Below are 102712 nucleotides of genomic sequence, written 5' to 3'. Positions count from 1 at the left end.
GAAGTGTTTTACCGATACTCTGGCCTATGGAATCAATAACACAAGCTTCATGATGTCGTTTGCCGACATCGATACCAACAAAAAACATATCACATACCTCCAAGTGGTCGGTTCCCGCATACCTTTGCGATATACAACCTAGTTTGACATACGAAGATCGGGCGATGCCCTTCAACATCCAGCTCATTCGTAAACTCTCGCAAAGTCGGGGCTACACTCTTTATACCGAGAACAAAGTCTCAAGGAGGATTTCGTAGCACTCCGACTCACACGAGAATATTATCTCAAAACTTGGAGGATACGTGAACAGTTTATATTGGATTGTCTAATATCAATATACTAGGAGGATGGTATCTTGAGAAAAATAATTCTAATTGCGATGGCCGCTTTGCTAGTAGTTTCTTTCGCCGGTGCTGCTTTGGCTGTGCCGGTACAAGCCACGGCTGGTCCCGGCAATGGGTACTGCCCCTATTATGGTCAAAGCTACAGCAATCTGACCGATGATCAGAAGGCACAAATTACTGCTTGGCAGAATCAAAGGCTCGAACAGGAAAAACAAATGCTTTCCCGCCAAGTGGAGTGGGGGTGGCTTACCCAGGAGCAAGCCGATCAACGAATTGCCTGGATGGAGCAGCAGGTGGCCAATGGGAGCTATGGTTTTGGCATGATGGCAAGCGGACTGCATGGTCATCACGGTATGACGGGAGCACGTGGTTCCGGCTGCTGGTAAGTAATTAAAGAATTCTTAATACCGAAAAGAGCCTGCCGCGCAGCATTCGCCGGGCTCTTTTCCCGTATTCGGACTATGATATAATAAATAAAGGAAATTACCTTATGAGATGGGGTGGAACGGTGGAAGGTAAAATGGTGCTGATTGTGGACGATGAACAACCAATCCGGGAACTTTTATCAATCTATCTTACTCAGGATGGATTTGCCGCAACGGAAGCCGCCGACGGGGCTGAGGCATTGCTAAAAGTACAGGCAGTGAGACCGGATTTGATCATACTTGACATCATGATGCCTGTCCTGGACGGTATCGAAGTCTGCCGGCAAATTCGTAAGTATTCCAGCGTCCCCATCATTATGCTGACTTCCCGTACACAGGATGATGACCGTATCATGGGGCTTGAAATTGGTGCGGACGATTATGTGGCTAAGCCGTTCAATCCTAAAGAAGTGGTGGCGCGGGTTAAAGCAGTACTGCGACGTACAGCCGTTCCACCGCAATATGAAAGCTCTGATATTCTTCAGTTTCCCGAACTGGAAATTAATATGGCGGAACACACTATAACGGCTTTTGGACAGCCTGTGGCCTTAGCCAATAAAGAAAAGGAGGTCCTGTGGCAGCTTGCTTTACATGCCGGTAAAGTCTTGAGCCGCGAACAGCTCCTGGAGTTAGTATGGGATTACAGTTACTGTGGCGACACCCGGACAGTAGACACCCACGTTAAACGCTTGCGCAAAAAGCTGGGAGCCGGACCAGATTCGCCCTGGGATATAAAGACCGTCTGGGGAATTGGCTATAAATTTGAGGTGAGAAAGTGAAATTCTCGCTACAGTATAAACTAATGGCTGCATTTATGATCATAGTCATTCTGGTACTGGCCGGGGTTACGGTAGGCGGTTCCGTGCTTATCCGAGATTATTTTATCAATAGAAAACGGCATGAGCTTTCCGATAAAGCTTATGAAATGGCCCGGGTGGTCAATGCCTATTACGACGGCAACATGACTCATAGTCAATTACATAATTTTGTCGATAGTGTGGATCATTTTCTGGATGCCAGGGTTTGGGTGGTGGATAATGAACTTAACCTGATTACCGTGTCCGAGGAACGGGCGGATGAAGGACAGATCAGCAGGCGCGGTGCGGCAGCAAGCAAGCCCAGCCCTATGCATCATGCCATGTGGGACTGTGATCTTGCCGATCAGCATAGTGGCATGATGATGCAAAAGCATGGACAGCAGCCAACACGCGAGCAGACTGACAATCAGACTGATCCATATCAGAAGTCGAATGACCGGATTTTGGATTTGATGGATGGAACGGAGAGCAGCGGAAAAACGGATGATCATCATTCCGGGCGGCACACGATGATGAGAGGGCACTTTCGTACACCCGATAATCAGCAGATGCCGCTGCCTAATCCTGAAGTTAAGTCAACAGCGAATCTATCTGCTGCTGGCGAGGGTCAGAAATCTGCTGTTGTTCTGGATATTGGACAAGAGTCGCAGCCGGGCGGTGTGGACGGCGCAGCGATCAGTTTGGCCGATATCAAGGGCATGGACGAACTTAGCCGGGAAATCAAAGCTAATAGCGGTAAGCCTTGGTCCCGGACGTATTACCACCCGTATTACGAAGAAAATATGCTTATTGTTGCCGTACCTCTTGCAAAAGCAGATGGAACAATCAGCGGTACAGTCATGATTAATGCGCCTATTGGTGAAATAAATGATTTTTTGCAGCATGTGTACTACTATATTGGTCTTGCCGGTCTGGCTGCCATTTTATTTGCTGCTTTACTAGCGGCCTATATGGCTCGTGGAATCGTGCGGCCTTTGCGGGCCATGCGAGAAACGGCAGCAGCAATGGCCTGCGGTGATTATGAACGGCGAGTTGCGATAGCCGCCGGCGATGAGATAGGCGATCTTGGGCAGTCGCTGAACTCGTTGGCCAGTGACCTGGGCGAGTATATTGGACGGATGCAAAAAACCGATCAGATGCGGCGGGATTTCGTGGCCAATGTATCCCACGAGCTGAGAACCCCGCTTACCATCATACATGGCTATAACCAGGCACTGCAGGATGGTACCGTTACCGATCCGGAAAAGATCAACAAATATCATCATGTCATGGGGGACGAGATTCTGCGGCTGGAAAAGCTCATTGCCGAATTACTGGATTTAAGCCAGTTGCAGGCAGGGAGTGTTATGCCGGAAACAGAAAGCGTTCTTTTGGCCGAGGTGGTAGATAATGTAATGATGCTCCTTAAACAAAAAAGCGAACAACGAGGCGTCAGGCTGGCTGCCCATATTGATTTGGCCGTTCCTCCCATTCAGGGTGATGGTGATCGATTGACACAATTGGTGCTTATCCTGATGGATAACGCTTTGAAATTTACGCCGTCGGGCGGGCAAATTACCGTTCAACTGATGCAAGAAAGTGCCGAAGCGGTTTTGACCATTGCCGATACCGGCGCAGGCATTGCCCCCAATGACTTGCCCTATATCTGGGAGCGATTTTATAAGGCGGATAAATCTCGTGCCAGTCATGGTACCGGGCTGGGCTTGGCTATTGCCCGGCAGATCATTGAATTGCACGGAGCGACGGTAGCGGTGGCCAGCGTTTGTGGTGAAGGTACGGCCTTTACCATACGGTTTCCGATTGAATCAAAACCGGCTGAGCGGTGAAGGCTATGTGTTCATAGTTTGGCGGTAGCGGCTTTGAGCTAGTGGCCTACCCACTTTGAAAGTACAATAACTTTTCTATCCGAAAATGATAAAGACGGTCCTGTTAGTTTCCGTGCGGGAAAATAACAGGACCGTCTTTATCATTGATGGCAGATACTCAAAAGATGATGGAATATGCCGGTGGTGCGGCTGTACTGTGACCTGAATCACTGCAGGCAGCGGGTCCGAAGCATAGAATTAACAAGAAAGCGATATGTTATATGAATAAAGAAGAGGTGCGGTATGAAAATAGCAATTATCGTGCGGGAGGAAACGATGCGGCGTTGTACGGGCAGCGGGTGTATGAACGCTTTTTTCCAACGGCTTGACTCTTTTGCCCGCTATGCAGACTGTAACGATGTAGAGTTGGTCGCTTTTACCCATAACGGAGGCGATCTGGAAAAGAAGATCGCTACATTAAAGAAAAAAGCGGTGGACGTGGTTCATCTGTCCTCTTGCATACGGGGAAAAGACTCCAACTATGAAGCCTTAGCCCGGCGTTTGTCGGAAGATTTTGCGGTGGTCGGCTACACCCATGGCGGGGAGGTTGGCAGTACAGGCCCGGCGATTATTCTTGAGAAGGCCAGTGGCTGCCGGTAACTGACGGGGAATGATGCAGCCGGGCATTTCGTGACAACGGGAGCCCTAATGGTTCCGGGTGAAGCCTATTGATGGTTTGTCGGTTATGTCTCTTGTAACTGCTTTATTTCAGCTTTAACTATTTCTTTTAAATAATTCTGTGAGCCGCTTATGGTAGCAGGGAAACCAACCCATCAGCCAAGAATATAAAGGGAAAATATAACTATAAAGCTTTACGTGCACATAGCAAAACGAGACCAAGCGGTTAGTCCTTATGCTGGTTTAAGAAGTCCAGGAACTCTGTCAGATCTTCGCCTGTATTCTTCGCCACATCTTTAATCCGGGCGAATTTGCCCACCGTATTAAAAATGATCGGATTATTCAGATTGGCGAATTTGGGCGAGCGCTGGAGTAAATGCTCTTTCAGAATGGGATACTGATTCAGTACATCGGCAATTTTATCATCTTCGGTGATCATATATTTGCCACTCCCTTTCACAACATATAGCCTCAATTAGAATAAAGGAGGAAGGCAGGACAGCCTATCCTGCTTTTATTCTAATTGATCAAGAATAGTTTTTCCAGTTAAACCAAAAATAAAATAGAGACAAGGAGGTATAGTCTGATGAGTGAGTTGATTAACAATCGCGAGCATCGTAAGCAGGTTATCAAGGAGATCCTGCGGGACCTGCACCGGGGAAAATCGGTGGAGGAGGTTAAACCCCGCTTCGACGCCGTTGCCGGGGACCTGGCTCCGGCGGAGATTTCCCTGATTGAACAAAGTCTGATTGACGAAGGCATGGACGTTACTGAAATCCAGAATCTATGCGATGTACATGCCGCCGTGTTTAAAGAAACGCTCAGCGAAAAACCGGACGAAGCCGTGCCGCAAGGTCATCCGCTGGATATTTACCGGGATGAAAATCAGGCGTTGGAAAAATTGATCGATGAAGAAATCAATCCGCTGCTAGCGGAATTTAAGGCAGCGCCTGCCGAGCGCTCAGCCGCGCTGGCCATCCAGTTGGCGGAGAAGCTGAACTTGCTGTGGGACGTGGACAAGCACTACAGCCGCAAGGAAAATTTGATTTTCCCGTTCCTTGAAAAGTATGGCATAACCGCTCCACCCAAGGTCATGTGGGGTGTCGACGATGAGATCCGTGCCTTGCTAAAGGACGCCAAAGGGCTTGCATTAAACTACAGGTCCGCGAACCGGGAGCAATTTATTGAAAAACTGGAGAAAACGATAGAACAAGTACGGGAAATGATTTTTAAGGAGAGCAAAATCCTGTTCCCCATGCTGCTGGAAACGCTGAGCGAGAATGACTGGCTGGCCGTCCAGAATGACAGCGATCAAATCGGCTATTGCCTGATAGAGCCGCAGCTTCATTGGCAGCCTGCCGGGTCAAAGGAGGAGCCGTCCGCTGCGATGACTTCCCGCCAGGATGCGGACTATATCAAATTCGCCACCGGCGTATTAACGCCGAAGGAAATCGAGCATATTTTCAATCATCTGCCTGTGGACATTACGTTTGTCGATAAGGACGGCATTGTGAAATATTTTTCAACCGCCAAGGAAAGAATCTTTCACCGGACCAAAACGATTATCGGACGTAAGGTGGAAAACTGCCATCCCCCGGCCAGCGTACACATTGTCGAACAGATTGCCGCCGATTTAAAAAGCGGTAAGAAGGACCAGGAGAGCTTCTGGATCAGAATGGGCGATAAATTTGTTTATATCCAGTATTTCGCCGTCCGGGACGACCAAGGGGAGTTCTTGGGTATCCTCGAGGTCACGCAAAACATTCAGCCGTTGCAGCAGATTACCGGCGAAAAACGGATTATGGATTAGGGTCCGGGCGGCAGCTTGGGAGGAATTGAAAAAATCCAGTCAAAAGGCCGCCACTTCGAATCTGCCGGGGACCAACGGGAAGAGCTTATGATATTTCGTAAGCTCTTTTTTCATTCTTATTAGTTTCTCAGGGATCGGCAGCCCCAATTCATTTTACGAGAGGTCAGTTCTTTTCGTATACTGGAAAATAACTTGTACCAATTCTTCCACTGAGAAGGCTGGCTGTTCACCGACCAAGATTCTGAACGAATCAGTCGCCGCGTCAATGCCGATCAAAAGCAGGCCGGGCTGGCTGGTTTGCAGGATGCGTATTTCTGGTGAAGCGGGGCTTTCCGCAATGACTACATGGGGCTGTAGTATTTTGAGTTCGGGCAGGGCTTTTTTCAGGGTATTGTCCACAAGCCGGATACGCAGATTTTCATTTTGCCGCAGCCCGGCGGCTAAGCCGCAAAGATAGACGGAGTTGCCACAGAAAACGACTTCCACCGTTTTCAAGGTTTCACCTACTTTCAAATCAAAATAGGATGGCTCAACATTTCTCTTTACTAAAATAGCAGAAATCTGTCGCGAACACATTAGACGAAGGGATAAATTTGCCCACAAAAAAAGTATAGATTTTCTATACTTTTTGGGGAATTTTCCTATCCTGTATGTTACTTCTGCGCCAGGCAGCGTTATTTTTCTCTTCTGGCAGCCAGTCCTAGTTCGGCGGCAAAGGCGATGACCTGGCTGCGATTTTCCAGGTGCAGCCGGTTCATGATTTCTCCCATATGATATTTGACGGTAGCTTCGCTAAGGTAGACCATGCCGCCAATTTCCTTATAAGTTAATCCCTGAGCCACCAGCTTTAAGATTTCAATCTGCTGGGAGCTTAATAACGCGGTTTTGCCGGCGGCCATATTCGCCAGGTCCCGTTCCTGCTGCAGCCGGGCGAATTCGGCGAGCACTTTGCCTGCCAGACCGGGGGAAAGCGGGGATTCTCCCTGACTCAGACCGGCCAGCAGGGTCAGGAATTGTTCCTTGGGGAGGCCTTTTAGCAGATAGCCGGAAGCGCCGGCTTTAATCGCCTCGAATAAATGCTTGTCATCCTGCGAGACGGTGAGCATGACGATTTTGATTTCCGGGAATTCGGTTTTGATAAGCCGGGTGGCCTCGATTCCGTCACCGCCCGGCATTTGGACGTCCATCAAAATGACCTCGGGCCGCGTGGCTCTGACTTGGCGAACCGCGTCCCGGAGATTGGTGGCTGTGCCTGTCACTTCGATGTCATTGGCAGTCAGGAGGTCTTTTAGTCCATCCATAAACAGAGGGTGATCGTCCACTAACAATATTCTCATGACAATGCTTCCTTTCCGTCCGTCACCGGGATTTGCAGGGTAAGCTTTGTGCCGGCATTCGGCGTCGATTTGATGCAAAGCTGCGCGCCGATCTCAGCGGCTCGTTCCTGCATAATTTTTAGTCCAAAGCTGCCTTTCTTTGCCGCTGCCGCCGGCAGGTCAAAGCCATTGCCGTCATCGGCTACTTCGATATCCACCCAGTCGCCGCTTGCCATGATCGTGACATTAACCTGTCGTGCTTTAGCGTGCTTGCGGATATTGGTCAGTGCTTCCTGGATAATGCGTAAGAGCTGCACTTCGGTGGTCGGCGACAGCAGCCCGGGAATAAATGACTGGTCGACGGTGAGCGTTGCGGCAATTTCGTAGTTTTGCCTAAACCATTGCAGATATTCAGCCAGGGACTGCCAGATACCCTGTTCGCCACTAGCCGCAAGCTGCAGGCCGGTGATGGATTCCCGGATATCGACATGCATGTTTTGGATGTTGCCGGCTAATTTGTTCAGGAGTACTCCGGCCTGAGCGGAATCATTTTTTTCCAGCAGTGACCGGGCGGCTTCCAACTGCACATGAAAGTAACTCCATAGCTGTCCCTGACCGTCGTGCAGTTCCCGGCCCAGCCGTTCCCGTTCGGTGAGAATGGATAGGGCCTTTTCCGCTTCCAGCATTCGCTTCTCGTCTTGTTTTTGTCGGGTAATGTCTTTCAAGAGGATGGTTTTGCCGAGTGGGTTTCCCTGCGGTGTTTTAAGCGGCAGAGCCCGCAACTGATAAAAGCAGTGCTGTGCGTCGCCTTGGCGAGAGGCTTCCCGTGTTTCCGGCTCGTCGCCGTCCCCGATGCAGGCGAGTGCCGGCCAGGCGGTTGTTACGTTTTGAAAGGGTTCGCCTATGGCTGCCGGCAGACCGGCCAGGATTGCTTGCGCCGCCGGATTGAGATCGACGATGTAGCCTTTTTCATCGACAACCACCAGGCCGTCGATCATGTCGTGGGTGACGGTATCCTGCGCCAGTGGCAGAATGCTGTATACCCGCCAGCGGTAAAAGACCCAGGTTACGTAACAGGCCGACAGCAGCTGTCCGACGATTTGCGGCGATACCATCTGCAGGTTCACGGTATAGCTTAGAATGCTGCCGATAAAATTGAATAGCGGCGTCACCGCAAGCACGACGGCCTGCTGGCGGCGGAGTCCCTGGGTAGCGTATATCCAGCGGACCGATAGTCCCAGACAGATCAGATTCAGGGCGTAACAAAAAACCAAAGTCACCCAGGCTGCCGGACCGAAGGCGACAGTCAGCAGTTGACCGTTCAAGGTTATAGGTCCATAGTACCAGCCAAGCCAACGGTCAAAGCCGATGATCAGCACCAGGCCGGCGACGATTCCCCGGACGGTATACCGCATGATTGCTGCGGTTTTTCCCTGGGGCCGGCTGCTTTCCCAGATAAATTCAAACCAGAAGTAGATGAGCAAGAGCGGCATCCACTCGGTCAATCTGGCCCAGAATAGCTTCGTTGGCAGGTCGGAACTTATCCCGCAGAAAACTTTGGCTGCAATCCAGATGCCTTTGCAGAGCTGGCAATACACCAGCATCATGGCGCCCGGTGTCTTACGGAACTGGAGGAGGTAGACGGCCAAAGCCTCGAAAACGGCGGTAATGCCTAAATAGAGTATGAGGTTATCAACAGGCATAAAGGTAATGACAGACGACATAAGCGAGCTTCTTTCCTGAAAATTTGCAGAACCATGTACAGGGCGGTTTTAAACGATATTTTTTTGTTGTCTAACCCTCTGGCGAGTTGCCCATGGTAACGTCGAAGCCACACGGGGCTTGGGAAATCCGTTCTTTACAGTTCTGAGATTTATAAGAAGGTTACAGCCGGAGGAATGAATTGGGTATTTCTTTTCGACAAAAGTACGAATAATCCTTTAAAGTGGCAAAGCCAAGCGTCATCTAGGCTGGGCAGCGGGAAAATAAAAAGGCACCTCTTAGTGAGAGGTGACAACGGTATGACGTAAACGGGAAAGGTAAACATATATTTCTATTTGGAGGAATATCTTATAGTAGTGATGACAGGCTGCTCGGGGGACGATCAACCCCTTCCTTTTCAGGAAAGGGGGGTGGTAAGATGACGATCTATGAAGCCTTGACATTTGCGGTTGCATTTGCCACGCTCATGGTATTGGTCACGACCAAAGGGAAATAGCCGCTCCTGTTCAAGAATGCGGCTATTTCGGCTAAAAACGTAGGGTTAACCGTTTTCCGGCTAGACAGCCTGTGGGCTGACGTGGTAGCGCACGTCAGTCCTTTTCTTATAATATACCCATAGCTTGTAAATTATGCAACCGCCGGAAAAAAATCCGGGCTATCTGTGGGATTCAATTAACCAGAGGTGCCTCAGGTTCTTCCGTCAAGTCAATTAGCAGGCGATCATTTCAGTTTGGCATATTCCGCGGTGGATACAGGCTCTAGCCATTCGGCAGGGCCGGCCTGGCAATTTGTTTCGATGGAGAGGCGGGCGAACCAACTGTCTTTTGCCGCACCATGCCAATGCTTTACGTTTGCCGGGATACGTATGACGTCGCCTGGCCGAAGCTCCTGGACTGCCCGGGAAATCTTTGCTAAATATCTCAGGCGGTTTTTCACCCCTGGGAAAATCACGCTGTTTGATAAACCAGTATGGTCCCTGTTGTACACTCCTTTTTATAGCTGTTTACCCATTTCGTAAGCCTGCCGCAGGGCTGGATGACCTTTAATCTCGCCTGTCTGCCAGACACCGGTGGCGTAGATAATGCCTTTTTCCCGGGGATTAGTCAGGCATTCGTTTGTAAAGCCCCGGAAGCCTTCTATCGTACGTTCCAGCCCAGACTGCTCCGTATCGGCGGCTGTCACGATGAAGTAAAAATCTTTGTTGGCGATTTCGGCATATCTGGGTACGGTACGGTCGATCAGTGTTTTCATCTGCCCGTCCATGGTGTAAAAATACACAGGCGTTGCCATAACGATGACGTCGGCTTTAACCAGTTTATCAAGTACTTCCGCCATGTCGTCTTTTTGCACGCACCGATGAGTTGTGTTGCAGGCGCCACAGCCGGTGCAATAATTGATGTCCCGGTCGCGCAGGAATATCTTTTCCGCTTCGTGGCCCGCAGCAAGCGCTCCGGCGATGAATTCATCGCACAGCGTATCGGAGTTGCCGCCTTTTCGGGGACTGGCGGATATAATCAATGCTTTTTTACTCATTTATTTTTCTCCTCTTCATTTTCTGGCAGCAGTTTGTTGGGCTGCGACGGAAATCGCGTGGTTTTTGCTAGCCGGGCGATACTTTGTTCATTGTACAGATAAGCGTCGCCCCGGCTATAACGGTGGACTTGGCTGGGAGGACCCGGCATTTGAGCAGACTTTTACCATTCATGCTATTTACCCCTTTCGATAAGCTATTTGAAGGAAGTGAGCCTTCTTAAGAGAAGCATAGCACCTGGACTTAACTCTAAGTCAAGAAGGATGCGGATTGACAGGATAATGTTTTTTTAGGTGTCTGGTCAAGTACTAAGCTTCCGATCCTGCTATTTGAGGCAGTGTCGCTCAGCATCAACTTCACCTTGATCCACGTGTTAGAGTGCCACTGTACCTCCTTACGGCTTTTTATATCGAACGGTCGGTTTCGCCGGAAATGGTAACCGGTATTGTTGCTAAGGCAGAGTAAGATAAGCGGTACTTGCCACGCAGTGACAGTCATTAGACCGTGATTAAAGGAGTATGGGCGGGTAGTCTTCCCCCGATTCTTCGGCGGCACGCTTGTAAGAAAATAAAGAAGATAGACAGTGAAAAAAGGCATTTCCCTGAGGGAGATGCCTTTTTGTATGGACATTTATGTATGTTGGCAATTATGGCCGGCCGTAGTGGCGTGATCATGGTTGCAGGTTGTGGGCTTGGTGACCAGATCGCCCTGAAGATACCGGATGATTAAATTCTCAGGTGTGTCGGACGGTGCGCCGCAAACGGTCTCGATGCCCAGTTTGCCTAATTTTAGTTTGGCGCCTTCTCCCAGACCGCCGGTAATGACGGTGCGGCAGCCCTGTTCGGCAAGCCAGTCGGGAATGACACCCGGGGCGTGGGGCGGCGGGGTCAGGCTTTCATGCTGTACGACTTGCTGTTCCCGGACGCTGAATATGGAGAAGGTCTTGCAGTGGCCGAAGTGATCGCTAAGCGTTCCGTTGGTGACGGGGACGGCGATTTTAAATACTTCCCCGTTTATCGCCGGGTGTTTATTGAGTTGATACAGCAGTTGCGCCACAATATGCTGCAGATCTGTTTGCGTATGGCTTTGGCTGCTGCTGATTGCCTCGCCGGTGTCGCCGGCGGCGACAATGGCCGGATCAAGCGGCAGGCGTCCTAAGAAGGGAAGTCCGGCAGCGGCGGCTGTTTTCTCGCCACCACCGCTTTTGAAGATATCATGGCGGCTGCCGCAGGACGGGCAGACGAAGCCGCTCATATTTTCGATGATGCCGGCAATAGGCAGCTCTACTTTCCGGCAAAACTGAATGGACTTGCGGACGTCGGCCAGGGCGATTTCCTGCGGTGTGGTGACGATGACGGCCTGGCAGCCGGCGACGGTTTGCGCTATGGTCAAAGGCTCATCGCCTGTCCCCGGCGGGCTGTCAATGATGAGAAAATCCAACGGTCCCCAGTTTACATCGCCCAGAAACTGACGGATCATACCGATTTTAAAAGGGCCGCGGCAGATTACGGGATCGTCGCGGTGCTCAAGTATGCCCTGGACGGTCACGACTTTCAGGGTCGGGCTGTATTCGATGGGCAGGAGCTGCTCGCCGTCGGTCAGCAACGGCTGTTCGGTCAGGCCGAGCAGGCCGGCAATGCTGGGACCGTGGACGTCGATATCCAGCAGACCCACTTGGTAGCCCTGGTTGCTGAGGGCGACAGCCAGATTGGCAGCGACGGTACTTTTGCCGACACCGCCTTTACCGCTCATAACGACGAGCTTTTTGTCAACCTGGTCTAAAAAAAGATTAATTCGCTGGGTTTGTTCATCAAACTCCTGGTTTGTGTGAGAATTACATGTCATAGATTGGTCATCTCCTTTTTTAGTAGTAGCAGAAGAAATAGAGTATGGAAAGCAGTGCCCTGACGTACCTATTGGGCAGATTGTGACTTAGGCACCGGACTGAGCGCGTTGCTTATAGGCTTCCAAAGCTTGCGCAAATTGGTCCATACAGGAGGTGCCATTGCGGCAGAGGTTGCCCTTGAAGGTTTGAATGACTGTATCCACAGGCATTCCCTGTACCAGCAGGCTAAGGGCTTTTAAATTACCCGGACAGCCGCCGCTAAATTCAACATGTTTAACCTGGTCGTTTTCTACGGAAAATTGAATTTTTTTCGGACAAATGCCTGTAGGAATGTAGGTATTCATGGAACAAGTCTCCTTATCTAATTATTTTGCTTATCGAGGGATCACTGACTGGTTTGCACTGCGCGTCCAGGCGGATCTTTTTCTGCCTGTCGTTGGCAGCCTTGAGATAGCCCGACTGTTCCTGTGGTCTTACTTCCTTGGCGGACGAAAAGATTTCTCGCCAGGCCGACAAGCCCAAAGAAGCAATGATTTTCTAGAACGGTACGTCAGCTAAACCGGTTTGCCGATGGCTCGGGCAAGGGGGATTTTGGTTTTGTTATGAAATATATTTCATAACAAAACCAAAAAAATAGCTAACTAATAATAAAGTTGCAGTGGAGTTACTGTGGAATAGGTGCACTGCAGTCAGTTGTTGTCCGGCGTAACGGCAGCAATTGCCGGGAGTTTGGGCGCGGTGCCGGTTATCGTGGTGATGGGGCGGCAGTGCGTCACTCTGGGCTATTCGTCTTCCCGTTTTACCGTGTCTGCCTGGCAGGCCGGACAGACTAGTTCCTGACAGCGCTGGCCGGTGCCGTGGGGCAGCGACCACCGGTGCCCGCAGGTCTGGCACAAAAAATCACGGGGCGTTTTTTGGCAGGTATGGGCGATCTTAAAGCTGCCGCCATCTACCCGGAGAGCACAACCCTGCCATAAGGCTGCGGCGATTTTCTGATGTGCCCGGTTAACGATGCGGTGAAAGGTGGGGCGTGATATAGCCATGCGTTCGGCGGCAGATTTCTGATCCAGCAGTTCAATATCAGCAAGGCGGACCGCTTCCATTTCTTCGATGGTCAGGATGACTTCCTCCAAGCTGCGTAAGGGTTTGCCGACCGGTTTGTAATGCGTGACCGGCGGAAGTTGTTCAATTTGCCGTTCTTTGTGCGGTCGTACCATAATGTCCCTCTTTTGAAATATATTTCATAATTAGTTATAGCGCAGTTAAAGATGCTTGTCAAGTAAATGTAAAATAGAAGCAAGATTATTCGGCGGTTTTGCATCCTTGCCGACGAAAAAATCTCTCGTCAGGCCGCCGGGTTCATTAAATCAGCGGTTCTTAGCATAAAATCACTTGTCATGAACCTTTCCGTTAATTTTGAAAACACGCCTTAGAAAATTGACTTTTTTTTAAGAGAGTGATAGCATTAAACGTAATATATGGATATTTTAATTAAAGGGGGGATGACCATGGAAGTGGACGTTTCGGTATATGCGGAACAGGCTGAATTGCTAAAGGCCTTGGCCCATCCGTTACGGCTGTGTATTGTGCGCGGTCTGATCGAGAAGAACGGCTGCAATGTTACACATATGCAGGATTGCCTGAGCGCGCCGCAGTCGACCATATCTCAGCATTTGCAAAAGCTGCGTATGGCCGGGATTGTACAGGGAACGCGCAATGGCACGGAAATCAGGTATAGCGTTTGTGACCAACGGGTTGTTGAATTGATTCGGATATTGTTTTCTCAATAGAGAGACAGCCATACAGGAGTGGAGAGCAGGTTGAGGAACCGGCCCCGGTGAATATGGCCGGTTTTGCCGCGGCAAATATATTGAACGGACTGGTTCAAGTATTCACCTATGCCAGCCTGGGGACATATGACCGGAATGAATATATCCTGATGGACGTCTGCACAGAAGGCGAGTTTGCCCATGGTGCTTTGCCGGGAGCGGTGAACATTCTGACCGACAGTATTCGCGCCCGTATGCTGGGATGCGGTGTTGGTATACGCAGTTATATTGTAGCGCGAATTCTACAACAGCATGGCTGCCGGGCAAAGGGCATGACCGGCGGCTATACATCGGCGCTGCGGTTAACATGAGCAGTATCCTGCCAGTCTTGAAACAGTTGGAGAGGGCAAGGCTATTTTCCGTAGTATTTATTGTCATACACTTCATGCCCTGACCGGACAGCCGGGACATGGAGTGTATGTTTTTTTATGCAGGGTCAGCAGATGTTCTGTTTCAAGGAATTTTACAGGTACCTTTAACAGCTGGAAAGTATAAAATATAGCAGGTATAAACTATTTAGGACTTTACTTTATTTGAAATATCGTATAAACTAAATATAATAATATATGGTTTAATGGATATAGAGAGAAATATAGAGGAGGTTTTAAAATGGGGAAAAAAGTGGTTATTGTCGGCGGTGTGGCCGGCGGGGCATCGGCCGCCGCCCGCCTGCGCCGGCTGGATGAGCAAGCCGAGATTATCCTGCTGGAAAGAGATGAACATATTTCGTTTGCCAATTGCGGTTTACCTTACTATATCGGCGAAACCATCCGGGAGAGGGATAAACTGCTGGTGCAGACTCCGGAAGCTATGCGGGCGCGGTTTGCCATCGACGTCCGAGTGAACAGCGAGGTGACGGCTATTGAGCCGGAGAAAAAAATGATCCGCATTAATAGCCGGGACCGGGGCTGTTATGAAGAGAGCTATGATGTCTTGCTGTTGTCGCCGGGGGCTCAACCGGTGCGGCCACCGATTCCGGGCATCGACAGTCCGCGTATTTTCACTCTGCGCAATATACCGGATACCGACCGCATCAAGGCGATGGTAGACCGGGAGAACACACAGCGGGTGGCGGTCATCGGCGGTGGCTTTATCGGTGTGGAAATGGCGGAGAACCTGCGTGAGCGCGGTCTTGCCGTAACGCTGGTGGAGGCGGCGCCCCATATTCTGCCGCCCTTTGACAGTGATATGGCTTTATTGATCGAACGAGAACTTCAGGACCACGGCGTAACCGTTCATGTGGGAGATGGTGTGGCGCATTTTGCGGAACAGGCTGAGGGGATGCTGGTTACGCTGCAGAGCGGCAGGCAGATTGTTGCCGATATGGTGGTATTGGCCATCGGTGTGGCTCCGGCCACCGGGTTTTTAAAGGACAGCGGCATTGCACTGGGCAAACGGGGGCATATTTTGGTCGATGAGCATATGGCAACCAACCAGACGGATATTTATGCTGTTGGCGATGCCGTGGAGGTTGTGGATTTGGTGACAGGTCAGCCAGCCGCTGTGCCGCTGGCCGGTCCGGCCAACAAGCAGGGGCGTATTGCCGCTGATAATATCGCCGGCATCCCCAGCGCCTATAAAGGGACGCAAGGCACGGCCATCTTAAAGGTGTTTGACCTGACGGCGGCCGCCACCGGCAATAATGAGCGAAGCTTAGCACGTCTGCAGGTGCCGTATCAGGCCATTTATGTGCACCCCAATTCTCATGCTTCCTACTATCCGGATGCACTGCAACTGACTATCAAGCTGCTGTTTGGCAACGATGGTAAAATCCTTGGCGCCCAGGCGGTAGGACCGGAGTCGATTGATAAGCATATTGATGTGCTGGCCACCGCTATCCGCCTGAACGGCACGGTCCAGGACCTGACAGAGCTGGAGCTGTCCTACGCCCCGCCTTACTCGTCGGCGAAAGATCCTGTCAATATGGCCGGCTTTGTTGCCGAAAATATTCTGGCCAAACGGCTGGAGGTATTCACCTATGAAGAACTGGCCGGCTTTGATCCGCAGACCACCGTGCTGGTGGATGTCCGTTCTCCTCTTGAATTTGCCACCAACGCGCTGCCGGGAGCGGTCAACCTTCCGACCGACAGTCTGCGCAGCCGTCTCGCTGAGCTGGATAAGAACAAGCTGATCCTGACCTATTGCAAGGTCGGGCTGCAAAGCTACATTGCCGCCCGCATTCTCAGCCAGAACGGCTTCCGGGTCAAAAGCTTGACTGGCGGTTACAAAGCGGCAGCCCCGCGTCTGGTTAAGTGGCAGCCGCCGGCTGAACAGGTGCAGCCGGCTGTCGAACCGGCTATGGCAGCAGTGCCGCTAAGTGAACCGGAACAGGTGCTGGATGCCTGTGGCCTTTCCTGCCCCGGTCCGTTGCTGCAGGTGAAAGCGGCCATGGATAAGCTGGCAGCGGGAGGCGTACTGCGGGTTACGGCTTCGGATCCCGGCTTCCTGGAGGACATTAAGGCCTGGTGCCTGCGGACCGGACACACGTTGCTGTCGTTGCAAAAGGAAAAGAACCGGATTGTGGCCCGCCTTCAAAAGCAGGCGGTGGTGCCTGGCGCCGCTCCGGCCTGCACTGCGCCGGCGAAGGATAATAAAACCATCGTCGTTTTCAGCGGCGATCTGGATAAGGCTATGGCCGCCTTTATCATCGCCAACGGCGCGGCCGCCATGGGGAAAAAAGTAACCCTTTTCTTTACCTTCTGGGGGTTGAACATTTTGCGCAAGCCGGAAACGGTGCCTGTGGCCAAGGGTTTTCTGGACCGCATGTTCGGCTGGATGATGCCCCGGGGCAGCGAAAAACTGACCTTGTCCAACATGAATATGCTGGGGCTGGGTACGGCGATGATGCGAAGGGTTATGAACAATAAGCAAGTAGCTTCGCTGGAGGAATTGATGAAGAGTGCCATGACCGCCGGGGTGGAGATCGTGGCCTGTCAGATGTCGATGGATGTCATGGGCTTTAAGCCGGAAGAACTGCTGGACGGCGTGAAAATCGGCGGTGTGGGCTATTATCTCAGTGAGGCGGAAGACGCCAATGTCAATTTGTTTATTTAAGGGTTGTCTACAATGACCGGATGACCTGTTTAACTGTGGCCGGATTGATTAGGCAGGTATTGCCGCTTTTCAGAGGACAAAGCCGGACAGAGAACAGAGAAGGTACGCCTCTTGGCCGATGCCAGGTGACGTACCTTCTCTGTTTGCTTTTAGTTAGGTGTGGTTACAGTCCTGGCAGGAAGAAGCCGGGGACGTCCGACTGGCGGCGGGAGTACTGGCAATCAGTTCACCCCGCAGATAGCGGAGCGTCAGTTGCTCCGGCGTAGCGGCCGGTGCTCCGCAGATCACTTTGATCCCCAGTTCGGCCAGTTTGATTCTGGCTGCCTCGCCCAGACCGCCGGCAATGACGGTATGACAGCCCTGTTCGGCCAGCCAGCCGGGAATCGCGCCTGGTTTAGGGGGTGGTGTGAGCTCTTCTTGCTGTACGATTTGCCCCTTTTGGGCGCTGATTATGGAAAATACCGCACTATGGCCAAAGCGCTCTCCCAGGTTTCCGTTGTCGGTGGGGACGGCGATCTTCAGCAGCCCGGTTTCTGTCGGGGTCGGGTTGCCGAGCTGCTGGAGCAACTGATCGACCAGGTGCTGCATATCTGTCTGTGTTTGATTATGGAGGCCGGCAATGGCTTTACCGCTGTCGCCGGCCGTAACAATGGCCGGATCGATGGGGAGGCGTCCTAAAAAAGGCAGTCCTGCTGCGGCCGCCGTTTTCTCGCCGCCGCCGCTTTTGAAAATATCATGGCGGCTGCCGCAGGTGGGGCAGACAAAGCCGCTCATGTTTTCGATAATACCGGCAATGGGGAGATTGACCTTCCGGCAGAATTGAATGGATTTGCGGACATCAGCTAAGGCGATTTCCTGCGGGGTAGTAACAATGACGGCCTGGCAGCCGGTGACGGTCTGAGCGATGGTAAGCGGCTCGTCACCGGTTCCCGGCGGGCTGTCGATAATCAGAAAATCCAGCGGCCCCCAGTCAACATCGCCTAAGAATTGGCGGATCATGGTGATTTTGGCGGGGCCCCGGCAGATGATCGGATCATCGGGTTTGTCCAGAAGCCCTTGAATGGTCACTACCTTCAGGGTTGGACTGTATTCGATGGGATAGATTTGCTCGCGGTCAGTCAATAGCGGCAGGTCGTTCAAGTCCAGCAGGCCGGCAATGCTGGGACCGTGCACATCAACATCCAGCAGGCCTACTTGGTAGCCCTGCTGACTGAGTGTTACGGCCAGATTGGCCGCTACGGTGCTCTTGCCGACGCCGCCTTTGCCGCTCATGACAATCAGTTTTTTAGTTACCTGATCTAAAAAACGGTGAATTCGTTCGGTTTGGGCAGCGAATTGCTGCGCTGGATTGGAATTACAAGACATGGACAGGTCATCTCCTTTTCTTGGTGAACAATGGCTATCCCCAGAGGTATCAGCCGGGCAGGACGCCGGGATAAAGCTTATTTTTGTGAGGTTATGTTTGGTTGCCGAGCTTGTGGACGGGCGGTTATTTGCTTATAGGTTTCCAAAGGCCGTGCCAATTCATCCATGACGGGTGCGTAAGGTTTCCTGATATTGAATGAATGGAAGTTGACTGGAAATTTTTATTCTATTATAATCTAGTTGATAACAAAAATCATTATCGATTGATTGAGTGATAATGCCGGGGAGGGCAGCAAGATGGTTAAACAAAAGCTGGAGGGTGTTTCGGAGACGTTATTAATCCCTCTATGGGCCAGAGCGGTGGAAACGAAGCGACCGGAGCCGATCATCCGGGATGAACTGGCCGTGCAGATGATGGAAAAGCTAGATTATGATTTTGCAAAGTTTGAAAAGGCCAGGCTGTCACAGGTAGGTGTGGCGATCCGGACGGAACTGCTGGATAAAGCGGTCACTGCGTTTCTGGCAAAGCAGGCCGAGGCCGTTGTGGTTAATCTTGGCTGTGGGCTTGATACCCGCTTTTTCCGTGTAGATAACGGCCGTGTTCATTGGTATGATCTGGATCTACCCGAGCCTATCCGGCTGCGCCGCCAGTTTTTTTCCGAAACCGACCGGTACCGGATGCTCGAAAAGTCCGTATTTGATCCGTCTTGGCCGCAGGCAATCCAGCGGGGCGATAGGCCGGTATTGATTATCGCCGAAGGCTTGCTTATGTATTTTACCGAACCGGAAATAAAAGAGTTGCTTGCCAGACTGGCCGGCGAGTTTCCCCAAGCGGAAATGCTGTTTGAAATTTTGTCGCCCCTATTGGTAAAAAACAGCCGGCGCCATGATAGTGTCAGTAAAACCGATGCTTCCTTTCAATGGGGCGTGGTCAGTGGGAAAATGGTGGAGGCTTTGCACGAAAATATCAGGTTCCTGGAAGAATGGAATTACTTTGATTATCACCGGAACCGGTGGGGCTGGTTTGGCTGGCTCGCATTGATTCCGGCCGGCAAGCGGTATTTTAATAACAAAATTGCTCATTTACAGTTTGTATAAGCTTACCCATAAATAAGGCGTTATGGTTTCTTCCCTACCGCCGCGAGATAGATGACAAATTCATCGTTCCCATCCAGCCCTAATAACCGGTCGACCAGCGCTTGATCGTATATTCCGATGGCACAGGTTCCGGCGGCGATGGATTCACTGGCTAAATACAGGTTTTGGCATACATGTCCGATATCTATCAGGATTTTTTTATGGGCGGTTATATCATATTTCCACTCCGACCGGTACGGAGTTGTGCTCCAAAGGAATAACACCGCTGCTTTATTGGCAAAGTTAGGGACAAATGGCTGGTCCAGGGTAATCTCGTCTATCTTGTTTTCCAGCCTATCCAGTTCAAACATAAATAAAAGTTTATGCTCTACCGGAAGGTAACGGTATACTCCTTTTGGGATATTTGCCACATTTCTAATCAACAGGTAACTTTCAAAGGAATGGGTCGCACCGCTGCAGGGAACCGTTCTTAGTGTAAGGCCGGCTCTATTCGTTCCGGTAATCCCCTGGGTCGCCCACAGAAGGTAGGATAATTCGTCGAGGCTTAGCGGACAATCGCTGTAAAGTCTGGTACTTCTTCGTTCTTTTATGCAAGTAAAGATATTTTTACTTGTCAGAGTATTTTCATTTGCTGCCGGGAGATCAATTAATTCGGTCTGCAGCTCGTAAGGTTTTACCTTTACCGGCTGGGGCATACCCTTCTTTGCATCGGTTGTTATTTTCTTAAATTCGGCAAAGTTCGATTTTAAAAAGCTCCTGTGTTGATCAAATTTACCCATTTGACGCCAACTCCCTTAGCTGTATTTATAGTTGATGTATTTTCCGCATGGGAAGTGGTAAATCCTGCCTGGTTAACGATATATTGTTATTTATTTTTTTATATACACTATATATGGTGGTTGCGCTGCGCTTTGACCAATCTTGTATGACGTCCGGCCCCTTTGCCGGGGAGAACTGGACGGCTGGAAAATAGTGCAGCTGGAGCCGGAGGAATTGACAGAGGAAGCAGGGCTTGTTAGTATATAGAATATAAACTGTATTTTCCGGTGATGGAGTTCACCGTAAAAGCGCGTAAGCGCTAATGACTCCTGCAGGCTAAAAAGTCTGCAGGAGTCATTTTTTTATATGCCGAGGATGTGGACGGCGATCGTGAAGAATGAAGGATAGCGGCTTGTTTGGGTTGACGGGTTATGGGTGTCTGCCGGTAAGAACCAGGGGTTTAAACAGGGAGGTGTTTTTATGAGCTTTAGTATACTGTTTGCGGAACATGCCGGGCATTTGCGAAGGGAAATCAGGGAAGAACCGGCTTTTTTCCGGGATTTGAATCTGGACCAGATTGTGGAGGCCATCACGGCCGGTAAGCAGGAATATGATTTAAAATCGTTTTTTTATATTGCTCTGCCTGATGAGGAAGCCGTCCGGTATCGCCAGGAAGTCATGCAGGAGCTTGGCAATCAAACTCTATTGGCCGCTATCCGTTCGTTCGCGGACAATATGCGGGCCATCCGCGGTTATCTTGGTTCCGTTGAAAAGCTCTATTATCATTACCATAAAGCGGGTTGGTTTCTCGAGGCGGTAGACCGGTATTGCGCAGCCGTTACCCGTTTAGCAGAGGACTTGAACGCTGCCGGGTTACGCTCCCGCGGCTTTTTAGCTTTTCGCGAATATGTGGCGGCCTATGCCCGGGCCGGAGAGTTTAGGGCGCTTGTGGCGGAGACCCGGGAGCTTAAGGCTGAATTAACTGCCATAAGATATTGCCTGCTCATCAAGGATGGGGCCATCAAAGTTCGCCACTATGAAGCTGAGGCAGACTATAGCATTGACGTAGAAGAAACCTTTGCCAAATTTAAGCAGGGAGCGGTACAGGACTATAAAGCGAAGTTTGCCAGCGGGATGGGCATGAACCATATGGAAGCGCAAATATTGGATTGCGTAGCCCAATTGTATCCCGACAGCTTTGCCAGGCTCGACGCCTTTTGCGCAAAACATAGCCGTTTTCCCGATGAGACACTGGTTGTGTTTGACCGGGAGGTACAATTTTATATGGCTTACCTGGAACATACTGATAAGCTAAAGCAGGCGGGGCTGCGGTTTTGCTATCCGCTGCTTTCCGCTACCTGTAAGGAAATTTACGATTACGACGGGTTTGATCTGGCTCTGGCCGCTCAACTGGTTGGCCGGAAGGAAGCCGTTGTGTGCAATGATTTTCACCTGCAGGGCCGCGAACGGATTATTGTGGTAACCGGTCCGAACCAAGGCGGCAAGACAACCTTTGCCCGTACGTTTGGCCAACTGCATTATCTGGCCGGGTTGGGCTGTCCTGTGCCGGGGCGGCAAGCCAAACTCTTTTTGTGCGACAGGTTGTTTACGCATTTTGAAAAAGAAGAAGACATCAACAATCTGCGCAGCAAACTGCAGGATGATTTGGTCAGAATTCATGATATTCTTGACCGGACTACGGCAAACAGCATCATTATTATGAATGAAATCTTTACCTCCACCACGTTGAACGACGCCGTGCTGCTGGGCAGGAAGATTATGCAGCGAATCATGGAACTGGATTTGTTGTGTGTTTGTGTAACCTTCATCGATGAATTGGCCGCTTTAAGCGAGCAAACCGTGAGTATGGTGAGTACCGTAGTGCCCGACGATCCGGCCAGGCGAACGTACCGGATTGTGCGAAGGCCTGCCGACGGCCTGGCCCATGCCATATCCATTGCCGAGAAGTACCGGCTTACCTACCGCCTGCTAAAGGAGCGTATACCATCATGAAAGCTTTTCTTATGTATAGGGACCGTGATTTTAATTTGCAACAGGCCTTGCCGGCCAATGCCGACGACCTGGTGCAGGATCTGGAATTGACTACGTTGTTTCAGACCATGGCATCCGGTGATCAATTTCTCTTTGATGTGGCCAGGAAAAGCCTGTTGTGCGGGACGGATGATATAGACACTATTCTTTATCGTCAGGCTATTCTTAAGGATTGTCTGAACAATCCTGCTGTAGTCAGAAAGATGTACCTTATTGTCACAGAGGCCATGGAGGAAAAAAAGAAAAAGCTCTATTTCAGCATTTTCGGCCGCTATCCGGCAGGCATTCTATATAGCGCACGGGAAGCCCTGCAACTGTTTCTGGCCCGGCTGAAACAACTTAAGCAGCTAGCTGATGAATATGCCGGTAACTTTGAATCGGAGGGCTTCCGGGTGCTTTTTGCCATGCTTCGGCAAGAGCTTGCCGATGACTATTTTGCCCTGGTACAGGAGCATTTGCGGCACCTCCAGTTCCGTAGCGGCGTTCTGGTCAGTGCTGCTTTGGGCAAGGGCAACGAGGGGACCGGCTACACCCTGCATAAGGTACAGGATAAAAAGCAAAGCTGGCTGGAGCGGCTCTTTGCTCAGTAGCCGCCGGCCTATACGATCCATATCCATGAGCGGGATGAAGCCGGTGCCAGGGCGCTGGGAGAGTTAAAGGACCGGGGGATTAACCTGGTTGCCAATGCCCTGGCCCAGTCTGTGGAGCATATCAACAGTTTTTTTGCCATGCTGCGGACGGAACTGGCTTTTTATGTCGGTTGCTTGAATTTGCGGGAGAAACTTGCCGCCAAGGAAGAGCCGGTTACTTTTCCCGTTCCTGGAGCCAGCCAGGAGCGTTGCCTTTCCTTTAAGGGGCTGTATGACATTTGCCTGACCTTGCTCCTGGCGCAGCGGGTGGTAGGCAATGACGCGCAGGCCGATCAGAAAGACCTGGTAATGATCACCGGCGCCAATCAGGGGGGCAAGTCGACCTTTTTACGCAGTATCGGCCTGGCTCAACTGCTTATGCAATGCGGGATGTTTGTACCGGCAGAAGCTTTCTGCGCGCGCGTGTGCAGCGGTCTGTTCACGCACTATAAGCGGGAAGAAGACACGGCGATGACCAGCGGCAAACTGGATGAAGAGCTTAGCCGGATGAGTGGTATGGTAGACAATATCACGCCCCAGTCCATGATCCTGTTCAATGAATCCTTTGCAGCGACAAACGAACGCGAAGGCTCGGAAATTGCCAGGCAGATCGTGTCCGCCTTATTGGAAAAGCACATTCAGGTGTTTTTTGTTACCCATCAATATGCGTTGGCCCATGGTTTTTATGAGAAAAAGCTGGATAACGCGATTTTTCTGCAGGCCGAGCGGCAAAATAGCGGAACGAGGAGCTTTAAAATAGTGGAAGGTGAACCGCAGCCCACCAGTTTTGGGGAAGACTTGTATACCGAAGTATTTGGTGTAACAGCTGATGTTTTAGAAACTACCGGTTAGGGGGTACGGGCATATGGACGAAAAGGATGGTGCCTATGTTGCCGCAGCGCGGTCGGCTGATACGGAAGATACCGCGCCGGTTAATCCCGATTTGGCCAAGCTGCGGGGCTATACGCAGGCGAAATTGTTCCTGGCCGAGCAGCTACGGCTGCAGCGCGAAGCTCTGACAACGCTGGGCCGGGAAGAAAGCGGGCGACGGTGCGGGGAGCTATTGGTAAAGCTAGCGGAAGACCGGTTCACACTGGCCGTAGTCGGCCAGTTCAAACGGGGCAAGAGCTCGCTGATGAATGCAATTATTGGGCGCGAACTCTTACCTACCGGCGTGCTGCCCCTTACCTCGGCGATTACGGTGCTTAAGTACGGCGCTACGGAACGATTGGTGGTTCGCCGGGAAAATTCGCTGTTCCCCGATGAACTGCCTGTTGCGGCGCTGGCCGACTATGTTACCGAAAAAGGTAATCCGTCCAATCAAAAAAAAGTAAAGACCGCCACGGTCGAATTGCCTGTTCCCTTTTTGCGGCGCGGCGTTGAATTCGTCGACACACCGGGTGTCGGCTCGGTCGTTACGGCTAATACGGCAACCACCTATGGCTTCTTACCCGAATGTGACGCCGTATTGTTTGTCATTAGTGTGGATACGCCGCTGACCAGTCTGGAACTGGCCTTTCTCCGGGAAATCCGGGAATATGTGAACCGGATTTTCTTTGTTGTGAATAAGCTGGATCTTGTGAGTCCTGCCGAACAGGAGGCGGTACTAACGTTTGTGACCGATACCATCCGCCAACAAACCGGAGGCGCTGCGATAAAGGTCTTTCCCGTTTCCGCCCGGCAGGGACTTGCTGCCCGATTGGCCGGTGACCCGGCCGGTTATGAACAAAGCGGCATGAAAGCGCTGGAAGAAACGTTGGCTGCTTTTCTGGCGGAGGAAAAGTCGCAGGCCTTTCTGGCTGCAGTACTGCATAAGGCGCTGCAAATAGGAGACGCAGCGATGGAACAGAATTTCTGCCAGGAAGCCACCGGACAGGAGGACAGTGGCAATGGCGGGGAAAAATCAGCCGGTACGACTCGGCGCGATGGCTCTGCTGTGCCCCTGATCATGGCTGTACAGGCAAAACTGGCGGCTTTGGCTAAACGGATGCAGGAAAATCAGCCGGCAGCGTTGTTAGACGGCGACTTTCTGCCAGGGATACCGTTACCCGCCGAGGCAGTAAATCCGGCTGCCTTCACCGTGCCGGCAACTGCCCCGGCAAAGCACTTGCCCGAGTTGGGGAGCAAGGGCTGCCCGGTATGCCGGCATTTGGAGAACTATGGGCGGGAATTTTTCCGCCGCTGGCAGTACCAGATCAGCATGCAGGAACAGGACCAGGCCGGTTTTGCCGCGGAACTGGGCTTTTGCCCGCTCCATACCTGGCAACTGCTCGCCTTAGCTTCGGCCCACGGCGCTTCTGTCGGTTATGCGCGGCTGGCTGAAGAGGCCGCCCGCCGTTTGCACCGGATCAGCGACGGGCCGGCCAGGGAGGAGAAGCTGCGGCAACTGGTGCATGATTCCCGGAATTGCCGGGTTTGCCGGCTGCTCCGTCAAGCCGAGGCGGACTATATCGGGCAGCTTGCCGTCTGGCTTGGCGAAGCTGCCGGGCGGCGCTGGTATCGACGTTCCCAGGGCGTTTGTCTTCGCCATCTTAGTTTGCTGGTGGCGGCTGTTGACGCAGATGATCAGCAGTTTCTGATTGACCATGGGGCGCAGCGGTTTGAGGAGGCGGCGGAAGATATGCGCAGCTATGCCTTGAAACATGAAGCGGTCCGCCGGGAGCTGCAGAACCGTGATGAGGAGGAGGCTTACCGGCAGGCTGTCATCCATCTTGTCGGTGAACGGTATGTGTGTATTCCCTGGCCGGAGGACGGAATCCTATGAGCGGACCACGTATCCAAGCTGCCCTTGGCAAATTGCGGGCCTTGCGCGAAGGGGATGAGGCGATAGCCGAGCTGATCGACTGTGGACAAGCGGCTGTGGGGCCGCTCCGTGAATTTTTGTTCAGCCGTGAGCCCTGCGGCCTATTTCAACCGCGCTGTCAGGCTGTAGAGGCTTTGGCCAAGCTGGGGGCCAAAGCAGTACTGCTTGAATTTTTAACCGCTCCGCGAAGTTTCGCTGATCCTGTGGAACAGGCCGGTGAGGATGCCGTGTTGAGTTTTGTTGCCCGTGCGTTGACTCGCTGGCCGGACGATGCGACCTTTTTGCTATTGTTGGCGGTGGCAAAACGCAAGCTGCTGCCGGGTATTGTGGCTGCTTTGGGTGAGTACCGCCGAATGGACGCCCTGCCTGTTTTGGCTGCCGCCCTGGCTGAGGACTTTTGCCGGTCGGCGGCGGAAACGGCTTTTCGCAAGCTGGGGCCGGCCGCTTGTTCCTGTTTGCTGTCTTTGGCCGTTCGGACAGTGCCTTTGGCGGACGTGGAACTCGAATCCAGCCTTCGGCTCCGGCGCAGTGCGCTGAATCTGTTTGATGAGCTATACCCGCGCCAAGCAGTACCCCAAACGGTGTGGGAACTGGTGCTGGATGCTGATATCCAGGTTGCCTTGACCGCCTGCTCCATCTGTCTGGCGAGAGACTCCGGCGCTGGACGGGAAAAAGTGCTGCTACGCCTGGCCGAACTATGGGAAAGCGGTGACTGGGCGGTTCGTATGGCAGTGGAGGAGTTATATTAGCAAGATGTGCTCCCGTATTCGGGTTACAGGTTTAATAAAGCAGGTTCAATAGAGTATTGACTGAATTGTTTGACTATTGTACAATGAATATATAATAGGTATAGGAAAAGGCGATGGAGTTCGCCATAAATCCAACCGAGGATAATGACTCCTACCATATGCGGTAGGAGTCTGTTTTTTTGTCTTAAAAAGCGTGTACCGTCTATTTATTGTACGTTACAGAATCCGTATAGGGAGAGGGGAGCCTTGCAGCGGTCAAGCCAGAGCATTTAAATATAAGAAGAGGCGATGGAGTTCGCCATAAATCCGATCAGGAATAATGACTCCTACCATATGCGGTAGGGGTCTATCTTTTGTCTTAAAAAAAGCGTGTACCGTCTGTTTTTATTGCCGGCGACGGTGAAGTCGCAAGGGAATGGCGGCGGAGCGAAGGGCAGTGCTTTATAGAAAGGGGGTGATAATCTGGGGAAAGGGAACCGTGAACCGTAAGAGGCAACAGACTGAGGGGGTGGTGCTTTAGCTGGTTTTACATGGATTAGTGGGTGATAGTAAGAAATCATATTTTTAATCAATAGAAGGAGGAGACAGCATGCGTGATTCTGTTTGGGGAGAATATTTAGCTGAAGTGATAGGGACTGCTTTTTTGATCATGGGCGGTACCGGGGTCGCTGCCATGGCGATTTTGTACGGATCGTTTAGTGGGGACTATTGGGGTATATGTGTCTTATGGGGATTAGCCGTAACCTTTGCCGTTTATCTTGTCGGAGCCATATCGGGCGCGCATTTAAATCCGGCGGTGACTATTGCCTTTGCCATATATGGCGGGTTCCCCTGGAAAAAAGTATTTGGTTTTATTATTGCCCAGGTGATTGGGGCGTTTATCGGTGCGGCAATTACCTATCAGTTGTATTCTCCCGTCATTGATGCGTATAATATTGTGCACAATACTACCCGTGATGCGGCGCAGGGACTTACTACGGCAGGTGTCTTTTTTACCAGTCCCAATGCGGGAATTACAACAGGACATGCGTTTATTGACCAAATTATATTAACGGCAGCCCTGGTAATTGGCATTCTTGCTATTTCGGACAAATGGAATACAAACAGTCCCGGTGCCAACACGGCTCCCCTGATGGTCGGCCTGTTGGTGGCATTAGTCGGTGGTTTTGGCGGGCAGTTAGAAGCCTGGGCCATTAATCCTGCCCGTGATTTGGGACCGAGACTGTTTTGCTGGTTAATGGGTTGGGGACAAAACGCGTTTCCCGGTATCCAGGGTTATTGGTGGGTGCCGTTGATTGCTCCCGTGATTGGCGGTATTCTGGCCGGAGCTATCTATAACTTTCTTTTGCAGCCGTTTATGCCGGGAAACCCGGATCGTGTTAAAGCGGCAGGCATTATGAAGAAGGCTGAAGTCAACTAAATTTAAAGAGGATAGTTACTGCGTACCCGTCACCTTTCGTATACCTGCGGCAGGTTTATATTGACGATGGTTCAGGCAGCCTGGTATAATAGGTCCATAATTCAATTAACAGCGGCGATGGAGTTCGCCTTACCCTTTTTGCAGACGCTAATGACTCCTACCACTTAAGTGGTAGGAGTCTATTTTTTTGCCTTGCGCTTGATAGTGACAATAAATCTTGTCCAGGGAGGCAGGAAAAGTGCCCAGGAAATAGGTAGCTTGAGCCTGGCAAGCTTTGTAGCCCAATCGGTTCGCTCAGGAATAGCTGCCAATTTGTTTTTGTTCCCGTAGTCTCAGCCAGAGGACGGCGATGGAGTTCGCCATAACCCCGCAGTGAAAGTAATGCGGTGATAACTCCTACTTTACTATTACTATGGCCAGGGCCGGTAAGCTTATTACCGGTCCTGGGCCGGGAAGGAGGCAATTGCAGAGGAGATAAAGTTTTTCCGTCATTGCGTAGTGGAAGTTATGAGCCTCGTTGTCAAAGATTTGTTCAAGTGAATGAGCTTTGCGGCGGCATGGAGGTTTTGCCCTTGCCGGAATCGGCGATAACACCCTGCAGTTAAGCGCGTGTCTCGGAGTAAATGGATGCTAGGCGAGACTTTGTTATGGTGGCTGACGGAGGCTGTGGAGTGGATTGGAGGAGTAAGTAGCATGTTGCAGCTTGAGCTGGAATATCTGTTTAATCTTATTTTCTTTGCCATATCAATATTTTTGGGGCTATGGCTGATGGAGAAGGTCGGGAAGAAACGGCCCGGTATTTGGCAAGACCGGGCGAGGCTGGCCGTGGTGCTGGCCGCCGGCGCTACCCTGCTGCATTTGGTTGTCCGTGCGGCTGTTGCGCTGGCTTATATGGTAGGGCTTCCGGCGAAACTGTAATGCGAGTAGGATATGAGGTCAAATTGGGAGGAGGAATCTTGGTGCCTAAAATTGCAAGTAAGGCTAAGCGCTTGCGAGTTTATATTGGTGAGGATGATCACCGGAAACGGCGGAATTTGTATAATTCGCTTGTGGAAAAGGCAAAAGAGCTGGACATGGCGGGAGCAACCGTATTGCGGGGAGTGATGGGCTATGGGGCGAATAGCCGGATTCATACAGCTACCCTCCTGGATTTATCCAGTGATTTGCCTGTTTTGATTGAGATTATCGACAGTGAGGAGTATATTGCCAAGCTGCTGCCCTTTTTGGATGATGCGTTGGAAGAAGGAATGGTTATGATTGATGATGCGGAGGTTATCAAATATGGCCGCCAGTTCTCCAAGGAGCAGTAGCGGAGTTAATTGTTTGTGTTGGGTTGCAGCCTTTTGAGAAGAGGACCTGCGTGACATGGTAGCGTAGCGGCTCAGTATCGTGGACGGATTTCTAGGGAACCGCTGATTTAATAAACCTGCCGGCCTGGCGAGAGATTTTTTCGGCTGGTAAGGAAGTAAAACCGCAGGAATAGCGGTCCCTATTTCAAGGTTTTGCTGACACAGCCAGACGGAAAAAGATCCGTCAGGATGTGCAGTGTGAATAAATCAGTGATTCCCTAGCTGCATGGCTGAGAACAGGTGTCGCCAAACTGTCTACCAATGAAAGATTACATGCTATACGAGGGAGAGTGGAGAAAGTGATTTCTGTACAGTTGCCTAATGGCAGACAGTATGAATTCCGCCATGCGGTATTTGATTTTAATGGGACATTGGCAGAGGAAGGAAGAATAAGTGAGGACGTGCGTCGCTTACTGGTTGAGCTGTCAGCCACGATCCAGGTATCCGTAATAACGGCAGATACGTTTGGCTTGGCGCGCCAGGCGCTGGCAGACTTGCCGGGAGTGGAACTTATTATATTGGAGCCGGGACAAGATGGTACAGAAAAAGCCCGGTATGTTCAAACATGGGGTTCTGAGCATACCGTAGTCATCGGTAATGGCGTCAATGATCAGCCCATGTTTTTTATTGCCGGGCTGCGAATCTGCGTATTAGGCCCGGAAGGAGCCGGGGCGTGCCTGCTGTCGCTGGCAAACGTTGTGGTTCAGTCGCCGGTGGAGGCCATCAAACTGCTTTTGCAGCCCCAACGGCTGATTGCAACGTTACGAAGCTAAGGCTGCTTTAACGAGGGTTGGCCGAATGTCCAAAAAAAGTTGATCAACAGGGCGGCGGTTTTTTCTTAGGGGGTATCCAGCCTATGGCGGCAGCGTGTCCTAGCAGGTGCTGCTGTGTGTTATGACACTAGGAAGAAACAGGAGGAAAGTTGCCGGATGCTTGACGGGGACACTTCCCAATTGTTACAATAAGAGTAAGTAAGAGAGCGATGGAGTTCGCTCCAATCCTGGCTGGCCAGGTGATGACTCCTACCGGAAAACGGTAGGAGTCTTTATTTTTTTACATACAGAAAGGAGGGAACACATATGCCGTCGCTGACTGATGCCTGGGCCCGCCAGGTTACTTCCCGGGAGGAATTTCCCGAACCGTTTTGGCCGTTTATCGACTTTGACCGGCCTTTGCCGTATTTGATTTATTCGCCGCCCGATGCCTGGGGCAACCGTAAAGTGAACGCCCGGCTGACGGTATTGTCCGAACAGGGAGTTACGGTGCTGGAAAATACGCCAGACGGGGTTAGAAGTAGTGAGTGGTTGTTTGACGAGATCGATTACGTGGAACAGGGGGCAGTACATTTGTATTCCTGGCTGCGGCTGAGCGGCGTTGCAGGTGGGTGGCCGGCTTCGGTTCAGGTAGAATATAACGCGGTCGTGGCGCCGCTGTTTACCAGGGTAGTGCAGGCTGTCCGCCGGAGCTGGACCGGAACAGGCAACGCATCGTTGGCGCAGGAACAGGCCAAACTGGCCGGTTTGGCCGCCGTGGACTATAAATTCTGGAGTTATGCCCGGGACAGCCTGCTGCCGGGAGAACGGATGTTGGGGCAGGTGTATCAGCCGGAGATCGACGTTCCGTGGCTGCTGTTCTTTCAGCGCCGTGTGGTGCCTGCTTATGTGAGTGTGCTGACCGATAAGGAACTGATTTGTATAAGTGACGACGGCAGCGACGGAAATACCGGCCGGTATGGAATAGTACACCGGTATGTTCCGTTAACCAAGATTAAAGACTGGCAGTTGATACCGGCGATTGGTGAGCAGACCGGCATTTGGCGGTTACAGTTGACGGGGGAGGGCATCGCGTTGTGCTTCTCGGCCCCGGTGCAGGATTTCCTGTTGGAGTTGGCTGATTTACTGGAGGAGGCACGCGGCAAGAAAGCCAGCCTGTCTGAGCACTAGAAGCATAGGAGGTAGAAGGCTATGCAAGAAAAAGACCCGGTCCTGCGAATATGTATCTATTTACAAACCACTGACCGTTACCGGGGCAGGTCGCTGTATCAAGCGGTGGTGGGGAAAGCCAAGGCCCTGGGGATTGTCAGGGTTGCCGCGTTGCAGGGCTGCATGGGGTATGGCGGCAGTGACACCTGGCATGTGGAACAGCCCTGGAAGCTTTGTCAGGAGATTCCGGTGATGATTGAGGTGCTCGACCGGGAATCCCGGCTCCGGCAGTTGCTGAACTGTCTTGATGATATGTGCAGCGATGGAATGGTGACGGTGGAACCGGTTAAAGAAACTGATTTTAAAGGGCTGGTTCCGGTAGCTCCGGCCGGCCGGCTGTGGCTGAATCGGCTATACCGGCTGCTGGGCTGTTTTAAACGCCGGGTATGCCTGATTTATTTGGTAAGTGGCGGCTGACCATGCCCGTGCTGAAAAACGGAGCAGTGGCAGCTTGAGAAGGGAGAGAGCGGGATGAAATATGACCGTATGCCGGAACAGGAAGCCTGCCTGACCGGACTGCTGGAAGAGGCAGCCGGGCAGCTAAGGCAGGTTGGCAATCGATTTATCCCGCATGCTGTCCGGGTGGAAAAACTAGCGGAGCGGCTGAGGGAAAAACAATTTCATTTGGCGGTACTGGGGCAGTTTAAGCGCGGCAAAAGCAGCCTGATCAATGCTTTGCTGGGCGGCCCGTTTTTGCCGTCCAGTTTGGTGCCGGTGACGGCGCTGCCGACCGTCATCCGTCAGGGGATGCGACGGCGGGCATATATAACGTTTGCTGACGGACGGGAGGAACAGGGCGTATTTGATGATGATGCGTCACTGGCAGACTATTTGAGCCGGTTTGTGGCGGAACAGGCCAACCCGGCCAATTGTTTGCAGGTGGAGCAGGTGATTGTAGAATATCCGGCGGCACTGCTGGCCGGCGGAGTCGTCCTGATTGATACGCCGGGCATTGGTTCTACTTTCCGGCATAATACGGACACGACGCTCCGGTTTCTTGCCCAGTGTGATGCCGCGCTGTTTGTCGTATCTGCCGACCCGCCGGTTACGGCGGCGGAATTGGCGTTTCTGCAGATTGTGCAGCATCATGTGCGGCGTTTGTTTTTTGTGCTCAATAAGGCTGATCATCTCAGCAGTGAGGAACAGGACACCATGGTTAGCTTTTTGCGGCAGGTTTTGCGGGAACAGGCCGGCATAGCAGTGGAAACCGTCTACCAGGTATCGGCCCGGCAGGCAGTTTTGGGCAAAGCGAGAGGTGATAGCCGTCTGCTGGCGGCTAGTGGGTTAGGCCTGCTGGAGGAGGTATTAACAGCTTTCTTCCGGCAGGAAATGCAGGCGGTACTGGCTATGGCTATTGAAACCAAACTGGCTGCCGTGCTGCGGGAAGCCTTGTTGGAGCTGGAGCTTGCCGTCCAGGTTCTGCTTATGCCGGTCGATGAATTGGCCGCCAAGCAGGCACTGCTGCGGCAGAAACTGACAGAATTGACGGACGAAGAGCAGCAGGCCGATGACATACTGGCCGGTGATCGCAAGCGGGCTTTGGACTTTCTGGAGCAGCAGGCCGGCTTCTTGCGGCAGCAGGCCCGGGACTACTTATCCCATGTGGTGGCAAAAGAGCTAAGCGGTGGTGAACGTCCCGGTCTGGAGCGGGACGCTCAGGCTGCCCTGATGGCGGCTGTTGCTCCCTTTTTTGACCGGGAACTGTCAGCCACTGCCGACCAGTTTAGCGACTACCTGGCCGGTGTAATGGCTGTTCATCAGCAGCGGGCTGAGGCTTTGATTCAGGCGGTGCGTCAGACGGCAGCCACCATTTTTGCCCTTGATTATCAGGCGGTGGAGCAGGAGCTGACCTTTCAAATGAAACGTCAGCCCTATTGGGTAAAAACGGAATGGCAAACAGGCCTGGGGGGAATTCCCCACACCTGGCTGGAGGTACTGCTACCGGCCTCGTTTCGGTTTGTCCGTATCCGCAAGCGTCTGGAACGGCAGGTGGAAACGCTGGTGCTGCGGAATGTGGAAAGCCTGCGTTGGGCTCTTTTACAGAATACGGAGGCAGCTTTTCATTCCTTCCGGGCAACCTTTAGTGCCCGGCTGGCCGAGGCGGTGGACGGGACTGCCCAGGCAGTTGCTGCCGCGGCGGTGCAAAAACAGGGACAAACTGAGGATGTGGCAGACCGGTGCAGCCGGCTGCAGCGGGCTGCCGGGCAATTGCAGCAGCTTTTGCAGCAAGTGAATACCGTAGAGCCAGAGTTTGGCAAAGCGGTTGCTATTGACGCAGAATCAGACCGGCTGATATAATAAAGCCATATTTTTATAGCGGCGATGGAGTTCGCCTTTAAGTCCGTGCAGACGGTAATGACTCCTACCACTTAGGTGGTAGGAGTCTGTTTTTTTTCTGCCCGCTGCTAAGAACAAGTCTAATATAAGTTTAATTGGTGAAAAAATTAGAGTTGAATGTATTGATAGGTGTTTGCTAACAAATCTTATAGGTAATTTATCGAAGGAGGCGCTATGTATGAGCAGTAAGATTGTCAATGTAAATGCGTTAGAAATTTTGGACTCCCGGGGGAATCCGACCATACGGGTCAATATGGAACTGGCCGGTGGCAGCAGGGCATCGGCTTCGGTGCCTTCGGGTGCGTCTACCGGTGAGAATGAGGCGCTGGAACTGCGGGACGGCGATAAGACGCGCTATGGCGGTAAGGGAGTTTTGCAGGCTGTGGCCAATGTCAACAATCGCATAGCCCCGAAACTGATCGGGCAGGATGCCGGTGATCAGGCGGCGATTGATCAGCTCCTACTGGAGCTGGATGGTACACCGACTAAGGCCAATTTAGGCGCCAACGCCATTTTGGGCGTTTCCATGGCGGCTGCCCGGGCCGCAGCGATAGAACAGGGCTTGCCGCTCTATGCCTATCTGGGCGGCAGCGAGGCGGTGCGGCTGCCGGTGCCGATGATGAATATTTTAAACGGCGGCAAGCATGCCGACAACAGTGTGGACTTTCAGGAGTTTATGGTTATGCCTGTCGGCGCGCCTACCTTTGCCAAAGCCCTGCAATATGGTGTGGAAACCTTTCACGCGCTCAAAAAGCTTTTGGGGCAACAGGGTTATGCCACCAGTGTGGGTGATGAGGGCGGCTTTGCACCTAACCTGAAGAGCAATGAGGAGGCCTGCGAGCTGATTATCGAGGCCATCCGGTCAGCCGGCTATGTGCCGGGTGTGGATATTGCCCTGGCGCTTGACCCGGCAGCCAGTTCGTTTTATGAAAATGGTCAGTATCATTTAACAAAATCAGGGCAGGGAGTAAAGAGCAGCAGTGAAATGACGGCGCTGTACAAGGAATGGGCCAAGAAATATTACCTGGTTTCCCTGGAAGACGGATTAGCGGAAAATGACTGGGACGGCTTCCGGGAGCATACGGCAGCCCTCGGTCAGGCATTGCAGATTGTGGGCGACGATATTTTTGTCACCAATACCAAATTTATTGCCCGCGGCATTAAGGAGAAGACCACCAATGCGGTGCTTATTAAGCTAAATCAGATCGGTACGGTGACCGAGACGGTGGAGGCCATTAAAATGTGCCGTTAGGCCGGCTGGAATTATGTTGTTTCCCACCGTTCCGGCGAGACCGAAGATGCGTTCCTGGCCGATTTTGCCGTGGCCATGGGCGGCGGTCAGATTAAGACCGGTTCGGCTTGCCGCAGTGAACGCATTGCCAAATATAACCGCCTGTTGGAGATTGAGGCCGAGTTGGGCGGAAAAGCTGTCTTCGGCAATCCTTTTGCCGCCAAATGACAGGCTGTCCGGTTGATTTTTCAGGCAGAACGGCGTAAAAACCGGCGATGGAGTTCGCCATAACCCCGCAGTGAACGCGGTAATAACTCCTACCTTCCCTAGGGTGTGTTGGCAAATGGTTCGGAGTGTCTTTGAAGGGTGCTTTTTTGACACACTTCGTTGAAATTTTTGGAAGTAAGGGCCATTTTCGTGAATTTTGTCTTTTCGCAAAAGTCACTCGCCATAGAACATTTCGTTAATTTGAAGCACACCCTGGGAGTATTAGTCAAGGACTAACAAGGAGGTAGCTGTCAATGGAACAGAACTTTGCTATTGCCGCGCAGTGGGTGCTGCTGGCCCTTATTGCCACCGTCCTGTCTATCCGGCTGGGCATTTCGGTGGCGCTTATGGAGATTGCCGTGGGTGTGATTGGCGGCAACGCCATGCATTTGGAGATTACATCCTGGGTTACTTTTTTAGCCGGATTTGGTGCTGTGGTGTTGACCTTTCTTGCCGGGGCTGAGATTGATCCCGATAGTCTTAAAGGCAACCTGAAAGAAAGTCTGGTGATTGGCTTTTTATCGTTTCTGCTGCCCTTTCTGGGCGGCATGTGGCTTGCCGAGTATATGTTCGGCTGGGACGGCAATGCCGCTAAAATTGCCGGTATTGCACTGTCAACCACCTCAGTGGCCGTCGTGTATGCCGTCATGGTAGAAAGCGGGCTGTCGGCCAGCCGTTTAGGTCAAGGCATTCTGGCGGCCTGCTTTGTCACTGATTTGGGGACGGTGCTGGCCCTGGGGTTGCTCTTTACCGGATTTTCGCTAAAGGTCGTCTGGTTTACAGCAGTTATGATCGTGGCTGTGCTGGTTATTACTCCGCTGGCTGCCAGGATATTCAAATGGTATGGCGGGCGGGTCAGTGAGCCGGAAATCAAGTTCATTTTTCTGGTACTCTTAGCCCTGGCCTATCTGGCGGTAATCAGCGGCAGCGAGGCGGTACTTCCGGCCTATATTATCGGTATGGCCATGGCCCGCTTTTTCAAGCACTACAAACCAACGCTGGTGAAAATGCGAGCCATTGTATTTGCCGTTTTTACGCCGTTCTATTTCATTAAAGCGGGGGTACTGGTATCGGTGGGAGCTTTGTATACGATGTCCGGGACTATCCTGGTTTTCCTGCTGATCAAAATGGCTGCCAAGTTTATCGGCGTATTGCCGGCGACCAACTGGTTTCACTATACACCGCGTACCGGTATTTACACTACCTTGCTAATGAGCACCGGTCTGACCTTTGGCACTATTTCGGCCTTGTACGGGCTAACTAATCACTATATCGATGAGGGACAGTACAGTGTACTGGTGGCAACCGTCATTTTGAGCGCCGTGGTGCCGACGATGATCGCCCAAAAATGGTTTTTCCCGACAGATGAGACCGACGAATCGCCGGCAGTGATAAAAAACATGGTTATCAGGGAGAGGGAGGCCGATTGATATGGATTTGAAAAAAATAGTTGTGGCTTATGACGGCTCAGCCGGCAGCCACAAGGCGTTAGTCTGGGCGGTAGGCCTGGCTGCCAGGTTTGAGGGGGCGACGGTGGTAGTGGCCAGTGTGGTTAAGCCCCCTGAATTTAGCTCCAGCATTGATGAAGTGGATGAATGGTACGCCGATGGAGAGAAACAGTACCGGCCGCTGCTGGAGCAGGCTGTGGTTTATGGTGAGGAACAGGGGATTTTTCTACAGACGGAAATCTTAAAGGGCCATCCGGCGGAGAGCCTGATGCGCTACGCTGTTGATCGCAGGGCCGATTTGATTGTCATGGGTACACGGGGCATGGGTGGATTTAAAAGTCTGATTATTGGCAGTGTAGTGCAAAAGGTGGTTACCTATGCTAAAGTGCCGGTTGTTGTGGTAAAATAAAGATAGCATATCAAAAATGTTAACGAAGTATGGTACAAAAAGTGCCGTTAGGGTTGTTGCGGATAGTTAAGCACCCCCCTAAGGGTTAACGGAGAAAATTACAAAAATACGGCCCGGTAGCTGGCTGGCCCGAGCCGTATTGGCTGTCGTGGTGGCAGCCGGCGACCAGGCTGCAAAAGATCATACACGCTGCTGTGCCGGTTTAGGCCGTTGCAGGCAGCCGGGCTATAAAAAGTTGATTGGTATCAAGTTGAAGGAGGAGTCTTTGTGCCCAAAATTGCGAGTCAGGCCAAACGATTACGGATTTATATCGGGGAAAGCGATCACTGGAAACGGCGTTCTTTGTATCAAGCTATCGTGGAAAAGGCCAAGGAACTGGATATGGCGGGGGCGACGGTGTTTCGCGGCATCGTGGGTTATGGGGCCAACAGCCGGATTCATACGGCCAGTATTGTGGATTTATCCAGTGATTTACCCATTTTAGTGGAAATTATCGACAGTGAGGAGTATGTTGCCAAGCTATTGCCCTTCCTGGATGATATGCTGGAGGAGGGAATGGTTACGATTGACGATATAGAAGTTATCAAATACGGTCATAAACCACCGAAGCGATAACAGAAGAACAGACGAGGCAAGAGAGGTGAAAGTATATGCTGGGAATTGTTTTAGTAGCGGTCGGCGGTGGGATTGGTTCAGTCATTCGGTATTTAGTGTCCAATTGGATGGCGGAGCGGTTTGGTCCGGAGTTTCCCTTTGGGACGTTGCTTGTTAATGTGGTAGGGTGCTTCATTATCGGCTTATTTTTGACAATGACCACCGAGCGGTTAAGCATCAGCCCCTACTGGCGATTGCTTGTCGCCATTGGCTTAATAGGCGGTTTGACTACGTTTTCATCCTTTAGTTATGAGACTTTGCGCTTACTGCAAACTGCCGATGCCTTGCGGGCTTTTTATAATGTAGGACTCAATTTGGGAGTCGGTTTTTTTGCCACCTGGCTGGGGATTGGTATTGCCAGACTGTTTTAGAGAGGAATTATTTCCTGGGAAAAGATGGGGAATGTGAACCGTCTAACCCAGGTTTATTCTTTTTCGGGCCAATCAGGGACCCTTCGCCGGAGACAGGCTTCTCGAAAACCAGGGTGGTTTGTATCCAGAGTAAGAAACAGGATTATCCTGAGCCTGATGGAAGTGTGACAAACAGATGTCTTTTTATTTGGTCATAAGGCCATTACTTATACTGATGACTTTACGGGAGATATAAATCGAGGCCTGTTCCTTTTACGGAACAGGCCTCGATTTATGCAGGGTAAAAGCGGCGGCAAATTGATGAAGCATCTGATAGGAGCTGCCGCTATATGGCGGTTTTAGTTAGCCGGGAGTTCAGATGGATATTCATTTCTTTAAAGGCGTGGATAAAGGCTTCCAGCGGCGTCAGGGTATAGGTGCCTGTCGAGTAAATGGCTGTGTCGGCGACGGCGCCAGTCGTTGCGTCATAGATTGTCTGAGTCAGGGTGATATAATAGGCATTCTTTTCTTGCTTAACGCGGCTGGCACTGACTTCAGAGGCAATGACCCAGCGGCAGCCGGAGGCCGCTGCTGCCTGTTGCCAGGAATCCGGCATGTCGGCAGGAGTTACCTGGCGGGAAAAGGTGCGGCGGTATTCATCCTGCAAGGCCTCATTCATATACCAGAATTCGGTGGTTAAGTTCTCGGGCAAGCTGTTTTTCAGCGGCAGGATATAGGCACTGTCCTGGCTGGCCCCGGCAAACGCCGGAAAAGCGGGAAGCGGCATGCCGGCATCCATGGCCAGGCGGCGTTTGTCGTAATAATTTTTGATGGCCGAATCGATATAACCGGTTAACTGATGGGAATCGCTTACGAAGGCTGGGGCCGGCCATTTTATTTCCCGGCCAAACTGCTGATAACCGCCGAATAGGGTCTGCAGCACGCCGGTGACCGGATCGCTGGACTGGACGATGCGGGTCACTGGCAGGATCGGGGCGAACTTGGCGGCGAAAGCGGCATTGCCCACAGCCGGGGCGCCGAAAGTGATAACCTCCAGTTGGCCGGAAGTCATACCGGTGCTGATTAATCTTGCGCCGCCTAGGGTAGCGGCTGCGCCGCCGAGGCTGTGACCGGTCAGGTAAAGCTTGCGGTCTTTGTTCGCCGTCAGCAGATCGGGCAGCGCCAGGCTGCCCCGGCGGGGGCTGCGCAGCGTGGCCGCCGGTCCGGCCTGTAGGAATTGGTTAAAGCCCTTATGGACTTTAGGTTCGGTATCAGGCACATTCTTTTGAGCCGCAGCAGCGGAGATTTCTTCATCGGTAGCGCCGGCGAAGGGTACTTTATCCACTTTAAGGTCAAGTTTAACATCCTTTTCATTTTCCGTACCGACAATGGCGATAAAATAGAAGGGCGTATTATTTTTCTGGGCAATCAAGTAGCGGACGCCGGAGCGGCCCTGGGGCTGAACGTAATGATCAATTTGCCAGCCGTCCTGCTCCAGGTAGCGGGTGCTTAACTCACCAAGACGGTCGCTATAGGCTGCGGCGCTGGTGGCGGCAGCCAGATAAATTTTATAAGCTTCTTCATAATCTTCCTGGGGACCGGCCCAGGCGGCAGCCGAAGGATAGATCAGAAAGCAAAGAACAAGCAGCAGGTGCAAAAATGGCTTCACAGCCGCACCTCCTTCCGTAGAATCTGGACTGAACAGTCAGTTGTACTACTCAAATTATAGGAGCAGCTACAAGCGGCTGTCAAGGCGCTCTGGGTGGATATATTTTCCTATCCTGACAGGACAATGCATTGGTACTAGCCTTTTTATTCAAAGACATTTATAATTATCAGTAAATAGACAAGGGTTGCCGGAGCATAAAGCGCGAAGGCTTCCGGAAAAATATATGTAAAGGGGAGCGAAAAGTACGTTGCCCAGAAGGAGGCAGCCGTGAAAAAGTTTTTTTTGCTAAGTGGTATCGCTCTTTTTATAGTAGGTTTTTTCCTGTTTCGCACGACGGCGGCGGAAGATCCGGTAGATACGCAGACGGTAGCAACGGCTGGACAAACGGTTGTGAAAAAAATGCCCCGGCCGGATAAGCCGGAGGCAACCGTGGAGTTTTCGCAACAGAATCCGGCATCCTTAAAGCCAGTGCTGCGCTGGACCAAGGTGGAGTCGGCCGTGGCTTATGAAATTGAATTGTTTCAGGAAAATCCGGGCGTGTATGATGAACCACGCTTCCAGCCGACGCCGTTTTTTTCAACTTCTTATATTTATGTCAATGGCTATAATGCTGATCTAACTGATCGATTACAGCAAGATTATTTTTACTGGCGGGTTCATGGCCTTAATCTGGACGGACAACGCATCGGCGATGACTCGGACGTGCAAAAGGTATATGTGGATCAGGACAAGGACATTCAGCTAAAGCCTATTCCCACCTCTGTTTTTAACCAAACGGCGGGCAGTGTTTTGCTTTATCCGGTATATGCCTGGATTCCTGTGGCCGGTGGGGACAAGTATGAAGTGGAAATTCTTGATGATTTGCCGGAAAACCCTAACGGAATAGAACCTTCCGTGCATCGCATCGATTCGGCTATTGCCGTGGGCTTTGACTATTATGATTCCACGCCCCGGGTTGGCAGGAAGCCTTTTTATTGGCGAGTGCGGGCGATGGATCAGGAGGGGAATCCGGTGGGAGTCTATTCGGATGTCGGCAAATTTGGCGTTGTCCCCGGCGCCGCTTTTGAGGTGGCCACTTACGGCGACAGCATTACTCATGGCGGCGGTGCAGTATCGTATTCGCCGTCGGACTGGGAATACAGCTATCAGCACTATCTGGATTTTCCGGTGATCAACCTGGGAAAGAGCGGCGATACCAGCGCGACGATGGTGGAGCGCTTTGAACAGGATGTGCTGCCGTTCAAGCCCCGTTACCTGATCATTATGGGAGGCTCCAATAGTATGCGCGGCGGTTATTCGGCAGAGGATATTATTGCAGATTTGACCGCCTTGAAGAAAAAATGCCTGGACAACGGGATACATCCTGTATTCTTGACGCTGCCGCCGATTAATCCGGGCAATATTAAGCGCGTGTTTGACGAACCGACCGCAGCGGGCTGGCAGCAGGAACGGCAGAAGATCAATGACTTTATCCGGACGCAGGATCATATAGATGTGGCTCAGGGCATGGAGTCGCCGGAAGGGATATTGCCGAACGAACTGGCGACAGACGGACTGCATCTGGATATTAAGGGCAAACAGATGATTGCCGCCGCCATTAACGCCAACTGGGGACGTATTACCGGACCATCTATTCCGGGGAAATAAGGCTTCCGGTCCGGCTATAGTGTGAATGTTATTATACCATCAAAGAAGGCGGCTATTTGCTCTTTTTGATGGTATAATAATTTGAGGCGCAGTTAGAGAAGGCCAGGCAGCGGAGCTGCTCCGCGACAACAGTGTTGTGTATATTCGGTTTGTAAAGGAAGGGATGAGCGTGTCCGTAAAATTGCCACCACGGATTGATACATTTATGCAGGCAAAGTCTAGCGGTGACAGCCAGGCGTTCGTAGCCTGCTTTGCCGAGGAGGCGGTTGTTTATACCGAAGGGCAGGAGTTCCGCGGCAAGGATGCTATCCGGCAATGGTTTGAAGATAGCGCGAAGTATAAAAATCAGTATCTGGTTATGGGCTTTAGCGCCAAACGGCAGGAGTCGATTTTATCCGCCCGTGTTTCCGGCGACTTTGCGGGCAGTCCGGTATTGCTGGATTACTTCTTTACAACTCGGGACGGCCTGATCACCAGCTTAAGAATCGTAACGATGGAGGACGCGTAAGAGCGCTGCAGGAGTATAAACGCAAGCTGCCAGCATTTTGACAAGGTTCAGGCGATTGGCTATAAAGGTATATGCGCCTGTAGCACAGGTGGATAGAGCAACGGTTTCTCTTCCGTTTGAAGGATCTGTAAAAATACAGATCTTTTGTTTTTTATATGCAGAAACCCTACGTTAGACGTGAGGTTCAAAATAAGAGAAGATATTTAATTTCGGTGCTTCTGAATCAATTGCTATCAACCTCTCATTTCTCTGAATAACTTAGGAGACAAACCAGTTCGCTTCTTAAATAATTTGCTGAAGTAAAAAGGATCTGAGTAACCAACGCAAGCAGAAATTTCCGTGACAGAGCAGGACGTGGTGCGGAGTAAATCTTTCGCCCGCCGCATTCGGTATTCGATAAGAAATTCATTTGGGCTCAATCCTTTATGTTTATGAAAAAAGTAGGCAAACTGATTACTGTTCAGACCATATTGCCTAGCTAACTCCGGTACGGTGAGCGGCTCCATATAGTGATCCTTCATATATTCGACGGCTTTTTCCGCCAGCTCGTGGCTGCCGTTATGCAAGCGGCAATTGGCGCAAGTTAAAATTTCATCCAAAATGATAAAAAACAGGGATTTGGCTCTCAGACCCGATAGGTTACCTGCCGTTGTGTAGAGATGGTACAGCCGGTACAGCGCGTCGTTTATCCGCGAATTATGTCCCGGGCTGAGTTCATAATGCGATAATGCATAGGGGAACGTCCCTTTGGTATTGCCATATACTTGGTAATGCAGGACCATGAAATCCCACGTGGATTGTCCCAGGACCTCTTTATCCAATGGCATATTCGGACCTCCGTGAAATACCTTACCGGGCTCCATGTCATAAGGAACGCCGTCAAAAAACATTCTTGACCGGCCACGTAATGGAAAAATGATACCTGAAAATGGCGAAGTAACCGTACCGAAACGTTTTGTTCCAGGTTCGATAACCGCTCGTCTTATGTCGATTATGCTAAATTGTATTTTGGAAAAATAATCGGATAGATCATCAATATCCACTTTCATTTTTTGTTCCCCCTAAGTAACAATAATTTTAAGATCGTATCGGTTTGTAAAGATCACTATAAGGTCAGCTACTCTTCAAGTAGTGGGGCAAAACCCTATTTGAAGAGTAGTTTCTTTTTATAAAAATAAAATTAGAATGATAATGGTTATTATTATCATTCTAACAACGCTGCCAATAATTTTCAATTTCATTTATAGCTATATCTAGGTAAAATTTTGAAAAAATCAAGAAATATTTAAGAAAATATCTATTCGTCCATGCTTTGCAGTTTGTTATACTATAAAAAGCAAATAAATGATAATGATAATCACTGATAAAATGATCCGGAAATTATACAGCAAAGGAGTAAGAATATGAAAAGACAGTTTCCGTATTTTCCAAAAGAACTTTTCTGCGCCATAATCAGCGGCAGCTTATTTTGGCAAACTGCGTTTACGTCCTACGTCGCAGGGGAGGAAGCTCAGACCACGGTTCCCGCCGAGCAAACTGAGAAACAGGAAAAGTCGGGTAAAACAGTGGAGGGACAATATGAATTTAGTCTTGAAGGAATTGAAGTGACGGCTAACCGTGACCGTGAAAAATGGAGTGATTTTCCTCCGCCCTACGCCGGCGGACAAGTGGCCCGCGGCGCCAATGTTGGCGTACTGGGCAACAAGGATTTCATGGACACGCCTTTCAACATCACCAGTTATACCGCCCAGACCATGGAAGACCAGCAGGCCGATACCGTATTTGACGTGCTTGCTAATGATCCCTCTGTTCGCTTCGCCACCCCCAGCGGACAGGTCAGTGAAAATTTCAAAATACGCGGTCTGGATGTAAATTATCAGTATCTCTATTTTAACGGCATAGCGGGTTTGTCACCAAACTATCGTGTTCCCGTAGAATTTCTGGAACGGGTGGAAGTGCTCAAGGGGCCCAGCTCCTTTCTTTACGGCGGCGTGAGCACTTCGGTGGGCGGCGCCATCAACCTGGTGCCCAAACGGGCCGGTGACGAGGATATCACTAACTTTACCACCAGCTACGCCTCCTCGTCCCAGCTCGGCGGTCAGATCGACATAGGACGCCGCTTCGGTGAAAACAAGGAGTGGGGCATCCGCTTTAACGGCCTATATTCGGACGGCGAGACCACAACTGACGACCAATCCCGTAAACGGTTGCTGGGGGCTCTGGGCGTGGATTACCGCAAGGACCGCTGGCGGCTGTCTCTGGACGCATATGGCACGCAGGAGCATTACGACGGCGGTCTTATCTCTATGTATGACCTATCCACCTACGGTTATGTAAAAGCGCCGGGCGGCTCGACCAACTTATTCAAAGGGGTGTCGGGCACCACAAGGAACAACGGGGTTTTGTTTAAAGGTGAATACGACATACAGGACAATTTAACCGCCTATGCCAGTATTGGCAAACTATCCGCCAACGCCACCGGCTTTATCAACGGCAATCACGTGCAGGCCCTTCAGACAGATGGCTCGGCCACTCTCAAGGGTATTTTTAATCAATGGTTCTGGACTGACACCACTGCTTCCGAAATAGGACTGCGCGGTACTTACCAGACTGGTGCGGTAAAGCATCAGGTCATTTTGGGGGGGAACTTCCAGAATACGGATTTTTCCAATGCGTATGCTAGTACCGCACTGAATATGGCAACAAATATCTACAACCCGTCTGCGGTTGCCGATCTTTACAACAGCCTGACTGTGAACAAGGGCAACAAGACCGCCGTCACCGATCTTTCCAGTTTTCTCCTGGCCGACACGCTTTCCTTTGACGAAGAAAAGGTTCAGTTAACATTGGGAGTACGGCGGCAAGATGTGAAACAGACAAGCTACAAGTATGCCAGTAGCCTTGCTACCGGCTCACCGACATCAATAACCACCTACGACTCCGACGCCAATACGCCGATGGTCGGCCTTGTTGTCAAACCATGGGGAGAAGCGGTGTCTCTATATGCCAATTATATTGAAGCGCTTTCCGTTGGAACTGTGGTGGGAACAGGTTATAGCAATTCAGGTCAGGTATTGGCACCGTACAAAACCAAACAGCACGAATTCGGTATCAAGTGGGACAAGAGAGGTTTTGCTAACACGCTGGCCTTTTTCAAAATTGAAATGCCCAGTTATACGACTACTAGCAATCTTTATTCCTATGACGGCCAACAGAGAAACAGCGGCATTGAATGGAATACCTTCGGCGACATAGCGAAAAACCTTCGCCTGTTAGGCGGCATTGCCTATACCGATGGCGAACTGGTCCGCTCTAATACCGCCGCCAATAACGGCAATACGCCGTTCGGCGTACCCAAATGGACGATGAATGCCGGCGTCGAGTGGGATACGCCCTGGAATCCGGATCTTGCACTTTCGTTACGGGCCGTATATACCAGTTCCCAATACGCCAATAATGCCAACACCGTTAAAATCCCGGACTGGGTACGCTATGATATCGGCGCGCGGTACAAGACGGTCATTAATAAGACCCCCGTCACCTACCGGCTCAGCGTAGAAAATCTGTTTAACAAACACTATTGGGCAGGCTGCTCCGCCAACGATGGTATTGTCACGTTAGGTAGCCCCCGCACTGTTAAGTTGTCGGCAACTATGCAATTCTAAAGCTGAACCCTGTCTACTACCATGTTCCGGATATTTGGATTCTGGAAAGCAGCCGAAGCGCTGGACATTCTCCTAAACTTTTATTGCCTTCATGCAGAGTTTGTCTGTATGAAGGCAATAAAAATTTTAAGGGGATGAAAAGTACAAGTATGTTTGGAGCAAGGTTAATGTCACTAATCTCCCTTCCTGCTACGTTGTCGCAGCGCCTCATTCCAAAACCTCTTTCAATTGCTTTCCAGCCCTTTGATCAGGTCATAGAAAATGCAGGCGGGACGTCCAGTGCGGGGCTCTACAACAACATTTGCGTCGATGTGGAAGGTTTCACGGAGAACCTCGGCGGTTATGACCTCTGCCGGCGTGCCGTGGCGGATGATATCCCCGCTGCGGATGGCGACCATATAATCTGCGAAACGCGCCGCCAGGTTCAGGTCATGCAGCACCATGACAATCGTGCAGTTTTGCTCCCGGTTGAGCCGGTATAAAAGTTCCAGTACTTCCAATTGATAGGTTAGGTCCAGATAGGTCGTTGGTTCATCCAACAAAATGAGGTCGGTTTGCTGTGCCAGAGCCATGGCAATCCATACCCGCTGTTTTTGTCCGCCCGAAAGATTATCCACCACAGTGGTTTCAAGTTCTGTAAGCTTGGTGGCTGCCAACGCCCAGGCGATGATTTCTTTGTCCTGGGGCCCCAGCTTGCCAAAACCCCGCTGATGGGGAAAGCGGCCATAGGCTACCAACTCGCCCACGGTCAGCCCCGCCGGCGCCTGTGGCGACTGCGGCAGAATTGCCAGCTTCTGTGCTATTTCTCTGGTAGAAAGGCTGCGGATATCCTTGCCGTTTAAGTACACTATGCCGTCTTTCGGCTTCAAAATACGTCCTATCGCTTTGAGTACCGTGGATTTGCCGCAACCGTTCGGTCCAATAATAGCGGTGATCTTTCCCTGGGGAAGTTGAAGTTTTAAATCAGCGACAACAAGGTTGTTGTCATAGGCGATGGCCAGATTTTCAGTTACAATACTGTTCATATTCTCTCCCTGCCTTTGTTTACTGTTTGCTCCTGGTGAGCAGGTACAAGAAGTACGGTGCACCCACAATTGAAACCATAATGCCGGTGGGAATTTCGAATGGCTGGACAAGCACCCGCGCAAGCGTATCTGCAGCGGATACCAGTACCGCTCCGGCCAAAGCACAGACGGGAAACAAAACCCTGTGGCCCGGCCCCACCAGCCGCCGCGTCAGATGGGGCGCAATCAGTCCTACAAAGCTGATACTGCCGCTAACCGCCACACAGGAGGCCGCCAACGCCACAGCGGCGGCAAGCAGATGCCTGCGCTCCTTTTCCACCGCAACTCCTAAGCCGCAAGCGATATCATCTCCCAGACTCAGCACGTCCAGCACGCGGGACTTGGACAGCACATAGGGAATCAACAGCAATAGCCAGGGCAACAGTGCCAGAACAAATTTCCAGTTAGAGCCCCAGATGCTGCCCGCTTGCCAGGCTGCCACAAAATCAAACTGCGTATCATCCAGTTTGACCACCAGCACCGTGGTCAGTGCGGCAATGCCTGCCTGCACTGCCACACCGGTTAAAATTAAGCGAATCGGTGCCAGACCGGTATGCCCTTTGTAAGCCAGGGCATAAATCAGAACCGCCGTAATGCCGGCGCCGATGAGCGCCAGAAATGGCAGAGTAAAAACCGACAGGATGGACTGAGTGCCGAAAAACAGTACGAATAAAATAACCGTCAATCCCGCGCCGGCGTTAATGCCTAACAGACCGGGGTCTGCCAAGGCGTTGCGGGACACACCCTGGATGATGCAGCCGGACAACGAAAGTCCCGCTCCTACCAGCATGGCAATCACGATGCGGGGCAGCCGGAAGCCGAACAGGAGCAGCTTTTCCCTGTCGCTGCCGCCACCGAACAGCGTGCTCAGTGTATCCAGCGGCGAGAGCTTTACGTAGCCGCTGTTCATGCTGACGAGAAACGACAACAGGAGCAGTAGCGAAAAAGCAAATACAATACCGGTATTCCTGCGCGTAATTTTTCGTTTATGAGCTTGGTTTTTCTCCTGTTGCATATTCATCATAGCGCCCTCCTTTCTTTGTGGGCCAGGTACAGGAAGAAAGGAACGCCGATCAAGGCGATGAGCGCGCCAATGGGAGTCTCAAAGGGCGGGTTGAGCGTTCTCGCACCCAAATCCGCCAATACCACCAACAGGCTTCCTAACACTATCGAGGAGGGAATAATGAGGCGGTAATCCACCCCAATGAGAAACCGAGCCAGATGCGGTACGATCAGCCCTACAAAACCCACCGCACCGACCACCGCCACAGCAGCGCCGGCCAGTAACAGCACGACGGCGCTGCTGAGTAAATTGACAAGCAGTGTATTTAGCCCCAAGCCCTTGGACACATCTTCACCCAAACTCATGATGGAAATGGAACGGGAAAGGGCGATTGCGCCCAGAAGGGTGACCGTAATCCATGGGATCATAATCCTGACTTGTTCCCAGTTGGAGCCGGCCACGCCGCCCGCCGTCCAAAACATGATATTTTGCGCTACATTGAAGTACAAAGCAATACCCTGACTAAGTGCAGTCAGCAATGCGGTGACTGCCGCACCTGCGAGTACCAAGCGCATAGGGGTCGCCCCGCCACGCTGCAGGGACGCGATGCCATACGTAAATCCCGCGCCTATGGCCGCTCCCATAAAGGAAAACAGGATAAGCCGCAGGTAGGGCAGTTCGGGGAAAAATGCAAAGCAGATGGAGAGAGCAAACCCTGCTCCGGCGTTTAAACCCATTAAGCCGGAATCTGCCATAGGATTGCGGGTCACACCCTGCATAACAGCCCCAGCCACCGCCAAGGACGCGCCCGCCAAGGCACTGGCCAGCACGCGGGGCAGGCGTAGGTCCACCACAATCAAGTGCTGTGTATCTGCCGGATTAAAGTGAAACAAGGCGTTCCATACCGAGGACAGCGGGATTTGGGCTGCTCCTCTGGTAATGGAAAATGCCATGATCATCGCCAGTAGTCCTGTGCCGCCGGCGATGGTCAGCCATGCCGCCCAGGGGTAGCTTTTTATTCGATTGATTTGAACCGGCTTTGCCGGGAATTTTGATTGATCCATTGCTTATGTATCTCCTCCATGTCACGCGCTCGCGCGCTGGACCGGGCTAATAATTGTTAAGACAACAAAAAGCCAGGCGCAGGCTTTTTGCTGTCCCTGGCTTAGAATATATCGAAGGGGATTCCTTACTTGGTCATGTTCTCAACTATGGTTTCAATTCCAAGCTTGATGCTCAGGGGGCCGACTGCCCGCACTGCCGCGTCAAGCTGATAAACATGTCTGTTTTTTACGGCGGTTAACGATTGCCAGACGGAGGAAGCCTGCGTTTTTTCCGACAAATAGTTTTGTTTGTAGTCGTTCGCCGCCGACCCCAATGAACCGAACAGGAAGATATAATCCGGGTTTATCGCCGCCAAACCTTCCAAAGATATCGCTTCCCCTTTCCTGGGATAACCGTCCGGAGGCGTCAGACCAAGGCCGGTTTCCCTGTCGAACCACACCGGATTTTCCGCAGAGCCCGTAATGACAAAGTTGCCTTTATTACCGCTGCTCTCAAATAGTAACGCCACGGTTTTGCCATTATGTCCGGAAAGCTTTTTTCTGGATTCAGCAAGTAGTGTTTCGATAGATATAATGTATGCCTCTGCCTTTTTTTCTTCACCGAGGCATGCGGCGAAATTCCTCAACTGTTCTTTCCAGTCAGAACTGTTGAATGTTACTACGGGAGCGATCTGAGAAGCTCTTTCGTATAACTTCATATCCAGATGTTCCGGCTCGGCGGTCTGGAGAATAAGATCAGGCGCCAGTTCCGCCAGTTTCTCAAGATTTGGCGCCCTGCCTTCCCCCAATTCTTCAATTTGCGCATTCGCGGCGTAGGGCTGTAAAGTTCCAAAACCTTTTAATGACCTTTCGGCATAAGTCGAGGCAATGGGGGGAACGCCCAACGCGAACATACTTTCCATGAACCCAAAATCAAGAAGCACAATCCGTTCAGGTTTTTTCTTCAAGGTTATTTGTTTGCCTAAAGCATCTTTTATTGTTCGTGGCCAGGTTATTTCCACAGCTGTTTTATCGGTAACTTTCGATGTTGTGCTGCTATTCGAAGGCGTCTCAGCACATCCGGTTAGTATGCCCGTCAATAGGAAGAGAGCGACAGTCAACCCTATAAGCTTTTTCATTCTAATTTGCAATGTCCTCCGTTTCGTTTAATCCGAAGAGCTAAGATTAACTCCACATTGAATACGATTTTGATATTCATTATCATTGTATCAAAATACAACACACATTAAAATGGACATAGTTACAATTTGGATGGATTTTTACCAAATTGACTCTTGCTTTTGGAAAGTTCTCAATGTCACGGGAAGGGTCGCATTCTGAAAATTCCTGATAGTATAAATAAAGGTGGTGAATGTGGTAAGACAGACAGCATGGATAAAGTTGTAACGAGGGACAATTTGTAAAAGCGAAGCCATAAGCATAAATCGCCGGTCTTTTTGACAAGGTTCAGACGATTTGCTATAATATTTTGAGTACAATGGTATATGCGTCTGTAGCTCAGGTGGATAGAGCAGCGGTTTCCTAAACCGTTGGTCGGTGGTTCGAGTCCTCCCAGGCGCACCAACTATGGATATACTTACGGCAAGGCATCAGATTTCTGAGCCTTGCCGTTTGTGTTCTAGGTAGCTTACTTTATGTATTAATTAGGCAGGTTTTTTGTAATTCTGGATGAAATAGAATCAGGGGAGTCCTTATTTGATAAATAAATATATGAAAGAAGTGGTTGATTTTGCAATTTAATAAAAAGGTATTATGTTTTAGTTTTATCTTGATTCTATTTATTTCAAGTGTCGGAATAAAGGTTTATGCGGATGAAAAACAAAATCTGAAATTTGATGAGGCTCGTTCTTTCTCCGAGAACTTAGCAGCAGTTAAAATAAATGGGAAGTGGGGGCTTATCGATTTAAAGGGTAATTTTGTTGTACCTGCTGAATATGAAAATATAAGTTTTTATAAAGGAACTGCAATCATTAAAATTGCTGGCAAGTATGGAGTAATCAGTACATCGGGAAAGGAAATTATTCCTGCTCAATATGAAGAAATAACTTATTGCAAAGATTGGCGGAATAGACCTCAGAATGAGCTTCTTGCTGTGAAGCAGGGAGGGAAATGGGGTGTTTATAATACAACTGGCAGGCAAATTGTTCCGGTATTTTATGATAAAATCGAAATTAATTTTAACAGAACAATTAATGTGATTCTAAATAGCAAGGTGGGCCTGTTGGATGAGTCGGGGCATACGATAATTCCTGTTGGGTATAATTTTATTTCAAGTTCTTCACAGTGGGATGAAAAAGATCCAGTAAAAAAACTTTCCGTAGTACGGCAGGGGGATAAATGGGGTATTGCTGATCGAAGCGGGAAGGAACTTATTCCGGTAGAATATGATCGAGTAAGCATGGGAACTAACTTAATTAGGGTTCAGAAAGATAAGAAATTTGGATTTATCAATTATCGGGGGCAAGAAGTAATTCCTCTAAAATATGATGAGGACTGGAGATATGCGGGGTATTATTATTTCAGTGAAGGGCTGGCCGCGGTATCTGTTGCTGGAAAATGGGGCTATATTGATGAAAGGGATAAAACGGTCATTCCTTTTGAGTATGATAGTGGACATCCTTTTAAGGACGGTCTAGCAGTAGTTGCACTTAATAAAAAAGAGGGGTTGATTAATAAAGAAAATAGAGTCATTATTCCACTACAATATGATAATCTTTATTATTTGGCACAGCTTTATAATGGTTCGACAATGTATGCTGGAGACAATTTGATTATTGTAAAATTGAATGGTAAGGAAGGTGTTTTTGATACTGACGGTCAAGAAATTATTCCTTTAAAATATGATTACATAAGTTCAATTGGTGATGGATTATTTAAAGTGCAATTAGACAACAAGTATGGAGTTATTGATAAAACAGATAAAGTTGTGATACCGATACAAAGCAAAGTATATGAGTATATTATTTATGATGATAGTAAAAACTTTAGAGTTTTTGGTGAGGGGAAATGGAAGTTTTATAAACAAAATGGGGATGAATTAATTTCAAACGAGTATGACTACGCATTACCATTTGCCCATGGATTAGCACCGATAAAAGTAAATAATAAATGGGGATATGTAGATATGAAAGGAAAACTGACTTCTTGGAGCTATCAATGAAGAATTAGAGTCAGAGCTTTAATTAGTAAAGTGACTTTGTGCTAGTAGATAGAACAAGGTATTTTATATCATTGCGTGGTTCTCCCGGCGCACCAACTATGAATAATATTTACGGCAAGGCATCAGATTCTCTGAGCCTTGCCGTTTTTATCTCTGAAACTTAACGAACTCTAATTTAAACCTCAAAAAGGGGACGGCTTCATTGATTCCCTGCATTGAGCTGTGCCAATATAAAAAAACATTTTGCGCTTAATAGGAATATTCCTATTTTCAAGAAATGCAGGCAGTTGTATAATAAACAAGGATACATTAGCTAAAGCCACTATTTAGGAGAAAATGTTTTATGCTTTCACGTCGGCAGTTTTTGAAACTTGGTTTCGGTGCGATGGGCACTGTAGCTGGATTGTCATTTCTTTGGGAATATGAAGGTCTGAATCATAGTATTCCGGTATTACTGTATCATCGGATTGGCCAGGAAGATAATCCGTATACAATTACGGCTGAACATTTTGAGTCAAACGTTAAGGCCTTGTCTCAGGAAGGCTATACGACTTTATCGCTTAATCAGGTTCAGCAAATCATCCAGCATAAAGCGGTTGTACTACCGGAGAAACCTTTGATCATTACTTTTGATGACGGCTATCTGGACAATTATCTCTATGCGTTTCCCCTATTGCAAAAATATTCTATGGTTGCAAGCTTTTATATTATTACCGGTATTATTGGACAAGCTGATCGCTTGACTATATCGCAAATTCGTGAAATGCAGGCTGCCGGTATGGACTTCGGGTCGCATACGGTGACGCATCGCTTACTGGGCACGCTTTCTATTGATGAGGTTAAAATTGAATTAGCGGAATCCAAGGTTACGCTTGAACAAATCATAGGCAGTAAAGTGGACTTTGTTGCCTATCCCGGCGGAAGTTATTCCAGCGATACGCTGCAGATAGCACAAGAAGCCGGCTATATGGCCGGATGGTCTACCCGTCTGGGCGTGGAAACCTTTAAGCATCCCTTTACGTTAAAGAGAATTCCGATCTTTCACCATGACCAAACCCACTCGCTTTCTTATATTCTCTTAAAAAAGGGATTCATACCGGGGCTGCTATTCAATCTATAGTTAGCCAATAAAGGCTAATGATCATTCTAGGTAACCACTGATTAAATGAACCTGTCGGCCTGGCGAGAGATTTTTTCGCCTGGCAAGGAAGCAAAACCGCAGGAATAGTGCCGCTATTTCAAGGTTTTGCTGACGCAGTCAGGCGAAAAAAGATCCGTCAGAACGCGTAGCGTGAATTAATCAGTGGTTATCCGGCAATTTGGGAGAGAACAACTTATGAAAATTTGGCTTATGGCAGTACTCTGTAGCTTCATATTTACTTTGCCGGTCAGCGCACATCCCCATGTGTTTATTACGCCGAAAGCGACGATTGTCACCGGTAACCACGCTGTTTCTCAGATCAATGTGGAATGGGACTTTGACGATATGTCATCCGCTTTATTTAAAGAAAGCGGTGGCTCCGACAGTGCTGCCATCTGGAATTTAGTGTTTCCGCAAATGCAGCTATTGGTGAATGGCAGCCAGGCGCCTCGTTCCGGCTATTATACATATCTTGAAATCGACGGCAAGCCTTATCCTAACCTTATGCCGGCATATTTTCAAACAACGTTTGTAGATGGCATTTTACAATGCCGCTTTACCTTGTTTATCAATCAACCTATCAATCACAGTGTAACCTTATGGTTTGATGATCCTACTATTTATAATCAGTTCGATATGTATCCCGGTAATTTTCAAATAGATAATCAAGGTGCTCAACCGGTTAGCTTGGAACAACGGAGCGAAAGTGGTATCGACAAAATTTATGTTTCATTTTAGGTGAAAAATTATGAAAACTAAGCATTTTATCGTATGTATCGTTTGCGGCTTACTTCTATATGGTATAGTTTATTTCTTGGGTAATACACTGCATTCTCTTTTAATGCCAGTCAATCTGTTTATTGAGCATAATCCGTATTTACGGTTTCTTAGCAAACTGCAGCAGGAAATGAACCATCAGGTAGCCTTGGCCGTAAAAGAATTACAGGCGCAAACGAATCTTCGCTTACTTGCCTCCCTGTTGGGGCTATCATTTGTTTATGGCGCCTTACATGCCTTGGGGCCAGGGCATGGAAAAACACTGCTTTCTACCTGGATTCTTGCCAAGCAACGCAGGGTAAAGGAAGTCGGCTTTGTTTCCCTTGCTGCCGCCTTGTTGCATGCATTGTCAGCGACCACTATGATAGCAGTCACGTATCTCGTACTGGGGAAATATGCTTCGCTGAGTACACAGCAGTTGAATGTCGACCTGCAACTGGTTGCTGCTGTCTTGATCATTGGAATTAGTCTTAACACCCTATATAACGCTATGCAAACAAAACAAACCGGTAACTTGGCAACCAACCGTCCCGCGATGAGCAATCCGGCCTGGATTGCGTGTTCGGTTGGTTTGGTTCCCTGTCCGGTAACCAGTGTGATTTTTATCTTTTGCCTGACCTTACACCTTGCCTGGCTGGGACTTTTACTCGTCGGTGCTTTTGCCGGTGGAATGGGCATCGCTCTGCTGGCTATTTCTTATACGGTGTGGAAAGTAAAAAAGGAAGCAGTTATTGCTCCCTATCCGCAATTACAATATTTTGTTGAAAAGCCGTTGCCTATTTTAAGTTCACTGGCTCTTCTTGGTGTGGGCGTAATTTACTTATGTGCTTTGCTATAAAAGCAGCTTAAATCGGGAACGTCTTTTGCGAGCAGACAGTTAGAGGGTAATCCCGTAAAAAGCACGGGAATAGGGCTATCGGTTTGCTTTGAAAGAGATGGTCCGGCTCTGTTAGAAGGGACGGGTAAGAAGATGCTGCAATAATATACTATACCGATTCATTTTCCTGATGTAATATTCATGATAACAACCTGGTAACCACTGATTAATTCACACTGCACGTCCTGACGGATCTTTTTCCGCCTGACTGCGTCAGCAAAACCTTGAAATAGGGATCGCTATTCCTGTGGTTTTGCTTCCTTGCCAGACGAAAAAATCTCTCGCCAGGCTGGCAGGCTCATTAAATCAGTGGGTTACCTCGTGAGGAGTTTGTGTCATGAATATTACCTCTTTTTTAATATATTGCGTTATCGTAACGTTTACACCGGGGCCGACCAATATTGTTATATTGTCTACGGTGCATGGTTGTGGAGTAAAAAAGGCGATGGAATACACCTATGGAGCAACGCTTGCCTTTGGTACCTTGCTTGCCGGTTCTGCCATTTTAAATACTGTACTTGCGGCCGTAATACCTAAGATTTTACTGATCATGCAGATCATCGGAACTCTTTATATTTTGTATTTGGCTTATCAGATATACAAAATGGATACAGCAGGATCAACGGCAAGGCAAGCTGCCACCTTTCGGTCGGGATTTATTATGCAGTTTGTAAATCCCAAAGTGGTATTGTTTACCATGACGGTCATTCCGGGTTTTGTCATGCCATATTATACAGAACCTCAGTTGTTATCAATATTTGTTGTAGTTATTACCGTTATTGGTTTTCTAGCCTTTGTTACCTGGGTGCTTTTTGGGGCGATTTTTAAAGAGTTTCTGATGAAATATCAGAAGTCAGTTAATATCAGTATGGCCCTGTTTTTAATCTATTCTGCTATAATGGGGTCAGGACTAGTTGAGCTTGTTGGGAGATGAGCGGTATGGAAAAATTCATATATAAAAAGTCATCCGAGGTTACGGCGCTATCCGCGAGCTTTACCGATTTCACCTATAAAAAGCATTGTCATGAGGAATATGCCTTGGGTGTGACCTTGCGCGGCATTCAACAGTATAATTTGGATGGCAGTTTTCAGTCGTCCTATCAAAGCGGGGTTATGCTGTTTAATCCTGAGCAGATCCATGACGGCAGAGCCCATGACCGTACGGGGATTGATTATGTTATGCTGTATATTGAACCGAGGCTGTTTTTAGATATCCTGGGGAAAAAGGATATAGTCCGGTTTGCAGCCCCCATTGTCTATCATCAAGCTCTGCGGAATAGTATTTTAAAGCTTTCCCGCGCCATTCTAAGTGAGGACGAGGAAGCTTTGTGCAGTGAATTGCTCCTGTCTCTCGTAGATAACTTTAATCGGATTAATCTTTATACAGACTATAGAAAAGATAGTAAGCTAATTAAAAAAGCAAAGGAAATGATTTATTCTAAAATAGAAAATGTATTGAGCCTTGATGAAATTTCCCGGGAGCTGGCTATGTCAAAGTTTCAGTTTATCCGGTTATTTAAAGCGAATACGGGGATCTCACCCTATCAATTTTTTATATTTAGCAAGGTCAATCGTGCCAAGCAGTTACTGGAGAAAAACAAAGATATTTATTCAGCCATCGCAGAATGTGGTTTTGTCGATTTATCTCATTTAAATAAGCATTTCAAAAAGATTTATGGAATAACGGCGTTTGAGTATAAAGCACATTTAAATTAGTGTAAAACTATTAATCCCCTCAGCTTGATGTGATTAGAAAGACATAAATAATAGTATATTTAATCCTCTTTGCGGAGTTTGGCAAAGAGGATTATTTTATTCGGACGTATTTGACAAACCCGAGAGGTTTAATGCCGGAAAGAACTTAGTCTGCATAGCCGATGCTTTTGCTCTGACTAGAAGCTAAAATATGTAATATACTAAGGATAGATGGGCATGCGCTGTTACACTCTATTTAAATGTAAAAAAGGAACCCTTTAGCAATCAGCAGAGTCGGTTAAAAAATCACGTAAAGGTGGTTGGGTATGAAGCCATATGTACTCTTCTTTAATCAAATAGATGCCTCAAGCCTTAGCTATGTTGGCGGAAAGGGGGCTAACCTGGGTGAGATGACGCAGGCCGGCTTTCCTGTACCCGGCGGATTTTGTATAACGACCTATGCCTATAAGGAATTTGTAGAAACGAGTACGGAAATGTCGGCTTTTTTTACTGCCCTAGACCAAATTGAACTGGCCGACTTAGAGCAAGTGAGAGTAATCGCTCAGCAGATAAGGACCCATGTAGAGCAAATACCTATCCCGCTTTCGATTAAGGATGCCATTATTCAGGCCTGGGCAAAACAGGGAACGGAAAATTTTTACGCCGTCAGGTCCAGCGCAACGGCAGAAGATTTGCCTGGCGCATCCTTTGCGGGTCAGCAGGATACTTATCTAAATGTGAAAGGGCAGGAAGAACTGCTGTGGCACGTCAGAAAATGCTGGGCATCGCTGTTTACAGACCGCGCTATCGTGTATCGAGCTAAGAATGGTTTTGACCACCGGAATATCTATCTGTCTGTAGTCGTTCAGCAACTGATAAGCCCCGACACTGCTGGCATCATGTTCACCGCCGACCCGGTAAATGGTAATCGGACGGTTGTTTCCATTGACGCCAGTTTTGGTTTAGGTGAAGCCCTTGTCTCCGGGCAGGTGTCTGCTGATTTATATAAAGTAAAGAATAGTCATATTGTCAGCAAGAAGCTAGCGAAAAAGAAATTAGCCATCTATGCGTTACCGGAAGGCGGTACGGTCACCAAGGAAATTCCGCCGGAACAACAGGACCAGCAAGCTCTCAGTGACAGGCAAATTAGTGAGCTTGCGGTGCTAGGCAAAAAGATTGAGCAACACTATGGCGTACCCCAGGATATCGAATTTTGTGTGGCAAAGGATGAAATATATATTGTCCAGAGCCGGCCGATTACCACCCTTTATCCCCGGCCGGATATGCCGCAGCGGCCTTTGCGGGTATTGCTGTCCTTTGGCCATATTCAAATGGCAACGAATGCAATGAAGCCATTGGGCTTATCGGTATTACAGCATATATTTCCGGCCAGTGTCTTTAATCTTGCCGGGGGAAGAGTGTTTATTGATCTTACCGATATTTTGCACAATCCGATAGCCCGCAAGGTTGTTCCGTCAGTGCTTAAAAATGTAGACGAAAGCATGAGCCGGGCTGTGGCGGCGGTCACTTCGCGTCCCGACTTTCTTGAGGAAAGCCAATCTGCTCATAACACAGCATTCTCGTCCGTTAGAAAAATCGCAGTTCCTATCTTAAGGAAGGGATGGAAGGTTCTTCGTTCCGGTAACCTGGAACATATTCTGGATGAGGTAGCAATATATACCCGGGAACACCAAAAGGGGATACAACAAGCACTCGATGGAAAACAGGGCGCCGAACGGATAATCATTGTTCAAAAGCAATTGAAAACTCTTTTACTCGATATTCTACATAACCTGATTCCTTATGTTTTTCCCGGCATCATATCCGTTTTTATGCTGAAAAAAGCAATTACCCCTCGTTTGGGCCATGATGATGAGATTAATAAATTGAATAAGTCACTTCCTCACAATGTGACAAGTGAGATGGGGCTGGAATTGGGCGATCTTGCCGATCTGCTGCGGGAACTGCCGGCGGTCCAGGAATATCTCAAAAAAGCTGATGATCAAACCTTTTATTCCGGACTTGACGGTATAGCGGGTGGCGAAACTTTTAGACGTGCTTTTGCCGGGTTCATGGACAAGTACGGGATGAGGTGTCCCGGTGAAATTGATATGACCGTTACACGCTGGTATGAAGCGCCTACACGGTTAAACTCCGCATTGTTCAGTCACCTGCAGAGCCTGCGGGCCGGCGAACATCGGCTGCGATTTGCCGAGGGGCAAAAGGAAGCCGAAACAGCTATGCATATTATGTTAGACTCGGTAAAAGGGAAATATTTTAGAAGCAAAATCATTAAACGGCTAATCGCTGTTTACCGTCAGTTAGGCGGGCTGCGCGAGCAACATAAGTATATTCTCATTGCCGTTATGGCTGAATGCAAAAAAGCCATTATGGAGGAAGCTGATATACTTGTCCAACAGGGAATACTGCGGGAAAGCAAGGACGTGTATTTCCTGACACTAGATGAACTGGTTAATCTTTTGCAGCACAATTTTGCGGGAAATGTTGATGAACTGATTGCTAAGCGCATGGAAGAACACGGGCGGTATCAAAATTTGAAGCCACCGCGAGTCATGACAAGCGAGGGCGAAATTGTTATTGTTCCTCTTAATAAAGAAAATGTCTCAGCCGGAATGATCATCGGCAGTCCCGTTTCCGCCGGAGTGGCGGAAGGGATTGCCCGCGTTATACTTAGGCCGGAGAGTGCTATTTTGAGGGAAGGGGAAATTCTGGTGGCACCCCATACTGACCCAGGCTGGACCCCGCTCTTTCAATCTGCTGTTGCAGTTATAACCGAAGTCGGCGGCTTAATGACCCATGGGGCAGTGGTTGCCCGCGAATATGGCATTCCCGCGGTAGTAGGTGTTGATGATGCCACAACCTTAATTAAAGACGGAGAAAAAATAAGGGTTAATGGCGATTTGGGGTACATTGAAATTTTAAGCCCCAAGTTGGAGGAAAGGGAATAATTTAGTCGTATTTTTAGCAGTAAAGTCCATTCTGTATAAACGGCACTTTTCATGATTGGCCATGCCGAAAGCATGATCACTAAAGTAATAAAGAATAATCCGGTATTTTATAGAGCCTTATATGCGATGACACATAAACCTGTTGGGAGGGTTTATATTTAGCTGGGAGGGTGATTGTTATTAACGCAGTAAAAATAGTTGCCATAGGCGATTCCGTAACCTATGGTTTTCCCTATTCGCCGGAGCAATCGTGGCTTTATTTTACGGCTAAAGAACTGGCGATAGAACAGGTCAACAGCGGAGTGAACGGCGATACCACCAGCGGTATGCTCAGTCGCTTTGCCAGCGATGTGTGCAGGCACAAGCCATCCTATGTCATCATCATGGGCGGAACGAATGACGCTTATGAAGGCCTGGAGGTCAGCCAGGTTGTTGGCAATATCAAAAAGATGGTACAACTGGCTAGAGACAATCAAATTACTCCGATCATTGGTCTGCCGATACCGTGCAATGACTGGTCGGCCGAAATCTTGTTAGGCGAATGCCGGGAAGCTATGCAGGAGTATGCGGTTAACAATGGTCTTAACTATATTGACTTCTATGCAGCCATGGTTGATGAAGAGACTGCCGAAATAAAGTCCGGACTGCATTGTGACGGTGTACATCCCAATGAGGCCGGTTACAGGGCTATGGCTGACGTTGCTATTAAGGCACTTCAGAATTTGTTATAGCAACATATGGATGCAAGGTATTGCGAAAAACGGTGCGGGCAATAGATACATGCATACGGCAAGGCTTCAGGCTGCCTGAACCTTGCCGTTTTTTGCGTCTTGGGTAGTTGTGTGCTATACATAATTGCTTGTGGTGAAAAGGGTGCTTTTAACTATTTTAGGGAAGAAAAATCGGAAATTCTTGACACATTTAACAAGGACGATAATAATTAGTGGTGTTACTTGTTTACCATGTAAGGAGCTAAACTAATATGTGGCAGAATCTTTCCAATTTCAAAGTCATTTTTTTAGGTATTCTCATCGACGCGTTACCCTTTATCTTAGTTAGCGTACTCGTTTCATCTATTTTGCATAATTTTATTTCGGAAAAGATAATTCAGGAGTCATTGCCCAAAAAGAAGAGCTACAATATTTTACTGGCCTGTTGTTTGGGCGTTATCTTTCCGGCCTGTGATTGCGGCATGGTGCCCATTGTCCGGCGGTTAGTGCAGAAAGGAGTGCCACTTTACTCGGCCATCGCCTTTTTATTATCCGCCCCGATTATCAATCCGGTTGTGGCATTTTCCACATTTTACGCGTTTAACAGCTTGGAAATAGCCTTTTTTCGATTATTCATCGCTTTTTTTGTGGCTTCTGGGACAAGCTTGCTCATTGATCGATTGTTTAAACAAGTCCCGTTAAGCAGTATAAATCCGGCGGTTAACCACGGTTGTGAATGCCATTCCCATGATCATAACCATGCAAAAGCTTGGAAAGAAAAGTTGCTCAGTGTGGTAGATGACGCTTGCAGTGAATTTTTTGAAATGGGTAAATTCTTGATTCTTGGATCGGCCATTGGCGCGGCGGTACAAACCTTTCTGCCGCGGGAATTTTTGCTGGCCATTGGCCACTCTCCGTTATTATCCGTTATGGTGATGATTCTGTTTGCCTTTACCATTTCCGTTTGTTCATCAGCGGATGCTTTTATTGCCTCCTCCTTTATCAGCAGTTTTTCCACCCAGTCTTTACTTGCCTTCATGGTCTTTGGCCCGATGATTGATATAAAAAACTTGTTTATGCTGCTGCATACGTTTCCCTTACGGTTTGTCATCACCTTAATTACCATTGTTGTACTTCTTTGTTTGCTAGGCAGTTATATCTATCCGATAGCAACTTTTGAATTTTGAAACGGGGTTATACGATATGTCATCTGCAGTCAGGGATCTAATGATCAGAGTCACTATATTACTGGGTTTTTTTGTTTTCTTATATAAGCTTGTCTACACAAATGAAATTATACTATATGTTCATCCCCGCTTTACCAGCTTTATCGAGATTGCCTGTGTTCTATTTTTCCTCATGCTGTTGAGGCAGTGCTGGAAATTCAAAAAAACAAGAGAGCTTCGCGATAGCCACTCTTGTTTTCATGACCGGATTCTGAACTATTTGCCCTTCATCCTTACGCTGTTGGTTGCTTTTCTGCTGCCTAACGCTGATCTTAATGCCAATATGGTCAATAACCGGGGTCTGAACAGTAACCTTACCAATAAATCTTCCAGTGAGGACTATCGCAATGAGCTGCAGCAGGCAACCTTTGTTAAAATAACCGATAGTAATTTCCTTGGCGTTCTCAGAGAACTTACCTATCATCCGGAGGAAAACAGCGGAAAACGCATAGAACTAAAGGGATTTGCCTATAAAAGCAATGACGAATTGCCTGGCAGTACATCCTTAGTTAGATATGTGGTCGGCTGCTGCGCGGCTGATGCCTATCCTTACGGTATTATCTGTGAAACAGCGGACTCGGCTATCCTTACGGAAGGTGCCTGGTATGAAGTGCAGGGCACTCTGCAAACCAGGCAGGTAAACGGCAGGAATGTTCCCGTTGTCCAGGTCACCTGGGTTGCGGCGATTGACCGGCCGGCCTGTCCGTATATTTTCCCCAATTAAAATGGAAGTCAGCTTATCACTATGGGACATATTCAGAAGGTATCTGGCGATAGCCAGACGAAGAAAAAGCCGGATGAATCAGGTGTGTTGGTAAATAAGGGTTGAGGAGTTTTTCCTCAACCCTTAAATTTATTGACAATGGCCTGCAACTCTTGGGCCATCTTGGCAAGGTTTTCACTAAAGCCGGCCACTTCCTGCATAGCCGCCGATTGTTCTTCCGTTGTGGCAGACATGGTTTGAGTTTGTGTCGCAATATCTTTGTTGGCTTCTTCCAGTTGATTAACTAAGTCAAAAACCGATTCTGCTTCGCGGGTCATCGCCGGGACGGCAGCCGCAATACCCGCTAGCTTGGCAGAAACCTCCTCAACTAACTTTTCAATCCCTTTAAAGGACTGGCCAGAGTCAGTCACAACCTCTGTGCCAAGTTCTACCTCGTCAGTACCCCGCCGGATGGTTTTCACGGCCTGTTGGGAATCGCTTTGGATTGCTTCGGCAAGCTCTACGATTTGTTGAGAAGCTTGCTGAGAATTTTCTGCAAGCTTTCTTACCTCCTCGGCCACGACCGCAAAGCCGCGTCCCGCTTCGCCGGCTCTTGCCGCTTCAATGGCGGCATTAAGCGCCAGTAAATTAGTCTGAGCCGCTATGGCGGCTATGGAGTTAGTTATATCGCTGATTTCTTTCGACCGTTCACCGAGCCGGACAATGACAGAAGCGGAATCGGCCATGGACGACTCAATGTTTTTCATTTGGCTCACTACTTTATTGACCGATTCCACACCTTTTTGGGTTTCGAAGTTGGTGGTTTCTGAGAGTGTGGCTACGTTGGCAATGTCTTGGGCGACTTCTTTAATTTGGAACGTTATATTCTCCGTTGCATGAACTACTTACTGGGCAAAGCTGTTTTGCTGTTCCGTTTGATGGGCAATTTGCTCTACGCCGGCCGCCACCTGGGAAGCAGCAAGACTGGATTGTTCGGCGGTAGCCGTGAGTTCCTGACTGGATGCGGCTACCTGTTCAGAGTGGGACTGAATATCTGCTACCATATGCCGTAAAACTGAATTCAGTTTTTCAAAAGCCTTAACTAAAAGTCCTACTTCATCGTTAACGGTAACTGTTGCCGCGAAGCCAATGTCTCCCTGGTTAATATGATCGGTAATTGTATTAATCGGTTTGGTAATACTTCGTGCCAGGTAAATACCTATCCCAATACCGATTACTATGACCGAAATAGAAACTAGCGCAATAAATAAAAGTAATCTGTCGACTGTGTTTTGCGCGGATTGTTTCTTGTGTGCAATATCTTCCTCAGTAAGTTTTACCAGCTGATTGAAGGAGGTTTCCAGATCCTTGCGGGTACTGCGGCCCTCGCCAAAGGACAGTTTCTTCGCCGCCTCAGCCTGTCCGCCATTATAAAGGTCGATTACCTTATAGTTGATTTGCGTGAACCGGCTGTGAGCATCATCAATTTTTTTCAGTAATTCAGCGTGCTCGTTGTTGTCGATTAAGCCTTGAATTAAGGTAATCCTTTTTTTGATGTTATCCGCCTTTTGGGTAATCTCCTGGCGAAATTCAGGTCCGGTCGTCAGCAGGAAGCCTCTTTCATCATTAGCCTGACCGGTAAAATAGAATTGAATTTCGCGCAGATAAATAATCTTTGCCTCAGATTGGTCAGTGATTAATTGAAAAGACGATTTTATTGAGTTGAATCCGTAGGCGGCCGAAATAGCAACAGCAAGTACCAAGACGGAAACAACCAGATAGCCGGCAATAATTTTGTTTCTAATTTTCATGCTTTCCACCTCAACGTCGTCTAAAAAACATCCCCTAAAGAATGATCCTCTTATTTAGTAATCTTTTCCCTCAACAAATTGCTTATTAATATAGATAGAGAGTAGGCAATTTTAGACAATATTAGACAATCTTTCGACAAGTCCTGCTCTGTGTTTAGTGTTGGAATTCTGCTTGAAACAGCAGTTATGAAATTATGAAGAAGATAAGAAGAGGTCGACAACAGGCAGTTTCTCTGGACGAAGAGCTTGTTGGTACTGTGGTAATTAAATTGGAGTGAAGTTGAAGCATGTAAAAAACTTAACATAAAATTAACATGAATTTAACAAAAGCTTTCTAATAGTTTATCCTATTTATACGCGACCATATCGCTGTAAAATAACAGGGGGCAGGGGTTTATTTCAGCTTCCCCAGTCCATGTTGGCGATAATTCCGGTTGTTTTTTTCTTGCTGTTTTTTCCAACACTAGCACCTCAGCGGCAGAGGCCCTGCTGATCGGACAAAGGATCAGGGAGGCCATAGCGCTAAGCTCCGGCAGGAATCCGGACATTCCCAGGCATACGGTGAGTATTGGCACAGCTACGATGCTCCCCGGGGCTTATGCCGATCGCGATTGTTTGATTAAACGGGCTGATCAGGCTTTGCTCCAGGCGAAAAGGAACGGGCGGAATCAAATCGTTCAAGCTGAGGTTGAATAGGTGAATAAATAAGGGTGTCGCAAAGCGTTTTTTTTAAAAGGCAATGGGGCCCCCTTTTTTATATGCTGTAGCGTTCATTAGAAAGAACAAGAAGCGCTACGGCCGGTTCTGGACAACTTGCAGAAATGTATTCACATAGTGCAGTTTCGTTTATTTCTATGTTGCCTTCGGTTTGCTATGATAAATCTATCGTCAGGTGGTAGAAAACAGTCCAAACCTGAAAGGAGCTTATAAAATGAAAACTGTTAAAATCAAGAACATGTATTGGGATATTGCAGCCGATATATATGTACCCGATAACTTTAGCGAGCAAGGTAAATATCCGGCGATTATCAGTGCCCATCCTATCGGCAGTTGCAAGGAACAGACGTCGGGCAGCGTGTACGGCGCCGCACTGGCCAAAGCAGGGTTTGTCGTCATTGCGTTTGATGCCAGCTTCCAGGGAGCGAGCGGTGGAGAACCGCGCTATCTGGAAGCTCCGGCTCTGCGGGTCGAAGATTTTCGCGTCGTTGTCGACTATTTGGTGACCCTTCCTTATGTAGACGAGGAACGAATTGGCGTACTTGGCATTTGCGGCGGTGGCGGCTACTCCATCAACGCGGCGATGACCGAACGCCGCATCAAGGCGGTGGGAACTGTTACCGGTGTAAACTATGGCCGTCTGATGCGGGAAGGCTTTAGTGGCTTCAATCCCCTTGGGTTCATGGAAGCCGTTGCCAAGCAACGTACGACTGAGGTTCGTGGCGCGCAGCGGCGTGTGGATGATTTGCTGCCTGCCTCGCCGGAAGCGGCACGGCAGAACGGTTTGCTCGAAATAGACGTGTATGAGGCAACCGAATATTACCGCACTTCGCGGGGAGAAACGCCGAACGGGGCAACCCGCACGCTTTTCTCCCATCAAGCCGCCGCGATGAGCTGGGACGCCTTTCACCTGGCAGAGGTATTGCTTACGCAACCGCTTTTAGTGGTGGTGGGCGATAAAGTCGGCGCTTTCGGCGCTTACCGGGATGGCTGCGAAATCGTTGGCCGGGCCCGGTCTGCTAAGAAGGAATTGGTCGTGGTCGAAGGATATTCGCACTATGATCTGTATGATAAGCCGGAACCGGTGGCCAAGGCATTGGCCAGGCTGATTCCCTTTTATAAAGAAAATCTATAAGGATAATAATTGATATTAGTTTATTGAAGAGGAGTTTCGAGAAAAATGGAAAAGATTAGTTTTAAGAATAAAAATGGTGCTAATATTATGATGTCGGCGGTCATTCGGTTTCCGCCGGAATTTACCGGGAATAAGCAGTATCCTGCCATTGCTGTGACGCATCCCGGCGGCGGTGTCAAGGAGCAGACTGCCGGGCTGTATGCCGAGAGGCTGGCTGAGCAAGGGTTCATTACCATTGCCGCCGATGCCTCCTACCAGGGAGAAAGCGCCGGCGAGCCGCGCCAGTTGGAGAATCCTTATATTCGGGTAGAAGATATCAGCGCAGTTATCGACTATCTGACTACGCTTTCCTATGTGGACCGGGAACGGATCGGCGCCATGGGCATCTGTGCCGGCGGCGGCTACACGGCCAGTGCGGCCGTCGGTGATCGTCGCATCAAAGCGTTGGCGACGGTCAGTATGGCCAATTTCGGCGCGCTGCTGCGGCATGGCTGGGAAGGCACGGGAAGTCCGGAACAGGTGCTGGCCATGCTGGAGTTCGGTTCGCAAGCCCGCACCGATGACGCCAATGGGGAAGAGACGGCAGTTTTCCCGATTGTACCTGTTAGGAAGGAAGATGCCTCCCATGAAGATCTGGCACAGGCCTGGGAATACTACCGCACGCCGCGTTGCCAAAAGGATACAGCCCCAGGGTATGGTGCGGCCCGGAGTCTTACGCAACTGGCAGTTTGGGATGCACTCAGCATGGTAGACCTCTTTTTGACCCAGCCGCTGCTCATTATTGCGGGACGCAAGGCCGGCAGCAAGTGGATGAGCGATCAATTGTATGAGCGGGCGGCGAGCAAAAACAAGATCTATCACGTCGTCGAGGCAGCAAGCCATATGTCGCTGTACGATATCCCGCAATATGTGGAGGAAGCTCTTTCGAAACTGGTCCCGTTCTTTAAAGCCAATCTCTAGGAACTATTATCGGAGAGCCTGCGTTGTTAACCGGCATCCCCGGAGGGTTTGTCCTGATCCTGCAATCGATTACCCGGCCCGCTTTATTGGCGGCAAGCCGGGTAATCACCGAAAAGAGGTGTGATGATGGAACATTTCAACTCAGTACAAGAGTTTCATAAATATATGAGCTGGCCGCCACCGGAGCACCCCATGTTCGGACTGGTATCCCTGGCCTCGGCGGATATCCCGCACCGGGGAAGCTCACAGCCGATTACGACCGATTTTTATATCATTTCATTAAAGTATGTTATTTCCGGCAAAATGGCTTATGGCAGGACTAGTATTGACTTTACGCGGGGTTCCTTATTGTTTTATGCGCCGCGGCAAACCATTCAGTGGGAGGATGTGGCCTTAGAAAAAACAGGGTTTGTGATTAATATTCATGAAGACTATCTGAGAGGCCATGCCTTGGCGGAGAAAATCAAAAGCTATGGTTTTTTCTCCTATACCGTGAATGAAGCGCTTCATTTATCGCCGAAAGAAGAAGCGATTGTTACAGCGCTTTATAACAATCTTGCGGCGGAATACAATAGTCATCAGGATGAGCATAGTAAGGAGATTGTGCTTGCCTTACTGGAGACATTGCTCAAATATGCCGAGCGTTTTTACAAACGGCAGTTTATCGGCCGCCAGGAGTTGCAGCGTGGCCTCGGTCAGCGGTTTAAAGAAACCCTTGCCCAATATTTCGCCACAGGGAAATTCAATGACCTCGGAACGCCGAGCATAGACTGGATTGCCAAAGAGCTGGCTGTTTCCCCGCGCTATTTGAGTGATTCCTTAAAGGCCGAATCGGGCAAAACAGCGATCGAGCATATTCATCTGTATTTGATCGATGAGGCTAAAAATCTCCTGTTGGAGCCGGGAACGACTGTTGCTTCGGTAGCCTATCAACTGGGCTTTGAATATCCGCAGTACTTTTCGCGGCTGTTTAAGAAAAAAGTGGGTGTCAGTCCGGCCGAATTCCGGGATCATCACATGCTGCAATAAAGGGAATAAAAGACCTCCGGTTTGGTTATACCAGATCGGAGGTTTACGCAGTTTGTGGATAGTTTTTTTATTTTGCTGGTTTGTCATACCGAAGGACAGCCTGTTGAAAAATACCGATCTTATTGGCAGGAGGTATTAATGGCAGTGAGTACTTATATAGCGCTGTTGCGGGGCATTAACGTGGGAGGAAAGAATACGGTCAGGATGGAAGCTCTGCGGCAAATGTTTGAACGATTGGGGTTTGACTGTGTTCAAACGTATATTCAAAGCGGCAATGTTGTATTCAAATCAACAGAGGACACAAAATCGGTTCAGCAGAGAATTGAGCAGGAGTTTGGACAGGTTTTTGGCTTTGCAGTCACTGTCCTGGTAAGAACACTTGAAGAATTGGCAGAGCTTGTTGCGCATTGTCCATTTTCCGAGGAAGAATTAGAAGAAGCGGTAGCGGCATCGGCGGCAGAAAGCTTATATGTGGCTTTTCTGAGGCAAGCTCCCGGTCCTGATGACATAGAGAAATTGAGTGCTTATCGAAATGAAAGTGAGAAATTCCAGATTCAGGGGCGGGATGTATTTCTGCTATTTTATCAGGGCATTCGAAATTCAAAACTCGCCAATCATCTGGATAAGTTAGGTATACCTATGACTGTGCGTAATTGGAACACCGTTAATAAACTGGCTGCCCTGGCGCGGTGCAAGTGACAAGATACAACCCGGACATGAAATAAAACAAGTAACTGCGCCGGCCTGGTGATGGCGGCTGAGGTCGCTGGGCGCGGAGAAAATCTGCAGACTAATCTGTTAGGAAAGTAGAAACATAAGAAGGGGGAGGGACGCATGCATATAAAAAATCTTTTTTTCCATATCCATTACTGCAATAGCCGGCAAATACATGAAACCAGGCCATTCCGGCGTAAGGTTGTCAGAACGCTGCCGCATCATGAACTGATTTTTATTACAGGCGGCAGCGGCGACATCACCGTGGATCAAAAAAAGTATTCGGTTAAAAAAGGCATGTTGTTCTATATCTGTCCGGAGGTGCTGCATTCGATAGAAACAAGCAGAGAAGAACCTATCTATTTTTTCTCCGTACATTTTAGCTATGCCGAGGTGAGCTTTGAGGAAGGGAAATGGGCTGTCAGGGACGAAAAGAAAATGCTCCCGATTCAGCCTGCACAGGAGTTAAAGGATTATTACCCCATCGAAGACATATTTAAAAAATTAGTTGATACCTGGAATGCGAAGCTGCCCGGATATGAATTTATTACTAAAACTATCTTGCAGCAGCTACTCGTTGCCTTGTATCAAAACAAGCGAAGGCAAAACCCAAATTACGCAAACTCCCTAAAGGTGGAAAGGGTTATTGCCTACATGCATCAGCATATCCAGCAGCGGGTGACGCTGCCTGAACTGTCGGCGGTGATGCATATGTCCCCCTTTTATTTGTCAAGGACGTTTAAAATAATTACGGGATATTCTATTATCGAATATTTCAACCGGATTAAAATTGATAAAGCGAAGGAGCTTATCGTCGAAGGTGATAAAAAGGTAAAGGAAGTAGCACAGGCACTTGGCTTTACCGACGAATTCTATTTTAGCCGGATATTCAAGAAGGTGGAGGGGGTAAGTCCTTCGGAATTTTATCGCAAGAATATCCATGGATTTTAAGATAATGCATGGAATAACAGTAGCCGGACCGGTTATTATAGTATTGCTAATGATTCATGCACGAGATGTACAGAGTGTAATACTTCACCAACCTTGACTGACAAAATTTTGCCTTGTCACCAGCTTCCTATTTTAAAGTTGGCGGAGTACTAGAAGGAAGGTTCATAGCATGCTGGTCTGGAAAAGAAATTTGCTGGTTTGTTGGTTCGGAATGTTTGTGACTGGCGTGGGAATGAGTCAGATCGCGCCAGTGCTGCCACTTTATATAGACCATTTGGGCATCCATGATGCAGGTCTTATTTCGCAGTTCTCGGGAATTGCTTTTGGCATTACCTTTATCATTTCCGCGGTCTTTTCGCCCATTTGGGGCCGGGCGGCCGATAAATTCGGCCGAAAGCCAATGCTTTTGCGCGCGAGTCTTGGTATGGCGATTGTTATATTTTCTATGGGCTTTGTTCAGAATGTATATCAATTGATTGGGTTACGATTGCTGCAGGGCGTGATAACCGGGTATAGTACGGCCTGTACTACCCTGATTGCGACGCAGACGGATAGAGCGCACGCCGGTTGGGCCTTGGGTACTCTTTCCACGGCAAGTGTTGCGGGTTCCTTGCTGGGGCCGGTCATTGGCGGTTATATAAGCGAAAATTTCGGTTTTCAAAATGTATTCTTTATTACCGGGGCGTTGATGCTGGTTGCTTTTATGATTACCGTTTTCTTTGTGAAGGAATCGTTCAGCCGTCAGGATGCGAAAACGCTGACTGTCGGTGAAGTATGGAACACGATCCCCAATAAAAATATCATTGCGGTCATGTTTGTCACTTCCTTTGTGATTACGCTGGCGTTGTATTCTATAGAACCCATCATCACCATATATGTCACTCAGTTATCCGGTAATACCAGCCATGTTGCGCTGACGGCCGGAGTTGTCTTTTCCGTTTCAGGCCTGGCTAATATCATGGCCGCTCCGGGACTTGGCAAACTCTCGGACAAGATTGGCGCTCAGAAGGTTATGCTGCTTGCCCTGGGTGTGGCCGGTCTGGTTTTTATTCCCCAGGGCTTTGTCAAGAATCCCTGGCAGTTGATGGGCTTGCGGTTTTTGCTGGGTCTAGCCTTAGCCGGGTTGAATCCTTCGGTGAATGCGCTGATTAAAAGAATCACCCCCCAGTTTCTTACCGGGCGGGTGTTTGGCCTTAATATATCGGCCCAGTATTTAGGCGTATTTGGCGGCTCGATTTTGGGCGGACAGATTGCCGCTTACTGGGGTATCCGTTATGTGTTTTTTGTTACCAGTACCTTGCTGTTGGCCAACGCGCTATGGGCTTATTTGGCGGTGTATAAAAAACTAACATAAAAGCTCTAAGATCCGAAGAGAAAGGAAGCGAGAAAATGGGAGAGATAAAACCGGCAGCCACCGAACTTTTAAAAGCCGACAAAACAGCCCTTGTGGTAGTAGATCTGCAAGCGGGAATTGTAAACAGGGAGCTTTCGCCTTATTCCGGTGCACAGGTTGTCCGGCAGGCAAGCAAACTGGCTAAGGTATTTGCGGAAAAGGGGGCGTTTGTCGTTCTTGTCAGGGTTTCCTCGCTTGACGGTAAAGACATGTTTCAGCCAAAGCTGGACATGGCAGCAAATCCGGTCCAATTTCCGGAGGGCTGGGACAGGCTTGTACCGGAACTGACGACGGTTAATCCTGTTCATGTAGTTACTAAACGGCAATGGGGTGCGTTCTACGGTACCGACCTCGATCTGCAGCTGCGCCGCCGCGGCATTGATACGATTGTCCTGTGTGGCATATCCAGCGGGATTGGCGTGGATACCACGGCAAGAGAAGCCTATCAACATGCATACCAGCAGATTTTTGTGGAAGATGCGATGACGGCGGTGACGAAAGAAGAGCATGATTATGTTTGTAAGTATATCTTCCCGCGCATAGGGCGCCTTCGGACCACGGAAGAAGTGGCCTCCGCATTAAGCTGAAAGCAAATCCCGGAGGAAGCTGTACACCGTAGGATTGCCAAACGGTAGCGGTAAACTGACTTAAAAAAATGCACAAATAGTAGCTAACACTCCGAAGCGAACAGGCTGCGGAGTGTTGTCTTTCTGGGAATACCGGCTGCTTGGATTAAGGCTAGATTGTTTGGTTAAAGAAAAGTCAAACAGTTGAGTTGATGCAATTTATAATAAAAGTAAAGAAGCATTGAATAAATAAGTCTCGCAAATTTGGTCGACCGATCAAGTTTGCGAGACTTATTGGGTTTAGGGGAAATAAAATTTTAAACTTATAATCTTCGGCTGGCGATGGCTTGCCGGATTTTTTGCATATTGTCGGTAATGCGGTCCGGTTGACGTAGCATAGCTCCAACGTAAAGGACATCAAGAATAGCCAGATGCACGAGGCGGGAAGACATGGCTTCCGTGCGGTAGTTTACTTCGCGGGCCATGCCCTGAAGGACAATATCGGCAATTTGCCCCAGAGGAGAACGGAGATGACTGGTAAGGGCAATGATGGTTGCCTCATTGTCCTTTGCTATTTTTACTGCCTGGATGACGTCGCGATTTGAACCGGTATGGGAAATGGCGATAACCACATCATGGCGGTGGAGGAGGGCGGCGGAGGAAGCCTGCATGTGCTGATCGGCATAGGCCCTAACCGGAATGCCGAAACGAGAGAAGCGGTGTTCGACATCGGCGGCGATTACAGCCGAACCACCGGAACCATACACATCAATCCGCCGGGCGGACAGAACGGCGGAAATGGCGCGATCCAAAGCTTCGGTATGGAGTAGTTTTAAGGTATCCTGCAAACCTTCATTAATATTTTGAAATATTTTACCTATTACTGTTTGCAGTGGGTCATCCACATTTACTTCGTTATACACTGATTCGAAGGGTTGATAGATGTCAGTAGCCAGAGAGATTTTTAAACTTTGGAAGCCGGAGTAGTTGAGTTTTTTACAAAGCCGGGTGATCGTGGCTTCGGCGGTGACACACCGGTCGGCTAGTTCAGTAATCGTAAGATGGACAACTTCTGCCGGATTATTGAGGATATATTCAGCTAGTTTTTTTTCGGTTTTTGTTAGTGTTTGAAACATGCTTTGAATAGTAGATAAACAAGCATTGGGGTTCTGATCGCGGTCCAAAGTGAAAACCCTCCTATAACACAAACTATACTTATCTATTAGTATAAGTGGAAAGGTGTGGAAATACAACCAGAGTGAAAATAATTTTAATAATTATTGATTTAAAGAAAACTATTTTCATGATTAATGATGTATATGCTAGAATTAAGGAGCAACAAGTGAAAATAATTTTATTTTTTAAACAGTTTATGTTTGGCTATTTTAATTGAATATAAGAACGGCAGAGTTCTTTGTCTGCTATGATGTACTTTTGCCACAGTTCACTGGCAAGATGTTGAACTTTTCAAACAAATTGCATTCTACTATGATAGTTCTTGAGGGAGGTGCTGGTGATTACGCTGGATGAACGATGTTCGCAAATTCTTATTTCTTTGATGGATGCCACTGTTCCGGTAAAAATATCCGAATTGGCTGCTTTATTTAAGGTCAGCAACCGGATGATTCGCTACAATTTGAATACAATTGATGAATTCTTAAAGTATAATTCGTTACCCCAATTAGTTAGGAAACCTAATGTAGGTGTGGAATTTCTTGAACCCTGTGAGAACAAAGAAAAAGTCTTGTGTTGTCTAGGTGAAATAAGTTCCTATCAATATAGCCTGTCATCTAAAGAGAGAATTCATTTTATTTTGAGTGATCTCATGCAGCAAAGAGGTTTTGCGGTCATTAATACGTTTGCGGAAAAGCTTTCTGTTTCCCGCAGTGCTATTGTTAAAGATCTTACCGGTGTGAAGGCGTGGCTTGCAGCCCATGATCTGGAATTAAAGTCGGTTCCCAAGTACGGGATCAAAGTTGTCGGCGAGGAGAAAAAGCTGCGCCGGGCCGCGATTGAACTATTGACAGAAACCATTGATATGAATCAGGCCTTAGAGATTGTCAAGTCACCTGTATATCATCGCATAGCTGTGGGGCCGGATGATCCTTTGAAGAAATTGTTTGAGGACATTGATATTGATTATATTGAACAATGCATAAAAAAAGCGGAAAAGGAATTAGATGCCGTGTTTTCAGATGCCGCTTATTCTGGGATTGTCATTCATATTGCTATCGCAATTAAGCGTATCCAACTGGGGCGGGACATTGTCATGCCTAAAGGAGAACTTAATTCTCTAAAACTGTCTAAAGAATTTGCGGTGGCCTCTGAACTGGCCGGACATTTGGAAGAGTATTACAAACTGCAGGTTCCGGTTGATGAGATTGGCTATATTACCATTCATTTACTGGGAGCCAGTAAGTCCAATTTGACGAACCGGTATCGGGAGGATTGGCTACCGTGCCAGCTGATTGCTGAAAGGATTATTCGTCAGGTTGGTGATAGTCTGGGGTTGAATTTGATTGCCGATAATCAGTTGTTCGAAGGATTTTTAGAACATCTTCAACCGACGCTATACCGGATGAAACATGGACTGAACCTGAAGAATCCACTGCTGGATGAACTAAGAAGAAACTATGGAGATTTGTTTCAAATAGTTCGGCAAGCAGCGAAGTTACTTGAGGAATATGGAAAGAAACAGTTGAATGACGGAGAAATCGGCTATTTTGTTATGCATTTTGCTGCTGCGGTTGAACGTTGCCGGACTGGTAGAATGATAAGTCCCCATATACTTCTTGTTTGTGGAACGGGAATTGGAACAGCCAATATGCTGGCTACCAGACTACAGGCTGTATTTGATATCAACATAGTTGATCGTGTTGCTTTCCATCAGGTTGATCAGGTTTTACAGAACAGGCATGTGGATTTGATTGTATCTACCGTACCTATTCAAAATTCGAAGATAAAGTCGTTTATGGTGAATCCTTTATTGACGGAACAAGATATTGAGAAATTAAAGCAAGAGATTAAAGGGATAAAATCAGGTGGTTACCGTTTGCAAAGCATTATGAGCATTATTCAAAGCCATTGCAAGATTTTGGATGAAGATAAGTTGATTAAAGAATTAACAGGCTTTCTGAATATCGCTGAAACTGAAGAAAAGAAAGGGGTTGTCCAACCTTTGCTTAAGGATCTATTGCGTGCAGAAACGATAAAGTTGAATGTAGCTGTAAAGGATTGGGAAGAGGCTGTACGGGCAGGTGGAAAATTGTTGGAGGACGTCGGAGCGAGTAAGCCGGACTATACGGACGCCATGGTCAACGCTGTGAAAAACATCGGACCCTATATGGTCATTGCTCCCGGCATCGCGATGCCCCATGCAAGGCCGGAGGCAGGCGTAAATGAAATTGGGATGAGTTTAATTACATTGAAGAACCCAGTTTGTTTTGGCCATAAGGAAAATGATCCGGTACATATTGTGGTATGTTTATGCGCTATTGACCATACGACCCATCTGGAAGCGCTTTCTGATTTAGTCGGTTTATTAGGAGATGAGAATCATGTCAGGATGATACTGGAATCAACCGATAACGAGGTCCTGGTGAATTTGATTAATTCCTGATTGGAGAACAACAAGGAGTGGCCTAGTGTCGGGGTAGGAGGTGGATACATAAGGCTTACTGCGTTAAAGAATTGGGTATATCGAGAAAGTAAATATTCTAATATGAGGTGAATAATTATGAGCAAGCGCTATGAAATCACCGCTTTATGCGGCATGGGATTGGGTACAAGCAGTTTGGCCCGGATGGCTATTATGGATTTTGTAAGCAAGAATAAAATTTCTGCTAATGTAACGGTTGCTGATATCGGCATGATCAAGGGGTTAAAGAGCGATATCATTTTAACTACGAAAAGCATGGAGAGTCATATACCGCCTCATATTTATGAAACGGCCAAGGTTGTGTTTGTCACAAATCTGATTAAGAAAGATGAGATCAATAATAGTTTGATCGCGATTTTTAAAGAATGGGGTGTTCTAGTATAACCTATATAGCGGAATGAAAAGGGGGAAAACGATATATGAAGGAAATTGTTGAATTTATAATTTTTCAAGTATTGGATCAGGCACCCATTTTCTTAGGCATTATTGCCTTGGTTGGACTGTTGGTCCAGAAAAAAGATCTCAATGAGACCTTTGACGGGGTTATTAAAACGATTGTCGGACTTATCATTCTGGGGCTGGGCGCCGGAGCTATTGTTAATTCTATTGCACCGGTCATGGGGATGCTAAACAGCGTGGTACACGTAAAAGGTGTTATGCCTTTGAACGAAGCCGCTTTCGGTGTGGCTATGCTGAAGATGGCAAATCAAGCCGTACTAACCTTTGTTATTGGCTTTATTATTCACTTGTTATTGGTTTACCTGGTGCCCTGGAAAATCTGCAAGAATGTCTATTTAACTGCTCATATGATGCTGTATCTGGCTATTTTTCTCATTTTATCGCTGCAGGAAGTACTCGGTCTCACCGGTACTTCGCTGATCGTCGTTGCTTCTGTTTTGGCTGCTTTGTACTGGACTTTTACTCCCGCAATACCCCGGCTATTAGGGAAAAGTTTTGTTGGTGATGATTTTACTTTAGGGCATGCCCAGCAGTTTGGTGCCTTGATCGGTGCTTGGGCCGGCAAACTTTTTGGCAAAGCAGAAGAAAACGATGCTGACAGCATCAAATTGCCGGGCGGTTTGTACCTGTTCCAGGATGTAACTCTTGCCTTAGCGGTGATTATGCCGGTTTTGTATATTGTGATTGGCTTTGTTGTCGGTGCAGATAATGTATATACTTTATCTCAATCTCAGCATTGGATTATCTGGCTTATTATGCAGGCCGTGTCATTTACTGCCGGTGTGGCGGTTATGCTGGTTGGGGTACGGATGTTCCTGAACTCTATTATTCCGGCTTTTAAAGGAATCTCGGAACGGATTATACCTAATTCGGTGGCCGCACTGGACTGCCCGGTCTATTATCCGTATAGTTCTTCCGGTGCTATGATGGGTTTTCTGGGTTCTGTGCCGGCCGGAATTCTGGTTACGCTGTTACTGATTGCTTTTCAGTCGCCGATTGTTGTATTTCCCAGTCCGATTATTCTGTTTTTTGACGGTTGTACGGTTGGCGTGTTCGGAAATAAGTTTGGCGGTTGGAAAGGAGCCGTATTAGGAGGTTTTATCAGTAGTTTTATTGCCCACCTTGGGGCGGCGGCCCTCTATCCGATGATGGGGCTCTTATATGGATCGGGCTTGATGTTTAGTAATATCGACTATGCTGTTTTGTGGCTGCCTCTCTTGTATATATTGAAATTAATCAGGCCGCTATTGGGCCTATAAATGCCAAACAACCCATATGAGACGAATGCTTGTCTCATATGGGTTACTATGTAGGGGGAGTGATTTATATGAAATTTGTACAAACGGTATTGGGGAAAATCCCGGCTGATGTATTAGGTAATACAGATGCTCATGAGCATCTGATGCGGATCGGCGGCGGGGAAGTGATTCATGGGGGGAAAGATTTTCTGATGGACAGCTATGAGGCTGCGTTAAACGAAGTAGCTTTGTTCCAACAGGCAGGAGGAAAAACGGTTGTGGAAATGACTCCCTGTGGCAGCGGTCGTGACATTGGTAGTCTGATCGAAATAAGCAAAGCCTCCGGGGTACAGGTAGTCGCTACGACAGGTTTTCATAAGTCGATTTTTTACGACCCAACTCATTTTATTTACCGCTATTCTGTGGAAGAGATTGCCAGATTGCTAATTGAGGATTTAGAAGATGGAATTGATTTGTATGACTATGCAGGGCCTATTGTAAAACGGTCTGAGGCAAGAGCCGGTGTGATTAAGGCTGCTGCCAATTATCAGGTGATAACCGCTGTTGAAAAGAAAGTGCTTCAGGCAGCGGGAAAAGCTTCCGTAGCAACTGGCTATCCCGTTTCTCTTCATACGGAAAGAGGGACAATGGCTTTGGAAATCATTGAAATTCTTCTGACAGAGGGTGTGCGGACGGACAATATTATATTGGGACATATAGACCGTAATCCGGATTTGTTTTATCATGAACAATTGGCGGCTAAAGGCGTGTATTTGATTTATGACGGACCAGGGCGGATCAAATATTATCCCGATGAAGTCATTGCCACCCTGATAAAAAATATGGTAGACAGGGGATGGGGCTCTCAACTGCTGATTGGTGCGGATTTGGGCAGGCGGTCTTATTTTAAATCCTACCAGGGGGGACCCGGAATGGATTATAACCTGCAGATATTTTGGCCAAGGCTCCGGGCAGCAGGCGTCTCGGAAGAGATCATACAAAAAATATACGCCGGAAATGCTGCACAGGCGTTTGCGAATAAACAACAGGAGTTATAGGCAGGCATGGAGTTAACTATATTTATAAAAATATACTATAGGCAAAGTGTAAATGGAGGTTTGCTATGGAACTGGGACTAATCGGGACGGGGAAAATGGGCTACAACTTAGCTCTTAATCTAAAGGAAAAAGGACACTGTGTTGTGGCTTATGATATCAATCGGGCTAATACAAAGGGGTTAGCTGACAGGGGGATAACGGTCGTTAGGGAAATAAACGAAGTGGCAGGCCGTCTAAGCGGTAGAAAAACCATATTGTTAATGGTTCCGGTCGGACCGCCGATTGATGACGCCATTGCCGGAATAACACCCTTGCTTGCTGCCGGCGATGTGATCATTGACGGTGGAAATTCAAATTATAAGGATTCTATCAGGCGCTATGAAAGCTTAAGACGGCAGGGCATTTATTTCTTGGATTGCGGTACAAGCGGCGGTGTGAGCGGGGCCTTACAGGGCGTATGCCTGATGGTTGGTGGTGATGCGGAAGCCGTTCATTACTGTGAGCCGGTTTTTAAAGACATATCTGTGCCCGACGGCTATCTGTATACAGGAAAGGCCGGTAGCGGACATTTTTGCAAGATGATTCATAATGGTATTGAATATGGCATGATGCAGGCTATTGCCGAAGGGTTTGAATTGCTGAATAAGAGCGGTTTTGATTTTAATTTGCAGCAGGTTGCCGGCGTATGGAACCATGGCTCGGTGGTTCGCAGTTGGTTGATGGAACTATTGGAGAATGCGTTAGCAAAGGATGCCAGCCTCAGTACCATTAAAGGTATTATGAAATCTACCGGCGAGGGGAAATGGACAGTGGAAACAGCACTGGATAATTCGATTTGCACTCCGGTGATTGCTCTTTCCTTATTGATGCGTTACCGTTCACTGGAAGACGACACCTTTTCTGGCAAAGTGGTCGCTGCCTTGCGTAATCAGTTTGGGGGACATCAAGTGGTAACACAGGCTTAAAGGAGGGAACAAATATGCTGGCTATTGGATCGGATCATGCCGGGTTCTATCTCAAACAGGATATTCTTGCCCGTTTCCAGAAGGCAGGATTGGCATATCGGGATTTTGGCACGTTAGACGGCTCGGCTACTGATACGGCCGATGTGGCTCTCGCTGTGGCCCAGGCGGTAGTCAGTGGTGAATATGAGCAAGGCATTTTGATCTGCGGCACGGGAATCGGCATGTCTATTGCAGCCAATAAGGTTCCTGGCATCCGGGCTGCGCTGGTGGGAGACTGTTTCTCGGCGAAAATGGCGAGGGAGCATAACAATGCGAATGTATTGTGTCTGGGTGCCAGGGTATTAGGAAGTGGTGCGGCTATCACGATTGTGGATACCTGGCTTGCCAGCCGGTTTGACGGGGCGGAAAAAAGGCTCCGGCGAATTGAAAAGATTAACCGGATTGAGGTGCTATACTCCGGATGAGATAGCAACGCCGGTTAATCCCTGGGAGGGGAGAGCTATCTGTGAGTAAAGAAAAAAAGGCTATCTTGATGCATCGCCAGGATATGGTTGCCGTTATGTTGGAGCCTGTGACAAGCGGTGAGTCTGTCCAGATTTTTTATGACCGATCCCTGGTTGTAGAACTGTTGGCCAAACAGGATATTGACATCTATCATAAAATTGCCGTCACAGCGATTCCGGCTCAGGGAACCGTACTAAAATACGGTGAAGTCATCGGCAGGGCGGAACGGGCTATTGAATCTGGCGAACATGTCCATACAGAAAATCTAAAGGGTGTGACCCTAAGCAATGAAAATTAAAGCATTTAGAAGACTGGATGGTTCTTTGGGTATCCGGAATAAAGTCCTGATTATGTCTACGGTAGGCTGTGCCAATGAAACGGCTGCCCGGATTGCCGCCCAGGTGCCGGGAACGGTCTTAATTCCCAATACCAAGGGCTGTGGGCAGATTGGCGGTAGTGTTCCCATTATGAAGCGGACTATGTCAGGACTGGCGATGAATCCTAATGTGTATGGAGTACTCCTTGTCGGACTGGGTTGCGAAACCGTTCAGCCCCATACGCTTTATGAGGAAATACGCAGTAAAACGACCAAGCCGCTGGCGGTCATCACTATTCAGGAGGAAGGCGGTACAGTTCGTACGATTGAACGGGGGATTGAGCTGGCCGCCAATATGGTAAAAGAGCTGGTGACGGCCCCACGGGTGGTTGCCGGGCTTGACGAAATTCTTCTGGCAACCAATTGTGGCGGTTCGGATGCGACTTCCGGTTTGTCCGCCAATCCGGCTTTAGGTTATTGCAGCGACCGGCTGATCGGGGCAGGCGGCAGTGTAATGCTGGGGGAAACGACGGAATTGATCGGTACGGAACATATTCTGGCCAGACGGGCAAAAGACGAATTTGTTCGGCACAGGATACTGGCTATCGTCAAAGGACTGGAAGCCGAATTTGTCCGAATGGGTGTCGACATCAGGGGAGCTAATCCATCACCAGGCAATATGAAGGGTGGGCTGAGTACCTTAGAGGAAAAAGCCTTGGGGGGAATTTCCAAGGGGGGCAGCACGCCAGTGAATGAGGTAGTTCGCTATGGGGAAGCACCCAGGGAAAAAGGCTTGATTATCATGGATACGCCAGGTTATGACATTGAGTCGGTAACCGGTATGGCGGCTGGCGGGGCGCAGCTTTGCGTGTTTACTACCGGACGGGGTACGCCTATTGGAAATCCAGTTATTCCGGTATTGAAAGTGACGGGGAACCGGGAAACCTATAAAAAGATGGCGGACAATATTGATGTGGATGTTTCAGGAATATTGCAGGGAACGATGACGTTGGAGGAATGTGGCGAAAAGATTTTTGCTAACATGCTGGCTATCTGCAACGGTGAATTAACCAAAGCAGAAGAGTACGGTTTTGGCGAAATCAGCGTGTACCGCAATTTTGAGGTATGGTGCAATCAGCTTTAATTAGCATATTCTTAAACTAAAAGGGTATCGCAAAGCGCTTTCTTTTAAATAGCGTTTTGCGATACCCTTTTGTTTTTCTGGAAATATAATCAAGTAGGTTTGGTACTGAGTTTTTATAGACGATGTTTAGCGATTTCCCGGCGCCAATGGGTAACTGTTTGCATGTACTTTTCCGGATCCTTCATAATAATGCAGGTATATAATACGTCGGCAATCGCCAGATGCACCAGCCGGGACGCCGTTGATTCGGAGCGGTAGGTGACTTCGCAGCCCATACCGCTAAGGACGATATCGGCCAGCTTGGTTATTGGCGAATTGGGATAGCCGGTGATGACGATGATGGGAACACCGGATTTTTTGGCGACTTTTACCGATTCCAGTAAATCAATATTAGAGCCTGTATGGGAAATGGCAATCAAAACATCTTCCGGTGTAAGCAGGGAAGCCGATATGGCTTGCATATGCGTATCGGCAAGAAAATGAGCCGACTTAGTCAGGCGGATGAGGTGATTTTCGATGTCATGGCCTACGATACTGGACATACCTAACGCATAAATATCCACTTTTCGGGCGGCATTAATTTTTTCGGCAGCAGCCTCCAGAGCCGAGAAATCGAGAATTTTTAACGTATCCTGCAGTCCTGTTGAAATATTGCCAAATAGTTTTTTGGTAATATACTCAACTGAATCATCTACTTTAATATCCTGAAAAACCGATTCTAAAGGGGTAAATATTTCGCCGGATAGCGATAGCTTCAGATCCTGAAGTCCACTAAAACCGGCCTTCCGACAAAAGCGTGATACAGTAACTTCCGATGTTTTCGTTTTTTCAGCTATTTCCGATATCGTTTGCTTCATAACCTGTTGAGGATGATTCGATATGTAAGAAGCCAGCTTTTGTTCGGATTTTGTAAAGTTTTTATAATAAGGGATTAAAAAAGATAATAACTCGGGTGAAGCTATATTCATGGTAAAACCTCCTGGTCATAGTAAAATGCGAGAAAATTTGTTCATTTGATAGAAGTATATCATTTTTTTATAAAAAAATGCAATAATCGCATCAAATAGTATTGTGATTTTTTTGAATTTAAAGTACAATTATAAACAAATGAAGTAATTTTATCAAAAATATCCTCATAAAATGAAATATACATATCTTTATTGTGGTTTAAAATGATAATACTCAATCATATTATATTGATTTTTAACTTAACAGGGCAACAAAGAGTTTCTGATTTGAATCAGGAACTTTTTGAAAATATTCTTATTTGAATGCAGGGGGGAATTGTATTGTACAAGGTATTGGTCACCGCCCGTTCGGTTGCACGCTGCCAGGAATGCATTGATCTATTGCGGCAAAATGGCTGTGAGGTAATTGACGGTGCCGGTGACGTTCCGCGTAATGAGCAGGAAATGCTAAAGCTTATCCCAGGAATGGATGCGGTTATTGCCGGTGTGGATGAAATAAATGCACCGGTGATTGTTGCGGGCAAACCGACATTAAAGGTAATCAGCCGTAATGGAGTGGGCTATAACACGGTTGATGTACAGGCGGCACGTGAAAATGATGTGACGGTAACATTAAGTGTAGGAACGAATAATATTTCGGTCTGTGAGTTGGTATTTGGCCTGCTGCTGGCCGTAAGCCGGAATATTGTCCGGCAAAGTGAAGCGGTTCGTGCCGGTGGCTGGCAAAGAGTTCAGGGCATGGAGCTTTACGGTAAGACCCTAGGGGTTGTCGGGACCGGCCATATTGGCGCTGAGGTGATAAAACGGGCCCATGCTTTTGGCATGAAAACACTGGCTTTTGATTTATATCCGCGAACAGAGTTAACGGGCTTATACGGGACGCAGTATGTAAGTCTGGATAAACTGTATCGGGAAGCCGATCTGATCACGTTGCATGTTCCCGCGACCAAGGATACGGTGGGCATGATTAATCAGCAGGTATTGGACAGTATGAAGAATTCAGCCATTTTAATTAATACGGCCCGTGGGGATTTAGTTGAGGAAGCGGCGTTGGCGGCTGCTTTGAAAGCTGGAAAAATAGCAGGTTATGGTGCCGACACAACACAGGAGGAGCCTCCAGGAAAGGATCATCCATTTATTCAATTGCCGAACGTGGTGATTACACCTCATTGTGGTGGCTATACCCGGGAAGCAGTCGTACGCTCTAGCGTGACTGCCGGGGAAGAGGTACTACGGGTACTCAAGGGAGAAACCCCGTTGTTTCCGGTGAAATAGGAAAAATAAATGGTGGGAGGCTTTCAGAATGACAGGTATGCTAAAAAAATACCAGACCGTGCAACGAATCATTGATGTTGGTGTGGTTGCGGTTGTACGCGCTGAAAATGAAGAGCAGGCCCAGCAAATTGCGGCCGCTTGCATCGCAGGAGGGGTCACCGCCATTGAGATGACTTTCACGGTGCCGGGGGCTTGTAAAGTCATGGAAAGTTTGGCGAAGACCTATTCGCCGGATCAGTTAATATTAGGGGCAGGCACCGTATTGGATCCGGAAACAGCTCGAATCGCTATTTTGAGCGGCGCCAGTTATGTGGTGACACCGATGCTGAGTTTACCAACGATTGTCCTGTGCAACCGGTATCATATCCCGGTCATGCCCGGCGCCGCAACAGCTAGAGATGCTCTGGAAGCCTTGGAGGCGGGAGCTGACGTGATCAAAGTATTTCCCGGTGAGTTATACGGACCTAAGGTTATTAAAGCTTTTAAAGGTCCCTTGCCCCAGGCTAATTTTATGCCGACCGGCGGGGTAACGCCGGAGAATACCGCCGAGTGGATCAAAGCAGGGGCGGTGGCCATCGGCGCCGGCGGAGCGCTTAGCGGTCCGGCGGCCAAAGGGGATTATGCCGCGGTAACGGACAATGCCCGAAAGTTTATTGAAGCGGTGAAAGAAGCCCGCAGTTGATAAAGCATTTGGAGGGAGAGGTTGGATATACATATGGAGACTAAAATTGCGATTGTGAATTCCAGCAGTTTCGGGAATATCTTTTCGGAGCATATCGAACGGTTGGAAGCCCTGGGCGAAGTAAAACGTTTTACTTTGCCGAAAGACGTGGGAGGGAAGGAGCTTGCCGAGCATTTGCAGGGGTATGGAATCATTATTGCCAGTGTAACGGCCTGGTACAATGAGGAATTCTTTGAGTATAAGGACAAGACGCTTCTGATATCTCGCCATGGTATTGGCTATAACAATATTGACGTGGCAGCGGCTACCCAAAAGGGAACTCTTGTCACCAAGGTTTCCAGCCTAATCGAACGGGAGGCTGTGGCGGAGAATGCGGTGGCTCTCTTAATGACGGTTATGCGTAAGGTGCGGGAGGCTTCATTCAAAGCCAAAGCAGGCAAGTGGGCGGAGCGGGCAAAATTTGTTGGCAATGAAATAAAAGGGAAAACGGTTGGTGTCATCGGTTTTGGCAATATTGGCAGCAGAGTGGGCGAAATCTTAAAAAATGGTTTTAATGCCGAGTTGATTGCCTATGATCCAGGCCTTCCGACAGAACAAATAAAAGAAAAAGGCGCTACTCCGGTTTCGCTGGAAGAACTGCTTGGTACAGCGGATATTATTTCTCTGAATGCTTGTATAACCCAAGATAATTATCACCTGCTTTCGGCCAGAGAGTTTGCTCTTTTGAAAAAGCATGTCTTTATCGTTAATACGGCCCGCGGTGAGCTCATGGATGAAACGGCGCTTAGAGCTGCTTTGGACAATGGAACGGTAGCGGGAATTGGCCTCGATGTGATCGAAGGGGAACCGATTACCGAGACACATCCTTTGCTGGCCTATGAAAATGTAGTCATTACGCCTCATACCTCCGCTTATACCTATGAATGCCTGTATGGTATGGGTGACAAGGTAGTCACCGATGTGGAGCGGGTACTTGCCGGGAAAGTTCCCGAAGATGTTATTAATACAGAATTATTAGCTCGGCGCTAATGCGGACTAACCATAAGCGGGAGGAGGGATACCTGATTCATCACTGCGGTTGTTGTTCCTTTTAAAATTTATAAAAAAGAGGTGTGGGAAAATGGGGGAAATTAGCGCAACCCAGGCGGCTCTGATCGCGCTGTGGGTGACGGTGGTTCAGGCTCGTGCTCTTGGTTATTCAACGTTGATGCTCAGATTTAGCCCGATGATGACGGGACTGGTTGTTGGTCTTGTCTTAGGGAATGTTCCGCTGGCGATGACCATTACGGCAGCGATTCAATTGATTTACATGGGGATGATCGCACCAGGGGGAGCCATGCCCAGTGAACCGGCCGTAGCGACTGCGGTTGCCGTACCGGTTGCTATGCTTGCCGGATTGGCGCCTACCGAAGCGATCGCCGTAGCCGTGCCGGTCGGTCTTTTGGGTAGCTATATTTATTCCTTTCGGTTTTTTATTAACTCCTTTATTGTCCGTTTGATGGATAAATATGCTGCTGAAGCGAATGATAAAGGCCTGACTTTTGCTATTATCATTCTTCCCATATTGGTTAGCATGGTTCTGTTCTTTCCGCTCTTGTTTATCGGCCTTTACGCCGGAGCACCGGTCATTGCCTCGTTCCTGGCCCAGCTTTCCGGCGGCATCGTATTCCATGTGTTGGGCGCTGTTGGCGGTGGCCTGGCGGCGCTGGGGATTGCCCTGATCATGAAAGTCATCGGTAAGACCCAGTTTATCGTGTTCTTTTTACTGGCCTATTTTATGGCTGTAAGCCTGAAGAGCCTGGGCATCAATACGGTGACTTATGCCATTATCGGCGGGATCATCGCGTATCTATACACCATTTGTGCGAATGAAAATGTAGAACGTTAAAAGGGGTGAATAATAATGAGTGAAGAACTTACTAATCAGGAAACAAATCCAATTGCTCCTCCCGAGAAAATTACCAATAAGGATTTAGCGAAAAGCTGGTTTCGCTGGTGGTATGCTAATGAGATTCCTCATAGCTTTGACCGGATGATTGCCCCTTCCTTGCTGTGGGCACTTATGCCGATAATAAGAAAATTATATAAAGATGATCGGCATGTTAAAGAGGCCTATGAACGGCATTCCCAGTTTTTTAACACTCAGGCCGTATGGGGCGGGGGGACGATACTGGGGATCACCATATCGCTGGAAGAAGCCAGAGCGCAGGGCTTGGCGGATGGCAGTATTGATCCTGACAGTGAAGAAAGCGGCATTATTAATGCCACTAAAGTGGGCTTAATGGGACCATTGGCAGGGATCGGTGATGCCATCGACTCCGGTACGGTGCAATATATTCTATTGGCGATCTTTCTGCCCTGGGCACAAGCCGGCAGCGGCCTGGGCGCATTAATCCCCTGGCTTGCTTTCGTGGCTTTGACGTATACATATGGGTTCTATTTTGTTAAGCTGGGCCATCGGCTGGGGCGGGCCGCAGTAAGTGAAATTGTGGGCGGTAAAAATATCAAGAGAATTATCAATGGACTATCTGTCTTAGGGATATTTATGATGGGGATTTTGGCCGCTTCTTATGTAAAAGTGGAAAGCAGTTTGAAATGGAGTATTTCCGGCAAGGAATTTGTGCTTCAGAAAATTTTTGATCAGATTTTGCCGGGACTGCTGCCGCTGATTACGGTTATGGGTGTATATTGGTATTTCACGCGAAAAGGATTGAAAATTACGCACGCTCTGGTTGGCATGTCGGTTATTTTAGGAGTTCTTGCCGGAGTCGGTATATTGTAAGGGTAACCAATGATAGTAACAGCCGGTTGTTGCCAACCAGTGCTGCCTATGTCAATGATGAGGTGAAACTATGAAACAAACAGTGGTGCTGGTGATTACCCATGGCAAATTTGGCATTGAATTGCTAAAAAGTGTGGAAATGATTATTGGTCAACAAGAGAATGCGTTTGCTTTGGGGCTATGCTTGGGAAATGATGTCGATGAACTTCGCAAGGAAGCGGAGCAAATTGTAAAGTCGGCTAAGGAAGCTGGCAAAGAAGTTGTCATTTTTGTTGATTTATTGGGTGGCAGTCCCTCCAATGTTGGTTTATATATGGCAAAAATGTATGATGTAAAGGTAATTACCGGAGTGAACATATTAATGCTTATCGAATTGTTCACTTCCCGCGATACCAAGGAACCGGCGGAACTTCTTGACGCCGTGACTAATTCCGGAATTGATGGCATAAAACAATTTCCTTAATAAAAAAATTGGAAAGGGTTGATAGCATGGGAGCAATTTGTTTAACCAGAGTGGATGATCGCTTGATTCATGGGCAGGTTATGACAAAGTGGTCAAAAGGTGGTTTCAATAGTAACGCAATTTTTGTTATAGATGACGAAATAGCCAAAGACCCTTTTATGAAGGATATTTATGCTATGTCCACAGCCAATTCGGGGATGACGATTAAAGTGTTTTCCATAGATGGTGCCGTAGAATATTGGGAAAAAGACAACTTTGGCAATGACCGGGCGATTTTGCTGTTTAAAACGATTGGCGCCGTCAAACAAGCGATTGAAAAAGGCATGCCGCTTGATAATTTAAATGTAGGCGGGGTTGCTAAGAAAAAAGATGCCAAGTTTGTCATTGATAGTGTGGCCTTGCTGCCCGCTGATGTGGAGATACTGAAAGAGCTGAATGCCAAGGGAGTCAAAATATTCTTCCAAACTGTGCCGGATACCAAATTGGTTAGTCTGGAAAACGGATTGAAATCCATATCTTAGCAGACAGCTTAAGGCATTGACATGGGAGGAACCTATGCAGGAGATAAAATTAATAGCCCTCGATCTTGATGGCACTTTGCTGGACAGTAATAAACAGATACCGGAAAGTACGGTACAGTATATAAAGCAAATTAGCAAACTGGGCATCAGGGTAGTGGTAGCATCGTCCCGCATGCCGGTCGGAGCTTTACCGGCTTATGAACTGTTGGGAATTACGACACCACTGATAGCTCTGGGGGGAAGTTATGTTTTTATCCCAGGCAATGGTAAGGTCCTTTATAATCACCCCATGTCTTTGCCGGACTACCACTATGCGGTGCGGCTGCTTGAGGAGTATCAGACGTATTTTAAAGTTTACGGCCGGGAGTATTTTTACATCCGGAATATGGATGAAAGAACAAGACTGTTTTCGCAGGCCCATCACTCTCCCGGCAGGTCGATGGAGGGGAAAAGTCTGGTATTTATACCGGAGTCGGCTTACAACTTATTTGCCTTGGACATTGCCGACGAGTTGCTGTCATTTTATCATGCTGCCATCCGGGAGCATTGTCCCCAGCTACAAGTGTTTGCTGAGGGGAAAAGCGGGTTAGGCTTGGTTGACCGGCAGGCAGGTAAAGAAAATGCTTTGCTGGCCATTAAAGAATATTATGGTCTTGCCTGGAAAAACATTATGGCGATTGGTAATGAGTGCAATGATGTTGGGATGATCAAAATTGCTGGTATCGGTTTGGCTATGGCTAATGGCTGTGAAGAAGTAAAAGAAGTTGCCAACGTGGTAATTGGTGATCATGACCATTTGGGAGTGGAGAAAGCTCTGAAACAATATCTCGAATAAATAGACCTTGGCGGGGGAACTGACTATGTAAATGGATAGACTGGGGAGAACGACGGTTTGACTACTATAAGCTGGAACAGGGATGGAATCCAGCAGCCGTTAGGAGGAACTATATGAAACTGGGTTTAATTGGGATAGGCAAGATGGGTTACAACCTGGCGGAAAATGTCTTGGATAAAGGACACGAACTTACTGTTTATGATATTAATCCCGACAATATGAAAGGGCTGGATGCAAAGGGAGCAACCATTGCCGGATCAATAGAAAATCTAGTCAGTTGCCTGACCTCGCCGAGAATTATCTATTTGATGCTTCCCGTTGGTGAACCGGTGGAACAAACGATTGAGCAGGTGCTGCCTCAACTCAGTGCGGGAGATATCTTGATTGATGGTGGTAATTCGCACTATAAAGACACCTTGCACCGATATACGCGGCTAAAAAAATACGGTATTCATTATCTCGATTGCGGAACCAGCGGTGGGGTAAGCGGTGCAAAACAAGGAGTCTGTTTGATGGTTGGTGGTGACAAAGAAATTTATGATTATTGCGCACCGCTGTTTCTCAGTATATCAGTTGCACAGGGGTGTGTTTATACCGGCGCCAGTGGCAGCGGGCATTACTGCAAAATGATCCATAACGGCATTGAGTATGGTATGATGCAGGCGATTGCCGAAGGATTTGAACTGCTCCAGAAGAGCGGCTTTGACTATAATCTTAAAGATGTTGCCGGCGTGTGGAACCATGGGTCGGTGATTCGGAGCTGGTTGATGGAATTACTGGAGAATGCCCTGCAGACAGATTGTGATTTAAGTGGTATCAAGGGGATCATGTACTCAACGGGCGAGGGCAAGTGGTCGGTGGAAGAGGCGCTTGAACATGCGGTTTGTACTCCGGTTATTGCCCTAGCTCTCCTGATGCGCTATCGTTCCTTAGAGACAGATACCTTCTCCGGTAAAGTGGTGGCTGCCTTACGCAATCAATTTGGCGGGCATGCCGTGGCCTCGTGCAGGTAAAAGTGTATGTTCTCTGGTGGATAGTTGAAGGGAAACTTTGCTAAGGCGTGTCCATTGGGGCGTTATAAAAGCGTTCTAGGAACACGCCCTTTTTCTTAAGAAAAATACGATACATTTTTGTTTCAGCGCAAATGGAAAAAAGGAGGAAGCAATATGAATAAGAGTCAGATTGGCGTAATCGGTCTTGCGGTCATGGGAAAAAATCTGGCATTCAATATGGCCAATCACGGCTATGCCGTAGCGGTTTACAACCGTTCGGAGGAGAAAACAAAGCAATTGCTGGCTGAGGCAGCCGGACGGCAACTGACGGGGGCCTATTCGCTGCAGGAATTGGTTGCGTCGTTGGAACGGCCGCGCAAAATACTGATTATGGTCAAAGCCGGCAGTCCGGTGGATACCACTATTGAGCAGCTTTTGCCCTATCTGGAGCAGGGAGATATTTTGATTGACGGCGGCAATTCCTTTTATCAGGACACCATTCGCCGTCATCAGCAGCTTGCCGCTCAAGGAATTCACTTTATTGGTACCGGCGTGTCCGGCGGAGAGGAAGGCGCGCTAAAAGGACCGGCGATTATGCCGGGCGGCGACCCGCAAGCCTATGCCTTGGTGCAGCCTATTTTTGAGGCTATTGCGGCCAAGGTAGGGGAGGATGCCTGCTGCACCTATATTGGCAGCGACGGGGCGGGGCATTTTGTCAAAATGGTGCATAACGGCATTGAATATGCCGATATGCAGCTCATTTGCGAGGCCTACATTTTGCTGAAAGAGCTATTGGGCCTCAAGCCTGAGGAAATTAAGGGGATTTTTGCCGGCTGGAACCAGGGCGAACTAAACAGTTACCTGATTGAAATTACGGCCGATATTTTAGGGAAAATCGATCCGGCCACAGGGAAGCCTATGGTGGAAGTTATTCTGGATAAGGCCGGACAAAAAGGTACCGGCAAATGGACCAGTCAGGTGGCGCTGGACCTGGGCGTGCCCATCCCGTCGATTACCACTGCTGTATTTGAACGCTATCTGTCGGCCATGAAGGATGAACGGGTGGCAGCCGCCAAGCGTTTGACCGGACCGGAAGCACATTCTGTTCGTAAGCCGGCGGCTTTCGCCGAAGCCATTCGCCGGGCCCTGTATGTCAGCAAAATCGGCGCCTATGCCCAGGGATTCAGTCTGATGGCCGGTGCCTCCCGGCAGTACGGCTGGAATTTGGATCTGGGCAGTATTGCGATGATTTTCCGCGGCGGCTGCATTATCCGGGCGCAGTTTTTAAATAAAATCAAGAAAGCCTACGATAAGGATCAGGGCTTGCCCAGCCTGTTTCTGGATGAGTATTTCCGCACCAGTATAGAAAATTACCAGAAGGACTGGCGGGAAGTAGTGGTTGCCGCCATTCAGGCAGGAATTCCGGTGCCGGCCTTTACCAGCTCCCTGTCCTATTTCGACAGTTACCGGGCGGCCGAGCTTCCGGCCAATCTGTTGCAGGCCCAACGGGACTATTTTGGGGCCCACACCTTTGAACGGAACGACAAGGAAGGCACTTTCCATCATAACTGGGAAGCATAAAACAAACGGCAAGCGCAGTTCCCTGCAGCAGGTCTTTCGGTCAGACATAAGAAACGGCAAGACTCAAAATTTTTGAGCCTTGCCGTTTTACATTTTAGATTGAATAGGGGGCGGGCCTTGCGACTCTTACTACGCCCTCGCAGCAGCGCGAGCGCGAGGCAAAGATTAGTTTGCCTGTTTAAGCAGGCTCTTCAAGTCGTCCTCCGGTGTGCTGATCGGTTTGATGCTGAAGGTTTCCACCAGATATTGCAGCACATTAGGCGACAGGAAGGCCGGCAAGCTGGGACCGAGCCGCATATTTTGGATGCCAAGCGATAAGAGCGCCAACAGGTCGGCAACGGCCTTTTGCTCGTACCAGGACAGCACGATGGATAGCGGCAAGGAATTGACATCGGTATCGAAGGCATCGGCCAGCGCTGTGGCAATCCGGACGGCCGAATAGGCATCGTTGCACTGCCCGATGTCTAAGAGCCGCGGCAGACCGGCGACAGTACCGAAATCCAGCTTATTGAAACGGTATTTGCCGCAGGCCAGGGTCAGGATGACGCAGTCCTCTGGAACGAGTTTGGCGAACTCGGTGTAGTAATTGCGTCCCGGCCGGGCACCGTCGCAGCCGCCGATGAGGAAGAAGTGGCGCACCTTGCCGTCCTTTACTGCATTGACAATGGCTTCGGCATGGGATAGGGTGGCGTGGTGCCCGAAGCCGACCAGGATTTTGTGCGCTTCTTCATCTTCGGTAAAGCCACCTAACTCTAAGGCCTTATCGATGATTTCACTGAAATCCTTAGTGCCGTCAGGCTTGGTTTTAATGTTTTTCACACCTTCCCAGCCGACTACGTTGGTCGTAAAAATCCGGTCCTTATAAGTTTCCCGGGGGCGCATCAGACAGTTGGTGGTCATCAGGATACAGCCCGGCAGGTTGTCAAATTCTTTCTGCTGATTTTGCCAGGCCGAGCCGTAGTTGCCGGCCAGGTGTTTATATTTTTTCAGTCCCGGATAGCCGTGGGCCGGCAGCATTTCGCCGTGGGTATAGATGTTGATACCCTTTCCTTCGGTTTGCTCCAGCAGCATTTCCAGATCGCGCAGGTCATGACCGGAGATAATGATAAAGGGGCCCTTTTTGGGGTTGACATCAACCTGGTGGGGCGATGGGTTTTGATAGGTCGTCGTATTGGCCTCGTCCAGTACCTTCATGACTTCGACGCTCATATTACCTGTCCGCATAACCACACGAATCATGTCGTCCAGGGTGAGATTATCGTTGGTAGTGGCTTCTAACCCCTGGAAGTAGAAGTTGTCTACCTGGTCGCTGTAAAAGTTGATAAATCTGGCCTGATGACCGTAGGCGCTGATACCCTTTAGGCCGTACAGGACGGTGGAGCGCAGGGAACGGATGTCGGCGTCCAGGGTCTGGTCGTACATAATGCCCGCCTTGACCGCATCCTTGAGCATGGCCTCCTTGCTATCGCTCAGATTGTAGGTGGCTGCGTCGGGATAGGTTTTCTGCGGGGCCTGGCTGCGTAACTGTTCTTTTATTTTTTGCGATTCCTGCAGCCGTTTTACATGGACATCGACGTCGAAGTTGACGTTGGTCAGAGTGGTGAACAGGGAATTTTCGACAAACTTAACCACCTCTTTGTCAATCGGTTTACCTTGGTCGATCAGTTCCTTGGCATAGCAGGAGATACCCTTTAGCTGGTAAATCAGTAGATCCTGCAAATTGGCAATTTCCGGGGTTTTACCGCAGACACCGCCCTTGGTACATCCTTTGCCGCCGAAAGTTTGTTCACACTGGTAACAAAACATCGCATTGTCCAAACCGAATCGCTCCTTTTTAATATAGTTAGACCTTACTTTAACAGTAAGAAATCCTGGAGAATAAGTTAGAATTTTCAGTCAAAAAATCCTGCCGGTTTCACGATAAAATAAAAAATTTATCATTTTTTGCTGTCTTTGCCAATAAAAGCAGTTATAGCAAGATTACTATTCCCTGTTTTTTTATAATTATGATATCGATAGCAGATCCTTGCCTTTCACGGCTCAGCGGACAGTGACCGAGTCTGCCGGAGGCAACATAAAAACAGCAGGCTCTCCGCCAGGGAGGAGGCTGCTGTTGGAGCGGTCGATTTAGTTTTTGGCGGCCAGTTCAGTCCGCCTGACGAAGGATAAGGCGGCACCGATAGCGGCAAACAGGGCTCCCGCAAACAGGGCGGTGTGGTAGCCGGACAGAAAGGCGGCAACCTGCTGAGCCGCATCAGGCTGGGTAAAACCGGCCAGTGCGGCGGCCTGGCGGTTTTCGAAAATCGACACGGAGATGGCGATACCCGAAACCTGGCCAATATTTCTTACCAGCGAATTGAAGCCGCTGGCAATGCCCAGTTTTTCCGGCGGGACCGAACTCATGACGCTGTTGTTATTGGGAGATTGAAAGAGTGCGTTGCCTAAGCCCAGCGTAGCCTGAGAAAAGGCGATTTCCCAAAGCGAGCTGTGTTCGCCCAACAGGGTTAGCGAGAGCAGTCCCAGGGTAGTCACACTCAGCCCGGCGGTGCTGAGAAAAGCCGGGTTGATCCGGTCGGACAGATAACCGCTGACCGGGGCCAGCAGGGCCATTAAGAGTGGGAAGGGGGTCATCAGCAGGCCGACCTGCGAAGGACTTAGGTGCAGGATAGTGGTTAGGTAGAAGGGAAGCAGCATGGTATTGGAAAAAAGGGCCATGAAGGAAATCAGACCGGCGGCATTGCCGGACCAGAAGGCCCAAATTTTAAATAGGCTTAGGTCAATCATCGGAAAGGGGGCGCGTTTTTCGTGACGGATAAAGAGGGTTAAGAGAACAACGGCAGCGATAAACAAGGTAATGACTGTTTTGGACAGCCAGCCTAAATCCTCACCATGAATGATGGAGAGCAGAAAGCAGGTCATGCCGGCAGCGAACAGTATGGCGCCCGGGTAATCGAAGGCTTCGCCGGTTTGGCGGGCTTCCCGGGGGAGAATAATCTGGCTGGCGGCAAAACCGAGTAAGCCAATCGGCAGATTGACGTAGAAGATCGACTCCCAGCCAAACAGATCAACCAATACGCCGCCCACACTGGGGCCTGTCAGGGAGCCCAGCGCGACAATGGTTCCCACCATGCCGAGGGCTTGTCCACGGCTGGAGCTGGGAAAGGTGGCAGCCACAATGGCCGAAGCGTTGGCCATGAGCATGGCGGCTCCCACGGCTTGGATCACTCTGGCCGTGATCAACAGGGCAATGTGGCCGGCCAGGCCGCAGAGCAGCGAACCCAGGGTAAAAATGAGAAAACCGGTGGTATAGACCGAGCGGCGGCCGAGCATGTCGCCCAGACGGCCAAATAGCGGCAGCAGGCAGGAAATGGTCAGCAGATAAGCCGATACGACCCACTGAACCAGTGGCAGGCTGGAATCAAGCGTGGTCGAGATGCGGGGCAGCGCGACGTTGACAATGCTGGAATCAAGGGTTGCCATGAAAGTCCCTGTAGCGGTTACGCCAAACACCAGCCAGCGATAGTATGGTAAGGATGGTAAATTGAGCATAGTAATTTCCTCAAATTAGGCAATTTTTATCAGATATTTTAATCATAAGCCAGCTATGTAGGATTAGCAAGCGGATTATCCGGCAGGTTATGGTCATTAGATGTAAGATTTCAACAATTCTTTTGTTTGGTAATGGGACGTTTGTTTATCCGAAAAGCGGTGCCAACAGGCGGCTGATTATTTTTAGCAGGCTGATGCGCCGGTTATTCAGCAAACGGTTAGCCAGGGGAGTGCCTACGAGATCAATAAGGGTGTCCAGTTTGGCATTGTCTAAGGATTCTAGAAACTTCCGGAGTGTCAGGGAGTGGTTATAACTTTGGTAAATGGATTTGGCCGTTTTCTGGTAGCTTGATTGCCCGAGCAAATCCTGGGCAGCATAAATACCGGATAACATGGACGGCAATTGGCCAAAGCCCAGCGCCGGCATCATAGTTCCCAGGCAATTGCCGACAAAGAAGGTGTTGCCGATGCGGGGAATAGCGGAAATTCCCATCCGGTACTGGTGAATTTCAAACTGATCGGTGACTCTTAAATCTTGCTGAGTATCTTTACAGACCCGTTCGAAAAATTTGTCCCACAGCTTGTTCTGGCTTAGTCCCTGCGCCTCGGGATATTCCGGATAGGCTAAGGTAATGTTGGCTTCCTGGCCGGATAAGGGGATTAAGTAGCAATACCCTTTGGGAGCTATGGTGTTGTCAAGCCAGGCGGCCACTTCGCGCTGATTGAAGTTCCCGGCGACGATTGCCCCCTTTAAAGTAACAGCGAGACTGCTTTTTACTCGCTGTATTTCCTCGGTATACCTGAAATCGCCAACGGCCAATACAATATGAGTAAATTCTTTTAATATATCAGTATAGTCGTAGGGTGAGTTGAATAAGATTTTGGTCTTTAGTTGCCGGGCCAATTGGGACTCAAACGAGTTTTCCACCCTGCCCCGCAGATTAATAAAGCCTAGTTGGCCGGTTAATTGGGCTGTTTTATTTTCGGAATGCAACGTGAGTGCCGTAATATTGTTGGTGGGCTGCAGGTATATGCCGTAAGCTTCTGATAGCTGAATCAGCGGATCGCTGAAGGATTCTTCCAGCATAGGCAGTAGTATTTCTCCATTAACAAACCGGTCGCCGGCGCAGCGCCGATTATCTAAGATGGTGGGAGTGAGACCGTTTTTCTCCAGGGTTAATGCGCAGGCTAAACCCGACAGGCCGGCTCCCATAATTGCTATTTTCATAAAACCCCCCCAGCTATTTATTCATAGCATGGCCAACTATATGCAGAATATGTTCGGTGACTCAGGCGGCAGGGTGATTTAGCCGGAGATTTTCTTAAGTTACAGGAGTCTTGTTGATATTATTTTCTCAACAGGGGAAGGCTAAACCAAGTCATTCCATTAGCGGGAGGAAGCCATGAACAGTGATAGGCAGCGAAGAATACTACTGACAGGTTTGTTTTTAGCTCTGTTTTTTTCTTCTTTGGATCAGACGGTGGTGGGGACAGCGATGCCCCGCATTATTGGTGAGCTTGGCGGACTGAGTATTATGACCTGGGTGACCACTACCTATATGCTTACTTCGACGACAGTGGTGCCGATTGCCGGCAAGCTGGCCGACGTATACGGGCGCCGGCTGATTTATATAGCCGGATTATTGATTTTTATCGGCGGCTCGGCGCTTTGCGGGACCAGCCAGACCATGCTGCAACTCATTCTGTACCGGGCCTTGCAGGGGATTGGCGGTGGCATTATGATGCCTTTGGCCATGACGATCGTCGGCGATATCTTTCCGCCGGGCGAACGGGGCCGGTGGCAGGGCATCATGGGGGCGCTGTTTGGGTTGTCGTCGGTGGTTGGTCCGGCCATTGGCGGCTGGATTGTTGACTATGCCTCCTGGCAGTGGGTCTTTTACATCAACCTGCCGATTGGCTTTTTGGCGACAGCTACCATCTATATGGGTCTGCGCGATGAGAAACCGGTTGCCGGTCAGGTTCATATTGATTATGCCGGTATTTTACTGCTCATTATCGGAACTGTCTCTTTGCTGCTGGGGTTAAATATGGGCGGAGCCGGTTATTCCTGGCTGTCTTGGCAGATATTTGGCTTATTAGGCCTTTCGTTTGCCGCCTGGGCGCTCTTTCTTTATGTTGAGCAAAGAGCCCTGGATCCGGTGCTGAGTCTGGATTTATTTCAAAATAAAGTGTTTGCCGTTAGCAATATGGTCGGTTTTCTCATGGGCCTGGGCATGTTTGGAGCGTTGGCGTTTTTACCGCTTTTCTTTCAGGGGGTGCTGGGCATCAGCGCGACCGGTTCCGGCAATACGATGCTGCCGATGATGCTGGGCATGATGGGAACCAGTATTTTAGCCGGGCGCTATGCCACCAGGCTGCCGTTCCGAACGATTTACCTGGCCGGTATGAGCATTATGACGCTGGCCTTTTACCTGTTAAGCACCATGACGATTGATACGCGGCAATGGGCTGCTGCCGCGTATATCGCACTGCTGGGCATTGGCATGGGCCTGATTATGCCGGTGATTACCATTGCCGTGCAAAGCACGGTTGGTCCGAAACGGCGCGGGGTTGCCACTTCGGCGACGCAATTTTTTCGCAGTATTGGCGGCACGTTGGGAATGACGGTGCTCGGAGTGGTGTTTAACGGTTATTCCAATGCCATCATGGCGCAGGAATTTTTTCCGGCTATAAGCAATATGCCTATTGCCGCTAACAGTGTGCTGGCCGACTGGCTGGCGAAGGCCCGGACCGACCCCCACAGTATGTTTAATATCTTGTTAAGTCCCGAAACCTTGCAGCTCATTCCGGCAGAACTGCGTGACAGCCTGCTGCCACCGCTCAAGGGAGCGCTGGCCGAATCGCTGCAGGTGGTGTTCTGGGTGGCGGCACTCATTGCCGTAGCCGGCGTACTGGTAAGCCTGTTGCTTGGCAATGTCCGGCTGGAACAGCGGGATAAACAGAATGCCGCCCCCGATGCCGGGGCGGTGCTGCTGGCGGAAGGCATTGCGCCGGAAGTGGAGCTGGCAGCCGAGCTGGTGCCTGACCTGATTGACGGGGAACGGAAAAAAAGGCCTGAGGACTGTTCCAAGGAGCGGCGGCCAGACGAATAGCGCCTGGCCGTCGCCTTCTTGATAGAGAGGATGTTAACGGTATTCCGCCGCGAAGTCCGCCAGTTCTTTATTGAATTTGTCCCGCTCGTCCCGGAACAAGGCATGACCGCTATAGCAGAAGGGGATGAGCCGGGAATGCCTGATGCCCTGCTCTTGTGCTTCGCCCAAGGGGAAGTGGCAGACGCGGTCGTGAATGCCATGCAGGATCAAGGTGGGGACTTCGATGCTTTCCAGGTCGGAAAAAAGTTTTTCCTCGCCCAGCCAGGTGGTGGCCACGGCTGCCGTAGACCATAGGGCGGCCTTTAGCCCGAGCTGGAAAAACCAATCAGCGAAAGGCTGGGTGACATATTGAAAAAAGAACATGTCGCCAAAATCCCGCAGCATCGCCGGCCGGTCGGTATAGGTGTCCCGGATGATTTTTTCAATGGCTTCCCGCGGTAGACCATAAGGAAAGTACGGCCGTTGAATGAGACTGGGGGCCGCTGCCGCGCAAAGGACCAGTTTTGCCACGCCGTATCCTCTGTGGCGGGCCATGTAGCGGACGGCGATGGCGCCGCCGGTGGAGTGGCCGGCCAAGGTAACATCTTGTAACCCCAGTTGGCGGATTACGCCGTAGACGTCATCGGCCAGCCGGTTATAGTCGTAGCCGTCAGCCGGCTTATCGGAGCGGCCGAAGCCCCGCTGATCAATGCCTACGCAGCGAAAGCCTTTCTGGATCAAATAGGCAAACTGATATTCAAACATGGTATAATCGGCAGGCCAACCATGCAAAAAGACAATGGTTTCACAGCCTGCCTGGTTTAAGTCCTCTACATAGAGCTTGACGTTTTCTTCAACTTTTACATAGCATCCCATCGCCTGGCTCCTCCTGGCAGTTAAACTGCCTTTTTATGAGTAGCCTATTCCTTTATTGCCCAAAAGGTGACATAATATAAAGGGAAAGTCTGGCATTGCGCGACTGCCCGCCGATAAAGAAAAATAAAATATTTTGCCATTATTTATTTTCTGCGGTCAGGGTACTTGCGGTGCCGGGCATTTTACAATACAATATTTTGCTATAAGAGGTGTGTGCGTCTGCCGGTCACGGTTAGTACGGCATTCCTGTTGCTCTTATTGTAGAATATGTTTATTAGGAGGTTGATCAATGTTAAAACGGTTATTAACAGGTAAGACTTTGCTGTTCTTGCTGTTGCTGGCTGCTATGGGCATAACGGCCGGGTGCGGCGATACGGCCGGTGATTCCATCAAAATCGGTATGGTTTACGAACTGACCGGCAATACGGCATCTTACGGCACTTCGGCGGCCAATGGCGCTAATCTGGCCTTTAAGGAAATCAATGCCAATGGCGGGGTATTGGGCAAGAAACTGGAAATTATCACAGCAGACAATAAAGGAGAACCTTCCGAGTCGGCTAACGCCATGACCAAAGTAATCACCCAGGACCGGGTAGTGGCGGTAACCGGTTTCACTGTTAGCTCCTGCGGCATTGCCGGGTCGGTGGTTGCCGAGGACAATAAGATTCCTTTTGTGGCAGCGGCCACAGTAAATCCCAAGGTAACGGTTGATGAAGCAACAGGCAAGGTGAAAGACTATACGTTCCGGGCTTGCTTTATTGATTCCTTCCAGGGAACGGTAGGCGCCAATTTTGCCTGGAATAGTCTGAAGGCGAAGAAAGCCGCGATCATGGTGGATAATTCCAGCGATTACAGTAAAGGGTTAGCCAAGGTATTTAAGAGCGTATATACCGAACGCGGCGGCCAAATCGTTTCCGAAGAGGCTTACCTGCAAAAAGATCAGGATTTTAAAGCTACTCTGACTACCATAAAAGCACAAAATCCGGAAATCATCTACATACCAGGCTACTACGAAGATGTGGGCAAGATTGTTAAACAGGCGCGCGAATTGGGCATCACCATACCAATCCTGGGCGGCGATGCGTGGGATTCACCCCGGTTGGCTGAACTTGGCGGGGCGCAGGCATTAAATAACACGTATTTTACCAATTTCTATTCCGTGGAAGACAAAAATCCGGTTTCCAATTCCTTCGTGGAAGCTTACCAGAAGGAATACGGGCAAGTGCCTGACTCCATGGCCGCTATGGGCTATGACGCCGCTCGCTTATTAGTGGATGCCATCAAACGGGCTAATAGCACTGATGCCAATAAAATCCGCGAAGCGCTGGCAGCTACGAAGAACTTCCCCAGTGTAAGCGGTGAGATGAACCTGAATGAAAGCCATGATGCTGTTAGAGGCGTGGTCATCATTGAGATGAAAGACGGCAAGCAGGTCTACAAGGAAACCATCAAGCAATCCTGAGCTGCCGTAACTAAGTAAATCCAGACTTTTTTTTACTGCCTTAGATGAAAAAGAATCATGTGACAAATGATTCTTTTTCATGCCGAGTCTAAGAGCATGAGAGAAATGAAGAGAATACTTGTAAGACGATTGAAAACTACCTGTTTAGGCATGTTGCCTAAGCAGGTAGTTTTTTTGCAGTTGACTGGCAAAAAGTACAGTTGTCTTTTATAATAAATGTTATTATAATTAATAATATTAAGATTAATAATAAATAGCGCAGGAAGAAATCTCCCTGCCTATACGCTGGTCCGGGCGGCTATATGGATGCGCCAGGCTGTTGCGTTAACTAAAAGGGAGGATATATATGAGTAATAAATTCTTTCAATCCAAAAAGAAACTGGCAGCTTTCGTCGGCGTTATCGGCGTGGCCCTGCTGGGTGGGGGAAGTTGGTGGTGGTATAACTATGCAGGTACGGTATCCACCGATGATGCCAGGGTTAAAGGTACCATTGTGACCGTAGGCGCCCGGGTTTCGGCGCGGACAACCGAACTGCTGGTCAATGAGGGAGATCAGGTAACGGCCGGACAGGTTATCGCCAAACTGGATACCAAGGAATTAGCGGCGCAGGTTGATCAGGCTAAGGCCAATTTGGCCGCTGCCCAGGCTAAGCTGGCAGGACTGCAGGCCGGAAGCCGTCCACAGCAGGTAGCCCAGGCGAGTGCGGCCGTTGATTCGGCCGAAGCGAATGTAACCAACGCGGAAAAAGCCTACGAACGGACCAAAGCTCTCTATGATCAAGGCGCCGTGGCGGCGCAGCAACTGGATGCCGCCTGGACCGCCCTGACGGTGGCGAAGGCGCAGTTGGCTTCCTCCAGTCAGTCGGCCAGTCTGGTGGCCGAAGGCTCCCGGCAGGAAGACATTCAGGCAGCACAGGCCCAGGTAGACCAGGCGGCGGCCATGCTGCAGAATGCTCAGCTCCAATTGGAAGATGCCACGATTGTAGCCCCTATTTCCGGTGTGATTGCTCAACGGGCAGTTAATTTAGGGGAAAGCGTGGCAGTAGGCCAAGCCTTATTCAATATTGTCGATGCCGACGACATTTGGGTCGCGGCCAATATTGACGAAACGTATATCGGCAAGGTTCATGACGGGCAGGCAGTGCATTTTACGGTAGACGCTTTTCCCGGCGTGAAGTTTACCGGCCTCGTGCAGGAAGTGGGGGCGGCAACCGGTTCGCAGTTTTCCCTGTTGCCCAATGAAAATACCTCCGGCAACTATACCAAACTTACGCAGAAACTGCCTGTAAAGATAAGTATTGCCAAAACCGACAATACTCAGTTAAAACCGGGCATGTCGGCTGTAATTAATGTAAACGTCCGGTCTTAACAGAGGTGATGATGATGGAACAAGCAACAACACAACCCAATAAATATATGGTGCTTTTGACCGTTACGCTGGGCACCATGCTGAGCTCCTATGTCAGCAGTTCGGTCAATATTGCTCTGCCGAATATGATGCAGGTATTTGGTTTTACGATGGATTCGGTAGTCTGGGTTTCTCTTTCCTACATGCTGCCTTACGGTTCGATTTTACCGATTACCGGTAAACTGGGCGATCAATTTGGCCGGAAACGCATGTATTTGACAGGACTGGCCATTTTTACAGCGGCTACCTTGCTGGTCGGTATGGCCTGGAGCAGTACAGCGCTTATCGTGTTCCGGGTCCTCCAGGGTATCGGGGCGGGGTTGCTTTTCCCAAACTCTATGGCTCTGGTGTCTGATGCTTTTTCTCCGACCGAACGGGGGCAGGCCTTAGGCCTGTGGGGCGCTCTGGCGGCCGGGGGCAGTGCCCTTGGTCCGACCCTGGGCGGGCTTATTGTGGAATATCTTGATTGGCGCTTGATCTTTTATTCCATTATACCGATATCGGCCATCGGCTTGTTATTAGGGACCAAGGTACTGCAGGAATCCAAGACCGGACAGAGCAAGGCTAAAATTGACTATGCCGGCGGTGCTTTGCTGGTAATCAGTTTGATTTGCCTGATGCTGGTGCTTAATCAGGGCTCGGATGAAGGCTGGACATCCTTCTATATTCTGGGCCTGGCGGCCGTAGCGGTACTGTCTATGGCGGCATTTTTCGTGGTAGAACAGCGAACGGCTGTACCGATGGTGGAGTTGTCCCTGTTTAAAAATGTTACGTTTACCGTTTCCAATATCGTTGGCTTTCTGTCCTTTATGGCCATGTATGGCGGGTTGTTTCTTCTGCCGTTTTATCTCCGCAATGTTCAGGGCTTTACCGCGATTAAGGCGGGGATATCCATGCTGCCGCTGACGCTCTCCATGATTTTGCTGGCGCCCCTGGGTGGCCGGCTGGCCGGGCAATACGGCTCAAGAATACCGGCGTCCCTGGGAATGTCCACGATGGCGCTGGCCCTATTTTCTTTCCGCCTGCTCGATGCCCGGACGCCATACTCGCATATTGCGGTGACGCTTGTTTTCATGGGAGTCGGACTGGCTTTGACCATGTCGCCGCTATCGAACGGGGTTATGGGAACATTAACCAAAGATAAACTGGGAGTCGGGTCCGGTGTGTTTAACCTGTTTAAAAATGTTGGCGGAAGCGTGGGTGTTGCGATTATGGGGACTTTACTGGACACCAGGCAACTGGTGCACGGCGCAACCTACCGGAATTATCTGGACAGCGGGTCGCACCTGGTAACTTCCACGTTGGCGGCGCTGCAGAATAACTTCATTCTGGACGGCATGTCGCCGGCGGCAGCCAAGCTGCTGGCTTTGAGCAGTCTGCAGGGGATGGTTTCTCAGCAGGCGGCAGTGGCCGCTTTTGACGATGTGTTTCTGATTACCGCCGTATTGTGTGCGGCAGGCATTCTGCCGGCACTGTTCATTCGTGATACCAAAAGTCAACCGGCTGAGGAAAAATCCGGTAAGCTGCCGGAGCAACTGCCCTTGCCGGATAGTGTATAAAACAATTTGGTTCATAGCCAAAGAGTCAAGACGGGAATTTTCGGCTTATGCCGGAACTCACGTTTTGGCTCTTTTTGATTTATATTTTGCA

92 protein-coding genes, 1 tRNA gene, 2 pseudogenes and 8 riboswitches are annotated in these 102712 nt (G+C 49.0%); of the genes and pseudogenes, 70 read left to right on the top strand and 25 right to left on the bottom strand.

From position 1 onward, the window contains the following. A partial coding sequence (locus BMW43_RS21350) for an IS110 family transposase (RefSeq protein ID WP_218140639.1) occupies positions 1–187 on the bottom strand: 187 nt, incomplete at its 3' end. Between the two features lie 168 nt (positions 188–355). On the opposite strand from BMW43_RS21350, the gene BMW43_RS08970 reads away from it, so the two are divergent. The 4 genes from BMW43_RS08970 (at position 356) to BMW43_RS08955 (ending at position 4052) form a co-directional block, all read left to right on the top strand. Next, positions 356–730 carry a DUF2680 domain-containing protein gene (locus BMW43_RS08970; protein WP_091745986.1) on the top strand — a complete coding sequence of 125 codons (375 nt, stop codon included), beginning with the start codon at positions 356–358 and terminating at the stop codon, positions 728–730. Between the two features lie 104 nt (positions 731–834). Beyond that, the gene (locus BMW43_RS08965) at positions 835–1548 is read left to right on the top strand and encodes a response regulator (protein WP_091745983.1); all 714 of its coding nucleotides are present in this window, start codon (positions 835–837) and stop codon (positions 1546–1548) included. Continuing rightward, a complete protein-coding gene (locus BMW43_RS08960) occupies positions 1545–3413 on the top strand; it encodes a sensor histidine kinase (RefSeq protein WP_091745980.1) in 1869 nt (622 codons plus the stop codon). Before BMW43_RS08965 ends, BMW43_RS08960 begins: the two co-directional genes overlap by 4 nt. Before the next feature lie 282 nt (positions 3414–3695). Continuing rightward, positions 3696–4052: a CGGC domain-containing protein gene (locus tag BMW43_RS08955; RefSeq protein ID WP_091745977.1), complete on the top strand. Its 357-nt coding sequence runs from the start codon at positions 3696–3698 to the stop codon at positions 4050–4052. A gap of 244 nt (positions 4053–4296) precedes the next feature. On the opposite strand, the gene BMW43_RS08950 is transcribed toward BMW43_RS08955, so the two are convergent. Continuing rightward, positions 4297–4509 (bottom strand): DUF1858 domain-containing protein, encoded by a 213-nt coding sequence (locus BMW43_RS08950; RefSeq protein ID WP_091745974.1) that lies wholly within the window; start codon positions 4507–4509, stop codon positions 4297–4299. A gap of 147 nt (positions 4510–4656) precedes the next feature. Between BMW43_RS08950 and BMW43_RS08945 the strand changes: the two genes are divergently transcribed. Then, positions 4657–5880: a DUF438 domain-containing protein gene (locus BMW43_RS08945; protein WP_091745971.1), complete on the top strand. Its 1224-nt coding sequence runs from the start codon at positions 4657–4659 to the stop codon at positions 5878–5880. A gap of 153 nt (positions 5881–6033) precedes the next feature. On the opposite strand, the gene BMW43_RS08940 is transcribed toward BMW43_RS08945, so the two are convergent. From BMW43_RS08940 to BMW43_RS08900, 7 genes are all read right to left on the bottom strand, one after another. Then, positions 6034–6375, bottom strand: coding sequence for a hypothetical protein (locus BMW43_RS08940; RefSeq protein ID WP_143050595.1), 342 nt, complete (start codon positions 6373–6375; stop codon positions 6034–6036). A 179-nt stretch (positions 6376–6554) separates the two neighbouring features. Next, complete coding sequence (locus BMW43_RS08935) at positions 6555–7217, bottom strand: response regulator transcription factor (RefSeq protein WP_091745965.1); 663 nt, start codon at positions 7215–7217, stop codon at positions 6555–6557. After that, the gene (locus BMW43_RS08930; RefSeq protein WP_091745962.1) at positions 7214–8920 is read right to left on the bottom strand and encodes a histidine kinase N-terminal 7TM domain-containing protein; all 1707 of its coding nucleotides are present in this window, start codon (positions 8918–8920) and stop codon (positions 7214–7216) included. Before BMW43_RS08930 ends, BMW43_RS08935 begins: the two co-directional genes overlap by 4 nt. Positions 8921–9911: 991 nt before the next feature. Next, positions 9912–10451, bottom strand: a complete 540-nt coding sequence (locus BMW43_RS08920) for a flavodoxin family protein (protein ID WP_091745959.1) — start codon at positions 10449–10451, stop codon at positions 9912–9914. Between the two features lie 628 nt (positions 10452–11079). Beyond that, the gene (locus tag BMW43_RS08915) at positions 11080–12294 is read right to left on the bottom strand and encodes an iron-sulfur cluster carrier protein MrpORP (protein ID WP_091745956.1); all 1215 of its coding nucleotides are present in this window, start codon (positions 12292–12294) and stop codon (positions 11080–11082) included. An 87-nt stretch (positions 12295–12381) separates the two neighbouring features. After that, positions 12382–12639: a TIGR03905 family TSCPD domain-containing protein gene (locus tag BMW43_RS08910; RefSeq protein WP_091745953.1), complete on the bottom strand. Its 258-nt coding sequence runs from the start codon at positions 12637–12639 to the stop codon at positions 12382–12384. A gap of 438 nt (positions 12640–13077) precedes the next feature. Further along, positions 13078–13512 (bottom strand): DUF134 domain-containing protein, encoded by a 435-nt coding sequence (locus BMW43_RS08900; RefSeq protein WP_091745948.1) that lies wholly within the window; start codon positions 13510–13512, stop codon positions 13078–13080. A 291-nt stretch (positions 13513–13803) separates the two neighbouring features. Between BMW43_RS08900 and BMW43_RS08895 the strand changes: the two genes are divergently transcribed. From BMW43_RS08895 to BMW43_RS08885, 3 genes are all read left to right on the top strand, one after another. Continuing rightward, entirely contained in the window at positions 13804–14085 is a 282-nt protein-coding gene (locus tag BMW43_RS08895; protein ID WP_177173519.1) for an ArsR/SmtB family transcription factor, read from the top strand. Between the two features lie 47 nt (positions 14086–14132). Beyond that, positions 14133–14435: a rhodanese-like domain-containing protein gene (locus BMW43_RS08890; RefSeq protein WP_143050593.1), complete on the top strand. Its 303-nt coding sequence runs from the start codon at positions 14133–14135 to the stop codon at positions 14433–14435. 298 nt (positions 14436–14733) lie between these two features. After that, entirely contained in the window at positions 14734–17178 is a 2445-nt protein-coding gene (locus BMW43_RS08885; RefSeq protein ID WP_091745944.1) for a DsrE/DsrF/DrsH-like family protein, read from the top strand. A gap of 153 nt (positions 17179–17331) precedes the next feature. On the opposite strand, the gene BMW43_RS08880 is transcribed toward BMW43_RS08885, so the two are convergent. Continuing rightward, the gene (locus BMW43_RS08880; protein ID WP_091745942.1) at positions 17332–18543 is read right to left on the bottom strand and encodes an iron-sulfur cluster carrier protein MrpORP; all 1212 of its coding nucleotides are present in this window, start codon (positions 18541–18543) and stop codon (positions 17332–17334) included. A gap of 297 nt (positions 18544–18840) precedes the next feature. Between BMW43_RS08880 and BMW43_RS08875 the strand changes: the two genes are divergently transcribed. Continuing rightward, positions 18841–19641 carry a class I SAM-dependent methyltransferase gene (locus BMW43_RS08875; protein ID WP_091745940.1) on the top strand — a complete coding sequence of 267 codons (801 nt, stop codon included), beginning with the start codon at positions 18841–18843 and terminating at the stop codon, positions 19639–19641. Positions 19642–19661: 20 nt separating this feature from the next. Here BMW43_RS08875 and BMW43_RS08870 read toward each other — a convergent pair whose 3' ends face one another. Continuing rightward, positions 19662–20420, bottom strand: a complete 759-nt coding sequence (locus BMW43_RS08870; RefSeq protein WP_091745937.1) for a SagB/ThcOx family dehydrogenase — start codon at positions 20418–20420, stop codon at positions 19662–19664. A gap of 257 nt (positions 20421–20677) precedes the next feature. Next, positions 20678–20739: riboswitch (Fluoride riboswitch) on the top strand. A gap of 141 nt (positions 20740–20880) precedes the next feature. Here BMW43_RS08870 and BMW43_RS08865 point away from each other — a divergent pair. From BMW43_RS08865 to crcB, 17 genes and pseudogenes are all read left to right on the top strand, one after another. Next, the gene (locus BMW43_RS08865) at positions 20881–22413 is read left to right on the top strand and encodes a MutS-related protein (RefSeq protein ID WP_091745935.1); all 1533 of its coding nucleotides are present in this window, start codon (positions 20881–20883) and stop codon (positions 22411–22413) included. Next, positions 22410–23231, top strand: a pseudogene (locus tag BMW43_RS21345) (hypothetical protein); the annotation flags it as partial. The gene BMW43_RS08865 and the pseudogene BMW43_RS21345, both read left to right, overlap by 4 nt. A gap of 159 nt (positions 23232–23390) precedes the next feature. After that, positions 23391–23933, top strand: a complete 543-nt coding sequence (locus tag BMW43_RS21340; RefSeq protein ID WP_500684729.1) for a MutS-related protein — start codon at positions 23391–23393, stop codon at positions 23931–23933. 13 nt (positions 23934–23946) lie between these two features. Further along, positions 23947–25845: a dynamin family protein gene (locus BMW43_RS08855; protein WP_091745932.1), complete on the top strand. Its 1899-nt coding sequence runs from the start codon at positions 23947–23949 to the stop codon at positions 25843–25845. Then, positions 25842–26633: a hypothetical protein gene (locus BMW43_RS08850; protein WP_091745929.1), complete on the top strand. Its 792-nt coding sequence runs from the start codon at positions 25842–25844 to the stop codon at positions 26631–26633. Before BMW43_RS08855 ends, BMW43_RS08850 begins: the two co-directional genes overlap by 4 nt. A gap of 100 nt (positions 26634–26733) precedes the next feature. Then, positions 26734–26794, top strand: a riboswitch (Fluoride riboswitch). Between the two features lie 114 nt (positions 26795–26908). Then, a riboswitch (Fluoride riboswitch) is annotated at positions 26909–26969 on the top strand. 253 nt (positions 26970–27222) lie between these two features. Beyond that, positions 27223–28053, top strand: coding sequence for an MIP/aquaporin family protein (locus BMW43_RS08845; RefSeq protein WP_091745926.1), 831 nt, complete (start codon positions 27223–27225; stop codon positions 28051–28053). A gap of 104 nt (positions 28054–28157) precedes the next feature. Next, a riboswitch (Fluoride riboswitch) is annotated at positions 28158–28220 on the top strand. A 169-nt stretch (positions 28221–28389) separates the two neighbouring features. Further along, positions 28390–28459: riboswitch (Fluoride riboswitch) on the top strand. A 287-nt stretch (positions 28460–28746) separates the two neighbouring features. After that, the gene (locus tag BMW43_RS08840) at positions 28747–28971 is read left to right on the top strand and encodes a hypothetical protein (protein ID WP_091745923.1); all 225 of its coding nucleotides are present in this window, start codon (positions 28747–28749) and stop codon (positions 28969–28971) included. A gap of 41 nt (positions 28972–29012) precedes the next feature. After that, on the top strand, positions 29013–29363 hold the full coding sequence (locus BMW43_RS08835; protein ID WP_091745920.1) for a DUF190 domain-containing protein: 351 nt from the start codon (positions 29013–29015) through the stop codon (positions 29361–29363). A 338-nt stretch (positions 29364–29701) separates the two neighbouring features. After that, positions 29702–30175, top strand: a complete 474-nt coding sequence (locus tag BMW43_RS08830; RefSeq protein ID WP_091745917.1) for an HAD family hydrolase — start codon at positions 29702–29704, stop codon at positions 30173–30175. A gap of 196 nt (positions 30176–30371) precedes the next feature. Beyond that, positions 30372–30434, top strand: a riboswitch (Fluoride riboswitch). A gap of 47 nt (positions 30435–30481) precedes the next feature. Then, positions 30482–31345 (top strand): hypothetical protein, encoded by an 864-nt coding sequence (locus tag BMW43_RS08825; protein WP_091745914.1) that lies wholly within the window; start codon positions 30482–30484, stop codon positions 31343–31345. A 21-nt stretch (positions 31346–31366) separates the two neighbouring features. Further along, the gene (locus tag BMW43_RS08820) at positions 31367–31801 is read left to right on the top strand and encodes a DUF190 domain-containing protein (protein WP_091745910.1); all 435 of its coding nucleotides are present in this window, start codon (positions 31367–31369) and stop codon (positions 31799–31801) included. A 54-nt stretch (positions 31802–31855) separates the two neighbouring features. Further along, positions 31856–33682, top strand: a complete 1827-nt coding sequence (locus BMW43_RS08815) for a dynamin family protein (protein WP_091745905.1) — start codon at positions 31856–31858, stop codon at positions 33680–33682. Between the two features lie 11 nt (positions 33683–33693). Beyond that, positions 33694–33756: riboswitch (Fluoride riboswitch) on the top strand. A 143-nt stretch (positions 33757–33899) separates the two neighbouring features. Further along, positions 33900–35180 (top strand): annotated as a pseudogene (eno, locus tag BMW43_RS08810) (phosphopyruvate hydratase). A 34-nt stretch (positions 35181–35214) separates the two neighbouring features. After that, positions 35215–35279: riboswitch (Fluoride riboswitch) on the top strand. 194 nt (positions 35280–35473) lie between these two features. Beyond that, positions 35474–36649 carry a cation:proton antiporter gene (locus tag BMW43_RS08805; protein ID WP_091745902.1) on the top strand — a complete coding sequence of 392 codons (1176 nt, stop codon included), beginning with the start codon at positions 35474–35476 and terminating at the stop codon, positions 36647–36649. Position 36650: 1 nt separating this feature from the next. Continuing rightward, positions 36651–37076: a universal stress protein gene (locus BMW43_RS08800; RefSeq protein WP_091745899.1), complete on the top strand. Its 426-nt coding sequence runs from the start codon at positions 36651–36653 to the stop codon at positions 37074–37076. 267 nt (positions 37077–37343) lie between these two features. Continuing rightward, positions 37344–37691, top strand: a complete 348-nt coding sequence (locus BMW43_RS08795) for a DUF190 domain-containing protein (protein WP_091745896.1) — start codon at positions 37344–37346, stop codon at positions 37689–37691. A gap of 35 nt (positions 37692–37726) precedes the next feature. Further along, a complete protein-coding gene (crcB, locus tag BMW43_RS08790) occupies positions 37727–38101 on the top strand; it encodes a fluoride efflux transporter CrcB (RefSeq protein WP_091745893.1) in 375 nt (124 codons plus the stop codon). Between the two features lie 325 nt (positions 38102–38426). Here the strand turns inward: crcB and BMW43_RS08785 are convergent, their stop codons facing one another. Next, positions 38427–39749 carry a lipase family protein gene (locus BMW43_RS08785; RefSeq protein WP_245732281.1) on the bottom strand — a complete coding sequence of 441 codons (1323 nt, stop codon included), beginning with the start codon at positions 39747–39749 and terminating at the stop codon, positions 38427–38429. Positions 39750–40016: 267 nt separating this feature from the next. Here BMW43_RS08785 and BMW43_RS08780 point away from each other — a divergent pair, with 267 nt between their 5' ends. Continuing rightward, on the top strand, positions 40017–41396 hold the full coding sequence (locus BMW43_RS08780; protein WP_091745887.1) for an SGNH/GDSL hydrolase family protein: 1380 nt from the start codon (positions 40017–40019) through the stop codon (positions 41394–41396). Positions 41397–41565: 169 nt separating this feature from the next. After that, positions 41566–41904 (top strand): nuclear transport factor 2 family protein, encoded by a 339-nt coding sequence (locus tag BMW43_RS08775; protein ID WP_091745885.1) that lies wholly within the window; start codon positions 41566–41568, stop codon positions 41902–41904. 233 nt (positions 41905–42137) lie between these two features. On the opposite strand, the gene BMW43_RS08770 is transcribed toward BMW43_RS08775, so the two are convergent. Then, complete coding sequence (locus BMW43_RS08770; protein ID WP_091745882.1) at positions 42138–42953, bottom strand: helix-turn-helix transcriptional regulator; 816 nt, start codon at positions 42951–42953, stop codon at positions 42138–42140. Between the two features lie 354 nt (positions 42954–43307). Here BMW43_RS08770 and BMW43_RS08765 point away from each other — a divergent pair, with 354 nt between their 5' ends. Further along, positions 43308–45569, top strand: a complete 2262-nt coding sequence (locus tag BMW43_RS08765) for a TonB-dependent receptor (RefSeq protein ID WP_091745879.1) — start codon at positions 43308–43310, stop codon at positions 45567–45569. Between the two features lie 224 nt (positions 45570–45793). Here the strand turns inward: BMW43_RS08765 and BMW43_RS08760 are convergent, their stop codons facing one another. From BMW43_RS08760 to BMW43_RS08745, 4 genes are all read right to left on the bottom strand, one after another. After that, a complete protein-coding gene (locus BMW43_RS08760; protein WP_091745876.1) occupies positions 45794–46594 on the bottom strand; it encodes an ABC transporter ATP-binding protein in 801 nt (266 codons plus the stop codon). Positions 46595–46613: 19 nt separating this feature from the next. Next, the gene (locus BMW43_RS08755; RefSeq protein ID WP_091745873.1) at positions 46614–47657 is read right to left on the bottom strand and encodes a FecCD family ABC transporter permease; all 1044 of its coding nucleotides are present in this window, start codon (positions 47655–47657) and stop codon (positions 46614–46616) included. After that, positions 47654–48700, bottom strand: a complete 1047-nt coding sequence (locus tag BMW43_RS08750; protein WP_091745869.1) for a FecCD family ABC transporter permease — start codon at positions 48698–48700, stop codon at positions 47654–47656. Before BMW43_RS08750 ends, BMW43_RS08755 begins: the two co-directional genes overlap by 4 nt. Before the next feature lie 125 nt (positions 48701–48825). Continuing rightward, complete coding sequence (locus tag BMW43_RS08745) at positions 48826–49818, bottom strand: ABC transporter substrate-binding protein (RefSeq protein WP_091745866.1); 993 nt, start codon at positions 49816–49818, stop codon at positions 48826–48828. Between the two features lie 368 nt (positions 49819–50186). Between BMW43_RS08745 and BMW43_RS08740 the strand changes: the two genes are divergently transcribed. The 11 genes from BMW43_RS08740 (at position 50187) to BMW43_RS08690 (ending at position 61979) form a co-directional block, all read left to right on the top strand. Continuing rightward, a tRNA-Arg gene (locus tag BMW43_RS08740) sits at positions 50187–50263 on the top strand. 166 nt (positions 50264–50429) lie between these two features. After that, the gene (locus BMW43_RS08735; RefSeq protein WP_177173518.1) at positions 50430–51860 is read left to right on the top strand and encodes a WG repeat-containing protein; all 1431 of its coding nucleotides are present in this window, start codon (positions 50430–50432) and stop codon (positions 51858–51860) included. A gap of 343 nt (positions 51861–52203) precedes the next feature. Beyond that, positions 52204–52980, top strand: a complete 777-nt coding sequence (locus BMW43_RS08730) for a polysaccharide deacetylase family protein (protein WP_091745861.1) — start codon at positions 52204–52206, stop codon at positions 52978–52980. A gap of 216 nt (positions 52981–53196) precedes the next feature. Beyond that, entirely contained in the window at positions 53197–53739 is a 543-nt protein-coding gene (locus BMW43_RS08725; protein ID WP_091745855.1) for a DUF1007 family protein, read from the top strand. A gap of 10 nt (positions 53740–53749) precedes the next feature. Continuing rightward, complete coding sequence (locus BMW43_RS08720; RefSeq protein ID WP_091745852.1) at positions 53750–54616, top strand: HoxN/HupN/NixA family nickel/cobalt transporter; 867 nt, start codon at positions 53750–53752, stop codon at positions 54614–54616. Between the two features lie 376 nt (positions 54617–54992). After that, entirely contained in the window at positions 54993–55589 is a 597-nt protein-coding gene (locus tag BMW43_RS08715) for a LysE family translocator (protein ID WP_091745849.1), read from the top strand. A gap of 5 nt (positions 55590–55594) precedes the next feature. Beyond that, positions 55595–56371 carry a helix-turn-helix domain-containing protein gene (locus BMW43_RS08710; protein WP_091745846.1) on the top strand — a complete coding sequence of 259 codons (777 nt, stop codon included), beginning with the start codon at positions 55595–55597 and terminating at the stop codon, positions 56369–56371. 305 nt (positions 56372–56676) lie between these two features. Continuing rightward, entirely contained in the window at positions 56677–59319 is a 2643-nt protein-coding gene (locus BMW43_RS08705) for a phosphoenolpyruvate synthase (RefSeq protein WP_091745843.1), read from the top strand. Positions 59320–59489: 170 nt separating this feature from the next. Next, positions 59490–60050 (top strand): SGNH/GDSL hydrolase family protein, encoded by a 561-nt coding sequence (locus tag BMW43_RS08700; protein ID WP_245732279.1) that lies wholly within the window; start codon positions 59490–59492, stop codon positions 60048–60050. A 251-nt stretch (positions 60051–60301) separates the two neighbouring features. After that, positions 60302–61216, top strand: a complete 915-nt coding sequence (locus BMW43_RS08695; protein ID WP_091745840.1) for a permease — start codon at positions 60302–60304, stop codon at positions 61214–61216. 16 nt (positions 61217–61232) lie between these two features. Continuing rightward, positions 61233–61979, top strand: coding sequence for a TIGR03943 family putative permease subunit (locus tag BMW43_RS08690; RefSeq protein ID WP_091745837.1), 747 nt, complete (start codon positions 61233–61235; stop codon positions 61977–61979). Between the two features lie 116 nt (positions 61980–62095). Here BMW43_RS08690 and BMW43_RS08685 read toward each other — a convergent pair whose 3' ends face one another. Continuing rightward, positions 62096–62809, bottom strand: a complete 714-nt coding sequence (locus BMW43_RS08685; RefSeq protein WP_281246122.1) for a methyl-accepting chemotaxis protein — start codon at positions 62807–62809, stop codon at positions 62096–62098. A 54-nt stretch (positions 62810–62863) separates the two neighbouring features. Then, the gene (locus BMW43_RS08680) at positions 62864–63769 is read right to left on the bottom strand and encodes an MCP four helix bundle domain-containing protein (protein ID WP_091745833.1); all 906 of its coding nucleotides are present in this window, start codon (positions 63767–63769) and stop codon (positions 62864–62866) included. Between the two features lie 396 nt (positions 63770–64165). On the opposite strand from BMW43_RS08680, the gene BMW43_RS21850 reads away from it, so the two are divergent. From BMW43_RS21850 to BMW43_RS08640, 8 genes are all read left to right on the top strand, one after another. Further along, entirely contained in the window at positions 64166–64465 is a 300-nt protein-coding gene (locus BMW43_RS21850) for a diguanylate cyclase domain-containing protein (protein WP_091745830.1), read from the top strand. A 235-nt stretch (positions 64466–64700) separates the two neighbouring features. Beyond that, positions 64701–65621, top strand: coding sequence for an alpha/beta hydrolase (locus tag BMW43_RS08670; RefSeq protein ID WP_091745828.1), 921 nt, complete (start codon positions 64701–64703; stop codon positions 65619–65621). A 45-nt stretch (positions 65622–65666) separates the two neighbouring features. Then, positions 65667–66581 carry an alpha/beta hydrolase gene (locus tag BMW43_RS08665; RefSeq protein ID WP_091745825.1) on the top strand — a complete coding sequence of 305 codons (915 nt, stop codon included), beginning with the start codon at positions 65667–65669 and terminating at the stop codon, positions 66579–66581. 126 nt (positions 66582–66707) lie between these two features. Next, on the top strand, positions 66708–67610 hold the full coding sequence (locus BMW43_RS08660) for a helix-turn-helix domain-containing protein (RefSeq protein WP_091745822.1): 903 nt from the start codon (positions 66708–66710) through the stop codon (positions 67608–67610). Between the two features lie 138 nt (positions 67611–67748). Then, a complete protein-coding gene (locus BMW43_RS08655; protein ID WP_218140635.1) occupies positions 67749–68309 on the top strand; it encodes a DUF1697 domain-containing protein in 561 nt (186 codons plus the stop codon). A gap of 135 nt (positions 68310–68444) precedes the next feature. Continuing rightward, on the top strand, positions 68445–69275 hold the full coding sequence (locus tag BMW43_RS08650; protein WP_091745819.1) for an AraC family transcriptional regulator: 831 nt from the start codon (positions 68445–68447) through the stop codon (positions 69273–69275). A gap of 169 nt (positions 69276–69444) precedes the next feature. Then, complete coding sequence (locus tag BMW43_RS08645) at positions 69445–70629, top strand: multidrug efflux MFS transporter (protein WP_091745816.1); 1185 nt, start codon at positions 69445–69447, stop codon at positions 70627–70629. Positions 70630–70664: 35 nt separating this feature from the next. Continuing rightward, complete coding sequence (locus BMW43_RS08640) at positions 70665–71255, top strand: isochorismatase family protein (RefSeq protein ID WP_091745813.1); 591 nt, start codon at positions 70665–70667, stop codon at positions 71253–71255. A gap of 302 nt (positions 71256–71557) precedes the next feature. Here BMW43_RS08640 and BMW43_RS08635 read toward each other — a convergent pair whose 3' ends face one another. Then, positions 71558–72418, bottom strand: a complete 861-nt coding sequence (locus BMW43_RS08635) for a MurR/RpiR family transcriptional regulator (protein WP_091745811.1) — start codon at positions 72416–72418, stop codon at positions 71558–71560. A 329-nt stretch (positions 72419–72747) separates the two neighbouring features. On the opposite strand from BMW43_RS08635, the gene BMW43_RS08630 reads away from it, so the two are divergent. From BMW43_RS08630 to BMW43_RS08595, 8 genes are all read left to right on the top strand, one after another. Further along, complete coding sequence (locus tag BMW43_RS08630; protein WP_218140634.1) at positions 72748–74853, top strand: BglG family transcription antiterminator; 2106 nt, start codon at positions 72748–72750, stop codon at positions 74851–74853. A 117-nt stretch (positions 74854–74970) separates the two neighbouring features. After that, positions 74971–75276 carry a PTS sugar transporter subunit IIB gene (locus BMW43_RS08625; protein WP_091745805.1) on the top strand — a complete coding sequence of 102 codons (306 nt, stop codon included), beginning with the start codon at positions 74971–74973 and terminating at the stop codon, positions 75274–75276. Positions 75277–75311: 35 nt separating this feature from the next. Then, the gene (locus BMW43_RS08620) at positions 75312–76610 is read left to right on the top strand and encodes a PTS ascorbate transporter subunit IIC (RefSeq protein ID WP_091745802.1); all 1299 of its coding nucleotides are present in this window, start codon (positions 75312–75314) and stop codon (positions 76608–76610) included. A gap of 68 nt (positions 76611–76678) precedes the next feature. Beyond that, positions 76679–77647: a phosphotriesterase family protein gene (locus tag BMW43_RS08615; protein WP_177173517.1), complete on the top strand. Its 969-nt coding sequence runs from the start codon at positions 76679–76681 to the stop codon at positions 77645–77647. Positions 77648–77712: 65 nt separating this feature from the next. Next, the gene (gene gnd / locus BMW43_RS08610; RefSeq protein ID WP_091745796.1) at positions 77713–78612 is read left to right on the top strand and encodes a phosphogluconate dehydrogenase (NAD(+)-dependent, decarboxylating); all 900 of its coding nucleotides are present in this window, start codon (positions 77713–77715) and stop codon (positions 78610–78612) included. A 14-nt stretch (positions 78613–78626) separates the two neighbouring features. Beyond that, complete coding sequence (gene rpiB, locus BMW43_RS08605; protein WP_091745793.1) at positions 78627–79076, top strand: ribose 5-phosphate isomerase B; 450 nt, start codon at positions 78627–78629, stop codon at positions 79074–79076. A 41-nt stretch (positions 79077–79117) separates the two neighbouring features. Next, positions 79118–79414 (top strand): UxaA family hydrolase, encoded by a 297-nt coding sequence (locus tag BMW43_RS08600; protein ID WP_091745790.1) that lies wholly within the window; start codon positions 79118–79120, stop codon positions 79412–79414. Continuing rightward, positions 79404–80576 carry a UxaA family hydrolase gene (locus tag BMW43_RS08595; protein WP_091745787.1) on the top strand — a complete coding sequence of 391 codons (1173 nt, stop codon included), beginning with the start codon at positions 79404–79406 and terminating at the stop codon, positions 80574–80576. Before BMW43_RS08600 ends, BMW43_RS08595 begins: the two co-directional genes overlap by 11 nt. A 113-nt stretch (positions 80577–80689) precedes the next feature. Here the strand turns inward: BMW43_RS08595 and BMW43_RS08590 are convergent, their stop codons facing one another. After that, the gene (locus BMW43_RS08590) at positions 80690–81544 is read right to left on the bottom strand and encodes a MurR/RpiR family transcriptional regulator (RefSeq protein ID WP_091745785.1); all 855 of its coding nucleotides are present in this window, start codon (positions 81542–81544) and stop codon (positions 80690–80692) included. A gap of 321 nt (positions 81545–81865) precedes the next feature. Here BMW43_RS08590 and BMW43_RS08585 point away from each other — a divergent pair, with 321 nt between their 5' ends. The 10 genes from BMW43_RS08585 to gnd (BMW43_RS08540) all read left to right on the top strand — a co-directional run bounded on the left by BMW43_RS08585 (position 81866) and on the right by gnd (BMW43_RS08540) (position 90675). Further along, complete coding sequence (locus tag BMW43_RS08585) at positions 81866–82819, top strand: phosphoglycerate dehydrogenase (protein ID WP_091745782.1); 954 nt, start codon at positions 81866–81868, stop codon at positions 82817–82819. Between the two features lie 37 nt (positions 82820–82856). Next, on the top strand, positions 82857–83501 hold the full coding sequence (locus BMW43_RS08580) for a bifunctional 2-keto-4-hydroxyglutarate aldolase/2-keto-3-deoxy-6-phosphogluconate aldolase (RefSeq protein ID WP_091746008.1): 645 nt from the start codon (positions 82857–82859) through the stop codon (positions 83499–83501). A 33-nt stretch (positions 83502–83534) separates the two neighbouring features. After that, positions 83535–84530 carry a D-isomer specific 2-hydroxyacid dehydrogenase family protein gene (locus BMW43_RS08575; protein WP_091746005.1) on the top strand — a complete coding sequence of 332 codons (996 nt, stop codon included), beginning with the start codon at positions 83535–83537 and terminating at the stop codon, positions 84528–84530. A 91-nt stretch (positions 84531–84621) separates the two neighbouring features. Beyond that, complete coding sequence (locus tag BMW43_RS08570; RefSeq protein WP_091745779.1) at positions 84622–85389, top strand: PTS mannose/fructose/sorbose/N-acetylgalactosamine transporter subunit IIC; 768 nt, start codon at positions 84622–84624, stop codon at positions 85387–85389. A gap of 15 nt (positions 85390–85404) precedes the next feature. Further along, on the top strand, positions 85405–86283 hold the full coding sequence (locus BMW43_RS08565) for a PTS system mannose/fructose/sorbose family transporter subunit IID (protein ID WP_091745776.1): 879 nt from the start codon (positions 85405–85407) through the stop codon (positions 86281–86283). Between the two features lie 70 nt (positions 86284–86353). Next, the gene (locus tag BMW43_RS08560; protein WP_091745773.1) at positions 86354–86746 is read left to right on the top strand and encodes a PTS sugar transporter subunit IIA; all 393 of its coding nucleotides are present in this window, start codon (positions 86354–86356) and stop codon (positions 86744–86746) included. A 26-nt stretch (positions 86747–86772) separates the two neighbouring features. Further along, positions 86773–87267, top strand: coding sequence for a PTS sugar transporter subunit IIB (locus BMW43_RS08555; RefSeq protein WP_091745771.1), 495 nt, complete (start codon positions 86773–86775; stop codon positions 87265–87267). Between the two features lie 34 nt (positions 87268–87301). Beyond that, on the top strand, positions 87302–88102 hold the full coding sequence (locus tag BMW43_RS08550; protein ID WP_091745768.1) for a Cof-type HAD-IIB family hydrolase: 801 nt from the start codon (positions 87302–87304) through the stop codon (positions 88100–88102). A gap of 113 nt (positions 88103–88215) precedes the next feature. Then, positions 88216–89115: a phosphogluconate dehydrogenase (NAD(+)-dependent, decarboxylating) gene (gnd, locus tag BMW43_RS08545; RefSeq protein WP_091745765.1), complete on the top strand. Its 900-nt coding sequence runs from the start codon at positions 88216–88218 to the stop codon at positions 89113–89115. A 153-nt stretch (positions 89116–89268) separates the two neighbouring features. After that, positions 89269–90675, top strand: coding sequence for an NADP-dependent phosphogluconate dehydrogenase (gene gnd / locus BMW43_RS08540; protein ID WP_091745762.1), 1407 nt, complete (start codon positions 89269–89271; stop codon positions 90673–90675). Positions 90676–90840: 165 nt separating this feature from the next. Here the strand turns inward: gnd (BMW43_RS08540) and hcp are convergent, their stop codons facing one another. The 3 genes from hcp to BMW43_RS08525 all read right to left on the bottom strand — a co-directional run bounded on the left by hcp (position 90841) and on the right by BMW43_RS08525 (position 95452). Then, positions 90841–92493, bottom strand: coding sequence for a hydroxylamine reductase (gene hcp / locus BMW43_RS08535; protein ID WP_091745759.1), 1653 nt, complete (start codon positions 92491–92493; stop codon positions 90841–90843). Positions 92494–92802: 309 nt separating this feature from the next. Continuing rightward, entirely contained in the window at positions 92803–94224 is a 1422-nt protein-coding gene (locus BMW43_RS08530; protein WP_091745756.1) for an MFS transporter, read from the bottom strand. 145 nt (positions 94225–94369) lie between these two features. Beyond that, entirely contained in the window at positions 94370–95452 is a 1083-nt protein-coding gene (locus BMW43_RS08525) for an NAD(P)/FAD-dependent oxidoreductase (protein WP_091745753.1), read from the bottom strand. A 175-nt stretch (positions 95453–95627) separates the two neighbouring features. On the opposite strand from BMW43_RS08525, the gene BMW43_RS08520 reads away from it, so the two are divergent. Then, positions 95628–97337 (top strand): MDR family MFS transporter, encoded by a 1710-nt coding sequence (locus tag BMW43_RS08520; RefSeq protein ID WP_091745750.1) that lies wholly within the window; start codon positions 95628–95630, stop codon positions 97335–97337. Positions 97338–97370: 33 nt separating this feature from the next. Here the strand turns inward: BMW43_RS08520 and BMW43_RS08515 are convergent, their stop codons facing one another. After that, positions 97371–98192 carry an alpha/beta fold hydrolase gene (locus BMW43_RS08515; protein ID WP_091745747.1) on the bottom strand — a complete coding sequence of 274 codons (822 nt, stop codon included), beginning with the start codon at positions 98190–98192 and terminating at the stop codon, positions 97371–97373. Between the two features lie 289 nt (positions 98193–98481). On the opposite strand from BMW43_RS08515, the gene BMW43_RS08510 reads away from it, so the two are divergent. The 3 genes from BMW43_RS08510 (at position 98482) to BMW43_RS08500 (ending at position 102621) form a co-directional block, all read left to right on the top strand. Continuing rightward, a complete protein-coding gene (locus BMW43_RS08510) occupies positions 98482–99654 on the top strand; it encodes an ABC transporter substrate-binding protein (RefSeq protein WP_091745744.1) in 1173 nt (390 codons plus the stop codon). Between the two features lie 346 nt (positions 99655–100000). After that, positions 100001–101023: an HlyD family secretion protein gene (locus tag BMW43_RS08505; protein WP_091745741.1), complete on the top strand. Its 1023-nt coding sequence runs from the start codon at positions 100001–100003 to the stop codon at positions 101021–101023. A gap of 14 nt (positions 101024–101037) precedes the next feature. Further along, positions 101038–102621 carry a DHA2 family efflux MFS transporter permease subunit gene (locus BMW43_RS08500; protein WP_177173516.1) on the top strand — a complete coding sequence of 528 codons (1584 nt, stop codon included), beginning with the start codon at positions 101038–101040 and terminating at the stop codon, positions 102619–102621. The last annotated feature ends 91 nt before the right edge of the window (positions 102622–102712 follow it).

The organism is Propionispora vibrioides (assembly GCF_900110485.1).
Lineage (GTDB): Bacteria > Bacillota > Negativicutes > Propionisporales > Propionisporaceae > Propionispora > Propionispora vibrioides.
The sequence above is the reverse complement of the archived record's forward strand: the minus strand, read 5'-3'. Positions and strand labels throughout refer to the sequence as shown.

Coding starts and splice junctions, on each gene's coding strand:
- BMW43_RS08875 (WP_091745940.1), top strand. CDS start 18,841: ATGGTTAAACAAAAGCTGGAGGGTGTTTCGGAGACGTTATTAATCCCT.
- BMW43_RS08870 (WP_091745937.1), bottom strand. CDS start 20,420: ATGGGTAAATTTGATCAACACAGGAGCTTTTTAAAATCGAACTTTGCC.
- gnd (WP_091745762.1), top strand. CDS start 89,269: ATGAATAAGAGTCAGATTGGCGTAATCGGTCTTGCGGTCATGGGAAAA.
- BMW43_RS08725 (WP_091745855.1), top strand. CDS start 53,197: ATGAAAATTTGGCTTATGGCAGTACTCTGTAGCTTCATATTTACTTTG.
- BMW43_RS08645 (WP_091745816.1), top strand. CDS start 69,445: ATGCTGGTCTGGAAAAGAAATTTGCTGGTTTGTTGGTTCGGAATGTTT.
- BMW43_RS08575 (WP_091746005.1), top strand. CDS start 83,535: ATGGAGACTAAAATTGCGATTGTGAATTCCAGCAGTTTCGGGAATATC.
- BMW43_RS08625 (WP_091745805.1), top strand. CDS start 74,971: ATGAGCAAGCGCTATGAAATCACCGCTTTATGCGGCATGGGATTGGGT.
- BMW43_RS08755 (WP_091745873.1), bottom strand. CDS start 47,657: ATGATGAATATGCAACAGGAGAAAAACCAAGCTCATAAACGAAAAATT.
- BMW43_RS08595 (WP_091745787.1), top strand. CDS start 79,404: ATGAAAATTAAAGCATTTAGAAGACTGGATGGTTCTTTGGGTATCCGG.
- BMW43_RS08745 (WP_091745866.1), bottom strand. CDS start 49,818: ATGAAAAAGCTTATAGGGTTGACTGTCGCTCTCTTCCTATTGACGGGC.
- BMW43_RS08580 (WP_091746008.1), top strand. CDS start 82,857: ATGCTAAAAAAATACCAGACCGTGCAACGAATCATTGATGTTGGTGTG.
- BMW43_RS08850 (WP_091745929.1), top strand. CDS start 25,842: ATGAGCGGACCACGTATCCAAGCTGCCCTTGGCAAATTGCGGGCCTTG.
- BMW43_RS08525 (WP_091745753.1), bottom strand. CDS start 95,452: ATGAAAATAGCAATTATGGGAGCCGGCCTGTCGGGTTTAGCCTGCGCA.
- BMW43_RS08710 (WP_091745846.1), top strand. CDS start 55,595: ATGGAAAAATTCATATATAAAAAGTCATCCGAGGTTACGGCGCTATCC.
- BMW43_RS08665 (WP_091745825.1), top strand. CDS start 65,667: ATGGAAAAGATTAGTTTTAAGAATAAAAATGGTGCTAATATTATGATG.
- BMW43_RS08845 (WP_091745926.1), top strand. CDS start 27,223: ATGCGTGATTCTGTTTGGGGAGAATATTTAGCTGAAGTGATAGGGACT.
- BMW43_RS08945 (WP_091745971.1), top strand. CDS start 4,657: ATGAGTGAGTTGATTAACAATCGCGAGCATCGTAAGCAGGTTATCAAG.
- BMW43_RS08760 (WP_091745876.1), bottom strand. CDS start 46,594: ATGAACAGTATTGTAACTGAAAATCTGGCCATCGCCTATGACAACAAC.
- BMW43_RS08820 (WP_091745910.1), top strand. CDS start 31,367: ATGCAAGAAAAAGACCCGGTCCTGCGAATATGTATCTATTTACAAACC.
- BMW43_RS08800 (WP_091745899.1), top strand. CDS start 36,651: ATGGATTTGAAAAAAATAGTTGTGGCTTATGACGGCTCAGCCGGCAGC.
- BMW43_RS08515 (WP_091745747.1), bottom strand. CDS start 98,192: ATGGGATGCTATGTAAAAGTTGAAGAAAACGTCAAGCTCTATGTAGAG.
- BMW43_RS08655 (WP_218140635.1), top strand. CDS start 67,749: ATGGCAGTGAGTACTTATATAGCGCTGTTGCGGGGCATTAACGTGGGA.
- BMW43_RS08640 (WP_091745813.1), top strand. CDS start 70,665: ATGGGAGAGATAAAACCGGCAGCCACCGAACTTTTAAAAGCCGACAAA.
- BMW43_RS08910 (WP_091745953.1), bottom strand. CDS start 12,639: ATGAATACCTACATTCCTACAGGCATTTGTCCGAAAAAAATTCAATTT.
- gnd (WP_091745765.1), top strand. CDS start 88,216: ATGAAACTGGGTTTAATTGGGATAGGCAAGATGGGTTACAACCTGGCG.
- BMW43_RS08505 (WP_091745741.1), top strand. CDS start 100,001: ATGAGTAATAAATTCTTTCAATCCAAAAAGAAACTGGCAGCTTTCGTC.
- BMW43_RS08590 (WP_091745785.1), bottom strand. CDS start 81,544: ATGAATATAGCTTCACCCGAGTTATTATCTTTTTTAATCCCTTATTAT.
- BMW43_RS21340 (WP_500684729.1), top strand. CDS start 23,391: ATGATCACCGGCGCCAATCAGGGGGGCAAGTCGACCTTTTTACGCAGT.
- BMW43_RS08825 (WP_091745914.1), top strand. CDS start 30,482: ATGCCGTCGCTGACTGATGCCTGGGCCCGCCAGGTTACTTCCCGGGAG.
- BMW43_RS08885 (WP_091745944.1), top strand. CDS start 14,734: ATGGGGAAAAAAGTGGTTATTGTCGGCGGTGTGGCCGGCGGGGCATCG.
- BMW43_RS08715 (WP_091745849.1), top strand. CDS start 54,993: ATGAATATTACCTCTTTTTTAATATATTGCGTTATCGTAACGTTTACA.
- BMW43_RS08615 (WP_177173517.1), top strand. CDS start 76,679: ATGAAATTTGTACAAACGGTATTGGGGAAAATCCCGGCTGATGTATTA.
- BMW43_RS08730 (WP_091745861.1), top strand. CDS start 52,204: ATGCTTTCACGTCGGCAGTTTTTGAAACTTGGTTTCGGTGCGATGGGC.
- BMW43_RS08920 (WP_091745959.1), bottom strand. CDS start 10,451: ATGAGTAAAAAAGCATTGATTATATCCGCCAGTCCCCGAAAAGGCGGC.
- BMW43_RS08915 (WP_091745956.1), bottom strand. CDS start 12,294: ATGACATGTAATTCTCACACAAACCAGGAGTTTGATGAACAAACCCAG.
- BMW43_RS08650 (WP_091745819.1), top strand. CDS start 68,445: ATGCATATAAAAAATCTTTTTTTCCATATCCATTACTGCAATAGCCGG.
- BMW43_RS08965 (WP_091745983.1), top strand. CDS start 835: ATGAGATGGGGTGGAACGGTGGAAGGTAAAATGGTGCTGATTGTGGAC.
- BMW43_RS08765 (WP_091745879.1), top strand. CDS start 43,308: ATGAAAAGACAGTTTCCGTATTTTCCAAAAGAACTTTTCTGCGCCATA.
- BMW43_RS08900 (WP_091745948.1), bottom strand. CDS start 13,512: ATGGTACGACCGCACAAAGAACGGCAAATTGAACAACTTCCGCCGGTC.
- BMW43_RS08955 (WP_091745977.1), top strand. CDS start 3,696: ATGAAAATAGCAATTATCGTGCGGGAGGAAACGATGCGGCGTTGTACG.
- BMW43_RS08670 (WP_091745828.1), top strand. CDS start 64,701: ATGAAAACTGTTAAAATCAAGAACATGTATTGGGATATTGCAGCCGAT.
- BMW43_RS08570 (WP_091745779.1), top strand. CDS start 84,622: ATGGGGGAAATTAGCGCAACCCAGGCGGCTCTGATCGCGCTGTGGGTG.
- BMW43_RS08895 (WP_177173519.1), top strand. CDS start 13,804: ATGGAAGTGGACGTTTCGGTATATGCGGAACAGGCTGAATTGCTAAAG.
- BMW43_RS08750 (WP_091745869.1), bottom strand. CDS start 48,700: ATGGATCAATCAAAATTCCCGGCAAAGCCGGTTCAAATCAATCGAATA.
- BMW43_RS08530 (WP_091745756.1), bottom strand. CDS start 94,224: ATGCTCAATTTACCATCCTTACCATACTATCGCTGGCTGGTGTTTGGC.
- BMW43_RS08935 (WP_091745965.1), bottom strand. CDS start 7,217: ATGAGAATATTGTTAGTGGACGATCACCCTCTGTTTATGGATGGACTA.
- BMW43_RS08880 (WP_091745942.1), bottom strand. CDS start 18,543: ATGTCTTGTAATTCCAATCCAGCGCAGCAATTCGCTGCCCAAACCGAA.
- crcB (WP_091745893.1), top strand. CDS start 37,727: ATGCTGGGAATTGTTTTAGTAGCGGTCGGCGGTGGGATTGGTTCAGTC.
- BMW43_RS08770 (WP_091745882.1), bottom strand. CDS start 42,953: ATGAAAGTGGATATTGATGATCTATCCGATTATTTTTCCAAAATACAA.
- BMW43_RS08690 (WP_091745837.1), top strand. CDS start 61,233: ATGTCATCTGCAGTCAGGGATCTAATGATCAGAGTCACTATATTACTG.
- gnd (WP_091745796.1), top strand. CDS start 77,713: ATGGAACTGGGACTAATCGGGACGGGGAAAATGGGCTACAACTTAGCT.
- BMW43_RS08510 (WP_091745744.1), top strand. CDS start 98,482: ATGTTAAAACGGTTATTAACAGGTAAGACTTTGCTGTTCTTGCTGTTG.
- BMW43_RS08520 (WP_091745750.1), top strand. CDS start 95,628: ATGAACAGTGATAGGCAGCGAAGAATACTACTGACAGGTTTGTTTTTA.
- BMW43_RS08500 (WP_177173516.1), top strand. CDS start 101,038: ATGGAACAAGCAACAACACAACCCAATAAATATATGGTGCTTTTGACC.
- BMW43_RS08565 (WP_091745776.1), top strand. CDS start 85,405: ATGAGTGAAGAACTTACTAATCAGGAAACAAATCCAATTGCTCCTCCC.
- BMW43_RS08720 (WP_091745852.1), top strand. CDS start 53,750: ATGAAAACTAAGCATTTTATCGTATGTATCGTTTGCGGCTTACTTCTA.
- BMW43_RS08950 (WP_091745974.1), bottom strand. CDS start 4,509: ATGATCACCGAAGATGATAAAATTGCCGATGTACTGAATCAGTATCCC.
- BMW43_RS08705 (WP_091745843.1), top strand. CDS start 56,677: ATGAAGCCATATGTACTCTTCTTTAATCAAATAGATGCCTCAAGCCTT.
- BMW43_RS08660 (WP_091745822.1), top strand. CDS start 66,708: ATGGAACATTTCAACTCAGTACAAGAGTTTCATAAATATATGAGCTGG.
- BMW43_RS08865 (WP_091745935.1), top strand. CDS start 20,881: ATGAGCTTTAGTATACTGTTTGCGGAACATGCCGGGCATTTGCGAAGG.
- BMW43_RS08560 (WP_091745773.1), top strand. CDS start 86,354: ATGAAACAAACAGTGGTGCTGGTGATTACCCATGGCAAATTTGGCATT.
- rpiB (WP_091745793.1), top strand. CDS start 78,627: ATGCTGGCTATTGGATCGGATCATGCCGGGTTCTATCTCAAACAGGAT.
- BMW43_RS08930 (WP_091745962.1), bottom strand. CDS start 8,920: ATGTCGTCTGTCATTACCTTTATGCCTGTTGATAACCTCATACTCTAT.
- BMW43_RS08680 (WP_091745833.1), bottom strand. CDS start 63,769: ATGAAAATTAGAAACAAAATTATTGCCGGCTATCTGGTTGTTTCCGTC.
- BMW43_RS08855 (WP_091745932.1), top strand. CDS start 23,947: ATGGACGAAAAGGATGGTGCCTATGTTGCCGCAGCGCGGTCGGCTGAT.
- BMW43_RS08805 (WP_091745902.1), top strand. CDS start 35,474: ATGGAACAGAACTTTGCTATTGCCGCGCAGTGGGTGCTGCTGGCCCTT.
- BMW43_RS08695 (WP_091745840.1), top strand. CDS start 60,302: ATGTGGCAGAATCTTTCCAATTTCAAAGTCATTTTTTTAGGTATTCTC.
- BMW43_RS08620 (WP_091745802.1), top strand. CDS start 75,312: ATGAAGGAAATTGTTGAATTTATAATTTTTCAAGTATTGGATCAGGCA.
- BMW43_RS08555 (WP_091745771.1), top strand. CDS start 86,773: ATGGGAGCAATTTGTTTAACCAGAGTGGATGATCGCTTGATTCATGGG.
- BMW43_RS08815 (WP_091745905.1), top strand. CDS start 31,856: ATGAAATATGACCGTATGCCGGAACAGGAAGCCTGCCTGACCGGACTG.
- BMW43_RS08840 (WP_091745923.1), top strand. CDS start 28,747: ATGTTGCAGCTTGAGCTGGAATATCTGTTTAATCTTATTTTCTTTGCC.
- BMW43_RS08550 (WP_091745768.1), top strand. CDS start 87,302: ATGCAGGAGATAAAATTAATAGCCCTCGATCTTGATGGCACTTTGCTG.